The organism is Novosphingobium umbonatum (genome assembly GCF_004005905.1).
In the GTDB taxonomy this organism is placed as follows: Bacteria; Pseudomonadota; Alphaproteobacteria; order Sphingomonadales; family Sphingomonadaceae; genus Novosphingobium; species Novosphingobium umbonatum.
On record NZ_SACO01000003.1, the window covers coordinates 286,985 to 398,873 of the forward strand.

The 111,889-nt window shown below is 62.0% G+C and carries 109 protein-coding genes, 1 tRNA gene and 2 riboswitches (2 of these 112 cut by a window edge); of the genes, 55 read left to right on the forward strand and 55 right to left on the reverse strand.

The window, feature by feature from the left end:
* The 3 genes from EOE18_RS05800 to EOE18_RS05810 all read right to left on the reverse strand — a co-directional run.
* On the reverse strand, nucleotides 1-811 hold the 5' portion of the coding sequence (locus EOE18_RS05800; RefSeq protein ID WP_127707139.1) for a chemotaxis protein CheW. 656 nt of this gene lie to the left of the window's left edge; 811 of the gene's 1,467 nt are visible here — the first part of the coding sequence; its start codon is at nucleotides 809-811; its stop codon lies beyond the left edge, outside the window.
* A gap of 12 nt (nucleotides 812-823) precedes the next feature.
* Nucleotides 824-3,604, reverse strand: coding sequence for a methyl-accepting chemotaxis protein (locus EOE18_RS05805; protein WP_220445973.1), 2,781 nt, complete (start codon nucleotides 3,602-3,604; stop codon nucleotides 824-826).
* 230 nt (nucleotides 3,605-3,834) lie between these two features.
* A complete protein-coding gene (locus EOE18_RS05810; protein ID WP_127707141.1) occupies nucleotides 3,835-5,751 on the reverse strand; it encodes a CocE/NonD family hydrolase in 1,917 nt (638 codons plus the stop codon).
* 146 nt (nucleotides 5,752-5,897) lie between these two features.
* Between EOE18_RS05810 and EOE18_RS05815 the strand changes: the two genes are divergently transcribed.
* Nucleotides 5,898-6,851: an asparaginase gene (locus EOE18_RS05815; RefSeq protein WP_127707143.1), complete on the forward strand. Its 954-nt coding sequence runs from the start codon at nucleotides 5,898-5,900 to the stop codon at nucleotides 6,849-6,851.
* 2 nt (nucleotides 6,852-6,853) lie between these two features.
* Complete coding sequence (locus EOE18_RS05820; RefSeq protein ID WP_127707145.1) at nucleotides 6,854-7,393, forward strand: GNAT family N-acetyltransferase; 540 nt, start codon at nucleotides 6,854-6,856, stop codon at nucleotides 7,391-7,393.
* Nucleotides 7,394-7,396: 3 nt separating this feature from the next.
* On the opposite strand, the gene EOE18_RS05825 is transcribed toward EOE18_RS05820, so the two are convergent.
* The gene (locus tag EOE18_RS05825) at nucleotides 7,397-8,947 is read right to left on the reverse strand and encodes a methyl-accepting chemotaxis protein (protein WP_127707147.1); all 1,551 of its coding nucleotides are present in this window, start codon (nucleotides 8,945-8,947) and stop codon (nucleotides 7,397-7,399) included.
* A gap of 198 nt (nucleotides 8,948-9,145) precedes the next feature.
* Here EOE18_RS05825 and EOE18_RS05830 point away from each other — a divergent pair, with 198 nt between their 5' ends.
* The gene (locus tag EOE18_RS05830) at nucleotides 9,146-10,207 is read left to right on the forward strand and encodes a hypothetical protein (RefSeq protein ID WP_127707149.1); all 1,062 of its coding nucleotides are present in this window, start codon (nucleotides 9,146-9,148) and stop codon (nucleotides 10,205-10,207) included.
* Here the strand turns inward: EOE18_RS05830 and EOE18_RS05835 are convergent.
* On the reverse strand, nucleotides 10,204-11,541 hold the full coding sequence (locus EOE18_RS05835) for a M28 family peptidase (protein ID WP_127707151.1): 1,338 nt from the start codon (nucleotides 11,539-11,541) through the stop codon (nucleotides 10,204-10,206). The genes EOE18_RS05830 and EOE18_RS05835 overlap by 4 nt on opposite strands.
* Nucleotides 11,542-11,750: 209 nt before the next feature.
* Here EOE18_RS05835 and ettA point away from each other — a divergent pair, with 209 nt between their 5' ends.
* The 3 genes from ettA (at nucleotide 11,751) to EOE18_RS05850 (ending at nucleotide 15,329) form a co-directional block, all read left to right on the forward strand.
* A complete protein-coding gene (ettA, locus tag EOE18_RS05840) occupies nucleotides 11,751-13,430 on the forward strand; it encodes an energy-dependent translational throttle protein EttA (protein WP_127707153.1) in 1,680 nt (559 codons plus the stop codon).
* Nucleotides 13,431-13,603: 173 nt separating this feature from the next.
* A complete protein-coding gene (locus EOE18_RS05845; RefSeq protein ID WP_127707155.1) occupies nucleotides 13,604-14,524 on the forward strand; it encodes an RcnB family protein in 921 nt (306 codons plus the stop codon).
* 106 nt (nucleotides 14,525-14,630) lie between these two features.
* Nucleotides 14,631-15,329, forward strand: a complete 699-nt coding sequence (locus EOE18_RS05850; RefSeq protein ID WP_246027281.1) for a prolyl hydroxylase family protein — start codon at nucleotides 14,631-14,633, stop codon at nucleotides 15,327-15,329.
* On the opposite strand, the gene EOE18_RS05855 is transcribed toward EOE18_RS05850, so the two are convergent.
* Both EOE18_RS05855 and EOE18_RS05860 read right to left on the reverse strand, forming a co-directional pair.
* Complete coding sequence (locus EOE18_RS05855) at nucleotides 15,326-15,853, reverse strand: DUF1003 domain-containing protein (RefSeq protein ID WP_127707157.1); 528 nt, start codon at nucleotides 15,851-15,853, stop codon at nucleotides 15,326-15,328. The two genes, EOE18_RS05850 and EOE18_RS05855, sit on opposite strands and share 4 nt — an antisense overlap.
* Nucleotides 15,854-15,869: 16 nt before the next feature.
* The gene (locus tag EOE18_RS05860) at nucleotides 15,870-17,474 is read right to left on the reverse strand and encodes a lysine--tRNA ligase (protein ID WP_127707159.1); all 1,605 of its coding nucleotides are present in this window, start codon (nucleotides 17,472-17,474) and stop codon (nucleotides 15,870-15,872) included.
* 154 nt (nucleotides 17,475-17,628) lie between these two features.
* Here EOE18_RS05860 and EOE18_RS18430 point away from each other — a divergent pair, with 154 nt between their 5' ends.
* The 3 genes from EOE18_RS18430 (at nucleotide 17,629) to EOE18_RS05870 (ending at nucleotide 21,194) form a co-directional block, all read left to right on the forward strand.
* On the forward strand, nucleotides 17,629-17,802 hold the full coding sequence (locus EOE18_RS18430) for a hypothetical protein (RefSeq protein WP_164852670.1): 174 nt from the start codon (nucleotides 17,629-17,631) through the stop codon (nucleotides 17,800-17,802).
* Between the two features lie 86 nt (nucleotides 17,803-17,888).
* On the forward strand, nucleotides 17,889-20,627 hold the full coding sequence (locus EOE18_RS05865) for an ATP-dependent DNA helicase (RefSeq protein WP_127707444.1): 2,739 nt from the start codon (nucleotides 17,889-17,891) through the stop codon (nucleotides 20,625-20,627).
* A 6-nt stretch (nucleotides 20,628-20,633) separates the two neighbouring features.
* Nucleotides 20,634-21,194 carry a SixA phosphatase family protein gene (locus EOE18_RS05870; RefSeq protein WP_127707161.1) on the forward strand — a complete coding sequence of 187 codons (561 nt, stop codon included), beginning with the start codon at nucleotides 20,634-20,636 and terminating at the stop codon, nucleotides 21,192-21,194.
* 3 nt (nucleotides 21,195-21,197) lie between these two features.
* Here EOE18_RS05870 and EOE18_RS05875 read toward each other — a convergent pair whose 3' ends face one another.
* From EOE18_RS05875 to rpmF, 5 genes are all read right to left on the reverse strand, one after another.
* Nucleotides 21,198-21,653 carry a MerR family transcriptional regulator gene (locus EOE18_RS05875; RefSeq protein WP_127707163.1) on the reverse strand — a complete coding sequence of 152 codons (456 nt, stop codon included), beginning with the start codon at nucleotides 21,651-21,653 and terminating at the stop codon, nucleotides 21,198-21,200.
* Nucleotides 21,654-21,690: 37 nt separating this feature from the next.
* Nucleotides 21,691-21,978 carry an integration host factor subunit alpha gene (locus tag EOE18_RS05880; RefSeq protein WP_127707165.1) on the reverse strand — a complete coding sequence of 96 codons (288 nt, stop codon included), beginning with the start codon at nucleotides 21,976-21,978 and terminating at the stop codon, nucleotides 21,691-21,693.
* Nucleotides 21,979-22,116: 138 nt separating this feature from the next.
* Entirely contained in the window at nucleotides 22,117-23,100 is a 984-nt protein-coding gene (locus tag EOE18_RS05885) for a beta-ketoacyl-ACP synthase III (RefSeq protein ID WP_127707167.1), read from the reverse strand.
* Nucleotides 23,097-24,164 carry a phosphate acyltransferase PlsX gene (gene plsX, locus EOE18_RS05890; RefSeq protein ID WP_127707169.1) on the reverse strand — a complete coding sequence of 356 codons (1,068 nt, stop codon included), beginning with the start codon at nucleotides 24,162-24,164 and terminating at the stop codon, nucleotides 23,097-23,099. The genes EOE18_RS05885 and plsX overlap by 4 nt, the downstream gene beginning before the upstream one ends.
* A 30-nt stretch (nucleotides 24,165-24,194) precedes the next feature.
* Nucleotides 24,195-24,374, reverse strand: a complete 180-nt coding sequence (rpmF, locus tag EOE18_RS05895) for a 50S ribosomal protein L32 (protein WP_127707171.1) — start codon at nucleotides 24,372-24,374, stop codon at nucleotides 24,195-24,197.
* A 165-nt stretch (nucleotides 24,375-24,539) separates the two neighbouring features.
* Here rpmF and EOE18_RS05900 point away from each other — a divergent pair, with 165 nt between their 5' ends.
* Nucleotides 24,540-24,953, forward strand: a complete 414-nt coding sequence (locus EOE18_RS05900) for an MAPEG family protein (protein WP_246027282.1) — start codon at nucleotides 24,540-24,542, stop codon at nucleotides 24,951-24,953.
* Between the two features lie 46 nt (nucleotides 24,954-24,999).
* On the opposite strand, the gene EOE18_RS05905 is transcribed toward EOE18_RS05900, so the two are convergent.
* Nucleotides 25,000-25,689 carry an MBL fold metallo-hydrolase gene (locus tag EOE18_RS05905; protein WP_425464286.1) on the reverse strand — a complete coding sequence of 230 codons (690 nt, stop codon included), beginning with the start codon at nucleotides 25,687-25,689 and terminating at the stop codon, nucleotides 25,000-25,002.
* Nucleotides 25,690-25,783: 94 nt separating this feature from the next.
* On the opposite strand from EOE18_RS05905, the gene EOE18_RS05910 reads away from it, so the two are divergent.
* Complete coding sequence (locus EOE18_RS05910) at nucleotides 25,784-26,299, forward strand: thioredoxin family protein (RefSeq protein WP_127707175.1); 516 nt, start codon at nucleotides 25,784-25,786, stop codon at nucleotides 26,297-26,299.
* A gap of 21 nt (nucleotides 26,300-26,320) precedes the next feature.
* Here EOE18_RS05910 and EOE18_RS05915 read toward each other — a convergent pair whose 3' ends face one another.
* Nucleotides 26,321-26,890: a S24 family peptidase gene (locus EOE18_RS05915; protein ID WP_246027283.1), complete on the reverse strand. Its 570-nt coding sequence runs from the start codon at nucleotides 26,888-26,890 to the stop codon at nucleotides 26,321-26,323.
* Nucleotides 26,891-26,993: 103 nt separating this feature from the next.
* Nucleotides 26,994-27,284: a hypothetical protein gene (locus tag EOE18_RS18975; protein WP_164852671.1), complete on the reverse strand. Its 291-nt coding sequence runs from the start codon at nucleotides 27,282-27,284 to the stop codon at nucleotides 26,994-26,996.
* Between EOE18_RS18975 and EOE18_RS05925 the strand changes: the two genes are divergently transcribed.
* Nucleotides 27,283-27,702 carry a hypothetical protein gene (locus tag EOE18_RS05925; RefSeq protein WP_246027284.1) on the forward strand — a complete coding sequence of 140 codons (420 nt, stop codon included), beginning with the start codon at nucleotides 27,283-27,285 and terminating at the stop codon, nucleotides 27,700-27,702. The genes EOE18_RS18975 and EOE18_RS05925 overlap by 2 nt on opposite strands.
* 60 nt (nucleotides 27,703-27,762) lie before the next feature.
* Here EOE18_RS05925 and cysS read toward each other — a convergent pair whose 3' ends face one another.
* From cysS to fsa, 4 genes are all read right to left on the reverse strand, one after another.
* Nucleotides 27,763-29,232, reverse strand: coding sequence for a cysteine--tRNA ligase (gene cysS, locus EOE18_RS05930; protein ID WP_127707450.1), 1,470 nt, complete (start codon nucleotides 29,230-29,232; stop codon nucleotides 27,763-27,765).
* A gap of 43 nt (nucleotides 29,233-29,275) precedes the next feature.
* A complete protein-coding gene (locus tag EOE18_RS05935; RefSeq protein WP_127707181.1) occupies nucleotides 29,276-30,367 on the reverse strand; it encodes a hypothetical protein in 1,092 nt (363 codons plus the stop codon).
* 63 nt (nucleotides 30,368-30,430) lie between these two features.
* Nucleotides 30,431-32,245: a cobaltochelatase subunit CobT gene (cobT, locus tag EOE18_RS05940; RefSeq protein ID WP_127707183.1), complete on the reverse strand. Its 1,815-nt coding sequence runs from the start codon at nucleotides 32,243-32,245 to the stop codon at nucleotides 30,431-30,433.
* 23 nt (nucleotides 32,246-32,268) lie between these two features.
* Nucleotides 32,269-32,919, reverse strand: coding sequence for a fructose-6-phosphate aldolase (gene fsa, locus EOE18_RS05945; RefSeq protein WP_127707185.1), 651 nt, complete (start codon nucleotides 32,917-32,919; stop codon nucleotides 32,269-32,271).
* A 176-nt stretch (nucleotides 32,920-33,095) separates the two neighbouring features.
* On the opposite strand from fsa, the gene EOE18_RS05950 reads away from it, so the two are divergent.
* Complete coding sequence (locus tag EOE18_RS05950; RefSeq protein WP_127707187.1) at nucleotides 33,096-35,267, forward strand: primosomal protein N'; 2,172 nt, start codon at nucleotides 33,096-33,098, stop codon at nucleotides 35,265-35,267.
* On the opposite strand, the gene ada is transcribed toward EOE18_RS05950, so the two are convergent.
* Nucleotides 35,252-36,277, reverse strand: coding sequence for a bifunctional DNA-binding transcriptional regulator/O6-methylguanine-DNA methyltransferase Ada (gene ada / locus EOE18_RS05955; RefSeq protein ID WP_127707189.1), 1,026 nt, complete (start codon nucleotides 36,275-36,277; stop codon nucleotides 35,252-35,254). The genes EOE18_RS05950 and ada overlap by 16 nt on opposite strands.
* Before the next feature lie 277 nt (nucleotides 36,278-36,554).
* Here ada and EOE18_RS05960 point away from each other — a divergent pair, with 277 nt between their 5' ends.
* The 5 genes from EOE18_RS05960 to EOE18_RS05980 all read left to right on the forward strand — a co-directional run bounded on the left by EOE18_RS05960 (nucleotide 36,555) and on the right by EOE18_RS05980 (nucleotide 41,342).
* Nucleotides 36,555-37,109, forward strand: a complete 555-nt coding sequence (locus tag EOE18_RS05960) for a F0F1 ATP synthase subunit delta (protein ID WP_127707191.1) — start codon at nucleotides 36,555-36,557, stop codon at nucleotides 37,107-37,109.
* Between the two features lie 64 nt (nucleotides 37,110-37,173).
* Complete coding sequence (gene atpA, locus EOE18_RS05965; RefSeq protein WP_127707193.1) at nucleotides 37,174-38,703, forward strand: F0F1 ATP synthase subunit alpha; 1,530 nt, start codon at nucleotides 37,174-37,176, stop codon at nucleotides 38,701-38,703.
* Nucleotides 38,704-38,734: 31 nt separating this feature from the next.
* The gene (locus tag EOE18_RS05970; protein ID WP_127707195.1) at nucleotides 38,735-39,616 is read left to right on the forward strand and encodes a F0F1 ATP synthase subunit gamma; all 882 of its coding nucleotides are present in this window, start codon (nucleotides 38,735-38,737) and stop codon (nucleotides 39,614-39,616) included.
* Nucleotides 39,617-39,645: 29 nt separating this feature from the next.
* Entirely contained in the window at nucleotides 39,646-41,079 is a 1,434-nt protein-coding gene (gene atpD / locus EOE18_RS05975) for a F0F1 ATP synthase subunit beta (protein WP_127707197.1), read from the forward strand.
* A 5-nt stretch (nucleotides 41,080-41,084) separates the two neighbouring features.
* Entirely contained in the window at nucleotides 41,085-41,342 is a 258-nt protein-coding gene (locus EOE18_RS05980; protein WP_127707199.1) for an ATP synthase F1 subunit epsilon, read from the forward strand.
* 712 nt (nucleotides 41,343-42,054) lie between these two features.
* Here EOE18_RS05980 and EOE18_RS05985 read toward each other — a convergent pair.
* Entirely contained in the window at nucleotides 42,055-42,384 is a 330-nt protein-coding gene (locus EOE18_RS05985) for an HNH endonuclease (RefSeq protein WP_127707201.1), read from the reverse strand.
* A gap of 99 nt (nucleotides 42,385-42,483) precedes the next feature.
* Between EOE18_RS05985 and EOE18_RS05990 the strand changes: the two genes are divergently transcribed.
* Both EOE18_RS05990 and EOE18_RS05995 read left to right on the forward strand, forming a co-directional pair.
* On the forward strand, nucleotides 42,484-43,998 hold the full coding sequence (locus EOE18_RS05990; protein WP_127707203.1) for a TadA family conjugal transfer-associated ATPase: 1,515 nt from the start codon (nucleotides 42,484-42,486) through the stop codon (nucleotides 43,996-43,998).
* 53 nt (nucleotides 43,999-44,051) lie between these two features.
* Nucleotides 44,052-44,966 (forward strand): DMT family transporter, encoded by a 915-nt coding sequence (locus EOE18_RS05995; RefSeq protein WP_246027285.1) that lies wholly within the window; start codon nucleotides 44,052-44,054, stop codon nucleotides 44,964-44,966.
* On the opposite strand, the gene EOE18_RS06000 is transcribed toward EOE18_RS05995, so the two are convergent.
* From EOE18_RS06000 to EOE18_RS06050, 11 genes are all read right to left on the reverse strand, one after another.
* Nucleotides 44,934-45,425 carry a CcdC protein domain-containing protein gene (locus tag EOE18_RS06000; protein ID WP_127707205.1) on the reverse strand — a complete coding sequence of 164 codons (492 nt, stop codon included), beginning with the start codon at nucleotides 45,423-45,425 and terminating at the stop codon, nucleotides 44,934-44,936. The genes EOE18_RS05995 and EOE18_RS06000 overlap by 33 nt on opposite strands.
* A 76-nt stretch (nucleotides 45,426-45,501) precedes the next feature.
* On the reverse strand, nucleotides 45,502-47,055 hold the full coding sequence (gcvPB, locus tag EOE18_RS06005; protein WP_127707207.1) for an aminomethyl-transferring glycine dehydrogenase subunit GcvPB: 1,554 nt from the start codon (nucleotides 47,053-47,055) through the stop codon (nucleotides 45,502-45,504).
* Complete coding sequence (gene gcvPA, locus EOE18_RS06010) at nucleotides 47,055-48,410, reverse strand: aminomethyl-transferring glycine dehydrogenase subunit GcvPA (RefSeq protein WP_127707209.1); 1,356 nt, start codon at nucleotides 48,408-48,410, stop codon at nucleotides 47,055-47,057. Before gcvPA ends, gcvPB begins: the two co-directional genes overlap by 1 nt.
* Before the next feature lie 6 nt (nucleotides 48,411-48,416).
* Nucleotides 48,417-48,788 (reverse strand): glycine cleavage system protein GcvH, encoded by a 372-nt coding sequence (gene gcvH, locus EOE18_RS06015; RefSeq protein ID WP_127707211.1) that lies wholly within the window; start codon nucleotides 48,786-48,788, stop codon nucleotides 48,417-48,419.
* Complete coding sequence (gene gcvT / locus EOE18_RS06020; RefSeq protein WP_127707213.1) at nucleotides 48,788-49,948, reverse strand: glycine cleavage system aminomethyltransferase GcvT; 1,161 nt, start codon at nucleotides 49,946-49,948, stop codon at nucleotides 48,788-48,790. Before gcvT ends, gcvH begins: the two co-directional genes overlap by 1 nt.
* A gap of 34 nt (nucleotides 49,949-49,982) precedes the next feature.
* A riboswitch (glycine riboswitch) is annotated at nucleotides 49,983-50,097 on the reverse strand.
* Nucleotides 50,098-50,199: riboswitch (glycine riboswitch) on the reverse strand.
* 115 nt (nucleotides 50,200-50,314) lie between these two features.
* Complete coding sequence (locus EOE18_RS06025; RefSeq protein WP_127707215.1) at nucleotides 50,315-51,475, reverse strand: deoxyguanosinetriphosphate triphosphohydrolase; 1,161 nt, start codon at nucleotides 51,473-51,475, stop codon at nucleotides 50,315-50,317.
* A 44-nt stretch (nucleotides 51,476-51,519) separates the two neighbouring features.
* On the reverse strand, nucleotides 51,520-51,816 hold the full coding sequence (locus EOE18_RS06030; RefSeq protein WP_127707216.1) for a hypothetical protein: 297 nt from the start codon (nucleotides 51,814-51,816) through the stop codon (nucleotides 51,520-51,522).
* A gap of 34 nt (nucleotides 51,817-51,850) precedes the next feature.
* Nucleotides 51,851-53,362, reverse strand: coding sequence for an NAD(P)(+) transhydrogenase (Re/Si-specific) subunit beta (locus EOE18_RS06035; RefSeq protein WP_127707454.1), 1,512 nt, complete (start codon nucleotides 53,360-53,362; stop codon nucleotides 51,851-51,853).
* 62 nt (nucleotides 53,363-53,424) lie between these two features.
* Nucleotides 53,425-53,721 carry a proton-translocating transhydrogenase family protein gene (locus tag EOE18_RS06040; RefSeq protein WP_127707217.1) on the reverse strand — a complete coding sequence of 99 codons (297 nt, stop codon included), beginning with the start codon at nucleotides 53,719-53,721 and terminating at the stop codon, nucleotides 53,425-53,427.
* Between the two features lie 12 nt (nucleotides 53,722-53,733).
* Nucleotides 53,734-54,855 (reverse strand): NAD(P) transhydrogenase subunit alpha, encoded by a 1,122-nt coding sequence (locus tag EOE18_RS06045; protein WP_127707456.1) that lies wholly within the window; start codon nucleotides 54,853-54,855, stop codon nucleotides 53,734-53,736.
* A gap of 21 nt (nucleotides 54,856-54,876) precedes the next feature.
* Complete coding sequence (locus tag EOE18_RS06050) at nucleotides 54,877-55,002, reverse strand: aa3-type cytochrome c oxidase subunit IV (protein WP_181953018.1); 126 nt, start codon at nucleotides 55,000-55,002, stop codon at nucleotides 54,877-54,879.
* A 201-nt stretch (nucleotides 55,003-55,203) separates the two neighbouring features.
* On the opposite strand from EOE18_RS06050, the gene EOE18_RS06055 reads away from it, so the two are divergent.
* Both EOE18_RS06055 and EOE18_RS06060 read left to right on the forward strand, forming a co-directional pair.
* A complete protein-coding gene (locus EOE18_RS06055; RefSeq protein WP_127707218.1) occupies nucleotides 55,204-56,631 on the forward strand; it encodes a sigma-54-dependent transcriptional regulator in 1,428 nt (475 codons plus the stop codon).
* Between the two features lie 79 nt (nucleotides 56,632-56,710).
* Nucleotides 56,711-58,438, forward strand: a complete 1,728-nt coding sequence (locus EOE18_RS06060; RefSeq protein WP_127707219.1) for a DUF885 domain-containing protein — start codon at nucleotides 56,711-56,713, stop codon at nucleotides 58,436-58,438.
* A gap of 92 nt (nucleotides 58,439-58,530) precedes the next feature.
* On the opposite strand, the gene folP is transcribed toward EOE18_RS06060, so the two are convergent.
* From folP to EOE18_RS06075, 3 genes are all read right to left on the reverse strand, one after another.
* Complete coding sequence (gene folP / locus EOE18_RS06065) at nucleotides 58,531-59,649, reverse strand: dihydropteroate synthase (RefSeq protein ID WP_127707220.1); 1,119 nt, start codon at nucleotides 59,647-59,649, stop codon at nucleotides 58,531-58,533.
* 10 nt (nucleotides 59,650-59,659) lie between these two features.
* Nucleotides 59,660-60,838, reverse strand: coding sequence for a site-specific DNA-methyltransferase (locus tag EOE18_RS06070; protein ID WP_127707221.1), 1,179 nt, complete (start codon nucleotides 60,836-60,838; stop codon nucleotides 59,660-59,662).
* Nucleotides 60,839-61,053: 215 nt separating this feature from the next.
* Complete coding sequence (locus EOE18_RS06075) at nucleotides 61,054-61,644, reverse strand: ribonuclease HII (RefSeq protein WP_127707223.1); 591 nt, start codon at nucleotides 61,642-61,644, stop codon at nucleotides 61,054-61,056.
* Between the two features lie 85 nt (nucleotides 61,645-61,729).
* Here EOE18_RS06075 and EOE18_RS06080 point away from each other — a divergent pair, with 85 nt between their 5' ends.
* From EOE18_RS06080 to EOE18_RS06105, 6 genes are all read left to right on the forward strand, one after another.
* The gene (locus EOE18_RS06080) at nucleotides 61,730-62,245 is read left to right on the forward strand and encodes a GNAT family N-acetyltransferase (RefSeq protein WP_127707225.1); all 516 of its coding nucleotides are present in this window, start codon (nucleotides 61,730-61,732) and stop codon (nucleotides 62,243-62,245) included.
* An 86-nt stretch (nucleotides 62,246-62,331) separates the two neighbouring features.
* A complete protein-coding gene (locus EOE18_RS06085; RefSeq protein WP_342772640.1) occupies nucleotides 62,332-62,892 on the forward strand; it encodes a DUF1285 domain-containing protein in 561 nt (186 codons plus the stop codon).
* 2 nt (nucleotides 62,893-62,894) lie between these two features.
* Nucleotides 62,895-63,503, forward strand: coding sequence for a CoA pyrophosphatase (locus tag EOE18_RS06090; RefSeq protein WP_127707229.1), 609 nt, complete (start codon nucleotides 62,895-62,897; stop codon nucleotides 63,501-63,503).
* A complete protein-coding gene (locus EOE18_RS06095) occupies nucleotides 63,478-64,644 on the forward strand; it encodes a CCA tRNA nucleotidyltransferase (RefSeq protein ID WP_127707231.1) in 1,167 nt (388 codons plus the stop codon). Before EOE18_RS06090 ends, EOE18_RS06095 begins: the two co-directional genes overlap by 26 nt.
* Nucleotides 64,641-65,381 carry a retropepsin-like aspartic protease family protein gene (locus EOE18_RS06100; protein ID WP_246027286.1) on the forward strand — a complete coding sequence of 247 codons (741 nt, stop codon included), beginning with the start codon at nucleotides 64,641-64,643 and terminating at the stop codon, nucleotides 65,379-65,381. The genes EOE18_RS06095 and EOE18_RS06100 overlap by 4 nt, the downstream gene beginning before the upstream one ends.
* A gap of 139 nt (nucleotides 65,382-65,520) precedes the next feature.
* On the forward strand, nucleotides 65,521-66,141 hold the full coding sequence (locus tag EOE18_RS06105; protein WP_164852672.1) for a retropepsin-like aspartic protease family protein: 621 nt from the start codon (nucleotides 65,521-65,523) through the stop codon (nucleotides 66,139-66,141).
* A 4-nt stretch (nucleotides 66,142-66,145) separates the two neighbouring features.
* Here the strand turns inward: EOE18_RS06105 and parC are convergent, their stop codons facing one another.
* From parC to EOE18_RS06125, 4 genes are read right to left on the reverse strand one after another with little or no spacing between them, the layout of a single operon-like run.
* Complete coding sequence (gene parC / locus EOE18_RS06110) at nucleotides 66,146-68,437, reverse strand: DNA topoisomerase IV subunit A (protein ID WP_127707235.1); 2,292 nt, start codon at nucleotides 68,435-68,437, stop codon at nucleotides 66,146-66,148.
* A 49-nt stretch (nucleotides 68,438-68,486) separates the two neighbouring features.
* Nucleotides 68,487-68,819: a 2Fe-2S iron-sulfur cluster-binding protein gene (locus EOE18_RS06115; RefSeq protein ID WP_127707237.1), complete on the reverse strand. Its 333-nt coding sequence runs from the start codon at nucleotides 68,817-68,819 to the stop codon at nucleotides 68,487-68,489.
* Nucleotides 68,820-68,830: 11 nt separating this feature from the next.
* Nucleotides 68,831-69,904: a cysteine desulfurase family protein gene (locus EOE18_RS06120; RefSeq protein ID WP_127707239.1), complete on the reverse strand. Its 1,074-nt coding sequence runs from the start codon at nucleotides 69,902-69,904 to the stop codon at nucleotides 68,831-68,833.
* Nucleotides 69,901-70,935, reverse strand: a complete 1,035-nt coding sequence (locus tag EOE18_RS06125) for a cysteine desulfurase family protein (protein ID WP_127707241.1) — start codon at nucleotides 70,933-70,935, stop codon at nucleotides 69,901-69,903. Before EOE18_RS06125 ends, EOE18_RS06120 begins: the two co-directional genes overlap by 4 nt.
* A 163-nt stretch (nucleotides 70,936-71,098) precedes the next feature.
* Between EOE18_RS06125 and EOE18_RS06130 the strand changes: the two genes are divergently transcribed.
* The gene (locus EOE18_RS06130) at nucleotides 71,099-71,755 is read left to right on the forward strand and encodes an alpha/beta hydrolase (protein WP_127707243.1); all 657 of its coding nucleotides are present in this window, start codon (nucleotides 71,099-71,101) and stop codon (nucleotides 71,753-71,755) included.
* A 61-nt stretch (nucleotides 71,756-71,816) separates the two neighbouring features.
* Here the strand turns inward: EOE18_RS06130 and EOE18_RS06135 are convergent, their stop codons facing one another.
* Complete coding sequence (locus EOE18_RS06135) at nucleotides 71,817-72,167, reverse strand: hypothetical protein (protein WP_127707245.1); 351 nt, start codon at nucleotides 72,165-72,167, stop codon at nucleotides 71,817-71,819.
* Nucleotides 72,168-72,332: 165 nt separating this feature from the next.
* Nucleotides 72,333-73,943, reverse strand: coding sequence for a phosphoenolpyruvate carboxykinase (locus EOE18_RS06140; protein WP_127707462.1), 1,611 nt, complete (start codon nucleotides 73,941-73,943; stop codon nucleotides 72,333-72,335).
* Nucleotides 73,944-74,292: 349 nt separating this feature from the next.
* On the opposite strand from EOE18_RS06140, the gene EOE18_RS06145 reads away from it, so the two are divergent.
* The 7 genes from EOE18_RS06145 to EOE18_RS06175 all read left to right on the forward strand — a co-directional run bounded on the left by EOE18_RS06145 (nucleotide 74,293) and on the right by EOE18_RS06175 (nucleotide 79,883).
* The gene (locus EOE18_RS06145; RefSeq protein ID WP_127707247.1) at nucleotides 74,293-75,075 is read left to right on the forward strand and encodes a response regulator transcription factor; all 783 of its coding nucleotides are present in this window, start codon (nucleotides 74,293-74,295) and stop codon (nucleotides 75,073-75,075) included.
* A 5-nt stretch (nucleotides 75,076-75,080) separates the two neighbouring features.
* Nucleotides 75,081-76,694 (forward strand): sensor histidine kinase, encoded by a 1,614-nt coding sequence (locus tag EOE18_RS06150; protein WP_127707249.1) that lies wholly within the window; start codon nucleotides 75,081-75,083, stop codon nucleotides 76,692-76,694.
* Nucleotides 76,691-77,134, forward strand: a complete 444-nt coding sequence (locus EOE18_RS06155; protein WP_127707251.1) for an HPr kinase/phosphorylase — start codon at nucleotides 76,691-76,693, stop codon at nucleotides 77,132-77,134. The genes EOE18_RS06150 and EOE18_RS06155 overlap by 4 nt, the downstream gene beginning before the upstream one ends.
* A gap of 60 nt (nucleotides 77,135-77,194) precedes the next feature.
* Nucleotides 77,195-78,154: an RNase adapter RapZ gene (gene rapZ / locus EOE18_RS06160; RefSeq protein WP_127707253.1), complete on the forward strand. Its 960-nt coding sequence runs from the start codon at nucleotides 77,195-77,197 to the stop codon at nucleotides 78,152-78,154.
* 109 nt (nucleotides 78,155-78,263) lie between these two features.
* Nucleotides 78,264-78,668 (forward strand): PTS sugar transporter subunit IIA, encoded by a 405-nt coding sequence (locus tag EOE18_RS06165; protein WP_127707255.1) that lies wholly within the window; start codon nucleotides 78,264-78,266, stop codon nucleotides 78,666-78,668.
* Between the two features lie 46 nt (nucleotides 78,669-78,714).
* Nucleotides 78,715-78,993: an HPr family phosphocarrier protein gene (locus EOE18_RS06170; RefSeq protein ID WP_127707257.1), complete on the forward strand. Its 279-nt coding sequence runs from the start codon at nucleotides 78,715-78,717 to the stop codon at nucleotides 78,991-78,993.
* An 86-nt stretch (nucleotides 78,994-79,079) separates the two neighbouring features.
* Nucleotides 79,080-79,883 (forward strand): TrmH family RNA methyltransferase, encoded by an 804-nt coding sequence (locus EOE18_RS06175; protein WP_127707259.1) that lies wholly within the window; start codon nucleotides 79,080-79,082, stop codon nucleotides 79,881-79,883.
* Nucleotides 79,884-79,920: 37 nt separating this feature from the next.
* On the opposite strand, the gene EOE18_RS06180 is transcribed toward EOE18_RS06175, so the two are convergent.
* From EOE18_RS06180 to recR, 3 genes are all read right to left on the reverse strand, one after another.
* Complete coding sequence (locus EOE18_RS06180; RefSeq protein ID WP_127707464.1) at nucleotides 79,921-81,528, reverse strand: DNA recombination protein RmuC; 1,608 nt, start codon at nucleotides 81,526-81,528, stop codon at nucleotides 79,921-79,923.
* 69 nt (nucleotides 81,529-81,597) lie between these two features.
* Nucleotides 81,598-82,167 carry a peptide deformylase gene (locus tag EOE18_RS06185; protein WP_127707261.1) on the reverse strand — a complete coding sequence of 190 codons (570 nt, stop codon included), beginning with the start codon at nucleotides 82,165-82,167 and terminating at the stop codon, nucleotides 81,598-81,600.
* Nucleotides 82,168-82,213: 46 nt separating this feature from the next.
* Complete coding sequence (recR, locus tag EOE18_RS06190) at nucleotides 82,214-82,810, reverse strand: recombination mediator RecR (RefSeq protein WP_127707263.1); 597 nt, start codon at nucleotides 82,808-82,810, stop codon at nucleotides 82,214-82,216.
* A 63-nt stretch (nucleotides 82,811-82,873) separates the two neighbouring features.
* Between recR and fmt the strand changes: the two genes are divergently transcribed.
* The 3 genes from fmt to EOE18_RS06205 all read left to right on the forward strand — a co-directional run bounded on the left by fmt (nucleotide 82,874) and on the right by EOE18_RS06205 (nucleotide 84,866).
* The gene (fmt, locus tag EOE18_RS06195; protein WP_127707265.1) at nucleotides 82,874-83,782 is read left to right on the forward strand and encodes a methionyl-tRNA formyltransferase; all 909 of its coding nucleotides are present in this window, start codon (nucleotides 82,874-82,876) and stop codon (nucleotides 83,780-83,782) included.
* Nucleotides 83,779-84,531 (forward strand): tRNA pseudouridine(38-40) synthase TruA, encoded by a 753-nt coding sequence (truA, locus tag EOE18_RS06200; protein ID WP_127707267.1) that lies wholly within the window; start codon nucleotides 83,779-83,781, stop codon nucleotides 84,529-84,531. The genes fmt and truA overlap by 4 nt, the downstream gene beginning before the upstream one ends.
* Nucleotides 84,532-84,596: 65 nt before the next feature.
* Nucleotides 84,597-84,866 (forward strand): hypothetical protein, encoded by a 270-nt coding sequence (locus EOE18_RS06205; protein ID WP_127707270.1) that lies wholly within the window; start codon nucleotides 84,597-84,599, stop codon nucleotides 84,864-84,866.
* Nucleotides 84,867-84,870: 4 nt separating this feature from the next.
* On the opposite strand, the gene cobS is transcribed toward EOE18_RS06205, so the two are convergent.
* A complete protein-coding gene (cobS, locus tag EOE18_RS06210; protein ID WP_127707272.1) occupies nucleotides 84,871-85,863 on the reverse strand; it encodes a cobaltochelatase subunit CobS in 993 nt (330 codons plus the stop codon).
* Between the two features lie 76 nt (nucleotides 85,864-85,939).
* On the opposite strand from cobS, the gene EOE18_RS06215 reads away from it, so the two are divergent.
* Together EOE18_RS06215 and EOE18_RS06220 are read left to right on the forward strand one after the other, a co-directional pair.
* Complete coding sequence (locus tag EOE18_RS06215) at nucleotides 85,940-86,575, forward strand: glutathione S-transferase family protein (RefSeq protein WP_127707274.1); 636 nt, start codon at nucleotides 85,940-85,942, stop codon at nucleotides 86,573-86,575.
* An 11-nt stretch (nucleotides 86,576-86,586) separates the two neighbouring features.
* Nucleotides 86,587-87,372: a VOC family protein gene (locus tag EOE18_RS06220; protein ID WP_164852673.1), complete on the forward strand. Its 786-nt coding sequence runs from the start codon at nucleotides 86,587-86,589 to the stop codon at nucleotides 87,370-87,372.
* A gap of 4 nt (nucleotides 87,373-87,376) precedes the next feature.
* On the opposite strand, the gene EOE18_RS06225 is transcribed toward EOE18_RS06220, so the two are convergent.
* On the reverse strand, nucleotides 87,377-87,979 hold the full coding sequence (locus EOE18_RS06225) for a J domain-containing protein (RefSeq protein WP_127707278.1): 603 nt from the start codon (nucleotides 87,977-87,979) through the stop codon (nucleotides 87,377-87,379).
* A 69-nt stretch (nucleotides 87,980-88,048) separates the two neighbouring features.
* Here EOE18_RS06225 and EOE18_RS06230 point away from each other — a divergent pair, with 69 nt between their 5' ends.
* From EOE18_RS06230 to EOE18_RS06260, 7 genes are read left to right on the forward strand one after another with little or no spacing between them, the layout of a single operon-like run.
* A complete protein-coding gene (locus tag EOE18_RS06230; protein ID WP_127707280.1) occupies nucleotides 88,049-88,321 on the forward strand; it encodes a BolA family protein in 273 nt (90 codons plus the stop codon).
* Nucleotides 88,318-89,199, forward strand: a complete 882-nt coding sequence (locus EOE18_RS06235) for an alpha/beta fold hydrolase (RefSeq protein WP_127707282.1) — start codon at nucleotides 88,318-88,320, stop codon at nucleotides 89,197-89,199. Before EOE18_RS06230 ends, EOE18_RS06235 begins: the two co-directional genes overlap by 4 nt.
* Before the next feature lie 60 nt (nucleotides 89,200-89,259).
* The gene (gene hisG, locus EOE18_RS06240; RefSeq protein WP_127707284.1) at nucleotides 89,260-89,934 is read left to right on the forward strand and encodes an ATP phosphoribosyltransferase; all 675 of its coding nucleotides are present in this window, start codon (nucleotides 89,260-89,262) and stop codon (nucleotides 89,932-89,934) included.
* Entirely contained in the window at nucleotides 89,931-91,232 is a 1,302-nt protein-coding gene (gene hisD, locus EOE18_RS06245) for a histidinol dehydrogenase (RefSeq protein WP_127707286.1), read from the forward strand. Before hisG ends, hisD begins: the two co-directional genes overlap by 4 nt.
* A 4-nt stretch (nucleotides 91,233-91,236) precedes the next feature.
* A complete protein-coding gene (gene nusB, locus EOE18_RS06250; RefSeq protein ID WP_127707288.1) occupies nucleotides 91,237-91,704 on the forward strand; it encodes a transcription antitermination factor NusB in 468 nt (155 codons plus the stop codon).
* Nucleotides 91,705-91,715: 11 nt separating this feature from the next.
* Complete coding sequence (gene thiL / locus EOE18_RS06255) at nucleotides 91,716-92,579, forward strand: thiamine-phosphate kinase (protein ID WP_127707290.1); 864 nt, start codon at nucleotides 91,716-91,718, stop codon at nucleotides 92,577-92,579.
* A gap of 43 nt (nucleotides 92,580-92,622) precedes the next feature.
* On the forward strand, nucleotides 92,623-93,729 hold the full coding sequence (locus tag EOE18_RS06260; protein ID WP_127707292.1) for a GNAT family N-acetyltransferase: 1,107 nt from the start codon (nucleotides 92,623-92,625) through the stop codon (nucleotides 93,727-93,729).
* 230 nt (nucleotides 93,730-93,959) lie between these two features.
* Here EOE18_RS06260 and uvrC read toward each other — a convergent pair whose 3' ends face one another.
* Both uvrC and EOE18_RS18440 read right to left on the reverse strand, forming a co-directional pair.
* Nucleotides 93,960-95,891: an excinuclease ABC subunit UvrC gene (gene uvrC, locus EOE18_RS06265; RefSeq protein WP_127707294.1), complete on the reverse strand. Its 1,932-nt coding sequence runs from the start codon at nucleotides 95,889-95,891 to the stop codon at nucleotides 93,960-93,962.
* Between the two features lie 64 nt (nucleotides 95,892-95,955).
* A complete protein-coding gene (locus EOE18_RS18440) occupies nucleotides 95,956-98,505 on the reverse strand; it encodes a TonB-dependent receptor (protein WP_164852674.1) in 2,550 nt (849 codons plus the stop codon).
* Nucleotides 98,506-98,748: 243 nt separating this feature from the next.
* Between EOE18_RS18440 and infA the strand changes: the two genes are divergently transcribed.
* The 5 genes from infA (at nucleotide 98,749) to EOE18_RS06295 (ending at nucleotide 100,912) form a co-directional block, all read left to right on the forward strand.
* The gene (infA, locus tag EOE18_RS06275; RefSeq protein WP_127707296.1) at nucleotides 98,749-98,994 is read left to right on the forward strand and encodes a translation initiation factor IF-1; all 246 of its coding nucleotides are present in this window, start codon (nucleotides 98,749-98,751) and stop codon (nucleotides 98,992-98,994) included.
* Between the two features lie 8 nt (nucleotides 98,995-99,002).
* Complete coding sequence (locus tag EOE18_RS06280) at nucleotides 99,003-99,587, forward strand: Maf family protein (protein ID WP_246027287.1); 585 nt, start codon at nucleotides 99,003-99,005, stop codon at nucleotides 99,585-99,587.
* Between the two features lie 5 nt (nucleotides 99,588-99,592).
* Nucleotides 99,593-100,561: a ribonuclease E/G gene (locus EOE18_RS06285; protein ID WP_342772641.1), complete on the forward strand. Its 969-nt coding sequence runs from the start codon at nucleotides 99,593-99,595 to the stop codon at nucleotides 100,559-100,561.
* Nucleotides 100,558-100,737: a DNA gyrase inhibitor YacG gene (gene yacG / locus EOE18_RS06290; RefSeq protein WP_127707300.1), complete on the forward strand. Its 180-nt coding sequence runs from the start codon at nucleotides 100,558-100,560 to the stop codon at nucleotides 100,735-100,737. The genes EOE18_RS06285 and yacG overlap by 4 nt, the downstream gene beginning before the upstream one ends.
* A gap of 99 nt (nucleotides 100,738-100,836) precedes the next feature.
* A tRNA-Phe gene (locus EOE18_RS06295) sits at nucleotides 100,837-100,912 on the forward strand.
* Between the two features lie 174 nt (nucleotides 100,913-101,086).
* On the opposite strand, the gene EOE18_RS06300 is transcribed toward EOE18_RS06295, so the two are convergent.
* The 4 genes from EOE18_RS06300 to EOE18_RS06315 form a co-directional block, all read right to left on the reverse strand.
* A complete protein-coding gene (locus EOE18_RS06300) occupies nucleotides 101,087-103,339 on the reverse strand; it encodes a putative bifunctional diguanylate cyclase/phosphodiesterase (protein WP_127707302.1) in 2,253 nt (750 codons plus the stop codon).
* Between the two features lie 195 nt (nucleotides 103,340-103,534).
* Nucleotides 103,535-104,611 carry a GGDEF domain-containing protein gene (locus EOE18_RS06305; RefSeq protein WP_246027288.1) on the reverse strand — a complete coding sequence of 359 codons (1,077 nt, stop codon included), beginning with the start codon at nucleotides 104,609-104,611 and terminating at the stop codon, nucleotides 103,535-103,537.
* A 389-nt stretch (nucleotides 104,612-105,000) separates the two neighbouring features.
* Nucleotides 105,001-105,588 (reverse strand): TetR family transcriptional regulator, encoded by a 588-nt coding sequence (locus tag EOE18_RS06310; RefSeq protein WP_127707304.1) that lies wholly within the window; start codon nucleotides 105,586-105,588, stop codon nucleotides 105,001-105,003.
* Between the two features lie 45 nt (nucleotides 105,589-105,633).
* The gene (locus EOE18_RS06315) at nucleotides 105,634-106,383 is read right to left on the reverse strand and encodes a response regulator (protein ID WP_127707306.1); all 750 of its coding nucleotides are present in this window, start codon (nucleotides 106,381-106,383) and stop codon (nucleotides 105,634-105,636) included.
* Between the two features lie 553 nt (nucleotides 106,384-106,936).
* Here EOE18_RS06315 and EOE18_RS06320 point away from each other — a divergent pair.
* Entirely contained in the window at nucleotides 106,937-109,189 is a 2,253-nt protein-coding gene (locus EOE18_RS06320) for an ATP-binding protein (protein ID WP_127707307.1), read from the forward strand.
* A complete protein-coding gene (locus EOE18_RS06325; protein ID WP_127707309.1) occupies nucleotides 109,186-110,121 on the forward strand; it encodes an autotransporter outer membrane beta-barrel domain-containing protein in 936 nt (311 codons plus the stop codon). The genes EOE18_RS06320 and EOE18_RS06325 overlap by 4 nt, the downstream gene beginning before the upstream one ends.
* Nucleotides 110,122-110,127: 6 nt before the next feature.
* On the opposite strand, the gene EOE18_RS06330 is transcribed toward EOE18_RS06325, so the two are convergent.
* The 3 genes in view from EOE18_RS06330 to EOE18_RS06340 are tightly spaced (each overlapping or abutting the next) and all read right to left on the reverse strand, a layout consistent with a single transcriptional unit that may run on beyond the window.
* The gene (locus tag EOE18_RS06330) at nucleotides 110,128-110,916 is read right to left on the reverse strand and encodes a sulfotransferase family protein (RefSeq protein WP_127707311.1); all 789 of its coding nucleotides are present in this window, start codon (nucleotides 110,914-110,916) and stop codon (nucleotides 110,128-110,130) included.
* The gene (gene virB11 / locus EOE18_RS06335; protein ID WP_127707313.1) at nucleotides 110,904-111,854 is read right to left on the reverse strand and encodes a P-type DNA transfer ATPase VirB11; all 951 of its coding nucleotides are present in this window, start codon (nucleotides 111,852-111,854) and stop codon (nucleotides 110,904-110,906) included. The genes EOE18_RS06330 and virB11 overlap by 13 nt, the downstream gene beginning before the upstream one ends.
* Nucleotides 111,851-111,889, reverse strand: the final stretch of a protein-coding gene (locus EOE18_RS06340) for a TrbI/VirB10 family protein (RefSeq protein ID WP_127707315.1). Its footprint extends 1,059 nt past the window's final position; the window shows 39 of its 1,098 coding nt (coding positions 1,060-1,098); the start codon falls outside the window, past its right edge; it ends in the stop codon at nucleotides 111,851-111,853. Before EOE18_RS06340 ends, virB11 begins: the two co-directional genes overlap by 4 nt.

Consider the following 111,889-nt stretch of genomic DNA (forward strand, 5'->3'; position numbering starts at 1 on the left):
TCCGCAGCGCGATCAAGCCACCATCCTCCAACCGCAAGACCACGCTGGCCATTTCACGTGCCGGCGCCATCTGGTCAAAGCCCAAGAGGTTGAGCGTATCCACCACCGGCAAGCGCCGCCCGTTATGGTTGATCAACCCGATCCACAGACTGTCATCCACCGGACTGGGCGTGGCCACCACCTGCGGGACGGAGGCATCGATCACCTTGGCCGCCAGCCCGAAACGGTATGGCCCGATGCTGAAGATCAACGTGGGTTCCCCGCCCGCGCTATGGGCCGCCGCCGACACCAAACGATCCTCGGCCAGAGCCAGACCGGGCAGGCCAACAAAGGCCTGCGCATCCAGCACCACCCCGCTATGCCCATTAAGCGTAAAGCCCGCGCGGATCACTTGTCCCACGGCGGCCATGCCATCGCCACTGACATGGCTCATCGGCGTCATGCGTTGATGGCCAAGGTCCACCACGCCGCAAATTTCATCAATACCGACGCCGAACACACCGTCACTGGTGCGCAAAACCATGATAATGTCAGGGTGCTGCCCGACTTCGCCATCGGCCTGCATACCCATCAGCATGGTCAGATCCAGCACCGGCACAATCGCCCCGCGCAAATCCATGGCCCCTTGCAGGGCGGGCATAGTGCGCGGCGTGGCCCGCAACCGGTCTGGATGGGGTACCACTTCGCGGATCTGGGCGATGGGGAAGGCAATCTCCATCGCCCCCACACGCACCAGCCCGTGCAGATCGTCCTGCGCCGCATTACCCGCCATGGCGGCGGCCAGATCGGGCATCAACACCGGCGCGTTCATCGGCCCTACCCTTTAATGCGCGTGTTTCGTGCCGCCGGTTACATCGGACAGCCGGTGGATTAAGGTCACCACCTCGGCCGAGACAGCATCCTGCGCCTTGGCACTCTCGGTAATATCCTCGATCGCCCGCGCGGTTTTGTTGACCGAATCCACAATGCCGACAAAGGCGTTGCTGGCATCATGCGACCTTTCAGTGCCCTGCCCGATGCGGCTGATCGATTGTTCGATCAATCGGCTGATATCGCGCGCGGCGGTGGAGGAACGCTCCGCCAGTTTGCGCACCTCGCCCGCCACCACGCTAAAGCCCACACCATGTTCGCCCGCACGCGCGGCCTCGATTTCGGCGTTGAAGGCCAGCAAGTTGGTCTGCCCCGCGATCTCGCTGATGATGCCCACCATTTCGGCAATGCCCGCCGCCGAGGTCTGGATCAGTTCAATCGCCTCGATCGCCTTGCCCAAAGCCTCGCGCCCTGTCTCGGCGCTCAGGCGCGTGTCTTGCGACAGGCCGCCAGCCGATTGGGTCGCATCGTTGATCGATGTGATCGAACTCGACAGGCGTTCCACCAGACTATCCAGATCATGCGCCCTTGCGCTGATCTCGCGCTCCATCTTCACCTGATCGGTGATGTCGAAAGCATATTTGATGATGCGGACCGGCTCGCCCTGAAGGTTGAAGATGGGATTATAGGTCGCCTGAATCCACACATCGCGGTCATATTTGCCCACGCGGTGGAACCGGCCCGAATGCTGCTCGCCACGGTTCAGCTTGAGCCAGAAATCGGCATATTCGCTGGTGCGGATATAATCGGGCGAACAGAACATCGAATGATGCTGCCCCACCAGTTCGCGCAAGGAATAGCCCATGGCGCGCAGGAAATTCTCGTTGGCCGACAGCACATTGCCATCCATGTCAAATTCAATGACCGCCAAGGCGCGGCCAATCGCATTGACCTTGGCCTCATATTCAGACGCCTTCAGCTTTTCCTGCGTGATATCAACCGCGATCATGCTGATCTTGACCGGTGTACCATCCGCACCAAGCAGGGGGTTGTAGGTGGCCTGCACCCAAAACTCCTCACCGCCTTTTTTCATGCGCTTGAATTCGCTGGAAATATGTTCACCCCGCACCAAACGCTCCCACAGGATATTATGGGCGTCGGAGTTGATATATTCCTTGTCGCAGAAAAATTTGTGACTGCGACCCTGCATTTCATCCCAGCGATAGCCAGTGAGATTCAGGAAATTCTCGTTGGCAAAAATAATGTTGCCCTGCACATCAAACTCGACCACCGCCTGGCTACGGTTAATCGCCGAAATCTTGCTTTGCTGCTCCAGATTGCGTTCATGGCTTTCGGAGATGTCATGCGCGAATTTGACAATCTTGATCGGCTTACCTTCCAGATCCAGCACCGGATTATAGGTGGCACGGATCCAGACATCGCGACCGCCCTTGCCCTTGCGGCGGAAAATACCGGAATAATATTCCCCGCGCGATAGCTTGTGCCAGAATTCGGTATATTCCGCCGATGCCGCATAGCCCGCATCGCAGAACATCGAGTGTGACTTGCCCACGACTTCCGACCGATCATATCCCACAGCGGACAGGAAATTATCGTTGGCGCAAAGCACCGTGCCATTGAGATCAAATTCCACCACGGCCTGGCTGCGATCAATCGCCGACAGTTTGCTATCGGCCTCCATCGCATGGCGGCGCTGTTCGGTAACATCCATCGCCACTTTGAGAATTTTATAAGGCTGGCCGTCGGCATCCAGAATGGGATTATAGCTGGCCTGAATCCACACTTCACGCTTGTCTTGCGTCAGGCGCTTATACTCGCCCTGATCAAACTCGCCGCTGCCCAGCTTTTTCCAGAACTGGCGATAGGCGGGGCTGGACACATAATCCTTGTCGCAGAAAATGCGATGATGGGCGCCGCGGACATGATCGAGCGTATAACCCATGAGAGACAGGAAATTTTCATTGGCGTGTAAAATGCGCCCTTCCAGATCGAACTCGATCAGGGCAAAGGCGCGATCGATGGCGGAAAGGCGGCTCTGGCTGTCGGCGGCAGCTTCCTTTTCACCGGTAACGTCAAAGGCATAGGACAAGACCGAAACAAGGTTATCTCCGTCCATCGTGGGAACGAAAACCTCGCGCAGCCAATTAAACTTGCCCGATGCATTCCGGTGCTTGCGAACCAGCATGTGATGCTCGCCACGGCGGAAACGCTGCCAATAGGCATCGGGATCGGCGGGCCTTTCTCGGGCAGGCCACAAGTCGGTGAATTGCTGCCCCACCAGAGCATCGCGTTCGTGTCCGACCAGATCAAAGAAGCGGTCATTGCCCGCCAACACGCGCCCGTCCGCCGAATATTGGCAAATGGCCAGCGCATTGTTGATCGCCTCGAACCGGTGAAGCAGCAGGGGAATGTCGCCCTCACCCGTGCAGGTGGTCACGCCCATGAAATAGACCGGCCCGCTGCGTCCTTCTCCCGCAACCGCCACGCCGCTGATGCCCAGATAGGTGCCATTGGGCTGGTTCAAACCGCCCGATACAGGCACCACTTCGCCCACCAGCGCTTTCAGCCATTCCGCCTCGGCATGCATGAAAATGCGGTCAAAGCTGGGGCTGTGCCCTTCGGCATCCTTGCCCGCCGCCAGCAATTGCGTGGCCGCGCCATTAGCCTCCATCAAAGCGCCGCTCTTGCGGTCGAACGTCATAACCAATGTAGCATCAGCCAGCAGCGCGCTAGCCTGTCCAACCAGATCGAATTGCGGAGGCAGAGCCGTCATTTCTCACTCCCGTGGAAATCCGGCGCAATCCCCTTTGCCGGACTCATCTATTGGGAGTGAGTGTTAACCGCCAAGCTCTTAGCGTGCTGTTTTGGCTGCTTAGGTAAACACGCAGATAGGCGCGCTTGACCTGCGCAAACCATGGCACCACAGCCAATGCAATGCTTTGCCGGTTTATGCCGCCGCAACGTGATGGCTACAGCGGCATTAACCATAGGGTTTAACCGGCTTTATTCCACGATAGGGATCAACACCGCACTGGGTTTGCCCCCGCCGCGCTGGATGCTTTGGGTGGCCACTTTGTAATCGGCAGGCTTGGCGTTGAAAATATTGGGGACGAAGCTTTGCGGGTTGCGGTCATAAAGCGGGAACAGGCTGGACTGTACCTGCACCATGATCCGATGGCCGGGCAGCACCACATGGTCGATATTGGGCAGATCAAAGCGGAACTCCTCCACCTTGCCCGGCTTCAAGGCCTCGGGCTTGGCAAAGGAATGGACGTAGCGGCCACGGAAAATCTCGATGCCCAAGGGCAGCTGGAAACCGGGGTTGGCGGGCTTGGAACCCTGACTGCCATTTTCGGGCGTATCATTGGGCGCCACGTCAATCAGCTTCACCACCCAGTCGCTATCCGTCCCGCTGGTGGCGGCAAACAGATCGACGCTGGGCGCGCCCATGATATGCACCGGCTTGTCCAAAGGCGCAGTTTGATAGGTCAAAACATCGGGACGCCCTTCGGCAAAGCGCTGGTCGGTCACCAGCCATGTCGTCCATTGCGCGCGATTGCCCATATTGGTCGGGCGCGGGGCATAGGGCACCGGATGGGCCGGATCGGACACATAATCATCATGCCCCGCCTGCTTGGGCGCGCTGAAGCTGGCGGTGAAGTTTTCGCCCAGATAGAGCGGGGTCAGCTTGCCCATCGGCCATTTGGGCGACACATCCCAGCGCTGCGCCCCCGTGTCATAGGTCAGCACCGGCGGCGTATGCGGATCGGCCGCGCCCTTCAGGTGATGATCGAAAAAGGGCTTGAGCCATTTGACGCGGAACTCGCGCGCGGTGTCGCCCGCAAAGGTCAAAGGCCCCAGATCATAGCCATAATGGTTGACCCCCGAATGCCGCCATGGCCCGATCACCAGCGACACCATCGTATTGTCTTTGTCCTTGGGCTCCAACGCGCGATAGGCCGCTGGCGCGCCATAGGAATCCTCCTGATCCCATTGGCCAACCACCAGCATGGTCGGCACAGTCAGCGGGCGTTCGGCCAGCCATTTGTCCACCGCCTGCCCTGACCAGAAATCAGTATAGGCGGGGTTCTCCATCAGCTTGCGCACGAAGGGCACCTGATCCACGCCCCATTTGCGCGCGAAATCACCCGCTGATCCCGCTTCCAGATAGGCGGTGTAATCATCGCCCGCCCCGCGCGGAATATCCGCGCCTGCGTCCGCCTTGCCGGTACTCTGGCCCAGCGCATAGTCAAAGCTGTTCTGGCGGAAGGCGCCATAGTGGAACCAGTCATCCCCCATCCAGCCATCGACCATCGGGCTCTGCGGCACTGCAGCTTTCAAAGCCGGATGCGGGTTGATGATCGCGGCCAGCGAGGTGAAGCCCAGATAGGAACTGCCGATGATCCCCACCTTGCCATTGCTCTCGGGCAGGTTTTTCACCAGCCAGTCGATCGTGTCATAGGCATCGGTCGATTCATCAATGCCGGTGTTGTTGAGCGGGCCGACGATGGGGCGGTTCATCACCAACTGCCCCTCGCTGCGATGCAGCCCGCGAATGTCCTGATAGACGCGGATATATCCGTCCTCGACAAATTCCACATCCATCGCGGGCACGATCTCGCGCAGGCGCTGGCTCTTGGTGCGGGTCACATCGCCATGGGCATTATAGGGTGTGCGCGACAGCAGGATCGGCGCATTCTTCGTGCCCTTTTTCATCACGATGGCGGTGTAGAGCTTCGTCCCGTCGCGCATGGGCACCATGATCTCGCGGCGGATGAAGTCGGCCTCGGGGCGGACCTCGTCATATTTGTCCACCACATCGGGGGTCATCGGGGTGACGGGCGCAGTTTGCGCGCAAAGCGGCTGGGCGAGCAGAGCCGCGGTAAGGGCCGTGGCGGCAAGCAGGGGGAAACGGGGCATGAAAATTACGCTCCCTTGGAATCAATGGATGGCTTGTTGTAATCGCGCCGCGCGCCTTTGCCAGTGTCTTTGTCAAAATCAGGCCTGCCCGATTTACGCCTTTCTGCCCTCTTGCCACTGCGTGATCATGGGGCGATAGCGCCACCATGAGCATCCTATTGATCGACGCCGGTGGCACCATCTCCTCCACGCCCGATGCGGACGGCAAACTGGCCGGTGGCAGCGCAGGCCTTGCAGGCGCAGGGATAGAGCGCCGCATTCAGGCCTATACCGGCCTGTCCGAAGACATGACGCTGGCCGATATGGCGGCGGTGCGCGATGCTGTTCTGGCCGCGTTGGGCGATGATAGCGTGACCGGCATTGTGGTGGCCCATGGCACCGATGTGATGGAGGAAACCGCCTTCCTGATCGATCTGAGCCTGCCTTTGACCAAACCCGTGATCGTCACCGGCGCCATGCTGCCAATGAGCGCTGAGGGCAGCGATGCGCCGCAAAACCTTGCGCAAGCCTTGCTGTCCGCCGCAACGCCCGAACTGGCGGGCCATGGCGCGCTGGTGTGTTTTGCGGGCCATCTGATCCCTGCAGCCAGTGTTTACAAACATTCCACCCATGCGCTGGACGGCTTTGGCTGGCGCTTTGGCGCAGCGGGCGGTTTTGACGGGGCAAGCGTGATCGCCCCGCCGCCCCTGCCCCGCCATGCCCCTTTGCCAGCGGTTACCCCCGCCTCGGGCGTAGCGATCATCACCCTGTCGGGCGGCGAGGATGGCTGGCTGATCGAAGCCGCGCTGGACGCCGGGGCCAAGGGGCTGGTGCTGGCCGCACTGGGTCGCGGCAATGGCAATCCTTCGGTCGCCGCCGCTGTCGCCCGCGCCGTGGCCGCTGGCCTGCCGGTCGCCGTGGCCAGCCGCTGCCCTGTGGGCGATACGGCGGGCGATTATGCCACAGGCCAGCGCCTTGCCGATGCGGGCGCAGTCTTTGCTGGCGCGCTTGGCCCCAGCCAGACCCGCATCCTGATGGCCTGCCTGCTGGGCGCGGGCGTCTCGACCGAAACGATCAACTCCCAGATCGCCCTGCGCGGCGCGCTTCTGGTTCAGGAATGACTATGACCACCACCCTTACCCACCGCTTCGCCACGATGGATGATCTGCCCGCCCTGCGCGAACTGATGGCCCGCGCCATCGATCAATTGCAGCATGATTTCCTGACCCCCGAACAGGTGCAGGCCAGCCGCCACGTGATGGGGCTGGATACGCAGCTCATCAAGGATGGCACCTATGTGATGGTGCTGCGCGATGGACAGATCGCCGGTTGCGGCGGCTGGTCCTATCGCGCCACGCTCTATGGCGGCGATGCCAGCGTGGTCGCGCGCGAGCCCGAAGTGCTGGACCCCGCCAAGGATGCCGCCCGCATCCGCGCCATGTATACCAACCCCGATTTCGTGCGTCAGGGCATCGGCCGCCGCGTGATGCAAATCTGCGAGGATTGCGCCCGCGAGGCCGGTTTCAAGCGCACCGAGATGATGGCCACCATGGCGGGCGTGCCGCTCTATCGCGCCATGGGCTATGAACCGATCGAGGACGTGTTGTCCGCCCCGATCGACGGGGTGCAGGTGCCTTTGCTGCGCATGGGCAAGGTGCTGTAACGCCTAGAAATCGGTCCAGTCGTCCCCGCCAGCCGCAGCGGACAGCGCCAGATTGCCCGAGACCGGTGCTGGCGCCTTGGCCTCCACCGGCACCGCCGATACGGGGCGCGGCGCACTCATCGGACGGCTGGGGGCAATGCTGATCGGCGCGTGATTGGTGCGCGACACCGGCGGCAGGGCCAAGCCTTCCTCGCCGCTGTTGCGGAAGCTGCGCACCAGCGCCGACAATTGCTCGGCCTCGCTGGCCAGATCGCGGGTGGAACTGCTGGTCTGCTGCACCATGGCGGCGTTCTGCTGGGTCACGCGGTCCAGCTCGTTCACCGCATTGTTGACCTGTTGAATGTTCTGCGCCTGCAATTCGGCGCTGGCGGTGATCTCGGTCACCACCTCGTTGATCTCGCCCACCTGCCCCATGATTTTGCCCAGCAGATCGCCCGTCTCGCGCACAAGCGCCACGCCGCCTGCCACCTTGTCGGAACTTTCCGCGATCAATTCCTTGATATTCTTGGCCGCATCCGCGCTGCGTCCGGCCAGCGCGCGCACTTCGCTGGCCACCACGGCAAAGCCCTTGCCCGCCTCGCCCGCACGGGCCGCTTCCACACCCGCGTTCAGGGCGAGCAAATTGGTCTGGAAGGCAATGCCATCAATCAGGCCCACAATCTTGCCAATCTCGTTGGCGCCTTCCTCGATCCCGCTCATCGCCTCGATGGCCTGCGTCACCACGCGCCCGCCTTCTGTGGCCTGCCGATGGGTTTCGCTGACCGATTGATGCACTTCGGCGGCGCGGGTGGCGGTTTCCTTGACCCCCACGGTCACTTGACTCATGGCGGCGGCCGTTTCCTCCAGCGTGGCGGCCTGCTGCGTGTTGCGCTCGGCCAGATCGTCCGAGGCATTGCCGATTTCCTGAATCGCGGCCATCACGCGGCCAGCACCCACACGCACCGTGCCGATGGCACGGGCCAAAGACACCACCGCCTTGTTGAAATTCACCCGCAAGGCTTCATATTCCTGCGGGAAAGCGCGGTCGATGCGGTAATCCAGATCCTGCCCCGCCAGTCGGTCCAGCCCTTCGGTCAGCGCGGTCACCACATCCTGCTGCGCCTTGTCCGATGCCTGTTTGGCCAAGGCCGTATCGCGGAACACGGCGGCGGCGGCATACATTTGCTCCACCTCGTCGCCATGGGGATCACCCACACGGTCCAGTCGGTAATCACCATCGGCCATGGCGCGCAAGGTAGAGGACAGGTCCACCAGCGGCTGCACCACCGCTTTCCACACAAACATCCCCGCCCATAGCAAGGTCGCCGCGCCCACCACAATGGTCAGCGCCGTGGTGCCCAAGGCCACCCCGATCAACCAGTCCGAGGATTCCACCGCCCCACTGGCCTGCGCCGCCGCGCCGCCGCTTTTCAGCGCCTCGCGCAATTGCTGGTTCGTATTGTAAAGGCTGTATTGCAGGAAAGAAGCCGCCGAGACCTGCACCACGCTGACCGCTGCCAACGCGCCAAGGCATAGAACAAGCTTTTGCTGGATACTGCCGGTTTGCACCGCCATTGCGCCACTTTCCCTTTTATCTATTGCTTGCCGCCCTTTGCCCACACAACCTGAAGGCCGGGCACAAAGAGGGTTTCCGCGCAAGGCATAGCGCGGCAGGTTCAAAAGCAGACTTAGCGCCAAATCCGCATCAGCACGTAGTTAACCTGCGCTTTAATGCCCCTTGCATCACGGCGCGCTTTGGCCAAAAGAGCGCGCGTGCTGAACCGTCTCCCCCGTCCGCTTGCGATGCTTTTCGCGCTTTTGCTGGTTGCCCTGTCGGCTTGGTGCCTGACCGCCACACCGCCGCCGATCAAGACCGCCAAGAAGGGCGGCTATACCGACGGGCGGCTGTATCACGATATTTCCAGCGAAGTGGCCAAGGGGCGGCCCTATCATCTGGCAGCGGCAGAATTGCACCGCGCGCATCACTATCCGTTGAAGCCCTTCATCACCATGCGCCCGCCGACCGAAATGGTGATCACCGCGCATATCGGTTGGAAGGGTTTCCAGAAAATCTGCATCGTCCTGTTGGTCGCCTCGATTTTCACATGGGCGATTGCCTATGAAAACCGCCTGAATTGGCTGGAGCGGATTGCCATGGGCGCGGGCGTGGCAGCGGCGGGGTCTTCGGTATCCTCCGACTGGTTGATGGCTTTGCAGGAATATCCAGCGGGCCTGTGCATCACGGTGGCCATGGCGGGCGTGATCGCTTGGCCGCGCCAGTGGTGGTATACGGTGCCAGTGCTGGGCTTTGGCCTGTTCATCCGCGAGCTTGCGTTGCCGATGGTTCTGCTCTGCACCACCTATGCGATCTGGAACAAGCGCTGGGCCGAGAGCGCGGCATGGGGCGTGTTGTTGGCGGCATGGGTGGGCTTTATGGCTTGGCACGCTTCAGAAGTGACAGCGGTGGTGCGGCCCGATGATCTGGTCAGCGTGGGCTGGAAGGCGATGCAGGGCTTTTCGGGTTTCCTGAAAGCCATCATCTTCACCAGCCCCTTGCAGCGCTTGCCCTTGGGCTGGGCCTTGTTGGGTGCGATGCTGCCGATGGTGGGATGGCTGGCTTTGTCGGGACGTGACGGGCTTTTCGCCATCACGGCAGTGGGCGGCTATGCGTTGATGATCGCGCTCTTTTCCCGAGCCGACACGTTTTATTGGGGGGCGATCATGTTGCCCTGGTATTTTGCCGGTTATGCGCTGATCCCCCGCGCGCTGACCCAGCTTTATGGCGCGATGCGGGGGGAGCAGCTGGCCGCCATTCCCCCCGCGCCTATGACTTAAGGCAGCTTGGTTATCGCCTTGGTTTCATTGCCAAGGATTTTGAGAACCAAGGCCCAGGCATCGACATTCTGTTGCAACTGCACCGGATCAATCCGCTCCAGCGTATCACTGGGCGTATGGTGCCAGTCGAAATAGCGGGTAGCATCCTGCTTCAGATCGATCACCGCCGTCTTCTGCGACACGGCCGTATAGCCGACATCTTCCCCGCCTTCGGGATGGCCTAGGCTCTGCGTAATGCCCATCTGTGCCAGCGCCGCCGCCAATTTATCGGCCAGAACCTTGTCCGCAGGGGCAAAGGCCATTTCCGTGGCATAGACCCGATCCGCACCGGAATCCGATTCCATCACCAAGGCATGGGGCTCCTTGGCATGGACCTTGGCATAATCCTGCCCGCCAAAGCCGCCGATCTCCTCGCTGCCCGCCCAGAGCACGCGGATGCTGCGGGCCAATTGACCATCCTTGCTGGCCTGCAAAGCGGCGGCGGTGACAATGGCGCAACCCGAGGCATCATCAATCGCGCCCGTGCCCAGATCCCAACTGTCCAGATGGCAACCCACCAGAATGGGAGCAAGGCTGGGGTCTTTACCGGGCAGATCCGCGATCACATTGCCCGAAGTTACCGTGCCGGTGAAACGCGGCGTCAGCGTCACCGCCACGCGCATCACCTGCCCCTTGGCCGCCAGACGCGCCACCAGATCGGCATCCGTGCCCGACACCGCCCCTGCGGGCAGCGGCGCGCCATCCTTGGGCGCATTGGTCACGCCTGTATGCGGATCGCGCGTATGGTCGGTGCCCGCAGATCGGATCAGCAGCGCGGCGGCTCCCTTTTGCGCGGCGATGATCGGCCCGATGCGGCGGGGCTGGCCAAAGGGACCATAGCCCGCGCCATCCTGCGCCGGTTTGAACGCATGGTCGACAAAGGCGATCTTGCCCTTCAGGCTGCCATCGGGCGCGGACTTTAGCGCGTCCAGCGTCGGGAAATAGACCAGTTCCCCGCTGACCCCGCCCGCAGGCGTGGCGCCCGAATGGCCCAGCGCCGTGACGGCCAGCTTTTGCGGGACCGGCGCGGTGATCATCGCCTTTTCCTCGCCGCGTTCCCAACCGGGGATGGGGAAGGTTTCGACATGAACCTTGGCAAAGCCCAGAGCCTTCAAACGCGCCACCGCCCAGTCGCGGGCGGCAGCCTCGCGGTCGGTTCCGGCAAGGCGCTGGCCCACTTCGGTGGTCAGATCCGCCACGATGGAATAGGCATCGGCGGGCACCGGCGCGGCGTGAAGGGAGGCAGAAGCGGCGAGGCTGGCCGAAAGGGCCAGAATTTTTCGAAATTTGTTCATGGGCGCGATGCTATCGGCGGATCGCCCGCCTATCAACCCTTGCCTACACCCATGTAAGCAGCCTTGTGCGGAACGCACCGCTGCCAGACGCGTAAAACGCGTGCGCCACCGGCCAACATGCGAAGCATCACTTGGCAAATCCATGCCCAGCCTGTAGAGCCTCGCTCCAATTTACCAGATCATTTTTCTCATAGTTCGGAGACCGATCCGTGGCCGCCCAATACGCCTTCGTGATGAAGGACATGACCAAAACCTTCCCCGGCGCGCAAAAGCCGGTGTTGAGCAACATCAACCTGCAATTCTATCAGGGCGCCAAGATCGGTATCGTCGGCCCCAACGGTGCGGGTAAGTCGACGCTGATCAAGATCATGGCTGGCATCGACAAGGATTTCACCGGCGAGGCATGGCCAGGTGAGCACATCACGGTGGGCTATCTGGAGCAGGAGCCCCAGCTGGACCCGACCAAGAGCGTGCTGGAAAACGTGAAGGATGGCGCACGCGCCACTGCCGATCTGGTCGATCGCTTCAACGAAATCAGCAACATCATGGCCGATCCGCCAGAGGATTGCGATTTTGACGCGCTGATGGAGGAAATGGGCGATCTGCAGGGCAAGATCGACGCCGTGGACGGTTGGACGCTGGACAACCAGCTGGAAATCGCCATGGAAGCCCTGCGCTGCCCGCCCAGCGACTGGGCGGTGGAAAGCCTGTCGGGCGGTGAAAAGCGCCGCATCGCGCTGACACGTCTGCTGATCCAGAAGCCCGACATTCTGCTGCTCGACGAACCGACCAACCACCTTGACGCCGAGAGCGTGCGCTGGCTGGAACATCACCTCAAGGAATATCACGGTGCGGTGCTGATGATCACCCACGACCGCTACTTCCTTGACAATGTGGTGGGCTGGATCCTCGAACTCGACCGCGGGAAATATTTCCCCTACGAAGGCAACTATTCCACCTATCTGGAAAAGAAGGCCCAGCGTCTGGCGCAGGAAGACCGCGAGGCCACCGGCCGCCAGAAGGCGATCAACGACGAATTGGAATGGATCCGTGCAGGCACGAAGGGCCGCCAGACCAAGTCCAAGGCGCGTATCAAGAAGTTTGAAGAGCTGGTTTCGGCTCAGGAAAACCGCAGCCCCGGCAAGGCGCAGATCGTCATTCAGGTGCCCGAACGTCTGGGCGGCAAGGTGATCGAGGCCAAGGGTCTGACCAAGGCGTTTGGCGACAAGTTGCTGTTTGAAGACCTGTCCTTCATCCTGCCGCCGGGCGGCATTGTGGGCGTGATCGGTCCGAACGGCGCGGGTAAGTCGACCCTGTTCAAGCTGATCACCGGCGAAGAACAGCCCGATGAAGGCACGATCGAAATCGGCTCCACCGTGCGTCTGGGCTATGTGGACCAGAGCCGCGACCATCTGGACCCCAGCAAGAACGTGTGGGAAGAAATTTCCGACGGGCTGGATTACATGAAGGTCAATGGCCACGACACCTCGACGCGCGCCTATGTCGGCGCCTTCAACTTCAAGGGTCAGGACCAGCAGAAGAACGTCGGCAAGCTGTCGGGCGGTGAACGCAACCGCGTGAACATCGCCAAGATGCTGAAGCGCGGCGGCAACGTGCTGCTGCTCGACGAACCGACCAACGACCTTGACGTGGAAACGCTGGCCGCTCTGGAAGAAGCCATCGAAAACTTCGCCGGCTGCGCCGTGGTCATCAGCCACGACCGCTTCTTCCTTGACCGTCTGGCCACCCACATCCTTGCCTTTGAAGGCAACAGCCATGTGGAATGGTTCGAAGGCAATTTCGAAGCCTATGAAGAAGACAAGCGCCGCCGTCTGGGCGATGCTGCCGACCGCCCGACCGCGCTGGCTTACAAGAAGCTGACGCGCTAAATTTTGGCGGAACGCTGATTGCGGAACCCCGCTGCCTTCATCGCAAGGCGGCGGGGTTTTTCTTTGCACGGTTCAGCATGGCGACAGGCATCCTGTCGTAGACATCAAAGCCTGCTGAGGCGAGGGGTGGTCTGTGCGACAGGAACCGCCCACTCCGGCACGGGAGGCTGGATATGGTCAAGAATTTCAAAAGCATACGCGCCGTGATCGGCTTGGCCTCGCTGGCCGTGCTGGCACAGGGATTGGTTGTGCCCGCCATGGCCGCGCCGGAAGATCGCGGCGGGGAATATCGCGGACCGCGTGGCGGTGGTGAAAGGCCCAGTGGTGGACAGGGTGGCACTTTTGAGAACCGTGGCGGTGGTCAAATGCCATCCCCCTCGCGCTACTTTGGCAGCTCTTCAGCGGCATCGCGCCCCTCGCCCCCATCGGCTGCCCCTGCCCCGCGCGGCAATGACGGTTTCCGTCCAGCGCCCAGCATGGCCGCGCCCAGCGCCCCCGCGCCGGTTCAAGGCTGGCAAATGGGCAACCGTGGCAATGACGCCCCCCGCCAGAACGCCCAGCCAAACGCAGCCCCCCGTCATGAGGGCTGGCGCAACGACGCCCCCCGCAATGACGGTTCGCGCAACGATGGCTGGCGCGGAGAAGAGCGCCGCGCCGATGATCGCGGCCGCAATGAAAGCTGGCGCGGCACGCCCGGTTGGGGCGGTACGCCCAACTGGAACGGCAATCGCGGGTGGAACGATCGACGGGAGCCGGTGCGCGTGGCTCCACGCCAAAATTACAACCGTTGGACACATGATTGGCGCCGCGACAATCGCTATAACTGGCAAGCCTATCGCAGCAGCAACCGCATGGCCTTCCATGTCGGGCGTTATTACCCGCCCTACAACGGCTATGCCTATCGCCGCCTCAGCGTAGGTTTCCTGCTGCAGCCTTTGTTCTACAGCCAGAGCTACCGGATCTATGATCCTTGGACCTATCACCTGCCTGCGGCCTATGAGCCCTATCACTGGGTGCGCTATTATGATGACGCGCTGCTGGTGGATGGCTACACCGGCGAGGTGGTGGATATTCTCTACGATTTCTTCTGGTAATCACCTTTCCCCACCCCTGTTGCTGTCCTGCCGCAGGGGTGGATTTCTTGGGCATGCCTCTGGCCAAAACGGCGGGGGCAAGGCTAGATAGCAGGCTCCATCCTGAGTGAGCCGTTCGATGTCCTCTTCGCGTTCTTCCAAGGCCGACCCTGCGCCTGACCGCGCCGCTCTGGCCGAGATCGGGGCCCAAGTATGCGAGAGGCTGGATGCAGACCCCAGCGTCTATCGCGTACCGGTCGAACAGATCGACATTTTCGTGGTACAGGAATTCCTCACCCCCGCCGAATGCCTGCGCTTTATCGATCTGGTGGATATGACCGCCGTGCCGTCCAGCGTGTTCGATAAAGACAAGGTCTCGCGCTTTCGCACCAGCTATTCGGGCGATGTTGACCGTAACGATCCCTTTGTCGGCATGATTGAGCGGCGGATCGATGATCTGCTGGGAATCGATTCCAGCTTTGGCGAAACGGTGCAGGGGCAGCGTTATCAGCCGGGGCAGGAATATCAGGGCCATTGCGACTGGTTCCCCCCGCAATCCGACCTGTTCCGCACCGAAGCGAAAATGGGCGGGCAACGCAGCTGGACCGCGATGATCTATCTCAACGATGTGGAGGCGGGCGGCATCACCGAATTCCCGCATGTCGGGGTCAGCGTTACCCCGCGTCAGGGCATGTTGCTGGCATGGAACAATGCCCATGCCAATGGCACGCCCAACACCTACACCATGCATGCCGCCAAGCCGGTGGAGCGGGGCGTGAAATATGTGATCACCAAATGGTATCGCAGCCGGCGTTGGGGGTATTAGTCCGGCGTTGTGCCACCTTGCCTCATCGCCGCGACATCCTGCGTCAATCGATCAATCTTCTGATGCAGTTTCAGAATTTCGATCGTGGTGCGCAGGTTCACCTCGTAATCGTGGCGGTTGTATATGCGGTCTTTGATCGATTGCCGGTTCTGGCTCATCATGATCACTGGCGCCTGAATCGCGGCCAGCATGGACAGCATTAAGTTGAGGAAAATGAAGGGATAGGAATCCCAAGCCTTGATGCCCAGCAAGGCCGCAACATGGTCATTGTTGAGCAAGGCCCACAGCACCAGCACCAGCATAAAGCTGATGATAAAGCCCCAGCTGCCCCCTACCGCCGCCACTCGGTCGGCCAGCCGGTCGCCATAGCTGGCATGGATGGCCAGCCTTTCGTCATCCTGCAATTCCACATGGCGCGAAACCACATGGCGCAGGACGTGCTGCTCATCCTCGTCCAGATCGGAAAAGGGGCGGCCCAGCAAATGCTGAGCCACCGCCTCGGGCGTGGAGTAAGGATGCTTCACGCCCGAATTCCTTTCCTTAGGCCAAGGCTTCCGCAATCAGCTTGCGGGTGTTGGCCACGCCATAGAGCGCGATAAACGAACCCATGCGCGGCCCTGCCGAGCTGCCCAGCAGCGTTTCATACAGAGCCTTGAACCAATCACGCAGGCTTTCAAACGCGTAATCGGGGTTCTTGCCGATTTCATAGACGGCATTTTGCAAAGCCTCTGCGGGCGTGCCTTCGGCCGTTTCCGCCAATACCGCATCCAGCGCGGCCAGAGCCGCCACTTCGCCGCCCTCAGGCTTGCGACGTTGCAGCGTGGGGGCGATGAAATCGGCATTATAGGCCAAGGCCCGCGTCACCAGCGCATCCAGCGCCGGATGCGCCTCCGGATTGGCATCGGGCACATAATTGCCCAGATAGGACCAAACCTGTTCGCGCGTGGCGCCAGCGCCCATCACACCCACCAGATTGAGCAACAGGCCAAAGCTGACCGGCAGGCTGTCACCCGCGCCCGTGCCATCCCCCGTCACGCGCAGCAAATGCCACACCGGATTGCCCAATTGCTGTTCAATCGGCTGGGTGGCCAGCTTTTCGCGGAACTGCCAATATTCGTCCACCGCGCGACCGATGATGCCGGGGTGCAGGCTCTTGGCGCTCTTGGGGTCGCGGAAAAGATAGAAGGCAAGGCTCTCGTCCGAGCCATAGGTCAGCCATTGTTCGATGGTCAGGCCATTGCCCTTGGACTTGCTGATCTTCTCGCCCTTTTCGTCGAGGAACAGCTCGTAGATCAGCCCTTCCGGCTTGGCCCCACCCAAAACGCGGGCGATCTTGCCGCTCTGCGTCACCGAGTCGGTCAGATCCTTGCCGCACATTTCGTAATCGACGCCCAGCGCCACCCAGCGCATGGCCCAGTCGACCTTCCATTGCAGCTTGGACCAGCCACCGAACACGCTCTGTTCGATCACTTCGCCTTCATCTTCAAAGCGGATCATGCCGGTTTCGGCATCCACCACTTCGATGGGAACCTGCAGCACGATGCCGCTCTTGGGGCTGACGGGCAGGATGGGCGAATAGGTCTTGCGACGCTCCTCGCGCAGGGTGGGCAGCATGATGCCCATGATCTTGTCATAGGCGCGCAAAACCCCGCGCAGCGCATCGTCAAACGCGCCGCTGTTGTAACGGTCGCTGGCGGAAACAAATTCGTAATCAAAGCCAAACTGGTCAAGGAAGGCGCAGAGCATCGCATTGTTATGATGCGCAAAGCTTTCATGCGTGCCGAAAGGATCGGGAATGCGGCTCAAGGGCTTGCCCAGATTGGCGGCCAGAACTTCCTTGTTCTCCACATTGTCGGGAACCTTGCGAAGGCCATCCATATCGTCGGAGAAAGCGACCAGGCGCGTGGGGTGCCCACCAGTCAGCACCTCATAGGCGCGGCGGACCAAGGTCGTGCGCAAAACTTCCTGAAACGTGCCGATATGCGGCAGGCCGCTTGGGCCATAGCCGGTTTCAAACAGCACCGGCACCAGTTCGCCATCTACCCCGCGTTTCCCGTTGGGATAACGCTTCAGGATCTTGCGGGCCTCTTCAAAAGGCCATGCTTTGGACACTTGGGCGGCGGCGAGGAGTGCTTCTTCAGTCATGCCCTGCCTTTTGCCCATGGCGCGCAAAAGGGCAAGGCTGGAATTGGCCAAAAACCCGCTCCCTAGCGCCATTCCCTAGCAAAGCATTAACCGTGAAGCAGCGGCGATGGGGCATCATCCCCCTACGCCAGCACCATCGGGAAAGGATCAGATCATGTCGCTGCATCATCACGCCGACTTTGCCCATGGTAAACCACTGAACGCGGGCGATCTGCCCTATAAGGCCCCACCGATGGACCCGCGCGACCGGCTGCGCCGTTTCGGCCCGATCCGCCCCATGGCGGAAAAGCGCAGCTGGCTGGAACGTATTCTGTTTTCCGAGGGCTGATCGGGGGAAAGACCCAAGGCACAGCTTGCCAAGCCCCTCGCCTGTCGCCATCAGCTTTTGCCGTGACCGACGAGCCAGCCCCCGCCCTGCCCGTATTGAGCCTGCCTGCGCTGCATGCCAACCATGGCGGTTGCTGGTTGAAAGACCGCAGCGCCGAAACGCGCGCGATCGGCAAGGGCGAGGCAATTGTCACCGCCGCCGACACGCCACTGCTGATGCTCAACGCGCCTTTGGTGGCCAGTCGTCTGGGCTATCCGGATCTGTCGGGGCTGGATCTGCTGGAGCTTTTCGCCTTCATCTACCCTGCGCGTTTCGTGGTGCCCACGCCCAAGGGGCTGGCCCATGCGCTGTCCCTGCCCGAACCGGCCAATGATGGCGAAGTGCCGCTGCTGCTGCAACGCGCCGCCGCCGCGCTGCTGGCGCAATGCGAGGCGGCGGATTGGGCCGAGCGGGAAGGTGCATGGACGATCCTGCAATCCATGGCCAAATTGCGCTGGCCTTGGGCCAGCCTGCTGGGGCCGGTGGTGGCTAAACCGCAAAGGGCCGAACGCTGGCTGTTTGCCCGCCTGCCCGAATGGGAGGAAGCCGCCGAGCGCCCACAGCCCGCGCAGATCACGCTGAACGAGGCCGATGTGCTGGGCCAGCTGGACCATATCACCGGCCATCACAGCGAGGCCCGCGCCGGCCAAAAGGCCTATGCCGCCGCCGCCGCGCATATTTTCGCGCCCCGCATGGCCGACAAGGCCCCGCATATGCTGCTGGCCGAGGCGGGCACCGGCACCGGCAAGACCTTGGGCTATCTGGCCCCCGCCTCGCTATGGGCGCGGGCCAGCGGCGGCACGGTCTGGGTCAGCACCTATACCAAGGCCTTGCAGCGCCAATTGCGCCGCGAAAGCCGCCGCGTGTGGACCTCCCCCACCAGCGGTACGCAGCCTGTCGTCGTGCGCAAGGGGCGCGAGAATTACCTCTGCCTGCTCAACCTAGAGGACGCTCTGCAAGGCGGCTTTGGCGGGCGGGCGGCCATTCTGGCGCAATTGGTGGCGCGCTGGGCCGGTTTTTCACAAGACGGCGATATGATCGGCGGCGATCTGCCGGGTTGGCTGGGCACTTTGTTCCGCCAGCGCGGCATTACCAGCCTGACCGACCGGCGCGGCGAATGCGTCTATGCCGGTTGCCCGCATTACCGCAAATGTTTCATCGAACGCGCCGCCCGCGCCAGCGCCGAGGCCGAACTGGTGATCGCCAACCACGCCTTGGTGATGGTCAATGCCGCGCGCGGCAAAGATGTGGCCCTGCGCCCCACGCGCATCGTGTTTGACGAAGGCCATCACGTGTTCGAGGCGGCCGACAGCACCTTTTCCGCCGACCTGACCGGCGCGGAAGCAATCGAATTGCGCCGTTGGGTGATCGGGCCGGAAAAGGGATCGAAGGGCCGCCGCCGTGGCCTTTCCGCCCGCCTTGCCGATGTGGCCAGCTATGACGAGGCAGGCGCCCGCGCCATTACCGAGGCGAAGGATGCCGCCGAAGCTTTGCCCGCCGATGGCTGGCTGCAACGTGTGGTGGAGGGCGAACCTTCGGGCGAGATCGAGCATCTGCTGGCCGCCGTGCGCGCCACCACCTTTGCCCGCGATGAAAGCGGCGGGCAGGATGCAGGCTATGGTCTGGAAACCGAGGCAGCCGATCTGGATGGCGAGATGATCGAGGCCGCCTTGGAGGCGCAAGCGGCCTTGGCTCGTTTGCGCAAACCTCTGATCCAGTTGGGCCTGCGGCTGGAGGCCTTGCTAACCGATGGGCCAGATTGGCTGGACGGCCAAGGGCGGGCGCGGATCGAGGGCGCGCGGCAATCTTTAAGCTGGCGCGTCGATCTGGTGGCGGCGTGGGAAGCGCTTTTGGCGCGCCTGTCCGGCCCTGCCGATCCGGCCTATGTCGATTGGCTGGCGGTGGAGCGCAGCGACGGGCGCGATTATGACATCGGCCTGCATCGCCGCTGGCTGGACCCGATGCAGCCCTTTGCCGCCACCGTTCTGAGTGGCGCGCATGGCGTGATGATGACCAGCGCCACCCTGCGCGACAAAGGTAGTCAAGGCGAACACGATTGGGACAGCGCCATCGCCCGTTCAGGCGCGGCGCATCTGGATCGTCTCCCCCGTGTCGAGGCCTTTGAAAGCCCGTTCGATTACGCCAATCAGGCCGAGGTGCTGATCGTGACCGATGTGCCCAAGGGCGATATTCCCGCGCTGGCCAATGCCTATGGCCGCTTGATCGAGGCGAGCGGCGGCGGAGCGCTAGGCCTGTTCACCGCCATCCGCCGTTTGCGCGCGGTGCATGGCCGCATTGCCGATCGCATGGCGCGGCTGGGTCTGGCGCTTTATGCCCAGCATGTGGACCCGATCGACACCGGAACCTTGGTCGATATTTTCCGTGATGATCCCAAGGCATCCCTGCTGGGCACCGATGCCCTGCGCGACGGGGTGGATGTGCCCGGCGATTCGCTGCGTCTGGTGGTGATGGAGCAAGTGCCTTGGCCCAAGCCCTCCATCCTGCATCGTGCCCGCCGCATGGCCCATCCCCAAGGCGGGCAGGCCCATGACGATCGCATCATCCGTGCGCGACTGGCGCAGGCCTTTGGCCGGTTGATCCGTGGGCGCGGGGATCGCGGGCATTTTGTGGTGCTATCCGCCGCTTTCCCTTCACGCCTGCTCACCGCCTTTCCCGCTGGCACGCCGATTGTGCGCTGCACGCTGGACGAGGCTTTACAAAAGCTGCGCAGCGGTGTTTCAGACGAAGCGAAAGCCGCCGCCGTTTCGCCGGACTTGCTGGGTTAGGATGCCATGAAAACTCTCGGCCTGTTGCGCCATGCCAAATCCGATTGGGGCGATGCCCGCGCCCGCGATTTCGACCGACCTTTAAACGGGCGCGGCGAAAGAGGCGCGCCTTTGATCGGCAAACATATCGAAAGCTGGTGCCGCGAGCATGATATCCGCTGGGGCCGCATTCTGGCCTCGCCTGCCGTGCGTGCGGCGCAGACCATCGAACTGGCCGCCCAAGGCGCGGGCTATGACCATGCCATGCCGGTCAATTGGGACCGCCGCATCTATCTGGCCAGCTCCGCCAGCCTGCTGGATGTGTTGCGCGATGAGGCCGACCATGTGCAATCCGTGCTGATGGTCGGGCATAATCCGGGGCTGGAAGATCTGATTTTCGATCTGGTGCCCGATGACGGCTCCAGCCCCCTGCGCGATGTGGTGGAGGAGAAATTCCCCACAGCAACTTTCGCGGTTTTGGAAATTCCGGTCGATAGCTGGCACGATGTCGAGGAAGCGACGGCCCGCCTTGTCCATCTAATGCGTCCGCGTGACCTGGACCCTGAACTGGGGCCGGAAAAGCTGTAAGCCCTAAATCGCCAAAGCGCTGTTAAGCTTGGCCTTTACCGCATAGAGCTGTTGCAAAACGGCCGCCTTGTCATAGGCTTCGACCACCTGCACCACCTCTACCTCCACCACTTGCGGTGGCGGAGCGGGCGGCGCGGGTTCGGTGACGGTCAGAACGATCGTCTCCTCCGCCTTGCCGCCCTTACTCTCCAGAAACTGCCGAGCGCCGCGCAAAGTATAGCCTTCGCGATGGACCAGACGATCAATCGTGGCGACCAGTTCAATGTCCTCGGGGCGATAGAGCCTGCGTCCGCCAGCCCGTTTCACAGGCTGGAGCATGGGGAACTGCTCTTCCCAATAACGCAGGACATGGGGGCGCACGTCAAGCGCCTTCGACACTTCCCCAATCGTGCGGAAAGCCTTTGCCCCCTTGCCATCCTCAAGCGCGATAACGCTTGTAGAACCCTGCCCCGTTTCCATTCAGTTCAACCTTGAAAAATCGGGCCTTGTTTCCGGATCAATCGCCGGAAACGCGGTCCTTCAACATCTGGCTGGCGCGGAAAGTCAGCACACGGCGCGGCGTGATCGGCACTTCCACGCCGGTCTTGGGATTGCGGCCCACCCGTTCCGACTTGTCGCGCAGAAGGAAGGTTCCGAAACCGGAAATCTTCACATTCTCGCCCTCGGCCAGCGCGTCGGAAATATTGTCGAGAATGGATTCGACCATGGTGAGCGAATCCGCCCGCGACAGTCCAAGCTTATGATTAATGGCTTCTGCCAGATCAGCACGCGTAAGTGTGTTCATGGAGCGCACACAAGCCCCCTCTTGCTAAGTTAGCGACCCTCCCGAGACACTTAATAGCAAGCAGGGATTAAAACACAATGAAATCATCACCAAATCCGGTGAAATTGATTGCATTGAACCGCCATTCATGTGCAATTTTTACACGCGAAGCAGGCTGGCACCCCATGTAAAGCCGCCGCCCATAGCCTCCAGCATCACCAATTGCCCCGACTTGATTCGTCCATCGCGAATCGCGGTATCAAGCGCCAATGGCACCGATGCAGCGGAGGTGTTGGCGTGGTCCTGCACGGTGATCACCACCTTGCTGGCAGGCATATTCAGCTTTTTCGCGGTCGCTTCCAGAATGCGGGCATTGGCCTGATGCGGAACCAGCCAGTCGAGATCTTCGGAAGAAAATCCAGCTTCCTCAAGGACTTCACGCAAAACATTGGACAGATTGACGACTGCATGTCGGAAAACTTCCCGACCCTTCATGCGCAGATGCCCAACCGTGCCGGTGGTCGACGCGCCACCATCCACAAACAGCAATTCATTATGCGCGCCATCGGCATGCAAACGCGTCGCCAGAATGCCCGGAGCATCAGCCGAATCACATTCACGCGATTCCAGCAGGATAGCTCCAGCCCCATCGCCAAAAAGAACGCATGTGGTGCGATCTTCCCAATCGAGGATCCGGCTGAAGGTTTCCGCGCCAATCACCAGAGCGGTTTTCGCCATTCCCGACTGCAACATCGAATCGGCAACGCCCATAGCATAGAGAAAGCCGGAGCAAACAGCGGCGACGTCAAAGGCGATTCCGCCATTGGCCCCGATTGCATTTTGCACAATCGTCGCGGTCGCGGGAAAGGTCTGGTTCGGCGTGGCGGTGGCCAGCACAATCAGATCCACCTTGCTACCATCTACACCGGCCGCTTCCAGAGCACGCTGCGCGGCCAGAGTGGCGAGAGAAGCAGTGGTTTCGCTGTCATCGGCAATATGACGGTTGCGGATGCCCGTGCGCTCCACGATCCATTCGTCGCTGGTATCGACCTTGGCCGCCAGTTCCGCATTGGAAACCTTGCGCGCAGGCAAGGCGCTGCCCGTACCGATCAGTACCGAACGCCGGAAGGTTTGACCGCTCATTGGCCCGCCTCGACCGCGATTTTGCGGGGCGCGCGCAAGGTGTCTTCACCCAGACGCGCAAGGTCGGCTGCGATACGCTCGGTCAGATGTTCCTCCAGCAGCCGCTGGGTCACACCCACGGCATTGGCCACGCCCAACGCATTGGCGCTGCCGTGACTTTTGACGACGATGCCATTGAGGCCAAGGAACACCGCGCCATTGTGATTGTTGGGATCAAGCTGATGCTTGAGCAGTTCGGTGGCGGGGCGCGAGATCAGGAAGCCGATCTTGGACCGCAGCGAACTGGCGAAAGAGCGGCGCAGCAGGTCACCCACGAAACGGGCCGTACCTTCCACCGCTTTAAGAGCGATATTGCCCGAGAAACCGTCGGTGACAACCACATCCATTTCGCCACGACAGATCTTGTCCGCCTCGGTGAAACCGTCAAATCGCATGGAAAGCACACCAGCCGCGTCTTTCAACACAGCGGCTGCATCGCGCAGGGATTCGGTGCCTTTGATTTCTTCGGTGCCGATGTTCAACAGTCGCACGCGGGGCGTGGGCTGGCTGTTGGCAATACGGGCATAGGCCGCACCCATGATGGCGAATTGCACCAGATTGCGGGCATCGCATTCGGTGTTCGCGCCCAGATCCAGCATGACCAGATCGCTGGGCTGAAGGGTGGGCAAAATGGCAGCCAAAGCGGGGCGATCGATGCCCGGCATGGTGCGCAAAGCCAATTTGGCAATCGCCATCAAGGCGCCGGTGTTACCCGCGCTGATGGCCGCGCCCGCCGAACCATCCTTGACGGCATGGATAGCCATGCCCATCGAGGTGGTTTTGGCGCGACGCAACGCGACACTCGGCTTGTCCTCTCCGGCGATAACATCGTCGGCGTGGAGAATTTCCGATATGGCACGCAGATCGGGATGAGCGTCAAGCGCCTTCCCGATCTTCTCCTGATCACCCACCAGGAGGAACCGCACCTGAGGATAGCGCGTTCGAGCAAGAGCCGCACCAGCGACCATTACCCGAACACCCTCGTCCCCGCCCATCGCGTCTATGGCGATACGCGGCAAACTCATGATGCAATTACCCCCTGCTTGGGATGAAAATTAGAGACCGACAGCAATGATCTCGCGACCATTGTAGTGGCCGCAAGAGGGGCAAAGGTTGTGGGGACGCTTCAGTTCACCACAGTTCGAGCATTCATGAAACGCTTCAACCTTGAGCGCATCATGGCTGCGGCGCATACCCCGGCGGCTGGGGGAAGTTTTTCTTTTGGGGACAGCCATTGCGGCACCTGTTCCTGAAAAATTGACGTGTAAGACGACAAAAGCCGCCGGAAGTGCGTTGCCGCACAGGCGGATGTGAAGGCGCGCCTATACCGAATTTCTCGTGCGTTGCAAGCCTTGCGCGACTAAGAAGCGCAGGAAAGTCACATTGCTTGCGAGGATATTATGGTTTTGTCGGGATTTGCACCAGTGGTTTTGCCCACCACGCTCTGTCTGGCCGCCGCTGGCGCAGTGATCAACTGCTGGCTGATGATCCGCATCGGTCAGGTGCGGATGGCCCGCAAGATCGAATTGGGTGATGGCGGCGATGCTTTCCTACTGGCCCGCATGCGCGCGCAGGCCAATTTCATCGAAACCGCGCCTTTGACACTGATCCTGTTCGCGCTGGTGGAATTGACCGGCAAGGGCAGCTGGTGGCTGGGGCCCGTCGGCGCCATCTTTATGCTGGGCCGCGTGGCGCATGCCATCGGTATGGATGGAAAATTCAAGGCCGGACGCGCCATTGGCACGGTCACCGCGCTGCTGGCCCAACTGGGACTGGCCACCTTTGCCGTACTGGCCAGCGTCAATCTAATTTAAAGCCCTATAACGAGGGCTGGCGCCAAACCAGCCCTCCTTCACCACATTACCCGTAGATGCCACCCACAAAGGGATTGGAGAGCATCTCATGGCCAAACGTGCTGCAAGGCCCATGCCCCGGCACAAAGGTCACATCCTTGCCCAGCGGCCACAGCTTGCCCGTGATCGAATCGAGCAGTTGCTGGTGATTGCCCTGAGGGAAATCGGTGCGGCCGATGCTGCCCTGAAACAAAACATCGCCCACAATCGCCAAACGCGAGGGCTCGTGGAAGAACACGACATGGCCGGGTGTATGGCCGGGGCAATGCAGCACATCGAACGTCAGTTCACCCACCGTCACCTGATCGCCATCGACCAGCCAGCGATCGGGTTCAAAACTTTCCCCTGCAAGGCCCATGCGCATATTGGGATTATCGAGTCCCTCGATCCAGAAGCGGTCGCCTTCATGCGGCCCCTCAATGCTCAGGCCCAGATCCTTGGCCAGCACGCCTGCCAGCCCGCAATGGTCCATATGCCCATGCGTCACCAACAGCTTTTCCAGGGTCACCCCGCGCGCGGCCACTTCCGCCTTCAGCCGGTCCAGATCGCCGCCAGGGTCGATCAAGGCCCCGCGCATCGTCTTGGTGCACCACACCAGCGAGCAATTCTGCTGGAAGGCGGTGACCGGAATGAGGTGGATCCGCAAGGGAGGCTCATTCACCCCTGCTTCTGCTCGTGAAGTTTTACTATCAACCATGCGGCAAATCCTACTAGGCCAAAGCCCGCAAGGCCAGTGGCACTGCGCCGCCCATAGCATATATTTCATCCATCAATTCAGTTGGGATTAAACCATGCGCCTCCTCTCACTCGCCCTGCTGGCCGGTGCCAGCCTGATTTCTGCCTCGCCCGCGATGGCCGCACCCGCCCCGCATATGAAAGCCGCCAGCTTTGCTGCCCTGCCCCAGCCCCTGCCCGCCACGCCCTATAACGAAACGGCCAATGCGCAGCAGGAAGTGGCCGCCGCCATCGCCCGCGCCAAGAAGAACCACAAGTTGGTGCTGCTGGATCTGGGTGGTAACTGGTGCCCCGATTGCCGCATTCTGGCCGCCACCATGGCGCAGCCCGAACTGGCAGCATTCATGCGCAAACATTATGAAGTGGTGATGGTGGACGTGGGCCGCTACACCAAGAATCTGGATATCTCGGCCGCTTACGGCATTGATCGCCCCAAGGGCGTGCCCGCGCTGTTTGTCGTTGACCCCAAGACCAACAAGCTGATCAACGAAGGCCGCGTTACCGCGCTGTCGGATGCGCGCTCGATGACGCCGCAGGCCTTGGCCGACTGGGTGGCCCAATGGACTAAATAAGAGTTTCGGGCGGGCGTCCGATTACAGGCGCCCGCCTTTCCACACCACACGACCGATCACGATCACCTCGCTGGGCGCCATATCAATCGGCGCATAATGCGTATTATCGCTGCACAAGCGGACCCGGCCCGGACGGCCCATATCCACCCGCTTGACCAACAGCGAATCCTCGACCCACACCACATGCACCCCGTCGCGCAGAGCTCGGACCGAACGGTCGATCAAGATCTCGTCACCGTCGCGCAAGGTGGGCTCCATCGAATCCCCCGCCACGGTCATGGTCGCCAGATCAGCCCCATGCAGCCCCATCTCGCGCAGCCAGCTTTGCGAGAAGCGCAAGGCGCCGAAAGGCTGCTCCGAGGTCACGAACGAGCCCACCCCTGCCGCGGCGCTGAGCGCCAGTCGGGGCACGTCGACATATTCACTGCGCACCGGCTGTTTGCGGACAATGACCTCGGCATAGGATTTTTCCTCTAACTCCCGCCCGCCTCCGCTGAGAAGCGATTCGTCGACGCCAAAGAATCGGGCAAGGACTTTTCGGTCATTTTCCTCCAGTTTGCGCGGACTCCCCTTGCGCACAAACTGCTGCAAATAAGCAGGATTCCTTCCCAGCAACCCCGAGAGGGCAGCAAGGCTCACCCCCGCTCCGCGACAAGTGCTTGTAATGTTTTGCGGGCATCCGGTTTCTCCATGATCAGTGGAATACCATAGGATTTTTCCTAAACAAGAAAGGACGAATATGAGAACAAATACCTAGTAGACGAACCGAAACGGTTCTTCTGCCAAAAGACAAGGGAGCACCACCATGCTGCTGAGAAAAATAGAGGACTTCCTGAGAGCCACCGGCATGCCATGGACCAAGTTTGGACGAATGGTCGCACACGATCCAAGACTGGTAGGCGATATGCGCAATGGCCGAAACCCCGGCCCTGACCTCGTATCCCGCATCGAATTTTTCATGCCCCATCACCAGGAGGCCAACCATGCGCTTTGATTTCCGCTCCAGCAACGACATCAACGCAGAACGCGTCGCCCTGTTCAGCCCTGCCGAACGTCTGGGCACCGCCAAGGGCGCGGGCGCAAAACGCACCCGCCACCCGTCGGTCCAGCTTCTGGATGCCACCATGCGCCTTGCCGGCCCCCATGCCGAATTGCTGTCCCACGCCGAACGCCCCTGGGCCAGCACGACCTTCTCCGGCGCGCGCCACACCGTCACGCTGATGTTCAGCGGCGAGGAAGGGGTTGCGGCGGCGCGGGAATTCATCGCCACCCTGCCCGAGCATGAATTTACCATCCGCGGCCAATTGGTTGCCGACGCTGGCGTCAATGAAGTGACCCATGTCATGCAACCCACCGAAAGGATGGTGCTGGAAGCCGACCTGCTGGTGCTGGCAGAGGTATAGAGGCTCGCCGGCGCCCTATCGCGCAAGAGGGCGAGCCCCATCTGCCTGACCCGGGCCCGTTCAGCCCAGTTTCCAATCCCAGCCTAACGGATCACCGTCCATAACCTCCACGCCTTGCGCGGCCAATTCATCGCGCAGGGCGTCGGAGCGGGCAAAATCCTTCTCCACCCGCGCCTGCTTGCGTTCGGCTAGAATGGCCTCGATCTCAGCCTCGGTGATGGTGGCGGAAACGGGGCGGAGGCGCAGATCGGCCCGCTCCACACCCAGCAGGTTCAAGCCCAGCACCCCGTCCATGGCCGTCAACGCCGCCAGCTTTTCGGGCGCGGGCACCTTTTTGACCGAGGCCACCTCCTCCAGCAAAGTCAGCGCCATCGGCGTGTTGAGATCATCGGCCATCGCCGCCTCGAAAGCGGCGACCAGCGGCGCAACCTTGGGACCAAATCCGCCCAGCGCGGCATAGCCGGTGCCTTCGACCTGCGCCTTCACCTGCGCCACCGCCATCACCAGACGCTTCAGCCTTACCAGCGCCGCGCCCAGCCCTTCCCAACTGAACTCCAATTCGCTGCGATAATGCGCCTGAAGGCACATCAGGCGATAGGCCAAAGGATGATAGCCCTTGTCGATCAGCAATTGCAGACGCAGGAATTCACCGGAAGATTTACTCATCTTTCCAGAGCGTTCGACAAGGAAGTTATTGTGCATCCAGAAGCGGGCACCCGAATGCAAAGGGTCCTCCAACCCGCCACAGCCGCAGATCGCCTGATTCTGCGCGATCTCGTTAGGGTGGTGGATCTCGCGGTGGTCAATCCCGCCGGTGTGGATGTCGAAAGGAAAGCCCAGCACTTCCCCGCTCATCACGCTGCATTCCAGATGCCAGCCCGGCGCACCGCGCCCCCATGGGCTGTCCCATTCCATCTGCCGCTTCTCACCTGCGGGTGTCTTGCGCCAGATGGCAAAGTCGGCCTGATTGCGCTTACCATCCACGGCCTCGATCCGGCCCTCACCTTCCTCGGTATTGGCGCGGGCCAGTCGGCCATAATCGCCGACCGTGCTGACATCGAAATAGAGGCCGCTTTCCAGCTCGTAACAATGCCTGTCGGCGATCTTTTTCGCAAACTCGATCATCTGCGGCACGTAATCGGTGGCGATGGTCCATTGCGCAGGCTGGCGGATGTTGAGCGCGCGGATATCGGCCCAATAGGCCTGCTTGTAATGTTCCGCGATATCCCAGATGCTCTTGGCCTCTTTCGCGGCCATGCGCTCCATCTTGTCCTCGCCCGCATCGGCATCGTCGGTCAAATGGCCCACATCGGTGATGTTGATCACATGGGTCAGCTTGTACCCCTGATAGCTCAGCGTGCGCCCCAGAATATCGGCAAAGACATAGGCGCGCATATTGCCGATATGCGGGTAATTATAGACCGTCGGCCCGCAGGAATAGACGCGCGCCTCTCCTGCATGCACAGGCGTGAAAATCTCGGTCTGGCGGGTCAGGCTGTTGAACAGCTGCAAAGGCGCGTTGTTGGTCATATGATGCCGGTTGGCAAGGCCCAGACCAAAGGTCAAGACCAGTTCAGCGCGCAGCGGCACCTCGGGCCATCTTGCGCAACCCCTGTTCCAGCAAACGCCGCGAACTGTCGTCCATCTTGTCGATCACGCTGCCGTCCTGCGCGGGGCGGGCAACCTGTCCATGCTGGGGCGGGCCAGACCTCTGGGCCAAGGCCTGCCGGATATCCGCCTGACGCAGTGCATAGCCCTGGGGCGAGACCGCCCCCATATCGTCATCATCCACCAGCTTGAGCCCGCTCAAGGCCGCATGGAACCCGCTGGCCGCTTCGGGCCGGATGACGGGGCGCGCGATCAATACGCTGGCCCGCAAACGGCAGGAGACATATTGCGTTTCGCCCGCCTCGACATTCAAACGCAGGCTATCGGAGGTCTCGCTCGTCACGCGAAAGGCATGGACACCGGCCGATGCCACATAGGCAAACCAGCGCCCCGAGCCCAGCGAGGACAATTTGCGCTCCTCCTCCCTGATGGTGCAGCCGATCATCTTCCAACTGAGGGAATCAGGGCGATAGAACACCACTTGCCCCATCCCCTTGGGCGGGGGCGGAACATCGAGTGCGGCCTTCTCCGGCCAATCCGCCGATGAGGCAGATGCGGCTTCAGCTGCTCCAAGCTCCCCCGCCACATCCGCCAGCGCATAGCTACCCTTGGCCACCACAATATTGCCGCCACGCGTCGCCATGCCCAACATCGACATGGGCAAAGCTGTCGCCAAAGACAGTGAGCCATGACGCCGCATCTCGTTCACGCGATCACGCCCGACCATATTTTGCTGTAGGGACCGCAAGGCAATCTTGCGCCCGTGATGGTCAAGATAGCGCAAGGCCAGCACCAGCACCCCGGGCGCGCCGCCTCCACCGGCGGGCTTGGCCTCCACCACCTCGCCCAGCCCCATCAGGCCAGCAGGCAAAGTTTCGCCATTATCCAGACTTGCGGCTTTGGCCAGACGGATGGGGAACATGTCGCCGACATGGCTGCCCTCGCTGGACAGGGTGGCAAGAAATTCCACCTCCACCTGCGGCTGCGGCTGCGCCTTGGCGGCATGCGCCGCCCCCAGAGTCACAGCCAGCAACAAAGCCCGCATGCCTCGCATCATCCCGACTCCTTATGTATTTTTACTAAGGCCACATAAGGTGCCAGTATGGTACAAGCGAGGATATCAGCCGTCCTCGAACAATCCCGCCAATTGTTCGATCATCGTCCCGCCTAATTGTTCAACATCCATAATGGTTACTGCGCGACGGTAATAGCGCGTTACATCATGGCCGATCCCGATCGCCACCAATTGGACCGGCGACTTGTTCTCGATCCAGTCGATCATCTTGCGCAGATGGCCTTCCAGATAGCCCGCCGTGTTGACCGACAGGGTGGAATCATCGACCGGCGCGCCGTCCGAAATCACCATCAGGATGCGGCGATCTTCGGGGCGGGCCAGCAGGCGATCATGCGCCCATTTCAGCGCCTCGCCGTCGATATTTTCCTTGAGCAGGCCCTCGCGCATCATCAGGCCCAAATTCTTGCGCGCACGGCGCCAAGGTTCATCAGCCTTTTTATAAACAATGTGGCGCAAGTCATTGAGACGCCCCGGTTGCGCAGGCTTGCCCGCCGCCAACCAAGCCTCACGGCTGCGCCCACCCTTCCATGCGCTGGTGGTAAAGCCAAGGATCTCGGTCTTCACCCCGCAACGCTCCAGCGTGCGGGCCAGAACATCGGCGGAAATGGCCGCCATGGAAATCGGCCGCCCCCGCATCGAGCCGGAATTGTCGATCAACAGGGTGACAATCGTGTCCTTGAACTCGATATCCCGCTCGACCTTGTAGCTCAGCGAAGAACCGGGCGAAGTGACCACCCGCGCCAGACGGGCGGCGTCCAGAATGCCTTCTTCCTGATCGAAGTCCCAACTGCGGTTCTGCTGCGCCATCAAGCGGCGCTGGAGCCGGTTGGCAAGGCGGGTGACGATGCCCTGCAAACCCTTCAACTGCGCGTCCAGATAGGCGCGCAGGCGGGTCAGCTCATTGTCATCGCACAGGTCCTGCGCGGCGATTACCTCGTCATGCTTCTCGGTGAAGACCTTGTAATCAAATTCGGAAGGCAGATCGGTCCAAGGGCGGTTGGGACGCGTGGGCAACATGCCCTCCTCGCTATCCTCGCCCTCGTCATCCAGTTGGGATTCATCGTCGATCTGGGTCTGCTGCTCGCTTTCCCCCTCGCCGTCGCCCTGCTGTTGGTCCGCCGCCATTTCCATCGGCTGCGGCTCCTGACCGGGCTGGTCCTCGTCCTGCTGCTCTTCCTTGTCCTGCTCGGCTTCCTCGTTATCCTCGTCCTCCCCCGGTTCATCGGTGGTCTCGGGCTGGGTCAGGTCCAGATGGCGCAGCATATCCAGCGCAAGGCTCTGGAAAGCGCGCTGGTCGCCAAGGCTTTGCGCCAAGGCGTCGAAATCGCCCTTGGCGCGTTCCTCGATCCACGCGCGGCGCAGTTCCACACCAGCCTTCGCGGCAGGCGGGATCGGCTGACCGGTCAATTTCTCGCGCAGGATCAGCGACAGCGCGGTATGCAAAGGCACCTGTTCGGCACGTTCGGCGCGGGTGATGGCATCCTGCGCCACCTTGATCTGTAGCGCCGCATCCAGATTGTCGCGCATGCCCGCAAAGCCTTGCGTGCCCAGCGCTTCAAACCGCACCGTCTCCACCGCATCATAGCAAGCCCGCGCAATCACATCGGCAGGCGCGCTCTTGCGATGCAGCGCTTCATTGTGATGCTTCAACCGCAAGGCATAGCTATCGGCATAGCCGCGCGCTTCCATCGCGGCGGCGCGGGGCACGCCCCTGCCCGGCATCGGAATGCGGAATACAGGGCCGGACTGGCTGGGATTGTCCGCTATCCAGTTCACCTCGACATCGGCACGCTCGGCAATCGCGCGCGAGGCGCCGGTCAATGCCAGCTTGAACTTGTCGAGCGGAGTTTCCTCAGCCAAATCCTTAACCCTTCAGTCTACTATTAGAGGCTCTGGCCGGTCTTCGCCCAGTCAGCGGCGAATTGTTCCAGACCCTTGTCGGTCAACACATGCTTGAACAGGCCCTTGATCACGGCAGGAGGCGCCGTCATCACATCGGCGCCGATGCGGGCGCATTCCAGCACATGCACGCCGTGACGGATGCTGGCAGCCAGAATTTCCGTTTCAAAACCATAGTTATCATAGATCAGGCGAATGTCGCTGATCAGATCCAGCCCGTCAAAGCCATTGTCGTCATGACGGCCGATGAAGGGCGAGATGAAGGAAGCGCCAGCCTTGGCGGCCAGCAGCGCCTGATTGGCCGAGAAGCACAGGGTGACATTGACCTTGGTGCCATCATTGGTCAGCGCCTTGCAGGTTTTCAGGCCGTCAATGGTCAGCGGCACCTTGATGCAGACATTGTCGGCAATCTTGCGCAGGATTTCGGCTTCGCGCATCATGCCTTCATGGTCCATGGCGATCACTTCGGCCGAAACCGGACCATCCACGATGCCGCAGATTTCCTTGGTCACTTCCAGAAAATCACGGCCCGACTTGGCGATGATCGACGGATTGGTGGTCACGCCGTCCAGCAGGCCAGTGGCGGCCAGTTCCTTAATGTCGGCGATATCGGCGGTGTCGACGAAAAACTTCATGGGATTTGCCCCCTGCTTTGTGACGCACGCCGACAGGTGGCGCGCGATTCTATGGCTTGCACAGATCGCCTATAGGCAGGAGCGGGCGCTAACCCAAGCCCTCGCTGTTGACTTGTCATCCATCGGGTCCTTTCGCGGTCTTGCCCAAAGGATTCAACCACCCCATAGGGGAAGCTATGAAACGCGCCCGCCTGCTTGTGATGAATTCCGCTCTGCCGGTGCTGGATTATCGCGTGCCTGCCGACATGGCGGTCGAACATGGCAGCGTGGTGATCGCGCCGCTGGGCCCGCGGCAGGTGATGGGCATTGTGTGGGAAGCCGACCGCCTGCCCGGTGAGGAAGTGGGTGACAATCGCCTGCGCAATCTGTTGCAAGTGCTGCCCGTGCCACCTCTGCCCGCGCCTTTGCGGCGGTTGATCGAATGGACGGCGGATTATTATTGCGCCTCTCTGGCCAGCGTGGCGCGCATGGCCCTGTCCTCCACCGCCGCGCTGCAAGGCGGGCGGACCATGACCGAATACCGGTTGGTGGCGGGAGCCGAAACGCCCAAGCGCCTGACACCTCAGCGCGCCGCCGCTTTGGAACATCTGCAAGGCGCGCAAGGCACTTTGCGCGAGCTAGCCGAGATGGCCAGCGTGACCGAGGCTGTGCTGCGCGGTATGGTGGGGGCAGGCTTGATGGAGGCGGTGCAGGTTGACCTTGACCGCCCCTATCCGCCTGCCGACCCGGCCTTTGCCCAGCCTACCCTGTCCGATGGCCAGCAAGCCGCCGCCGATGAAATGGTGGAGGCGGTGAAAGCGGAAAGCTTTGCCCCCTTCCTGCTGGATGGCGTGACCGGCAGCGGCAAGACAGAGACCTATTTCGAGGCCGTGGCCGAAGCGATAAGGCGCGGGCGGCAGACCTTGGTGATGCTGCCCGAAATAGCGCTGACGCAGAATTTCCTCCGCCGCTTTGAAGCGCGCTTTGGCGTAACGCCGGTGCTGTGGCATTCCAGCCTTAAATCTGCCGAGCGCCGCCGCGCATGGCGCGCCATTGCCAGCGGCGAGGCGCAAGTGGTGGTGGGCGCCCGCTCGGCCTTGTTCCTGCCCTATCCGCGCCTTGGCCTGATTGTGGTGGATGAAGCGCATGAAACATCCTTCAAGCAAGATGATGGCGTGCGTTATAATGCGCGCGATGTGGCGGTCATCCGCGCCCGTTTCGAAAAAATCCCCGTGGTACTGGCCAGCGCTACCCCCGCGCTGGAAAGCCTGACTCTGGCCGAGGCTGGGGTATACAAGCGCATCATCCTGCCCGACCGTTTCGGCGGAGCGCAGATGCCCGACATCCATATCCTGAACCTGATCGACCATCCGCCAGAGCGCAACCACTGGATCGCGCCGCCCTTGGTGGAGGCCCTGAAGCAGAGGCTGGAGCGGGGCGAGCAATCCTTGCTGTTTCTCAACCGGCGCGGCTATGCCCCTTTGACGCTGTGCCGGTCCTGCGGCCATCGGTTCCAATGCGACATTTGCAGCGCGTGGCTGGTGGAGCATCGCCTGTCCAAGCGCCTGTCCTGCCACCATTGCGGGCAGGAACAACCCATGCCCACCGCCTGCCCCGAATGCGGCGAGAGCGATTGCCTGATCGCCTGCGGCCCCGGCGTAGAACGCATCGCGGACGAGGTGGCGCAGATATTGCCCGAGGCGCGGGTGGCGCTGGTGACCTCCGACACGCTCAACACACCCGATAAAGTGGCCGAATTTGTGAGCGCTGCGGAAAACAAGATGGTGGATGTGATTGTCGGCACCCAATTGGTGACCAAGGGCTATCACTTCCCCGATCTGACGCTGGTGGGGGTGATCGACGCCGATCTGGGGCTGGAAGGTGGCGATTTGCGGGCGGGAGAGCGCTCCTATCAGCAAATCGCGCAGGTTGCGGGCCGTGCAGGGCGCGGGGCCAAGGCGGGCGAGGTCTATATTCAGACCCGCCATCCCACTGCTTCGGTGATTGCCGCCTTGGCCGCCAATGATCGGGACGCTTTCTATGCCGCCGAAGCCGAAGGCCGCCGCAGCGCGGGCGCGCCGCCTTTCGGGCGCTGGGCCGCGATCATCATTTCCAGCGAGGAAGAGGCCGAAGCCAAGGAAGCCGCCCGCGCCATTGGCGGCACGCGGCCCCATCTGCCCGATGTGATGGTGCTGGGGCCAGCGCCCGCGCCTCTATCCCTGCTGCGCGGGCGCTACCGCTATCGCCTGCTGATCAATGCCAAGCGCAGCGCCGAATTACAGAAAGTGCTGCGCGAATGGCTGGGGGCGCTGACCTTCCCGCAGGGCGTGCGGGTGAGCATCGATATAGACCCTTACTCCTTTGTATAGACCCCTTCCCGCCGCAGCAATTCGGCCTTGATCTCCTCCCCCCACGCATAGCCACCCAGAGTGCCATCGCCACGGATCACGCGGTGGCAGGGAACCAGCACCGCCACCGGATTGGCGCCATTGGCGCTGCCCGCCGCGCGGCTCGCCTTGGGGTGGCCAGCGGCGGCGGCCAATTGGGCATAGGTTCTCGTCTCGCCCTTGGGGATCTGGCGCAGGGCGGCCCAGACTTTTTCCTGAAAAGCGGTGCCCTGCACATCCAGCGGGATCTTGTGCGATTCGTCGGGCATTTCGACTTGAGCCACGACCATAGAAAGCAATTGGGCAAATTCCGCATTGCCCTCCAAAAATTCCGCCTGCGGGAATTGGGCGCGCAAATCACCCTCATCCATGCCAAAGCCCATCCGGCACACCCCCTTGTCGGTAGCTGCGACCAGCAAAGGGCCAAGGCTGGTTTCCACCACCGCCCAGCGGATTTCGGCTCCTGCCCCACCTTTGATCCACACGCTTGGCGCCATGCCCATCCGCTCCTTGGCCTGATCATAGAAAGATGACGCCGCGCCATAGCCTGCATCATAAAGCGCCTGCGTCACCGAATCCGCCTTGCCCAGCGCATCGGCCCGTTTCGCGCGTTGATAGGCGGCGGGGGACAGCCCCACCATGCGCAGGAACAGGCGCTGGAGATGGGCGGGGCTATAAAGCGTCAACCGCCCCAATTCTTCCAACGAAACCCGCCCTTCTGCCGCATCCAGCACGGCCAGAGCCTTCGCCACCGCCTCGGCATCGCGCCCTGCCGCCTCGGGCTGGCAACGTAGGCAGGGACGGAAACCGGCCTCCCTCGCCTCGGCGGGAGTGTTATAGAAGGACACATTCTCCCGTCTTGGCCGCCGCGCAGGGCAAGAGGGGCGGCAAAACACGCCCGTGCTGGCCACGCCGAATACAAAGGCGCCGTCATGCGCCCTGCTCCGTGCCACCACGGCCTGCCATGCAAGATTTTCTTCATCCTCGTTCATGACGCCAGCCTAACCCAGTCCCGGCCTCCATGCATCCGCCGCTTTGCGGCCAAAACCGCCACTTTGCTTCATGCCGCCTATGCATAGGAATGTGGAAATGCCACCCCGCAATGGCGCCTTCAGCAAAGCTACGGGGGTGATACTTTGGAATCAGCGCGCATCGCCTGCTTGCATCCTGTCATAATCGTCGCTATGCGCGCCGCGAATGGGGCACAAACTTGCGATAGCGCAGGGCTGTTTCCCCCTGAATCGTTCCGGCAAGAGGGGACCGACAAGCGTGGACAATTCCGCCGGCATTACTGCCAGCCTACAAGGGCGCTATGCGTCTGCCCTGTTTGAACTGGCCCAAGACAATGGCTGCATTGGCTGGGTCGAGGCTGATCTGGATAATCTGGGTCAGGCCATCGCCGAGTCCGACGATCTGGCAGCCTTGATTCGCAATCCGCAGATCAGCCGCGAAGACGCTGCCAAGGCTATTGAAGCTGTGGCCGCTGTGCTGGGTCTGGGTGATCTGACCAAGAAGTTTCTCGGCGTTCTGGCGGCGGGTCGCCGTCTCTCGGCACTGCCCGATATTATCAGCGCCTATTCCGCCATCGCGCAGGCCGCGCGCGGCGAAACCACTGCCTTTGTCACCAGCGCCCATGCGTTGAACGACGAACAGCTGGCTGCGCTGTCCGCCAAGCTGGCCGCGCGTGAAGGCAAGGCCATCAAGCTCAAGACAAGTGTTGACCCCGATCTTCTGGGCGGCCTCGTCGTGCGTATCGGGAGCAAGCAGATCGATAGCTCGATCCGCACCCGTCTCCATTCTCTCGCCCAGAAAATGAAGGGCTAAGGCTCCTCGTTAGAGGGCGACGAAGGGCTTAACCGCCCTTTTCAGGTTCGATGAAAGGCTGAACATGACAATTCGCGCCGCAGAAATCTCGAAGGTCATCAAGGACCAGATTGCCAATTTCGGCACCGAAGCGCAGGTTTCGGAAGTTGGTTCCGTGCTCTCCGTTGGTGACGGTATCGCCCGCATCCACGGTTTGGACCAGGTCCAGGCCGGTGAAATGGTGCAGTTTGCCAATGGCGTTCAGGGCATGGCTCTGAACCTCGAAGCTGACAATGTCGGCGTCGTGATCTTCGGTTCGGACAGCGAGATCAAGGAAGGCGACACCGTCAAGCGCACCGGCACCATCGTGGACGTTCCGGTGGGCAAGGGCCTGCTGGGCCGCGTGGTTGACGCTCTGGGCAACCCGATCGACGGCAAGGGTCCGATCATCTCCGACACGCGCAGCCGCGTGGAAGTCAAGGCTCCGGGCATCATCCCCCGCAAGTCGGTGCACGAACCCGTGCAGACCGGCCTGAAGGCCATTGACGCTCTGGTTCCCATCGGCCGTGGCCAGCGCGAGCTGATCATCGGTGACCGTCAGACCGGCAAGACCGCTGTCGCCATCGACACTTTCATCAACCAGAAGGCCGCCAACGCTGGCGACGACGAATCGAAGAAGCTGTATTGCATCTACGTCGCCGTCGGTCAGAAGCGTTCGACCGTGGCGCAGATCGTGCGCCAGCTGGAAGAAAACGGCGCCATGGAATATTCGGTGGTGGTTGCCGCTACCGCTTCGGAGCCCGCTCCGCTGCAGTATCTGGCCCCCTACACCGGCGCTGCCATCGGTGAATTCTTCCGCGACAACGCCATGCACGCCGTGATCGTGTATGACGACCTTTCCAAGCAGGCTGTGGCTTACCGCCAGATGTCGCTGCTGCTGCGTCGTCCTCCGGGCCGTGAAGCTTATCCCGGCGACGTGTTCTATCTGCACTCGCGCCTGCTGGAACGCGCTGCCAAGCTGAACGATGAAAACGGCGCCGGTTCGTTGACCGCCCTGCCCATCATCGAAACGCAGGCTGGTGACGTGTCGGCCTACATTCCGACCAACGTGATCTCGATCACCGACGGCCAGATCTTCCTTGAAACCGGCCTGTTCTATCAGGGCGTGCGTCCGGCCATTAACGTTGGTCTGTCGGTGTCCCGCGTGGGTTCGTCGGCCCAGACCAAGGCGATGAAGAAGGTGTCGGGCTCGATCAAGCTCGAGCTGGCCCAGTATCGCGAAATGGCCGCCTTCGCCCAGTTCGGTTCGGACCTCGACGCTTCGACGCAGAAGCTGCTGAACCGTGGTTCGCGTCTGACGGAACTGCTCAAGCAGCCCCAGTTCTCGCCGCTCGGCTTTGAAGAGCAGACGGCGGTGATCTTTGCCGGCACCAACGGTTATCTGGACAGCATCCCTGTCAACCAGGTCACCGAATATGAAGCCGAACTGCTGAACTTCCTGCGTTCGCAGCATGCCGATGTTCTGACCCTGATCCGCGACACCAAGGATCTGGGCGATGAAGCCAAGGGCAAGCTCAAGGCCGCTCTGGACGCCTTCGCCAAGCAGTTCGCTTAAGTCCAAAGTTAGCTACGAAAGGTAGTTGGCAATGGCCAGCCTTAAGGAACTCAAAGGTCGGATCAACTCGGTCAAGTCGACCCAGAAGATCACCAAGGCCAAGCAGATGGTGGCTGCCGCAAAGCTGCGCAAGGCGCAGACTGCGGCAGAAGCCGCGCGCCCCTATGCCTCGCGCCTGTCGCAGGTGATGGGTTCGCTCGCCTCGCGCATCGTGATCAGCGAGAACAGCCCCAAGCTGCTCGCTGGCACCGGCAAGAATGCTGTGCATCTCTTGGTGGTGGCCAATTCGGATCGCGGTCTGTGCGGCGCGTTCAACGCCAATATCGTGAAGGCAGCGCGCCTGAAGGCCAAGGCTCTGGAAGCCGAAGGCAAGCAGGTTGTGTTCTACCTGATCGGCCGCAAGGGTCGCGCGGTTATCCGTCGCGAATATCCCAATGGTATCATCGGCGGCTTCGACACCTCGACGGTGCGCGAAGCCGGTTATGCCGAAGCCGATGCCATCGTGGCCGAACTGGTGGCGCTGTATGAAGCGGGCAAGTTCGACGTCGCCCATCTGTTCTTCAGCAAGTTCCGCAGCGCCCTGCTGCAGGAGCCTACCGAACAGCAGATCATCCCCGTTCCCGCCCCCAAGGCGGATGCCGCGGGCAAGTCGGGCGATGCCGTGGTGGAATACGAGCCGGAAGAGGAAGAAATCCTCGGCCAGCTGCTGCCGCGTTATCTGAAGACCCAGATCTTCGGCGCCTTGCTTGAAAATGCTGCCAGCGAACAGGGCGCGTCGATGACCGCCATGGATAACGCAACGCGCAATGCGGGCGAGCTGATCAACAAGCTGACCATCCAGTATAACCGCAGCCGTCAGGCCGCGATCACCACCGAACTCATCGAGATCATCGCGGGCGCAGAAGCGCTCTGACGACGACATAGCAGGCAAGGAAGAAACCCATGGCCACCACCGGCAAAATTGCCCAAGTTATCGGCGCCGTCGTCGACGTTGCCTTCGAGGGCGAACTGCCCCCCATCCTCACCGCGCTGGAAACCTACAACAATGGCAACCGCCTTGTTCTGGAAGTTGCCCAGCATCTGGGTGAGAACACCGTCCGCACCATCGCTATGGATGCCACCGACGGTCTGACCCGCGGTCAGGAAGTGACCTCGACCGGCGCGCAGATCTCGGTTCCCGTTGGTCCCAAGACGCTGGGCCGCATCATGAACGTGATCGGTGAACCGATCGACGAACGTGGTCCGGTTGGCGCCGAAAAGGTTGCCGCAATCCACGCCAAGGCTCCCGAATTCATCGACCAGTCGACCGAAGCTGCGATTCTGGTCACCGGCATCAAGGTGATCGACTTGCTCGCTCCCTATGCTCGCGGTGGTAAGATCGGCCTGTTCGGCGGCGCCGGCGTGGGCAAGACGGTTCTTATTCAGGAACTGATCAACAACATCGCCAAGGGCCACGGCGGCGTGTCGGTGTTCGCTGGCGTGGGTGAACGTACCCGCGAAGGTAACGACCTGTACCACGAATTCCTCGACGCTGGCGTTATCGCCAAGGATGCCAATGGCAACCCGACCCCCGATGGTTCGAAGGTGGCTCTTGTGTTCGGTCAGATGAACGAACCGCCGGGTGCTCGTGCTCGCGTGGCTCTGTCGGGTCTGACCATGGCCGAATATTTCCGCGACGAAGAAGGTCAGGACGTGCTGTTCTTCGTGGACAACATCTTCCGCTTCACGCAGGCCGGTTCGGAAGTGTCGGCTCTGCTGGGTCGTATTCCTTCGGCCGTGGGTTATCAGCCCACCCTGTCGACCGACATGGGCGCGCTGCAGGAACGCATCACCTCGACCACCAAGGGTTCGATCACCTCGGTTCAGGCCATTTACGTGCCCGCCGACGACCTTACCGACCCTGCTCCGGCTGCCTCGTTCGCCCACTTGGACGCAACGACCACGCTGAACCGTGCGATTTCGGAACTCGGCATTTATCCCGCCGTGGACCCGCTCGACTCGACCTCGCGCGTGCTGACGCCCGCCGTTGTCGGTCAGGAGCACTATGAAACCGCCCGCCGCGTTCAGGAAACGCTGCAGAAGTACAAGTCGCTGCAGGACATCATCGCCATTCTGGGCATGGACGAGCTTTCGGAAGAAGATAAGCTCACCGTGGCCCGCGCGCGTAAGATCCAGCGCTTCCTGTCGCAGCCCTTCCACGTGGCCGAAGTGTTCACCGGGATCCCCGGCAAGTTCGTGCAGGTCGAAGACACCGTCAAGTCGTTCAAGGCTGTGGTGGATGGTGAATATGACCACCTGCCCGAAGCTGCCTTCTACATGGTTGGCGGCATCGAAGAAGCCATTGAAAAGGCCAAGAAGCTGGCTGCGGAGGCGTAATTCTCATGGCGCTGCACTTTGAACTCGTCACGCCTGCGCGTCTGGTCCGTTCCGAGGATGTCTACCAAGTGGTCGTCCCCGGTTCGGAAGGCGAGTTCGGCGTGCTGGCCGGTCACGCACCTTTCATGTCCACCATCAAGGATGGCGTGGTAAAGGTGTTCAAGACCGAGAACAGCCCTGCCGAAGAAATCGCCATCGTTGGTGGTTTCGCCGAAGTGACGCCTGAAGGCCTCACCGTGCTGGCGGAAAGCGTGGCGGCTTAATCAGCCGCTTACGCCGGATTTATTGAAAAGGGGCTGGAGAGCATGGCGCTTTCCAGCCCCTTTTTGTATGTTTGAAGCACGCATTATGCCTCTGTCGGGCGTTTTATGCCTCCGGCGGGCAAAGGGCGGGGGCCCTTTGCAATCCCGTTAATTTGGCGGTGAGGGTGGAGGTGGGGCTCCCTCATGGGTGCCTTCCTCGCACTTTCCTTTTATGTTTCGGCATTGATATACTGCGTCAATCCATTCTCGAACCGCATTGATCCTTTCACAATCAACTGACCCTTGATGAACATATTGAATATAGGGCTGAGGAAGCAATGTCTGCGCTTCGCGCATAAGCTCCCCTGCCTCGATCTCATCAATCGGTCTGCCATTCCATACGAGATTGCCGTCAGTCTTCAATTCCATCCGATTCATGATTGGCAACAAGTCTCGGGCGGGCATTTTTGACAGACGTTCCGGCGTCACCCACCACTCTGGGGGCTCCTTGCACACCTGCGGCTTCGCCGCCTCTTTAGACTGCGGGAAGCATCCAGCACAAAAAGCCAAAGTAAAGATCAATCCGAACCGCATCGCCCAAAAATGCTACCCTCAAGCGCCGCAGGCAACAATTCCACTGCGCCACCCACACCTGCGACGCCTAACGCTCCGCACCATCCTTATCGGCCTTGTTAAGGGCCCCCGCCCTTAACCCGCCGGAGGCAAAAAACCCTCACCGCCCCTTCTTGGTCGTCGGTACAAAAAAGTCGGGATCTTTCCCCTCCACCCATGTCAGAAACTTGGCCATCGCCTCATGGGCGCGCAAAGCCTCCACATCCTCGCCAATGCGGGCCAGTTGGGCGTTGGTGAAATTGGCATGGATCGTCTGGTTGCAAATGGGATGCACCGAGACGACCGCCCTGCCCCCTTTGCTCTTGGGCACGGGGTGATAAGCGTCCACATTTTCACCCAAAGGCCGCTGGCAAAACCAGCAAGGCTTGGCTGGCGCGGGCGCTTCATTATCCTCTTCCTCCGTATAATCCCAGGGTCGCTTGCGAGCCATTAGTAAATCCTCAAAGTTTGGGGCTTATTTACCTTACTGTGTAACACAGATGTGGCGCGCCTTGTGGGCGCAACGCGGGCAAAAGGAAAGCAGGCAATCATGAGCGCATTCGGGCGTAGGACTGGCCCCAACGGCGGCGCTGGCATCGCGCGTGCCCAATTCGGCGTGGCCCGCCCCATGCGCAGCGAAGCCGTGCCCCTGGGCAGCCATGTGCAGGACAGTTTCCCTGTGCCGGTCGAACCTGGCTTCATGCCGGACGAGGCCGCTGTGGGCAATGGACGCGGGGATGCCTTGGCGCGGCTGGCCGACCGCATGAATGCCACGGTGGAAACCACAAAGCAGGCCGAAGGTTTTGAAGCCAGCGTTCACAAGATCAAGGAGCAGGTGCTGCCCCGCCTGCTGGAACGCGTCGATCCGGAAGCCGCCGCGACGCTGACCAAGGATGAGCTGGCCGAAGAATTCCGCCCGATCATCATGGAAGTGTTGGCGGATCTCAAAATCACGCTCAACCGGCGCGAACAATTCGCGCTGGAAAAGGTGCTGATCGACGAATTGCTCGGCTTTGGCCCGCTGGAAGAATTGCTGGGCGATGCGGACGTGACCGATATTATGGTCAACGGGCCGGACCAGACCTATATTGAAAAGAGCGGCAAGCTCCAGCTTTCCACCATACGCTTCCGCGATGAACAACATCTGTTCCAGATCGCCCAGCGCATCGTCAATCAGGTTGGCCGCCGCGTCGATCAGACCACGCCGCTGGCCGACGCCCGCCTGAAAGACGGCAGCCGCGTCAACGTCATTGTGCCGCCGCTGTCTTTGCGCGGCACGGCGATTTCCATTCGTAAATTCTCTGAAAAGCCGATCACGCTGGATATGCTGCGCGATTATGGCTCGATGAATGACAAGATGGCCACCGCGCTGAAAATTGCGGGCGCCTCGCGCATGAATATCGTGATTTCGGGGGGCACCGGCTCGGGCAAAACCACGATGCTCAACGCCATGTCGAAAATGATCGATCCGGGCGAACGCGTGCTGACCATTGAAGACGCCGCCGAACTTCGCCTGCAACAGCCCCATTGGCTGCCGCTGGAAACCCGCCCGCCAAACCTTGAAGGCCAAGGCGCGATCACCATTGGCGACCTGGTGAAAAACGCCCTGCGTATGCGTCCAGACCGCATCATTCTGGGCGAAATCCGTGGCGCGGAATGTTTCGACCTGCTGGCCGCGATGAACACCGGCCATGATGGCTCGATGTGTACGCTCCACGCCAACTCCCCACGCGAAGCCTTGGGCCGTATGGAAAATATGATCCTGATGGGCGACATCAAGATCCCCAAGGAAGCGATCAGCCGCCAGATTGCCGAAAGCGTCGACATGATCGTTCAAGTCAAGCGCCTGCGCGATGGCAGCCGCCGCACCACCGCCATCACCGAAGTGATCGGCATGGAAGGCGATGTGATCGTGACGCAGGACCTGTTCCGCTTTGAATATCTGGACGAAGACGCTGACGGCAAGATTATCGGCGAATGGGTGCCTTCGGGCCTGCGCCCCTACACTCTGGAAAAGGCGCGCCAGTTCGGCTTTGATCAGGCGTTTCTGGAAGCCTGCCTGTAAACTTGCGCCTTTTGCCCCCTTGCCCTGTGCTGTCAGGGGGTTAAAGCCAAGCCGTGCCTGAACATAACCGCCCCTTCCTCGCGCTGGGCCTGCGCCTGCTGGCCGCCTTTGCGCTGGCCACGCTCTATATGCTGGTCAAATACGTCAATGCCCAAGGCGTAGCCCTGCCGGAAATCATGTTCTGGCGGCAGGCGGTGTCCTTGCCGCTGCTGCTGGGCTGGGTTTTCGCCACGGGGCAAACCGCGCAATTGCGCAGCCAGCGGCGCAAGGCCCATGCGATGCGATCGGTGATGGGCACGATCGGCATGGTCACCTTGTTTGGCGCGCAAATCCTGCTGCCTTTGGCGGTGGCGACCGTGCTGGGCTTTACCACGCCCTTGTTCGCGGTGATCCTGACCGCGCTGGTGCTCAAAGACCGCGTAGGCCTGTGGCGCTGGGCGGCGGTGGTGCTGGGCTTTGCGGGCGTGCTGGTCATTGCCCAACCGGGCAGCGCGGGGGCCATGCACCTGCCGCCTTTGGGCGCGGCGGCGGGCTTGCTCACCGGCCTACTGGTGGCGATCATCAGCCTGCAAATCCGCGATCTGACCCGCACGGAAACGCCTTTGTCGGTGGTGTTCTATTTCGCGCTGTTCTCCACCATGATCCTCGCGCCTTTGCTGCCCTTTTTCGCTACGGCGCACTCGGCGCAGGTGTGGGGCATCATTTTGGTGCTGGGCGTGATCGGTACAGCGGCGCAAATGCTGCTGACGGCGGCGCTGCGTTATGGCGCAGCGGCCAGCGTGCTGGTGATGGATTATACCACTCTGGTGTGGACTACGCTCTATGGCTGGCTGGTGTTTGATCAATTGCCCCCCAGCCATACGTGGCTAGGCGCGCCCTTGATCGTGGCCGCGGGTCTGGTGATTGCGTGGCGCGAACATATCAAGCTGCGCCGCTTACAGGCCGTCGAGCAAACGCCGCCCGCGTAAGGCCAGTTCTACCCGAAAGGCGCAGACCGAACCGATGGCCATGCCCAGCAGTGCCTCGCTGGCCATATCCAGCCATGGGCTAGGCGGCATATCCATCATTTGAAACCGCGTATATTGCCGCGCCGCGACCAATCCCATCAGCAGGACCATCGAGGCTGCCGAGGGGCGCATCATCAGCGCCCCGCTGGCATCATCCAACCTGAGCGCGGTCAGCTTGCCACGATGCCAGCCCAAGGGCAGACCCAGCACAGCGCCCAGCGCCAGCCCGCCGATCTGCGCGGCGTCGGGGTGTTGGCGCGACAGCATAAAGCCGATGCCCGACACCACCAGTACCGGCACGACCCAGACCCAGCGCAGCTTTAACACCCTCTCGCGCCCGATCTCCCGCGCACGCAGCAGCATGACCAAAGCCACAATCGTGACCGCGATCCAGATGCCCAAATGATTGCTTGCCGCCATGAAAAAGCCCCCTTGTGTATTAGCATGCTAACACACAAGGGGGCTCCTCGCTACCCGATTGTTAAGGGCTGAAAGTTCAGTCCTTCCACACCAGCTTGGGCTTGCGCGCGGCCAGCGTTTCATCGACGCGGCGGCGCGGCGTGTAATGCGGCGCGCTTTTCAGCGTCACGTCACCCGCCTTGGCGCGTTCAGCCAGAGCGCGCATCGAAGCGATCAGGCGATCGGTACCCGCCTTGCTCTCGGTCTCGGTCGGTTCGACCAACATCGCGCCATGCACCACCAGCGGGAAATAGACCGTCATCGGGTGGAAACCCTCGTCGATCAGACCCTTGGCGACGTCCAGCGTGGTAAAGCCTTCGGCCAGACCATTGTCGCTGAACAAAGCCTCATGCATGCAAGGGCCAGCAGCGGCGAAAGGCGCGTCCAGCACGTCTTCAAGGCTGCGCAGGATGTAGTTGGCGTTGAGCACCGCATCCTCGGCCACCTGACGCAGGCCGTCATTGCCATGGCTGAGGATATAGGCCAGTGCGCGGGTGAACATGCCCATCTGGCCATGGAAGGCAGCCATACGGCCAAAGCTCTGCGCGTGGCCCTGGGCCGCGGCATCTTCTTCCTCGATCAGATGGGCCACGCCAGCGTCATCGCGCTGCACGAAAGGCAGAGGCGCAAAGGGGGCCAGCGCCGCCGACAGCACCACCGGACCCGAACCGGGGCCGCCACCGCCATGCGGGGTGGAGAAGGTCTTGTGCAGATTGATATGCATGGCGTCCACGCCCAGATCGCCCGGACGCACCTTGCCCACGATGGCGTTGAAATTGGCGCCATCGCAATAGACATAGCCACCAACCGCATGAACCGCGTCCGAAATGCGCTTCATGTCGCGCTCGAACAGGCCGCAAGTGTTGGGGTTGGTGATCATCACACCCGCCACATCGGGCCCAAGGCGCGACACCAGCGCATCGAAATCGACGCGGCCATCGGCATTGGCGGGGATGCTTTCCACGCGGAAACCGGCGAAGGCAGCCGTTGCGGGATTGGTGCCATGCGCGCTTTCGGGCACCAGCACCACGGGGCGGTCTTCGCCCTTGGCCTCAATCGCGGCGCGGATGCACAGCAGGCCACACAGTTCGCCATGCGCGCCCGCCTTGGGGCTGAGCGCCACAGCGGCCATGCCGGTCAGCGTGATCAGCCAGTCCGACAATTCGGCAATCGCTTCAAACGCGCCCGCCACGCTCTGCTTGGGCTGCAAAGGGTGGATGTCGGCAAAACCGGCCAGACGCGCCATTTTCTCATTGAGGCGCGGATTATGCTTCATGGTGCAGGAACCCAGCGGGAACGGCCCCAAGTCAATCGCATAATTCTGGCGCGACAGGCGGGTGTAATGGCGCACCACTTCCGGCTCGGACAGGCCGGGCAGAGCGGGCGCGGCCTTGCGCAGGAATTTGGACAAACCAGCGACAGGCGCGGCTTCCGGCTCAGGCAAATCAACGCCATAGGTGCCAGCCTGACCCAGTTCAAAGATCAGCGCTTCTTCCAGCTGCAAACCCTTGTCGCCGCTGGCGGTGGTGGGCAGGGCGCTGCCAGCGGGCCCCATTTCAGGCTTCCAGCCCGATGCATTAGGAGCGTTCATCACAGCACCTCCTTCAGCGCGGCCACCAGTGCCGCAATATCCTCATCGCTCGTGCATTCGCTGGCCGTGACCAGCAGGCCCGCATGCAATTGACTGGCCTGCGGATAGAGGCGACCCAGCGCCACGCCGCCCAGCACACCGCGATCGGCCAGAGCGCGCACAGCCTGACGCGCGTCCGATGGCAGCAGAACGGTGAATTCGTTGAAATAGGCGTTGTTGAGCAAAGTCACCCCCGGCAGAGCCGAAAGCGCAGCCGCCACCGCCTGCGCACGGCCATGGTTGACCGCCGCCAGTTGCGCGAGCCCTTCCCCGCCCAGCAAGCTCATGTGGATGCTGAAGGCCAGCGCGCAAAGGCCTGCATTGGTGCAGATATTGCTGGTGGCCTTTTCGCGGCGGATATGCTGCTCACGGGTGGACAGGGTCAGCACAAAGCTGCGGCGGCCATCGGCATCCACCGTTTCGCCACAAAGGCGACCGGGCATCTGGCGCACGAATTTCTCGCGGCAACCAAACAGGCCCAGATAAGGCCCGCCAAAATTGAGGCCCACGCCCAGAGACTGGCCTTCACCCACCACAATATCCGCGCCCAACACACCGGGCGCTTCCAGCAGGCCCAAAGCCACGGGCTCGGTCACCACCGCGATCAGCAGTGCGCCCTTGGCATGGGCGGCCTCGGCAATCGCGGCCAGATCGGGCACACGGCCCAGAATATCGGGATATTGCACCACAACCGCGCTGGTTTCGCCATCCACGCCAGCGATCAGCTCGGCGTCATCGGCCTCGGCGCTCAACACCGGCAGGCGGGCTTCCAGCACATCGCCGGTAAAGCGCGCCATGGTTTCCGCCGTCGCCACATAATGCGGGTGGAGACCGCCCGACAGCAGCACCTTGTTCCGCTTGGTCACGCGGCCCGCCATTGCAATCGCTTCCCAGCAGGCGGTCGAGCCGTCATACATCGAAGCATTGGCAATATCGGTGCCAAACAGGCGCGCCACCTGCGTCTGGAACTCGAACAGAACCTGCAACGTCCCCTGCGCGATTTCCGGCTGATAGGGCGTATAAGCGGTCAGAAACTCGCCGCGCTGGATCAGGTGATCGACGCTGGCGGGGATATGATGCCGATAGGCGCCTGCGCCCAGAAAGAAGGGCGCGGCACCGGCCGAAAGGTTGCGCGCGGCCAGCTTGGTCATGTGGCGTTCGACCGCCATTTCGCTAGCATGCGGGGCCAGACCGGCAATCGGGCCAGCCTGCAACGCATCGGCGGGCACATCGGCGAAAAGCTCGTCGATATGCGCGGCGCCAATGCGCTCCAGCATGGCGCTGCGGTCGGCTGCTGTGAGAGGCAGATAACGCATGAGGGCTTAAAGCTCCGCAATATAGGCAGCGTAAGCCGCCTCATCCATCAAATCGCCAAGTTCGGCGGCATCGGCCACGCTTTGGCGCCACAGCCAACCTTCGCCGTCGGGCGCGGTGTTGACCAGTTCGGGGGCTTCTTCCAGCGCCGGATTGCCTTCCAGCACTTCGCCGCCCACGGGGGCGTAAACGTCGCTGGCGGCCTTCACGCTGTCGACCACAGCGGCGGTGTCGCCCTTGGACAGCGCTTTGCCCGCTTCGGGCACTTCGACAAAGGTGATGTCGCCCAAAGCGTTCTGGGCATAATCGGTGATGCCTACGGTGGCGACGTCGCCTTCAACGGAAATCCACTCGTGGTCCTTGGTGAAATAGCGGGTCATTACGCGGCTCCTTTCCGGAAATAGCGATGGGGGACAAAAGGCATGGGGGTGACGATGGCGGGCAGCTTCTTGCCGCGCACATCGATGAAAAGTTCAGTGCCAGGGGTGGCCAGCGCGGCGGGCACATCGGCCATGGCAATGGGCTTGCCCAGGCTGGGGGCGAAACCGCCCGAGGTCAGCACGCCAACTTTTTCCTCGCCGTGATAAACCTCCGCGCCTTCGCGGGCGGCCTGACGGCCTTGCAGGGTCAGGCCGATGCGCTTGGTTGCGGTGCCTTCGGCCAGCGCGGCCTGAATGCGTTCCGCACCGGGGAAACCGCCTTCGACGCGGCGGCGCTTGTTGATGCCAAAGGTCAGGCCAGCGCTGATCGGGTCGATCTGTTCGTTGAGATCATGGCCATAGAGCGGCAGGCCCGCCTCCATCCGCAAGCTGTCACGCGCGCCAAGGCCGATCGGCTTCACGCTGGGATGGGCGCAAAGCGCATCGGCGAAGGCGGCGGCATGTTCGGCGGGCAGCGAGATTTCATAGCCATCCTCGCCGGTGTACCCCGAACGCGAGGCGTGGATTTCAACGCCGTTCCACAGATAGGGCCCAGACTGCATGAAGCCCAGCTCATCCACCGCCACAATCTGAGGCTGGGCAGGCGTCAGGCCCAGCGAGGCCAGCGCCAGCGCCGCTTCCGGCCCTTGCAGCGCCAGCAAAGCGGCCTCTTCCAGATGGCTCAGCGTGATTTCATCGGGCAGATATTCGCGCAAATGGCCGATATCATCCCACTTGGTCGCGCCGTTCACCACCATATAGAGGCCCGAATTCCAGCGCGTGACCATCAGGTCATCCAGCACGCCGCCTTCTTCGTTCAGCAGCAGCGAATAGCGCTGACGACCAACCTTAAGCGTCGACAGGTCGATGGGCAGCAGCGCTTCGACCGCCGCATCCAGACCTTCGCCCGCCAGATAGAGCTGGCCCATATGGCTGACGTCAAACAGACCGGCATGTTCGCGGGTCCACAGATGTTCGGCCATGATGCCTTCATATTGCACCGGCATCCAGTAACCGGCGAATTCCACCATGCGGCCGCCGCGTTCACGGTGCCAGCTGTCCAGCGGAAGAATGAGGGTTTCGGGCGTTTCGGCCTCTTCAATATTGTATGTGTCGCTCACAAATCAGACTTCCACGCAAGGTTGCACCGGTTACGGCGCCCCCTCTGTCACGGAAACCTGAGAGCTTGGCCCATGCCTGTCGGCACGAGGTTACCCCTTCGGCGGCCACTCGGCGTCTAGCACCAGTGGCTCTTTCCAGAGCATCGCTGTTGATCGACACGGTCCCTTGTGCCTGAGAGATTCCGGGGCGGTTGCTCCTTCGGCGTCCGGCAATTCTGGCGAATCACCGGAAACTCTCCCGCATCGATCAGCGATGCACCCGCCTTTCCCTGTTGCAGCGCAAAAGTCAAACCGGCGCGGCGGGCAACGGGGCATAATCTGTCATGAAATGATCCCAATGCGCAGAACTGCGCTAGGGAATTGGGCCTAAACGTTGGAAAGCCCCTCCGGCGCGCTGCCGTAAATCTGGGCATATTGCGCAATGGCGAAACGGTCGGTCATCCCTGCAATAAAATCGGCAATATGGCGACTGGCCTGCGGTTCGGATGCCGGCATGCGCGCCAGCCAATCGGCCCCCATCAGCGCCGGATCGGCGCGATAGGCAGCGAACAGGCCAGCGGTCACCTGCTTGGCCTTGGCGGCGGTGGCCAATTGTTCGGGGTGATAATACAGCCGGTCATACATGAAACGCTTCAGGCTGCGCTCGGCCTCCGCCATGGCGGGGGAGAAGGCGACGCTGGCCCGCCCTGCCCCGCGCACATCGGCGATGCTGGCCATACCTGCGGTGCGCTCTTGAGTTTCGGCAATCAGGTCATTGACCATGATGCCGATCTGGCTGCGCACCAATTCGCGCAGCTTGCGGTCATGCGGGGCGTGGGGATGCTTGGCCTCCACCGCGCGCCATTGCTCGGCCACAAAGGGCTGGGTCATCAGGTCATCAAGGCTGAGGAAACCGGCGCGCAGACCATCGTCAATGTCGTGGTTGTCATAGGCAATGTCATCGGCCAGCGCCGCCACTTGCGCCTCTAGGCAAGACCATTCGCCCAGATCCAGCGCGAAAGCGGCATCCAGTTCGGCCAGCGCCCAATTGGGATCGCGCACGGGGCCATTATGCTTGGCCAGACCTTCCAGCAATTCCCAGCTAAGATTCAAGCCATCATGCTCGCAATAGGGGCTTTCCAGGACCATCAACGTGCGCAGAGTATGGGCATTATGGTCCCACCCGCCCTGCCCTGCCAGCGCTTCGTCCAATGCGTCCTCACCACTATGGCCAAAGGGCGGGTGGCCGATGTCATGGGCAAGGCACAGGGCCTCCGTCAGATCCTCGTCCAGCCCAAGGCTGCGCGCAATCACGCGGCCGATCTGCGCCACTTCCAGACTATGGGTCAGCCGCACGCGGTAATGGTCCCCATCAGGCGCGATGAACACCTGCGTCTTGTGCCGCAAACGGCGGAAAGCGATGGAATGGATGATCCGGTCGCGGTCGCGCTGATAGGGGGTGCGCGGACCACGCGCCACGGCGCCTTCCAGCGCGAATTGGCGGCCGCGCGTTTGGGCGGGATTACAGGCTAACGGAGAAAGAGGCATAATCTGTCGGTTAGCCGAGCGGGCCTGCCATGACTAGCGGCAAATCACCGCAACCAGCACACGCCAGCGGCGGTCAGTGTCACCTGCATCACTTGCGGATCATCAATCTTTTGCAAGGCGGCGGCAATTTCCAGCGGAGAACGGTTCACACCCTTCAGCGCCTCCAACTTGCGCAATTGCGCCATGGTCAGTTGGTCGACCATCCGGCCCGCCATGCAACTGGCGACCGGAACAGGCATCCCCGCCCCTGTCAGTGCCCTCTCGATCCTTCCGCGCGCGATGGATTCGCCACAACCGGACAGGGTCAGCACCAGAACTAGAGCGGGGAGCATGGAACGCATGGAATGTCAGAACCTTATATCAAGGCCTTGCCCATCAATGCTGGAGGGATTTGACAATATCCTCCACCATCTTCTTGGCATCGGCCAACAGCATCATGGTCTGATCCATGTAGAACACATCATTATCCACGCCTGAATAGCCCACGCCACCCATCGAGCGCTTGATGAACATCACGGTCTTGGCCTTGTCCACGTCGAAGACGGGCATGCCATAGATCGGGCTGCTCTTGTCGCTCTTGGCGGCGGGGTTGACCACGTCATTGGCGCCGATGATGAAGGCCACGTCGCATTGGCCAAATTCGGCGTTGATGTCTTCCAGTTCGAACACATCGTCATAGGGCACATTGGCCTCGGCCAGCAGCACATTCATATGGCCCGGCATACGCCCTGCCACGGGGTGAATGGCATATTTGACGCTGACGCCTTCCTTTTTCAGCACATCGCCCATTTCACGCAGGGCATGCTGGGCCTGAGATACGGCCATGCCATAGCCGGGGATGATGATGACATTTTCCGCTTCTTTCAGCAGGAAAGCGGCATCTTCCGCGCTGCCCCGCTTCCACGGACGCTGCTCCTTGGGAGCACCACTGCCGCCTGCTTCCGGCGCGGCGCCAAAGCCACCCGCGATAACGGCAAGGAACCCACGGTTCATCGCCTTGCACATGATGTAGCTGAGGATCGCGCCCGAGGAACCCACCAGCGCACCGGTGATGATCATGGCGGTGTTATGCAGGGTAAAGCCCATGGCGGCGGCGGCCCAACCCGAATAGGAATTGAGCATCGAGACCACCACCGGCATATCCGCCCCGCCGATCGGGATGATCAACAGGAAGCCGATGGCAAAGGACAGCACCGTGATCAGGCCGATCACCCACAGGCTCTGGTCCTGCGTGAAATAGGCCACCAGCCCCAGAATGGCCAGCAAAGTACCCAGATTGATCACATGACGGCCCGGCAACAGGATCGGCGCGCCGCCCATCTTGCCCGCCAGTTTCAGGAAAGCGATGACCGAACCGCTGAAAGTGATCGCACCGATGGCGATGCCCAGCCCCAGTTCGATACAGCTTTGCAGCATGATCGCCGGAGCAGGCGCTTCAGCCTTCAGTTGCGCCATGCGCAGGCTTTCCTCAAACACTTTGGTCATGGCCGCAGGGTCGGAGGAATTGCTTCCCAATGCGATAATGTTGCTGGCATGCGGCACAGCCTGCGCCACCACATCGGCAATACCGAAAGCCTCGGGGTTGAGATAGGCCGCCCAGCCCACCAGCACCGCGGCAAGGCCAACCAGCGAGTGGAAAGCGGCAACCAGTTGCGGCATATCGGTCATGGCGATGCGACGGGCGATGATGAAGCCGATGCCGCCGCCAATCGCCAAAGCGCCGATGATCTCGGGCAGGCTGGCCACTTCATGTGTGACCAGCGTGGTGCCCACAGCAATCGTCATGCCCAACATGCCATAGCGATTGCCCGCCCGACTGGTCGCTGGCGAGGACAACCCGCGCAGGGCCAGAATGAACAGCACGCCCGACACCAGATAGGCCAGCATGGCCCATGAAGGCACAGCGGCATGGGCGGCTCCCGCCGCCGCGCTCAGAAGAGAGAGAACCATCACTTCTTCTCCTTCTTCTTATACATGGCCAGCATACGCGCCGTTACCGCAAAGCCGCCGAAAATATTGATCGAGGCCAGCACCACCGCGCCCAGCCCCAGCCATTTGGAAATGCCCGCTGCCTCGCCCAGACCGCTGGCCGCAGACGCGATCAGCGCGCCCACCACGATCACCGAGGAAATAGCATTGGTCACCGCCATCAAAGGCGTATGCAGGGCCGGCGTCACCGACCAGACCACGTAATAGCCCACGAAACAGGCCATTACAAAGATCGATAGAATCGAGATAAAGTCCATTTACCGCCCCCTTCAGCCCAACAGCCTTGGATGCACAACCGCGCCATCCTTGGTCAGACGGATCGCATTGCCGATTTCCTCGTCCAACACAGGACGCCCCTGTTCCTTGTCCCAGAAAGCGGAGAGGAAATTGTAGAGATTGCGCGCAAACAGCGCCGAAGCATCCGCCGCCAGATGCGCGGGCGTGTTGGAATAGCCCATGATCTTCACGCCATGGCGTTCCACGATCTGATCCTGCACGCTGCCTTCGACATTGCCGCCCTGCGCCACGGCAAGGTCGAAAATGACGCTGCCCGGCTTCATGGTGGCAATCTGCGCATCGGTGATCAGACGCGGCGCGGCGCGGCCGGGGATCAGCGCGGTGGTGATCACAATATCCTGCTTGGCAATATGGGCCGAAACCAGTTCGGCCTGCGCTGCCTGATATTCAGGGCTCATTTCGGTGGCATAGCCGCCCGCGCCCTCGCCCTCGATACCGGCGACCTTTTCCACGAAGATCGGCTTGGCGCCCAGCGAGAGGATCTGCTCCTTGGTCGCGCTGCGCACGTCTGTGGCCGAAACCTGAGCGCCCAAACGGCGCGCGGTGGCAATCGCCTGAAGCCCTGCCACGCCCACGCCCATAACGAACGCCTTGGCGGCCGAGATCGTGCCCGCCGCTGTCATCATCATCGGGAAAGCGCGACCATAGGTCGCCGCCGCGTCAATCACCGCCTTGTATCCGGCAAGGTTGGACTGGCTGGACAGGATGTCCATGCTTTGCGCACGGGTGATGCGCGGCATGAATTCCATCGCCAAAGCCTCTATGACACCGGTGGCATAGGCATCAATGCGCGCGCGCTGGCCAAAGGGATCCAGCCCTGCGGCCAACATCGCCCCCTGCTTCACACCTGCCAGCAAATCCGGTTCCGGCCCCTGCACCGCCAACACAATATCCGCGCCTGCCACGGTGGTGGCGGCATCGCCCAATATTGCGCCCATGGCAGCATAATCAGCATCGCTGATCGAAGCGGTAAGTCCTGCTCCGCTTTCCACCGCCACAACAGCGCCCAGAGCTGTAAATTTCTTCACCGTTTCGGGTGTAACGGCCACGCGAGTTTCCCCGCTGCTCCTTTCTTTTAGAACAGCGATCTTTATCTTATCGATCATCCGGCCCCCTTAACGCGTCAATAGATAGACCACGAGCATGGTGATTAACGCAATGATTGGCGTAGCAACTTTGATAAGGCGAATAAAGCCTTGATAAGTTTCTTTTGCGGCTGCGATATTTTGGGTATTAGCCATAGCAATTCTCCCGCCAAGTCTTGTTGTTATGGGGTGACTGTAGCCAGAGCCACCCCGCCTTACAAGACCAAAGGCACGCGCCACAGGCTATCCCTTTGGCCATCCTTTTGGCCAGTTTATGTGCGCCACCCGCATCAGCCTTAAGAGCCTCTTTACCCGTTCCCTCTACACAACTGGCCCATGGGAACAGGCCGGGACACTATGTCGGACAGCGAACAGCGGCTCTTGATGTTGATTGATGACGAACCGGCGCAAAGCCGGCTCATCACCGCGCTTGCCGCGCGTGAGGGCTGGCGCACGCTGGTGGTCAGCGATGCAGAAACCGCGATTGCCACGCTGGGCACGCGGCAGGGCATGCAGTTGGGCGCGGTCATCCTTGATCAGTGGGTGCCGGGCGATGATGCCTGTGCGCTGATTGCCGAATTGCGCGGCCGTCGCCCAGCCTTGCCGATCCTGATGCTCACCACCTCCTCCTCGCCCTTGCTGGCGGTGGAAGCGATGCGGGCGGGCGCTACCGATTATCTGATCAAACCTGTCGCGCCCGATCGGCTGATGACCGCGCTGCGCAGCGCCACCACGCGCGAAGCCCCGCGCGATGAATTGCAACCGCTGACAGAGAAAATGCCCTCCTCGCCCGATTTCGAAGCGATGATTGGCGCGGCTCCCGCCTTCCGCACAGCCTTGGCGATTGCGGCCAAATCGGCGCGGGGTAGCGGGCATATTCTGGTGGAAGGTGAAACCGGCACCGGCAAGGAAATGCTGGTGCGCGCCATTCACGCTGCTTCTCAGCGTTCCAAGATGCCTCTGCGCATCATCAACGTAGGGGCGACACCCGCCAATTCGATTGAGTCGGCGCTGTTCGGCCATGAAAAAGGCGCCTTCCCCGGTGCTTTTGACCGGCAGATGGGTTCGCTGCAACATTGCGACGGCGCAACGCTGGTGATTGACGAGATCGATCGCCTGCCCTTGGTGGTGCAGCAAAGGCTGGCCGAATTTCTGGTGCAGGGCTCCTGCCGCCCGATTGGCGCACGCCATGCGTTTCGCGTCGATGTGCGTCTGATCGCCGCCTCGAACTATCCGCTCAAGGAACTGGTCGAACACGGCGATTTCCTGCCCGAACTCTATCACGCGCTTTGCGGCACGACCGTTATGCTCCCGCCCCTGCGCGCCCGTTCCGGCGATATTCCGGCGCTAGCCCGCCATTTCCTGGGCCGCATTGGCGAACAGCCCGGCCTGCGCCCCTTGGGCATCACCGATGGCGCACTGGCGCTGCTGGGCGCCTATGACTGGCCGGGCAATGTGCGGCAATTACAGGCGGTGCTGTTCCGCGCTGCAGTCTTCTGCGATGGCGATGCACTGACGGCGGATGACTTCCCGCAATTGTCCAGCATGATCAGCGCCGAACCGCCCAGCGCTGGCCATAATGGCATGGCGCATGAAAGCGCGGGCGTGATGTTGTTCACCGCCGATGGCAATTTGCGCCCGTTGGAGGACATTGAAGCCGATGTCATCCGTCTGGCCATTGGCCATTATCGCGGTCGCATGACCGAAGTCGCCCGCCGTCTGGGGATTGGCCGCAGCACGCTTTACCGCAAGCTGGGCGAATTGGGGATTGGCGACGCGGCTTGATGGCCGCTCCATCAACGCACTGGATATTTCGAAATCAGGTAATAATGTAAGGCGTCATCACCCTGTTCAGGATGTCGCCATGCAAAAATCTGTCCCATCCCTCTTCGCGCTATTGGCCGCGCCAGCCTTGGCCGCTTGTGCCATCGCCAGCCCCGCCGCCGCCAAGCCTGCGCCAAAAACCGCAACTGCCGCCCCTTGGAATGCGTTTGTCCGGCAGACGATCGACCAATGGTTTGCCATCGATCCGTCCACCGCAGTCTATGTCGGCAACCACAAGTTTGACGGCCAATTGCCGGACTGGAGCGCATCGGGCCTGAAGCGCAAGGAAGCCTTCCTCAATGGCCTGATCGCCCGCGCTGGCCAATTCAAGGGCTTGAGCGATGACCAAAGCTTCGAACGCGACTATCTGGTGCAAGTGGCCAAGGGGCAGTTGTTCTGGTTGACCGATGCTGACCAGCCCCACCGCAACCCCGCCTTCTATGTCGGCGGCGGGCTGGACCCCAACGTTTATATCTCGCGCGAATATGCGTCGCCCAAGGTGCGGATGCAGGCGCTGATCCGCTTTTTCGAAGCCGTGCCCAAAGCCGCCGCACAAATCCGTGGCAATCTCAACCAGCCTATGCCCGAAACTTTCCTTTATTACGGGGGGGCGGGCTTTAACGGCTTTGCCGATGCCTATGCCAAGGATGCGCCGCAAGCCTTTGCCAATGTGAAGGATGCCGCGCTGCAAGCCCGCCTGAAAGCCGCCTCGATCAAGGCCAGCGCAGCAATGAAGCAGGTGGGCGATTGGCTGAAGACGCAAAAGCCTGCCGGCGATTATGCGCTGGGCGCGGATCGCTTTGCACGCATGGTTTCGGCCACCGAAGCGGTGGATGCCCCCGTTTCCGCCATTGCCGCCGCTGGCAAGGCCGATCTGGAGCGTAACCGCGCTGCCCTGGTCGAGGCCTGCAACAGCTTTGCCCCCGGCCTGTCGGTTCCGGCCTGTGTGGACAAAATGAATGCCGAAAAGCCCGAAGGCGGCCCCGTGGCCGAAGCGACCAAACAGATCCCCGATCTGGAAGCCTTTGTCCGCGCCAACAATATCGTGACCATCCCCGGCACGGAAAAGGCGCTGGTCCGCCCCAGCCCGCCCTATAATGCGCAAAACAGCGCCTATATCGATCCGGCAGGGCCGCTGGATAAGGGGCTGCCCTCCATCTATTACATCAGCCCGCCTGATCCTTCATGGTCCAAGGAAAAGCAGGACGCCTATATCCCCGGCAAGGCCGACCTGCTGTTCACCAGCGTGCATGAGGTGATGCCCGGCCATTTCGTGCAATTCCTGCATTCCAACCGCGCCAAATCGCCGGTAGGTCAATTGTTCGTCGGCTATGCCTTTGCCGAGGGTTGGGCCCATTATGCCGAGGAAATGATGTGGGACGCTGGTCTTGGTAACGGCGATCCCAAGGTGCATATCGGCCAGCTATCCAATGCCCTGCTGCGCGATTGCCGTTTGCTGTCGGCGATTGGCCTGCATACGGGCGGGATGACCGTCGCCCAGTCCAAGGCCATGTTCCAGGAGCAATGTTTTCAGGATGAAGGCAATGCCGACCAGCAGGCCGCGCGCGGCACTTATGATCCGGCCTATCTCAACTATACGCTGGGCAAGCTGATGATCCGCCGTCTGCGCGATGACTGGACCGCAAGCCGTGGCGGGCGGGCAGCATGGCGCGCCTTCCACGACGAATTCCTGTCCTATGGCGGCCCGCCGATCCCGTTGATCCGCCAGAAGATGTTGCGGGAAGCAGCACCGCATGCCCAATTTTAAAAGCGGGCAATATTAAAGGGTAAAGCGGTGAGAGGCGCCGGTCAGCCACGCCTCTCACCGCGACCCGCCTCCGTTGATAACAGCGGGGCGGATCAATCCACGATCTGGCTGAAATCCGTCAGCGCTCCATCGCGCATCCCGCGCCATACGCGCAAAGCCTGCGCGGTTTCGGCCACATCATGCACGCGGATCACCTGCACGCCCGCCGCCGCCATCTGCAGCGCCAAGGCCAGCGAACCGCCCAAGCGTTGATCGGCAGGCGCTTCATGCGAAAGCGCGCCAATCATCCTCTTGCGGCTAGCCCCCACCAACAGCGGGCAACCCAGCGCATGAAACAAAGGCAGCGCATTCATCAGCGCCAGATTTTCCGCCAAACTCTTGCCAAAGCCGATGCCGGGATCGAGCAGGATCATATCCCGCGCAATGCCCGCAGCTTCCGCCGCATCGCGCCGCTCGCGTAGCCAGTCGAACACATCGAGCACCACATCGCTGTAATGCGCGTCGGCATGCAGGTCTTCCCCGCGCCCCGGCGCATGCATCAGCCCAACGGGAATGCCCGCCTTAGCCGCATAGTCCAGACTGCGCGGATCATGGCGCAGGGCGGATACATCATTCCACAATTGCGGCCCCGCCCCCGCGCCTGCGGCGAGCGCGGCCTCCATCACGCCAACCCGCCGCGTATCCACGCTGATCGCTGCGCCAGTGACCGAGAGCTTTTCCACCACCGGCACCACGCGGGCAATCTCGTCGCCCTCCCACACTGGGGCGGCATTGGGACGGGTGGATTCCCCGCCAATGTCGATGATGGCCGCGCCCGCTTCCTGCATCGCGCCCGCATGGGCAAGCGCCGCTTCCAGATCGGAGCCATAGCGCCCGCCATCGGAGAAGCTGTCAGGCGTGATGTTCAAAATGCCCATCACCTGCGGCTGATCCATCCGGATCTGGCGCTCACCCAATTGCAAAGCCTTACGAGAAGCGCGCAGGCCATCCCATTGCGCCTGCGCTTCCTCGCGATCATCGCCGGACAGAGCAGCCAGAGCCGAAGGCACATCCCCCGCGCCCAACACCTGCCGCGCCACCACGCGCGCGCCATCACGGCGGATCAACGCGAAATGGCTGGCATAAGTCAGGCCGCCCGCGATGCGGACAGCGCCGCCCTCCATCGCCTGCGGACTATCCACCAAGGCGATGGGACGAAGATACAGCGTCATAAAGCGGGGATCAGTCTTCCGTAGCCAGCAGGTAAAGCTGGCGCACGGCGTCCAGAGGCTTCACCTCGCCCTCGTGCTGCAGATGCCAGAAGGTCCAGCCATTGCAGCTGGGCGCGCCCTGCAATTTGGCGCCCACGCCATGGATCGAACCATTGAGGTCATCCACCTGCAACGAACCATCGGCGCGCACCACGGCGCGGTAGCGACCCTTCTTATCCTGCACCATCGTGCCCGGCGCGATCCAGCCCGTTTCCACCAAAGTGCCAAAGGCCACCTTGGGCGCGGCGCGCTTGCTCTGCATGGTTTTCAGCGCACTTTCATCCAGCGGCAGCGCCATTTCGATGCGCTCCATCGCCGCTTCGCGATAATCGGCCTGCTGTTCGCAACCGATCCAGTTGCGCCCCAAACGCTTGGCCACAGCGCCGGTGGTGCCGGTGCCAAAGAAGGGATCAAGCACCACATCGCCCGTATTGGTGGTGGCCAGCATCACGCGATAGAGCAGTGCTTCGGGCTTCTGCGTGGGATGCACCTTCGTGCCACCCTTCTTCAAACGCTCCGCGCCATTGCAAATCGGCAGCACCCAGTCCGAACGCATCTGCAATTCATCATTGAGCGTCTTCATCGCGTTATAGTTGAAGGTATATTTCGCCTTCTCGCCCATGCTGGCCCAGATCAGCGTTTCATGCGCATTGGTGAAACGCGTGCCCTTGAAATTGGGCATGGGATTGGCCTTGCGCCACACGATATCGTTGAGGATCCAGAAGCCCAGGTCCTGCAGGATGGCACCCACACGGAAGATATTGTGATAGGAGCCGATCACCCACAGACTGCCATTGGGCTTGAGCACGCGGCGCGCTTCGGTCAGCCATGCGCGGGTAAAGGCGTCATAGGCGGCAAAGCTGTCAAACTTGTCCCAATCATTGGTGACCGCATCGACATGGCTGCCATCGGGGCGCGCCAGATCGCCACCCAACTGCAGGTTATAGGGCGGATCGGCAAACACCATATCCACGCTGGCGGTGGGCAAACGGCGCATCGCCTCGATGCAATCGCCCTCCAGAATATGGCCCAGCGGCAGATCCACCCGCTGCGGAACCAGAGCCTCCGGCAATTCCCGTGCAATGCGACGCGTCAGCTTGGCGCTTGCGGGGGTGGAACGGATACGTTCCTTGAGAAGGACCTGGCCCATGGGGATTCCTGTGCATAATTGGGTGATAACGAGGCACAGTTTGAGTCATTGCGGGACTCTCGTCAAGCCGCGACTCGTGGATTCACCGCGAGTCGCGGCCAAAATGGGGAGTCAACTGAACGAGAACGGAAAGAGTCCGACACAAGGGATAGAGTCCCCCGAGTCGCTGGAGACTCAACATATGGTAGGTGGGTCTGTGTAAACTTCTGTGGATATTATTTTTGCACGGCACCTAAAACCTTCGCTACTGGCGCAAAGCTGACGCGGTGATGGAGCGTGGCGCCATGAGCTTGCAAGGCGGCCAGATGTTCCGCCGTGCCATAGCCCGCGTTACGCTCCCACCCATATTGCGGATGCTGCGCGGCCAGCGCCTGCATGATGCGGTCGCGGTGCTCTTTGGCGATAATGCTGGCAGCGGAAATGGCGGCCTCGCTGGCATCCCCCCCCACAATCGCGCGGGCGGGCCAGCGCCACGCCTCCACGCGGCCTTCGGGCGTTTTATTGCCATCGATCAGCACCATGGGCGGATCGCCAACCTTTAGCACCAAAGCCTCCACCGCCCGCGTCATGGCCAACATGGTGGCAGCGAAAATATTGATGCGGTCGATCTCCGCCGCCTCCACCACACCCACAGCCCAATGCGCCTGTGCCTTGATCTGCGCCTCCAGCACGGCGCGGCGTTTCGCGCTCAGTTTCTTGCTGTCATTGAGCCCCGCAATCGCGGCGTCACCCAGCCACACGGCCCCCGCAACCACCGGCCCCGCCAAGGGGCCACGCCCCGCCTCATCCACGCCAAAGCACATCATGCCGTCTCCATGGCACAATTTGGCACGATGAACAGGCCGGTTTTGATTGCAACCAACGCCCCCCTGCCCTATCCGCCAGCCCATTATGGCCGTTGAACCCTCTCTCATCCCGCTCGACAATGTGGACCCCGCGCTGGTCGAGACCCTGCTCGACCGCGCTTTCGAGCCTGAACGCCGCCAGCGCACCGCCTATAAGGTGCGCGGCGATGCCGACTGGCTGCCCGCTTTGTCCTTTGCCGCGGTGGACGAGGAAGAGCATCTGGTGGGCACGATCCAGTGCTGGCCGGTGGCCTTGACCGATGCCGAGGGACGCCCGCATCCGATGATCATGGTCGGCCCCGTGGCCGTTCTGCCCGAGGCGCAGGGGCGCGGTTTTGGCAAGGCCTTGGTCAGCGCGACCATTTCTGCGCTGAACCCCAAGGCACAGCTGCCCTTGGTGATGATTGGCGATCCGGAATATTATGATCGCTGGGGCTTTTCGGCTCTAGCCACCGGTGAGTGGGAATTGCCCGGCCCGTTTGACCGCCACCGCCTGCTGGTGCGGCACGAGAATGCCGCCGTGCTGCCCAAGCAGGGCACTTTGGGGCCATGGACTCGCTAATAGATTAGTTGCGCTGATCCATCGGGGAAAAGCTTTGCCGGACGCTAGCCTCTGGCAAAGCCATAGCGCATAATCCGCCTATGCCGATGGATGTGCCCCCTCCCCTTGCCGCCTGCTCGCTGGCCGAGCTGACCGCTTTGGCGCAGGGCGCAGGGCTGCCGCCGGTGGAGCGCTGGCATCCGACAGAAGTGCTGGACAGCCGCATGGTGATCCGCGCCGATGGAGCATGGTGGCATGAAGGCGCGCCGATTACCCGCCCCGCCATGGTGAAGGCTTTCTCCACGCTGTTGATGCGCGATGAGGCTGGCCAACATTGGCTGGTCACGCCGCAGGATCGGCAGACGATCGAGGTGGAGGATGCCGCCTTCATCGCCGTGGATGTGGTGGAACGCGATGGCGCTCTGGCCTTTCGGTTGAACACAGAGGACACGGTGATTGCCGACGCCGCCCACCCATTGGTGGCGCGCGGCACGCAGGATCACCCTGCGCTCTACCTGTCCGTCCGCCATGGCTGCGAGGCGCGTTTGAACCGCTCCACCTGGGGACAGATTGTCGACATGGCTGTGGATAAATGCGGCATGGATGGTGAACTCTGGGTGGAAAGCATGGGGATACGTTTCCCGATCACCCCACAAAACCCCGCCTGATCATGGGGCTTTGGCACGACCGCCTTGCCGCGCGCTATACGGCGGGCCTGCGACGCCCGCCCACCCCCGCACTGTTCCCCGACCCGCGCAGCAGCGGCGCCCTGAAACCCGCCGCCGTCCTGCTGGCGGTGACCGAGCGGGAACAGGCGGGGCTGCTCTTGCTGCATCGCCCATCGCATATGCGCGCCCATGCAGGACAAGTGGCGCTGCCCGGCGGCAGGCTCGATGCGGGCGAGACCGTAGTGCAAGCCGCCTTGCGCGAGGCGGAGGAGGAGTTGGGGCTCGATCCGACCAAGGTGCGCGTGATCGGCCCTTTGGCACCCTATCACACAGGGTCCGGCTATGCCGTGACGCCGGTTCTGGCCACGATCCCGCCTGATCTGCCCATCACGCCCAATCCCGATGAAGTAGCGCAATGGTTTGAAGCCCCGCTCGATTATGTGCTGAACCCCGCCCATCAGATTGCAAAATCGGTGGAATGGCAGGGCGCAATGCGCCAATACGTCGAAATCTTGTGGCAGGGCCATCGCATATGGGGCGTAACCGGCGCGATCCTTGCCAATCTCTCTTGTTTTCTGGACTGGAATGACAAAGCTTTTACCCCCGAATGATTGGCAGAACCGCGCGGATCTGGCCGCGCTGGTGGAGGCGCTGGGCGCGGGCAATTTGCGCTGGGTGGGCGGCTGCGTGCGCGACACGCTGCTGGGCCTGACGGTGAAGGATATTGATGCAGCCACGCCCTTGCTGCCCGACGAGGTGATGGCGCGGTGCAAAGAGGCAGGCCTGCGCACGGTGCCCACCGGCATCGAGCATGGCACTGTTACCGTGGTGCTGGAGGGCGGGAATGTGGAAGTCACCACCCTGCGCCACGATGTTTCCACCGATGGTCGCCGCGCCACGGTCAGCTTTGCCAAGGAATGGCGCGAGGATGCCGCGCGGCGCGATTTCACCATCAATGCGCTTTATGCCGATCCGGCGGATGGCGCGGTGCATGACTATTTCGGCGGGCTGGAGGATTTGGCGGCGCGCCATTTGCGCTTCATCGGCGATGCCCGTCAGCGCATTCGCGAGGACCATTTGCGCATCCTGCGCTATTTCCGCTTTCAGGCCCGTTTCGGCAGCACGCCCGCGGATGAGGAAGCCGAGAGCGCCTGCCGTGAACTGGCCGCCACGTTGAAAGGCCTGTCGCGTGAGCGGATTGGCATGGAGATGATGAACCTGTTGGGTCTTGCCAATCCCGCGCCCACCTTGGCGCGGATGGCAGAACTGGGCGTGCTGGACGTGATCCTGCCCGAGGCCGATGTGGCGGCTTTGGCGGCGTTGGTCGCGCAGGAGCAGGCACAAGCTGTTGCTCCCGACGCTTTGCGCCGACTGGCCGCGCTGCTGCCTGCCGAACCGGCGCTGGCTGAACAGGTGGCTTCGCGCTTCCGCCTGTCGGGCGCGCAAAAGAAACGATTGGCGACGGCCGCCGCGCGCAGTGGGGATGACAGGCATGCCCGCGCCATGGCCTATGATCTGGGGCAGGAAAGCGCGCTGGACCGCTTGCTCTTGTCGGGCCGCGCTGTCGCCCCGCTGGAAGGCTGGATCGTTCCCAGCTTCCCCTTGAAAGGCGGGCAGATTGTCGCGCGTGGCGTCGGCGCTGGCCCCGATGTGGCGCGCCTGTTGCGGCAAGTGGAACAGCTGTGGATCGCCGAAGGCTTCCCCGATGAGACGCGGGTGCAGGCTTTGCTGGATGAAGCACTGCAGGCATGAGCGCCGGGGCGGCCTCCTCGCATTCTGGTGACGCTTTGGGCCAATTGCTCGGCGCGGCATCGGGCCTGGTGGAACAGGTAGGTGGCATGGTGGCCAACCAACCCCTGTTGCAAGGCGCGCTGGTGGCCATGGCCTTGGTCGCGCTGGGCAGCCTGATGCGGCCCGCCATGCCCTTGCTGGGCGGAGTGATCCGCTTTTTCGGCAATCTGGGGCTGATGGCGATGCTGGTGCTGGGCGTGTTGCAAGTGTCCGGTGCCGGAGGGGCAGGCACGCCGATCGATCAAATCCGCAGCCTGATCCCCGGCCTTGCCCCGCAACAGGAGATTTCCGGCAAGACCACGCGCATCCCGCAAGGTCCAGACGGCCATTTCTGGGTGTTGGCACAGGTCAATGGCGTGAAGCAGCGCTTTCTGGTCGACACAGGCGCGACGATCACCACCATGTCGCCCGAAGCGGCGGACAAATGCCATTTACGCGCCGATCCCGCATTGCAACCGGTGGAATTGCGCACCGCCAACGGCGCTGCAACAGGCCGTCGCGGGCGGATCAGGGAACTGCGTATCGGCAATGTGGTGGCGCGCCAAGTGGATGCGATTATCGCGCCGGGAATCGGGGATACCAACATTCTGGGCATGAACGTGCTCAACCGTCTGGCCAGTTGGCGGGTGGAGGGAAGAGTGATGGTTCTTGTACCGCACCACCCGTCTGGACCAAATATTGAACAATCACTTCAATAACTTAATGACATAATGAGCCTTGTCTCTCAATGAAACATCCGGCATGATAACCCCGCATTGCCCTTCGGTGCCGAAGCGGCAATAAAGCGGGGCCAGTAAACCCATGAATAGGCTCGACTTGCAACTTATGCCGATCTTGATGCACCTGCCCAATCATGTGGTGCTGTCCAGCGCATTCACCTTTATGGCGCTTGTGCTGGTGGGTGGAATTGTGCGGCGCGAAGCCAGTCCGACAGGCGGAATGCTGCTGCGCGGCATCGGCAATTTCGGCCTCACCATCGCTTTGGCCATTACGCTGCTGCAATTGACCGGCATGGTGCTCAACACACCCGCCCTGGCCAGTCTGGCCGTCACCAGCGCCATGCACAGGACCAGCGCCCTGCAGGGCAACGAGACCCGCATTCCTTTGGCCGATGACGGGCACTTTTGGGTGGATGCGGCGATCAATGGCGTCAACCAACGCTTTCTGATCGATACGGGCGCGACCTATACCACGATCTCCAGCGCGCTGGCCCGCGAAGCCATGATCGAGGCGCAGGCCGATAGTGATGTCAGCCTGCATACCGCCAATGGCGAAACCGAGGCCAGTTTCGGTGTGATCCGCGATCTAAAGGTGGGATTGCTCTCCACCCGCAGTATGCGCGCCATTATCGCGCCTGATATGGGCACGACCAATGTGCTGGGCATGAATTTCCTGAACAGCCTTTCGGGCTGGCGCGTGGAAAACAATGTGTTGATCCTCAGCCCCAAGCGGAGCTGAGGAATTAAGGCTGAAACTTATTGTCGCGGGGGAAGCCCTGCGGCGGAAAGCTGCCTGCTGCCCCGCGCGCGACCTTCCACTGGCGCAGATCTTTCTCGCTGCGGGTACGGCCCGTTTCGCCGCCCATGGTCCAGCTGAGGCCATCTTCCAGACGCAGCGTGATAATGTCGGACAGACCGCCATCCCGATAGCGTTGCAAGGTAACCCCCTGCCCCTTGGACAGCACCGGCAATTCCGTCAGGCTGAAAATCACCAGACGGCGGTTTTCGCCCATCACCGCCACATGATCATGGCTTTCGGGGATTTCGCGCACCACCATCAGGCGAACGCCTTCCTTGGTGGTCATCACCGCGCGCCCCTTGCGGGTTTCGGCCAGCAATTCCTCGGATTCCACCGCAAAGCCGCGTCCGGTGTTGGCCGCCAGCAGCACTTGCGCCTTGGGACGATAAATCAGCAGGCTGACGATATGGGCGTTGCTGTCAATATCCACCATGCTGCGCACAGGCTCTCCAAAGCCGCGCGCGCCGGGCAATTTATCACAGCCCAGCGTGTAGAATCGGCCATTGTCGCAAGCGATCAACAGCTTGTCGGTCGTTTGCGCATGCAGGGCAAAGGCGGGACCATCACCCTCCTTGAACTTCCAGTCCTGATCCAGCGCCACATGGCCCTTGGCCCCGCGGATCCAGCCACGGGCCGACAGGATCACCGTCACCGGCTCCTTCTCGATCATCGCATCCATGTTGAATTCGCGCGTGGGGGCGGCTTCCTCCAACGTGGTACGGCGGCGGCCCAGCGCGGTGGTCTCGGCATAATCCTTGCGCAAGGCCCGCAGGTCGCGCTTGAGCCTGGTGCGCTGCAAGGCCGGACTTTCCAGCAGCTTTTGCAGCTCCTCCTGCTCTTTGAGCAATTCGTCCCGCTCGCCGCGCAGTTCCATTTCCTCCAGCTTGCGCAAAGAGCGCAAGCGCATGTTGAGGATCGCCTCTGCCTGACGCTCGGTCAGGTTGAATTCGGCCATCATCACCGGCTTGGGTTCATCCTCTGTACGGATGATCTCGATAATGCGGTCAAGGTTGAGATAGGCGATGATATAGCCCTCAACCAGTTCCAACCTTGATGCAATCTTGTCCAGACGGTGCTGGCTGCGGCGTTGCAGGATGTCGATCTGGCTGACGACCCATTGCAGCAGCAAGGGCTTCAAGCCCAGCACACCGGGCGTGCGCGTCGCATCCAGCACGTTGAGATTGAGGCTGAACCGGCTTTCCAACTCGGTCAGCTTGAACACGCTTTCCTTGAGCAGATCAGGATCGATATTGCGGCTCTTGGGAACTAGAACGATGCGGATTTGCTCGTCCGATTCATCGCGCACATCGTCAAGGATCGGCAGCTTCTTGTCAGCGATCAGCGCCGCCAATTGCTCGATCAACTTGCCCTTTTGCACCATGTAGGGGATTTCGGAGATGACCAGCTGCCACTGGCCGCTGCCCAGACGTTCGATGCCGGTCGTTTCCCATTCGCCGTTTTCATCGCGCCCCGTCGAGAAACGCGCCCGCACGCGGATCGCCCCCTTGCCCGTGGCATAGGCGTGCGAAATCGCCGCCGGCGTGTCCACCACAATGCCGCCCGTGGGGAAATCCGGCCCATGGAACACTTGCATCAATTGCTCGTGCTCGGCCTGCGGATTGTCGATCAGCATCAGCGTGGCATCGACAATCTCGGCCACATTATGGCTGGGGATGCTGGTGGCCATGCCCACGGCAATGCCGGTGGCGCCATTGGCCAGCAGATTGGGGAACAGGCCGGGGAAAATCTCCGGCTCTTCTTCCTCGCCATTATAGGTGGGGATGAAATTGACCGTGCCTTCGTCCAGCCCCGCCATCAATTGCATCGCGGTCTTGGTCAGGCGCGCTTCGGTATAGCGATAGGCCGCCGCGCCATCCCCGTCGATATTGCCGAAATTGCCCTGCCCCTCGACCAAGGGGTAACGCAGCGCGAAATCCTGCGCCAGACGCACCATGGCATCATAGACCGAGGCATCGCCATGCGGGTGATATTTACCGATGACATCGCCCACCACGCGGGCCGATTTCTTGAACGCCTGCGCCGGATCCAGCTTCAATTGCCGCATCGCCCATAGCAGGCGGCGGTGAACCGGCTTTAACCCGTCGCGCAGATCGGGCAGCGATCGCGCGGTAATCGTGGAAAGGGCATAGACCAGATAACGCTGCGATAGCGCCGCATCAAAGGGGGCGTCGACGATAGCGTCAAACGGATCGGGTTCACTCAGGTCGCTGGCCATGGGCATGCTCTAGCAGGCCATGGCCCCGTACCCAAGCGTTAATCAGGGCCTAGCCCCGCTGCATATCGCGGCTTTCCCCCGGAATTTTCACCAAAAGCCCGTCCATATCCTCGGTCAGGCTGATCTGGCAGGCCAGACGCGAGGTGGCCGCAACGCCTGCGGCCAGATCCAGCATGTCTTCCTCATCCGCGCTGGCGGCGGGCAGGCGCTTGAACCAGTCGGGCGCGATAATCACATGACAGGTGGAACAGGCCATCTGCCCCTCGCATGTGCCTTCCAGCGGCATGCCTGCGCCCTGCGCCACTTCCAGCAGGCGGACGCCCGCCTTGGCCTGCGCCGCGACCCGTTCGCCACGGGGGGTAATGAACTCGACCTTCACCACTTTGCTCGATCCTATCCGATGTCTTGCGCTGCTGCGGCAGCGTCGATTCGTTTCAGGGCCTCGGCAAACTCTCCTTCCTCCGTATAGCGCCCGAAACCGAGGCGGATAGAGGATTTCGCTTGGGAATCGGTCAGTCCTATCGCTTGTAATACATGGCTGGGCCTGCCCGAACCGCTGGCGCAGGCGCTGCCGGCGGAAAAACAGATGTCGCGCAGGTCGCTCATCAGGCGGGCAACATCCAGCCCATCGCGCCTCAGGTTGAGATTGCCCCGCCAGCGTTGGTCAGGGTCGCCATTCAGCGTCCAGTCGGGCAGCAGTTCGCGGGCGGTTTTCCACAGCCTGTCCACATGTTGTCCATCACTTTCCCGCATGCTTACCCATAGCGCCGCCGCAGCGCCAAAACCGGCGCAAAGCGCAGGGCTAAGCGTGCCCGAGCGCAAGCCGCCCTCCTGCCCGCCGCCGTGGTTCAAGGGCTGGATTTCCACCCCATCACGGACCCACAAAGCACCAATGCCTTTGGGCCCATGCAGCTTATGCGCAGATAGGGCGATCATATCCGCCCCCTCTGGCGCGGCCAACCTGCCCGCCCCCTGCACCGCATCACACAGCAGCAAGGCACCCGCCGCATGGGCGCGTTCAGCCAGAGCGGCGATGGGCTGGATCGTGCCGATCTCATTGTTCACTTGGCCCACAGCCACCAGATCGGTGCCATCGGCAAGGTCGGCATCCCCCGCCACCAGCCCCATGGGCGACACCGGCAAAATGTCCACCCGCGCCCCGCTGGCCTTGGCCGTTTCCAGCACGGCGGCATGTTCTATCGCCGAAACCGCGATCCGGAGCGGCTTACGGCCCAGAATGGCCAAATTGAGCGCCTCGGTCGCCCCGCTGGTGAAAATCACCCGCCCGCCTGCGGGCAGCAGCGCCGCCACCTGATCGCGCGCCACAGCCACCGCCGCCGCCGCCGCCCGCCCCATGCGATGCGGACTATGCGGGTTGCCAAATGCCTCCTCGCCCAGCCAGCGCAGCATGGCCTCGCGCGCTTCAGGCGCCAGAGGCGTGGTGGCCTGATAATCCAGATAGATCACAGGGTCACCTTGCGCAAAACCTCAAGTAGCGCCTCCAGATCGCCCCTTTGCGTTTCGCGCCCGATCGACACGCGGAACACTTCGCGCGCTTCCCCCTCGCTATAGCCCATGGCCAGCAAGGTCGGGCTGGGCTTGATACTGCCGCTGGAACAGGCCGCGCCGCTGGAAATGGCGATACCGGCCATATCGGCGCGGATCAGCAACTGCGTGGCATTGCGTCCGGGCAGGCGATAGGCACCAATGGTGGGTATCCGCTCGGCGCCTTCGGCGATGATCTGCGCGCCCAATCCGCGCATCTCGCCTTCAAACCATGCGCGTAATGCGGCGGCTTCGTCCAGCCAGCCCCTATCCGCTTCCAAAGCCTCGGCAAGGCCAAGGATCAACGGCAGGTTCTCCGTGCCGCCGCGATAGCCTCGCTCCTGCCCTCCGCTGGGCGAGAGCAAGCCCAGCGAGCGCACCAGCAAAGCCCCCACGCCCACCGGCGCGCCAAATTTGTGCCCCGCAATCGCCACCATATCCGCAGGCGGCAGCACGATTTTGCCCGCCCCTTGCGCACAATCGGCCAGCCAAACCGCCCCGCGCGCATGGATCGCCTCGCCCAAGGCAGCGCAATTCTGGATCACGCCCGTTTCATTATTGACCTGCTGCACCGCGATCAGATCGGCGGCAGGCAAAGCATCGCATTCCACCAAGCCCAAAGCGTCGACCGGAACCGGCACGCTACCCTCCGCCAGACGCGACACGGCGGCATGTTCCACCCCGCTCGCCACCCGACGCAGCGCCTGACTGCGCCCCCAGCCCAAAGCCAGAGCCTCGCTCGCCCCGCTGGTGAAGATCACCTCGCCATCCCAGTCCAGCGCCTTGGCCACACGAGCGCGGGCATCCTCCAGCGCGGCACGCGCCTTGCGCCCCGCCGCATGCTGGCTGGAAGGATTGGCCCATCGGCCAAAGGCCTCCATCACCACCTGCACAACTTGCGGCAAAACGGGGGTGGTTGCGGCATGATCAAGATAAATGGAGGGGCGTTTCATCAATGGGCAACTTCAATCTTTGCGGAAATGCTCGAAAACATTGCTTTCGGGCCATGTGTTTCTATATAGCACCTCCCTCCCATTCACAGTCCCTTGCGGCGTCTATGCGCGACAATTTTCGCAGCCACCGCCTTGGACCTCTTGCCGATCAGGGATTTAAACGATGCCCGCAGTGATCTTCCCCGGCCCTGAAGGACGCCTTGAAGGCCGTTTCCAGCCCGGAACCCGCCCCCGCGCGCCGGTCGCCATGATTCTCCATCCCCACCCGCAGGCCGGTGGCACGATGAATGACCGCATCACGCAGGCGCTGTACAAGACCTTTGTCGCGCGCGGCTTTGCCACTTTGCGCTTCAACTTCCGTGGCGTTGGCCGCAGCCAGGGCAGCTTTGACAATGGCATTGGCGAATTGTCCGATGCCGCCTCGGCGCTGGACTGGGTGCAGTCGATCCATCCGGAAAGCAGCACGACATGGATTGCCGGTTACAGCTTCGGCGCGTTGATCGGCATGCAATTGTTGATGCGCCGTCCGGAAATCCGTGGCTTCATCAGCGTGGCCCCGCCGGCCAACATGTATGATTTCAGCTTCCTTGCCCCCTGCCCCGCCAGCGGCATTATCGTGCAGGGCGCAGCCGACACGGTGGTCACGCCCAATGCGGTGCAAAAGCTGGTGGACAAGCTGCGCACGCAAAAGCACATCACCATCCACCATGATGAAATCCCGCGTGCCAACCATTTCTTTGAAAATGAATTGGACGACATGATGGGTGCGGTGGACAATTACCTCGACATGCGCCTGTCGCCCGATTGCCCGATCCGCTAATCGGGTCACGATGTTGAAAAAGGCGCTTGAGGGTTCTGCCCCAAGCGCCTTTTTTATGGGCTTATTTGCCGAACAGCCCCTTGGCAAAACCCAGCACGTCATTCACCGCGCTGCCATCGCCATCCTTGTCCAGAAAGCTGTTGAGGCCGGACAGGATTTGCGGATTGGACTGCACCAAAGCCGCCACCTGCGCCAAACCTTCATGGCCACCCAGCGCGCCAACAATCTGGTTAAGCACCGCCGGATCAATGCCAGTTTGCGCAGCGGCGGTTTCCACCGTGTCGCCATCCTGCCCCTGCGCCTGCCCCAAAGCGGCCAGAGCGGTTTGCGCCATGGCAGGGTCTACGCCTGCCTGCGCGGCCAGTCCGGCCAGATCGAACTGACCACCCAGCAAAGAATCGAGCATGCTCATTGTATGTCTCCAGCCATTTTGATCGAAAACATCCTGTCACGCCTTTAACGCCTTGGCCACTTCTCCCGACGGCATAGCGCATAAAAAGGCGCCGGAGACCCGAAAGCCCCCGACGCCCCTCTCCTCACAAACTTCCCTTTTATCGCCTTATAACTGGCGATACCGTCAGGCCAGTTCGGCAACCTTGGGCGCTGCGGCAATCACGCCTGCGTCCACATGCTGTTCGAACTGGGCAAAATTGGCGACAAATTGCTGCACCAGAGCCGCCGCGGTCTTGTCATACTCATGCGCATCGGCCCAAGCGCCGCGCGGGTCGAGCAGCTTGCTGTCCACACCGGCCACAGCCACCGGCACTTCAAAGCCGAAGTTGGGGTCAATGTTGAACTCGGCATCATTCAGGCTGCCATCCAGCGCTGCGTTGAGCAGGGCACGGGTGGCCTTGATCGGCATACGCTTGATGCCTTCCTGCGTGGCCTTGCCGCCCGACCAACCGGTGTTGACCAGCCAGCATTTCACGCCGCCCTTGGCGATGCGTTCCTTCAGCAGATTGCCATAGACCGAGGGGTGACGAGGCATGAAGGCGGCGCCGAAACAGGTGCTGAAGGTCGCCTGCGGTTCGGTCACGCCGATTTCGGTGCCGGCAACCTTTGCGGTGTAACCCGACAGGAAGTGGTACATCGCCTGTTCGGGCGTCAGACGGGCGATCGGAGGCAGCACGCCATAAGCATCCGCCGTCAGGAAGATGACGTTCTTGGGCACTGGGCCCAGATTGTCCTTCGAGGTATTGGGGATGAAATCGATGGGATAGGCGCCGCGGGTGTTCTCGGTTTTGCTGGAGTCGGTGAAATCCAGTTCGCGGGTCGCCGGATCGATCGCCACGTTCTCCAGAATGGTGCCGAACATCTTGGTCGTCGCATAGATCTCCGGCTCACCCTCGGCCGAGAGGTTGATCATCTTGGCATAGCAGCCGCCCTCGAAGTTGAACACGGCCGAGTCCGACCAGCCATGTTCATCATCGCCGATCAGCGTGCGCGAGGAATCCGCCGACAGGGTGGTTTTGCCCGTGCCCGACAGGCCGAAGAAAATCGCCGTGTCGCCATCCGGGCCAATGTTGGCCGAACAATGCATCGGCATCACGCCCTGCGCCGGCAGCAGGAAGTTGAGCAGACCGAACACGCCCTTCTTCATCTCGCCCGAATATTCGGTATTGCCGATCAGAATCAGCTTTTCACTGAAGTTGACCGCGATCACCGTGTCGCTGCGGCTGCCGTGACGTTCCGGGTTCGCCTTGAAGCTGGGCAGGTTGATGATGGTGTATTCGGGAACAAAGTCGGCCAGCTCGACATCGGTCGGGCGCACCAGCAGGGTACGGACGAACAGGCTGTGCCATGCCAGCTGGGTGATGACGCGGACGTTCACGCGATATTCGGGCTGGCTGCCGCCAAACAGGTCGGCCACATACAGTTCCTTCTGGTCCTTAATGGCTTCCAGAAAGTCAGCCTTGAGATTAGCCCAATGCGCGGGGCTCAACGGCTGATTGATCGGCCCCCAGTTCACGGCGGTTTCGGTCACGTCATCGCGCACGATGAACTTGTCCTTCACGCTGCGCCCGGTAAACTTGCCGGTATCGACCAGCAGTGCGCCGTCCTTGGTCAGAATGCCCTCGCCTTTGGCAAGCGCATGTTCCACCAGAGGCGCGGTGCCAAGGTTGGGGAAGATCTGGGCGCTGGTGGCAAAACCCTGTTGTTCAAGGCTGGTGCTGAGCGGGAAGGTCAAAGTCTTTTCTCCGAAGGATGGCAAGGCCAACTGGTTGATGGCCCTTTCGGGGGTTGATCTCGCAACCGCAGCAAAATCGAAGGATATTGCGCACTTGCACAAATCCATACGAATTCCGCATACGAATGCGCGATTCAACTTTCGGATAATATAGCCAGCCCGTTTCGTCAAACCGCCTTTGCAAAAATCCCTGATTTTAGCCGTTTGTCAGACAAATGCGACAAGTCCCGAATGGAGACTCTCCAGCGCTCTCCCGCCACATTTCATTGCCAAGCCTGCCACTCATCGCTAGGCCTTGGGACCTGTATAATTGCATCTTTCAAGCTGGTGCCCCGCATGGATCGACCCCATGGATGAACCCCGAACCGGCGCTGCCCAAAGCGCTCCGCATCAGGATGCCGAGGCGACGCCAACCTACACCATCGCTTTGGTCGATGATGACCGCAACATCCTGACCAGCGTTTCCATCGGTTTGCAGGCCGAGGGTTTTACCACCCGCGTCTATGCCGATGGTGCGACGGCCCTGCGCGCCCTGCTGGACAATCCGCCTGATCTGGCGGTGTTCGACATTAAAATGCCGCGCATGGACGGGCTGGAACTGCTGCAACGGCTGCGTGAGAAATCGGCGCTGCCGGTTATCTTCCTCACCAGCAAGGACGAGGAGCCGGACGAGGCGTTGGGTCTGGCCATGGGCGCGGATGATTATATCACCAAGCCTTTCAGCCAGCGCCTGCTGGTCGCCCGCATCCGCGCTATCCTGCGCCGCGTCGAGGTTGCCCGCGCCGACAAGGCCGCCGCCGCGCCCGATGCGCCCGCCGCGCCACAGCCGGAACTGGTGCGCCGTGGCCGCCTGAGCATGGACCCTGCCCGCCACGAGGTGCGCTGGGCCGACAAGCCGGTTTCGCTCACCGTCACCGAATTCCTCATTCTGGAAGCTTTGGCCACCCGGCCGGGCGTAATCCGCAGCCGCAACCAGTTGATGGACTGCGCCTATAGCGACGACACCTATGTCGATGATCGCACCATCGATTCGCATATCAAGCGCCTGCGCCGCAAATTCCGCGCGGTGGACCCGACATTTTCCGCCATCGAAACGCTTTATGGCGCGGGCTATTCCTTTGCCGAAGGGTAATCCCCATGCGCCGCGATGATGATACGCGCCGCCGCCTTGCCGCCCTGCGACGGGGCGCGCCATGGCGGGGCGTATCGCTCACCACGCGCATTCTGGCGGTCAATATTGTGGTGCTGGCGCTGATCGCCTTCAGCCTGCTCTATATCGACTCCTACCGCCGCGAAGTGCTGGGCGAGCGTTTCAAACGCGCCAGCAGCGAGGCCGAGATTGCCGCCGAGGCGCTGGCGCAGGCCAATGCGGGGGCAAGGCTGGCGGTGCTGACCTCCATCGGCCAAAGGCAGCACCTGCGCCTGCGGATTTTTGACGGCGACGGCGCTTTGGTGGCCGATAGTTTTACCCTCGCCCCGCCCTCCTTCACGCTGGAGGATCCGGCGCGCCAGCCTTGGTATCTGCAAGCCGCCCGCCTGCTCGATCGCGGCATGGACTGGCTGCTGCTCGCCCCCGAAGTGCCCGCCTATGCCGAACCGCAAGGCATATCGCGTCTGGAAAACTGGCCGGAGGCGGTGCAAGCCAAGGCCAGCGGCAGCACAGTGGTGCAGGAAAGCTATGCGCCCGACCGCACGCCTTTGATCAGCACAGCCACCCCGCTGGGCGCGCGCGGATCGGTGCTGCTGGTGCAGCAAAATGCCCGTGACGTGACGCAAAGCGTGCGCGATGCGCGGCAAACCTTGGCCATCATTGTCGGCGTTGCGCTGCTGCTGACGGTCTATCTCTCGCTTTTTCTGGCGCGCACGATTGTGCAGCCTTTGCGCCTGCTGGTACGGGCGGCGGTGCGGGTGCGACTGGGGCGGGACCGCGCGGTGGTGGTGCCGCGCCTGCCCGATCGCGGGGATGAAATCGGCCTTTTGGCCCGCGCCCTATCCGACATGAGCAAGGCCCTGCGCGAGCGGATGGATTCGGTCGAAGGCTTTGCCGCCGATGTGGCGCATGAGATCAAGAACCCGCTGGCCTCTTTACGCAGCGCATTGGAAACGCTGGACAAGGTGGAAGATCCCGCTCTGCGCCGTCAATTGATGGATATTGCCGGCCATGATGTACAGCGCATCGACCGCCTGATCACAGAGATTGCAGAGGCAAGCCGGATCGATGCTGAACTGGCGCGCACGACTTTTGAGCCGGTCGATCTAACGCAACTGGCCCGCGCCTTGGTGGACAATCGGCAAAGGCGCGGCGCCAACCGCGATTGCCGCTTGGAGCTGGCCTGTGAAGCCCCCGCCATGGTGGCCGGCGTGGCGGCAAGGCTGGAGCGTGTGTTTGACAATCTGCTCGACAATGCGGTGTCTTTTTCCCCGCCGCAGGGCGTGGTCAGCATCAGCATCCTGGCCTCGCCCGAGGCTGCGCTTGGCGTTGCGCCCGAAACCATCACGGTCGAGATTGCCGACAACGGCCCCGGCATTCCCGTCGCCGCGCGGGAAAGAGTGTTCCAGCGCTTCCATTCGCTGCGCCCCTCGGCCGAGGATTTTGGCGCACATAGCGGGCTGGGTCTGGCCATTGCACGCACGATTGTGGAGGCCCATGATGGCAGCCTGACCGCGCAAGACCCGCTGCCCCCGATGAAGGGGGCAAGGCTGGTGATGGAATTGCCCGCCTTTACCCCGCCGGAGGAAGACGAGGGATGAGCGCCCCCTTTGCCCATCAGGCCGGATGCGTGGTGATCGAGGGGCGCGGCGTGCTGATCGAGGGCGCACCGGGTGCGGGCAAATCCTCGCTGGCGCTGGCGCTGATCGATCGCGGGGCGGGCTTTGTCGGCGATGATAGCGTGATGCTGGAGGTGGTCGATGGGCGTTTATTGGCCCGCCCCCATCCCAACACACGCGGATTGATGGAGATTCGCGGGCTGGGGCTGGTGCCTATGCCGGTGGTCGATGCCGCGCCTGTGGCTTTCGTCCTATCCCTTTCGCGCGATGCTCCACGTTATATTGAACAGGCCCCGATTCGCAGGCTGGGCGCCGTCGATCTGCCGCATATTACCCTGTGGCCCGACAGTCCCGTGCTGCATTTGCGAGCGGAATGGGCGCTGCGTCACTATGGCCTGCCCAGCGCCCCGCTTGAGAAATAAGGGAATTTACATGGAAAGACCCCCTTCCCTTTTCGACAAGAGCAAAGCAAAAGAACAGCAATGACCCTGCATGCTCCCCCGCCCCCCGCCGATGAAGCGGCCAATAGCCAGCGCCAGCGCATTCTGCTGGTGACGGGCGTGCTGGGCGCGGGCAAAACCACCGCGTTGCGCGCGCTGGAGGATCTGGGATGGGAGACGATCGACAATTTCCCCATCCGCCTGCTGGAACGCCTGCTCGACAGGGGCGAGGAAGCGCCCAAATCGGGCCGCGAGTTAAGCGAGAATGTCGCCATCGGCTTTGATTCGCGCACCCGCGGTTTTGACCCGAAAGCCGTGGTCGAACTGGTCAAGCGACTGAGCCAGCGCGAGGATTTGGAACTGACCACGCTTTTCCTCGATTGCGACGGGCCGGAACTGGAACGGCGCTATAATGAAACGCGCCGCCGCCACCATCTGGCCGCGGACATGCCGGTGTCCGCCGGTATCGCCGCCGAGCGCGAGGTGATGGAATCCCTGCGCCGCTGGGCCGATCTGGTGGTCAACACCACCCGCTTTTCCGCCAACGCCCTGCAACAGGCGATGCGCGAACAATTCGCCCCCGAGGCAGGGCCCGCCTTGACGCTGACCATCACCAGCTTCGGTTTTGCCAAAGGCATGCCGCCGGTGGCCGATTTCGTGTTCGACATGCGCTTTCTGGACAATCCGCATTGGGACAAAGTCTTGCGACCGATGACCGGCAAGGAAGCGCCGATTGGCGAATTTATCCGCCGCGATCCGGCTTTTGACGAGGCCTTTTCGCGCATTCGGGACCTGCTTCTCCAACTGATCCCGCGCTTTGCCAGCCAAGGCAAGGCCTATGTCCATATCGCCTTTGGCTGCACCGGCGGGCGCCACCGTTCGGTTTTCATGGCCGAACAGATGGGCGCGGCCTTGCGCGCTTCGGGATTTTCGCCCACTATTCTCCACCGCAATCTGGGTTCGCGCGCGGCCGACCTGGTGGAGCGGGGCGCGGCGCAATGAAAATTGCCGCCACGTTCCGTCAAAGCACATCGCCCGTGAAAGGTTTCAGTTTCAGCATGGCTCTGTCGCTCCCATCCCTGCCCCGCCCCCTGTTTGGAGGCATGGCCGCATGATCGGGCTCATTCTGGTCACGCATGGCAAATTGGCCGAAGAATTCGTCCGCGCGATGGAACATGTGGTGGGCCGGCAGGAAGCCGTGGCCACGGTCTGCATCGGACCCAATGACGATGTGGAACGCCGCCGCAAGGAGATTGCCGAGGCGATCCGTACCGTCGACAGCGGCGATGGCGTGGTGGTCTTGACCGACCTGTTCGGCGGCACGCCTTCCAATCTGGCGATTTCCTTGATGGAAACGGGCCGTGTGGAAGTGATCGCGGGCATTAACCTGCCCATGCTGATCCGTCTGGCCGGTGCGCGCCGTGGCGGCAATGTGCAAAGCGCGGTGCAGGCTGCGCGCGATGCGGGGCGTAATTACATCACGATCGCGTCGGAATTTCTGGGTCAGGATTGCTGATCCATCTCGTTTAAAACCAAAAAACAAAACAGGGTGTGAGGGATACATGGCAGAAGCGCGGGAAACCGTCGAAATCATCAACGCCAAAGGTTTGCATGCGCGGGCCAGCGCAAAATTCGTCAATATGGTGGCCATGCTGCCGGGCGGGCTCGACGTTAAAGTGCTGAAGGACGGCAATGAAGCTGCTGGCGGTTCGATTCTGGGCCTGATGATGCTGGGCGCGGCGCGCGGCGACAGTGTGGACATTGTGGTGGCGGGCGATGGCGCGGATATGGCGCTGGCCAAGCTGTCCGGTCTGGTCAAAGACGGTTTCGGCGAAGACTGATCCGGTAGGCTTACGGCTAGGGTTCGACAGATGGCGTCCGGCCAGCTATAGGCTCGCGCTTTCCTTGCCAGAAGGCCCGATTTCCCATGCGCCGCAGCATCACCGGCTTTTCCAACCCCACCGTCAAATTCCTCAAATCCCTGCGTGAAAAGAAGCATCGCAAGCGCGAGGGCAAGTTTCTGGCCGAGGGCCTACGCCTGCTGACCGATGCGCGGGAATCTGGGCGCATTCCCGAAATGCTGGTGATGGCGCAGGGGCGTGATCCCCACCCCCTTCTGGACGCGCTGGAGCGTGACGTTCTGGCCGCCGGTGGCGAAGTGGTGGAAACCAGCGAGGACATCCTGTCCAAAATCACCGGCAAGGATAATCCTCAGGCGGTTTGCGGACTGTTCAGCGAATTTGACACATCGCTGTCGGGCGTGGACCGTCATGCCGCGCCGCTGTGGCTGGTGGCTCAGGCGATGCGCGATCCGGGCAATCTGGGCACGATGTTGCGCACGGCCGATGCCGTGGGCGCGGGCGGTTTGATCCTGCTGGATGATTGCGTGGACCCTTTCAGCGTGGAAGCCGTGCGCGCCAGCATGGGCGCCATCTTCACCCAGAAACTGGCCATGGCGCGTTGGGAAGAATTCCTGCCATGGCTGCGCGCGGATGCTGGGCAGTTGGTGGCGGCCTCCCTGCGTGAAGCGGTGCCCTATCGCGGCGCGCCTTATGCTGGACCGTGCTTTGTGATGGTGGGCAATGAGTCGCAGGGCCTGCCCGAGGACTATGAACTGGCCTGCGACCTGCGCGTCACCATGCCGATGAAGGGGCGCGCCGACAGTCTCAACGCCGCTGTGGCCGGCGCCGTGCTGGCCTATGAAGTGCTGGCCACACTGGACGCGGGCTAAAACGAAAAGGGCGGGATTTAACACCCGCCCCTTCCCTTCATTCCCCATCCGGCCAAGGCAGCGCGGGCGTTTCCAGCGGCACATCATGGCGCGGGCGATTGTCCACCAAGGGCACATCCTCCAGCTCACGCTTGCCGATCTCCACCCCCTTGTCACGCAGACGGCGACCGGCGGACATCACATTGCGTTCAAAGCTGCCGACGAACTTGTTGTAATTGTCCACCGTGCTGGACAAGCCGCTCCCCATGCGTTTCAGGTGATCGACCGCCACGCCCAGACGGTCATAAAGCTCGCCACCCAGCTTGCCGATCTCGCGCGCTTCCTGCGCCAACTTGTCCTGCCGCCAGACCTGCGCCACGGTGCGGGCAATCGCCACCAGATTGGTAGGTGTGGCCAGCAAGACCTTGTTGCGGAACGCATAATCCCAAAGCTCGGGATCCTTCTCCAAAGCCGCCGCCACAAAATGTTCGCCCGGCACAAACATCACCACATAATCGGGCGCATCTTCAAACTGGCTTTGATAGCTCTTGGTGCCCAAGGTCTGCACATGGTTGCGCATAGAGGCCACATGCGCCGCCAGCGCCAGATCGCGCGCCGTGTCATCCTGCGCCTCGAATGCTTCCTGATAGGCGTTGAGTGAGACCTTGGCATCGATCACCAGTTTCTTCTGGCCGGGGATATTCACGATTGCATCGGGGCGCAGGCGGCCTTCATCGGTATCGATCGAATGTTCGGTCACAAAATCGGTGTGCTCGGCCAGCCCGCATTGCTCCAGCACATTGCGCAATTGCTGCTCGCCCCAGCGGCCGCGGGCCTTGGGCGCATTGCGCAAGCTGTTTCCCAGACGCGCCGCTTCCTCGCGCACCTTTTCCTGCCCCTCGCGCATGGAATTAATGAGGCCGGTCAATTGCCCGAAACTGTCAGCGCGGGTGCGTTCCAGCGCGGCAACTTGCTGCTCATAGGCCTGCAAACGCTCGCCCACCGGCGCCAGCACGGTCTTGATCCGCTCCGCGCTGGTCTTTTCACTTTCGGCAAAACGGGCCTCGGCACGCGACAGGAATTGTTCCTGCGCCTGCGCCAGAACCTTGGCACCGGCATTTTCAAATTCGCGCTTCAGCTTGTCCTGCGCTTCCAGCAAGAGCTTTTGCTGCTCGGCAAAATGTTCGGCCTGCGCCTTCATATGCGCCAGTTCGGCATGAAGCTGCTCGCGCTCGCGCTGCATCTCGGCCACTTGCTGGGCAAGCTTGTCGGCATGCAGGGCGCGCTCTTCTGCGGTGGCCAATTCACTGATCGCGCGGCGGAATTTCTCGTCCACCTCGCGCAGACGGCCCACATGGGCGCGCAAATCATCTTCGCTCTGCATCACGCGGGCCAGTTCGGCGCGCAATTGTTCGCGCTCCTGCTGTGCCTCGCCCAAGGATCGCGCCAGAATATCGCTGCGGGAAGCGCGCTCCTCCGCGCCGGCCAGTTCGGTGATGGCCGCGCGGAAGCGCTCGTCCAATTCGCGCAGGCGGCTTTCCACCTCGCGCAAATCCGCCTCGCGCTGGTCGACCCGCTGGCGCCATTCGCCCACAGGCTGCCCGCCAAGGCGATAGCCCACAAAACCAAACACCAGCGCGACCACGATCAGCGCCAGAACGAACATCAGGATTGACGGGTCCACTTTCCACTCCACCAGAACAGAAAGTGAACATAGCGCCTAACCCCCGTCAAATCAACCCAGCTTGCGGGCCTTTTCCAGCTTCTTCAACGCCATATTGCGCTTCAATCGCGACAGGTGATCGATGAACAGAATGCCTTCCAAATGGTCCATCTCGTGCTGGATGCAGGTGGCCATCAGGCCTTCCAGCTGCTGTTCATGCACATTGCCATCCACATCCTGCCAACGCAGGCGACAGGTGGCGGGGCGTTCCACATCGGCGAAAATATCGGGAACCGACAGGCACCCTTCCTGATAAACGGAAAGATCTTCCGACGGATCAAGGATTTCGGGGTTGATGAAAACATGCGGCTCGCGCTTGGTAGGCTGATGCGTATGCTCATGCCCGCCATGGGCGGTGCAGACTTCCGGCTCGGCATCGGGGTCTTCAGGCTGAAGATCCACCACCACCACGCGCAGCGGCACGTTGATCTGGATCGCGGCCAGGCCAATGCCGGGCGCGTCATACATCGTGTCAAACATGTCCTGCACCAGCGCCTTGAGTTCATCATCGAACGCAGTGACAGGGGCAGAAATCTGCTTCAGGCGCGCATCGGGCGCTTCCAATATCGGTCGAATAGCCATGGATGGCAGATAGGCCGCAGCGCCCCGCCGCGCAAGGCCCCTCTGATCAGGAAACCGGCCTTCTGGCCCGCAGCGCCTGCGCCAAGGTTCCCTCGTCCAGATAGTCCAGCTCGCCCCCCACCGGCAGGCCATGGGCCAGCTGCGTCACCCGCACCGCCATGCCTTCCAGCCTTTCGGCAATATAATGTGCGGTGGTCTGCCCCTCCAGCGTGGCATTCATGGCCAGCACCACCTCGTCAATCCCGCCGCGAGCCACGCGCTCGATCAAGGGCGCGATAGAGAGGTCCTCCGGCCGCACCCCGTCCAGCGCCGACAAGCGCCCGCCCAGAACATGATATTTGCCGGTAAACAGCCGCGCGCGATCCAGCGCCCACAGGTCCGCCACATCCTCCACCACGCAGATCGAGCGCGCCTCGCGCCGCGTATCCGCGCAAATCTGGCAGGGATTGCACGTATCCACATTGCCGCAAGTGTCGCATTCCACCAGACGGTCTTTCAACACTTCCAGCGCGTCCAGCAATTGCACCAGCGCCGTGTCGCGCCGCTTGATAAGCCACAGAACCGCCCGCCGCGCGCTACGCGGCCCCAGTCCCGGCAGACGCGCCAATCCTTGCGCCAGTGTTTCGATCTCTTGCGATGCCATGCGCGCCCAGATAGGGCATCGGGCCAACAAGGCAAAGAGGCCAGCAGGGCAAGGGCAAGACTTATGCGCATCATCTATATGGGCACGCCGGAATTCGCGGTGCCGGCACTGGAGGCTTTGGTGGCGGCGGGGCACGAGGTGGTGGCCGTTTACAGCCAGCCCCCGCGCCCCGGTGGCCGCCGCGGGCGGGAATTGACGCCATCCCCCGTGCACAAACGCGCGCTGGAACTGGGGATAGAAGTGCGCCATCCCGTCTCGCTGAAAGGTCCGGAGGAACAGGAAGCCTTTGCCGCTTTGCAGGCCGATGTTGCCGTGGTGGCCGCCTATGGCCTGATCCTGCCCAAGGCGGTGCTGGCCGCGCCCAAGCATGGCTGCCTCAACCTGCATGGATCGCTGCTGCCGCGCTGGCGCGGGGCGGCGCCGATCCAGCGGGCGATTCTGGCGGGGGACGCCGAAACCGGCATTGGCATCATGCAGATGGAGGCGGGGCTGGACACTGGCCCTGTGCGCCTGGAAGGGCGCACGCCGATTGCGGGCAAAACCACCGGCGAATTGACGCAGGAACTGGCCGCTATGGGGGCGGAGCTGATCGTGCAGGTGCTGGCCGATCTGGAAGCCTATCCGCCCCATGCGCAGCCTGACGACGACATCACCTATGCCCACAAAATCGACAAGGCCGAAGCCCGCCTCGTTTTCTCCGCCAGCGCGCAGCAGGTCTTGCGCCAGATCCGCGCTTTCATGCCCGCGCCGGGGGCCTTCTTTGAACTGGAGGGCGAGCGTTACAAGGTGCTGGCCGCTGAACTGGCGGAAGGCTCGGGCGAGGCTGGCACCACGCTGGACGACATATTGACCATCGCCTGCGGCTCGGGCGCGATTCGCGTGCTGACCGTTCAACGCGCAGGCAAACCCGCCATGCCCAGCGCCGACCTGCTGCGCGGCCGCCCCATCCCTGCCGGAACCTTGCTCGCATGACACGCTTTGCCCTCACTCTGGAATTTGACGGCACGCCTTTCATGGGCCTGCAACGCCAAGCGCATGGTCCTTCGGTGCAGCAAGCCGTCGAAGAAGCCATCACCCGCGTGACCGGCGAGAAAGTGGTGATGTTTGCCGCTGGCCGCACGGATGCTGGCGTCCATGCCTTGGCCATGCGCGCCCATGTGGAGGTGGCAAAAGACATTGCCCCCTTCCGTCTGATGGAAGCGATCAATTATCACCTGCGCCCCGCACCCATTGCCGTGCTCGATTGCCAGATTGTGCCCGATGACTGGCACGCCCGCTTTTCCTGCATTGGCCGCAGCTATATTTACCAGATCGCCAACCGCCGCGCGCCTTTAACGCTGGAGGCCAACCGCGCATGGCTGGTAACGCAGCCCTTGGACGCGGAAGCCATGCATGAAGCCGCGCAAAGCCTGATCGGCCTGCATGATTTCACCACCTTCCGCTCGGTCCATTGTCAGGCCCAATCGCCGGTCAAAACGCTCGACACCTTAAACGTGCGGCGCGATGGGGACATGGTGGTCATCACCACCTCGGCGCGCTCCTATCTCCACCATCAAGTACGCTCGATGGTCGGCTGCCTCGCTCTGGTGGGCCTAGGCCGCTGGCGGGTGGAGCAAATGGGCGAAGCGCTGGAAGCGCGGGAGCGGAAGGCGCTGGGGCTGAATGCACCTTCCTGTGGGCTGTATTTTGATCGGGCGTTTTATCCGGAGGAGTTGGGGTAAAACAATTTGCCGAACGTTCTGCCGAGGTATATTTTGACAATACGCCAACAGGTAGGACTTGGCCCATGAAAGATACAGAACAGCCGAAATATTGGTTTCCCGCCAAACGCTATGGCTGGGGTTGGGGAGTACCACTCTGCTGGCAAGGCTGGACGGTGCTGACAGTCTATACTTTGATCGTCATGGCAACGCCGCTTTTGCCCGCCATCCTATCTTGGTCCGGTGGCAAAGGGGCAGCGGTCAGCACGATCACCGTACTGATCGCAACAGCGGCCCTCATCGCCATATGCTATCGCAAGGGAGAGCCGCCCCGCTGGCGCTGGGGCGGCGATTGATCCCTCAAGCCTTCGCCACCACACTTTCCGGCAATTCCGTGCCAAACACGCGCTGGTAATATTCAGCCACCAACACGCGCTCCGTCTCGTCACACTTGTTCAAGAAGGACAGGCGGAAGGCAAAGCCGACATCCTTGAAGATCTCGGTGTTCTGCGCCCAGGTGATGACCGCGCGGGGGCTCATCACGGTGGAAATGTCGCCATTGATGAAACCGGCGCGGGTCAGGTCGGCCACGCGCACCATATCGGCAATGGTCTTTTCCGGCAGGTTCGGCACCTTCTTGTGCACAATGCCCGTCTCGGTGGCATGGGGCAGATAGTTCAGCGCCACCACCATGTTCCAGCGGTCCATCTGGCCCTGATTGATCGCCTGCGTGCCATGATAAAGCCCGCTGGTGTCGCCCAGACCAACGGTGTTGGCCGTGGCGAACATACGGAACCACTTGGAAGGGCGGATCACGCGGTTCTGGTCCAGCAGGGTCAGCTTGCCCTCGGTTTCCAGCACGCGCTGGATCACGAACATCACGTCGGGGCGGCCCGCGTCATATTCGTCAAACACCAGAGCGGTAGGAGTTTGCAGCGCCCAAGGCAGAATGCCCTCGCGGAATTCGGTGATCTGCTGGCCATCCTTCAACACGATGGCATCGCGGCCGATCAGGTCGATACGGCTGATATGCGCGTCCAGATTGATACGCACGCAGGGCCAGTTAAGGCGCGCGGCCACTTGCTCGATATGGGTGGATTTACCCGTGCCGTGATAGCCCTGCACCATCACGCGGCGGTTAAAGGCAAAACCGGCCAAAATCGCCAAAGTCGTGTCCGGATCAAACACATAGGTGTCATCACGATCGGGCACGCGTTCATCCGCCACCGAAAAGGCGGGCACATGCATGTCAATGTCGATGCCAAACACCTCGCGCACATCAACGCTGGTGTCGGGAGCGCTCAGAATGGTGGTGGAGCGGCTGTCGGGCTGGATATCAAGAATCTGGGTCATCGCGAAAACGACTATACGTTGCCCCTTCGCGCTGCAATATCTTTGACCAGAATAGGGCATAAAGGGAGATCGATTCATGGAACTGATGGGTGCGCTGTTTTCGCCTTTCGTGCGCAAGGCCGCTTTGGTGCTGGCAGAAAAGGGGCTGGCCTTTGAAAACCCGCCTTTCAGCTTTGCCGAACCTTCGGAGGATTTTCTGGCCGCCAGCCCTTTCCGCAAGATCCCCGCGTTGAAGGATGGCGATTTCCTGATCAGCGATTCCACCGCCATTGCCGCCTATCTTGACGCACTGCACCCAGAACCGGCGCTCTATCCGGCCGAACCCCGCGCCCGCGCCCGCGCGGTATGGTTCGAGGAAGTGGCCGATACGATCATGGTGCCCAAGGCTGGCCCTGCCATTTACAACCGCTTTGTCGTGCCGCGCATGTTTGGCAAACCGGGCGATGAAGGTGCCGCCGTGGCCGCGATGAAGGCCTTTGCCTCGGCGATGGATTATCTGGAGGCCAGCGTGCCCGATGATGGCTGGCTGGCAGGAGACTTCTCCATCGGCGACATTGCCGTGGGCAGCGTGCTGCGGACACTGGACTACATCGGCGAATCGCTAGCTGTCTCCCGTTATCCGCGCGTGGCCAGTTGGTATGGCCGCCTGACCGCCCGCCCCGCATGGCAGGCCGTGGCCGAATTGGAAGCCGCCGCTTTTGCTGCTGCCTGAGGGATATAGCCATGACCAAATTGCAAGGCGCGTGGATCTGGTATGAATTGATGACCAGTGATGCGGCGGGCGCGAAAGCCTTTTACGAGGCGGTGGCCGGTTGGCAGATCCCGTTAAGCGGGCAAGCACCGCTCTATTACAGCCATATCACCCGTGCCGATGGACGCGAGGTGGGCGGATTGCTGCCTTTGACGCAGGAGATGATCGCCCAAGGCGCGCATCCGGCATGGGTGGGCTATATTGGCGTCGACGACATCAACGCCACGCTCGACGCCGCCTTGGCCGCAGGCGGGCGATTGCTGATGCCGCGGATGGATATTGACGAAGGCAGCTTTGCCATGGTCACCGATCCGGGCGGCGCGCCTTTCTATCTGATGCAGCCACGCGCCATGGGCAGCGGCCAGACCAGCGTGTCCTTCAGCGTGGAAGATTGCGGCAGCATGGGCTGGAACGAATTGCCCGCAGCCGACATGGCCCGCGATCTGGCTTTCTATCAAGCCCTGTTCGGATGGGAGGTCACAGGCGCGCTGGATATGGGCGCCTATGGCCAGTACCAATTCCTTGCCCATGATGGCGTGACAATGGGCGCCATCATGCAACGCATTCCCGAAGCGCAGGGTTTTGGCTGGAACCATTACATTCGCGTGGCCGATATTGATGCCGCCGCCAGCGCGATCAATGCGCATGGCGGGCGGGTGCTACGCGGGCCGGACCCTGTGCCCGGAGAGGACTGGATCATCCATGGCCGCGACCCGCAAGGCGCAAGTTTCGCGCTGGTGGGCAAAAGAGTGGCGTGAGCCCTCAGGCAAAACCGGGCAATTTGCGCAACAATTGATAGGCCTCCACCACCGCTTGCAGCTTGGATTCGTAACGGCGGTCGCCGCCATTACGGTCGGGGTGATAGCGGTGGAGCAGGTCTGAATAACGCGTGCGCAAGTCGCGCCGATTGGCGTCCAGTTCCAGATCAAGCGCTTCCAAGGCCCGCTGCTCCTCCGGCGAGACCAAACGCCCGTCGGGCCAGCGGCGCGGCTCCATGCGGTTGGCAAAGCCCTTTTTGGCATGACGGGCGCGGGCAGCAATCGCTTCCAACGGGTCATCAAAATCGGCCCAGCGCGGGGCCGAATCCACCCCTGCCGTGGGGCGAAAGGCACGCGTTTCGCGTTCCCAGCCATGAATGGGCGATTGCGCGGCCCAGATTTCCTCGGCGCTCATGCCGGCAAAATAATCATATTTGGCGTTGAAGGCGCGGATATGTTCAAGGCAGAACCAGCGGAAATCCCCCGGCCCGTCAAAGCCCGAAGGCTTGATGCCGGGCGCGCGAAACTCGCCCGCCTCTGTGCATTCGCGCCAATCGCATCCGCGCTGCGCACCCTTTACCCGTCCGTGGAATCGATCCTGACTCATCTATTCCCCATGCCGCCAATTGGGCTAAAGGAAAAGGCCAAGCCCTGCCCTCATCCCCAAAGGACGCTTATGACCGGCCCCGTTGCTCAGGAAATCACCGCGCTATTGACCGAGGCCTTCGCGCCCAGCGCGCTGGAGGTGATCAACGACTCGCACCATCACGCAGGGCATATGGGCGACGATCAAAGCGGCGAATCGCATTTCACCGTGGTGATCGAAAGCGCGGCCTTTTCGGGCGTAAACCGCGTGATGCGCCAACGCATGGTGAACAAGGCGCTGGGCGATATTCCGGGCCAGCGGGTGCATGCCTTGGCCATCCGCGCCCGCGCACCGGGGGAATGAGCCTGCGCCACATCAGCCTGTCCGATGGTGAGAGGCTGGCCGTGTGGGAAAGCGGGCCGGAGGACGCGCCTGCCTGCCTGTTCCTGCATGGCTTTCCGGAGAATCACCGCGCATGGCGGCACCAGATCGCGCATCTGGAAAGCGCCTATCGCTGCATCGCGCCCGATCTGCGCGGCTATGGCGCATCGTCCAAACCGGCAGATGTGGCGGCCTATGCTACGCCGCGTCTGGCGGGTGATGTGCTGGAACTGGCCAATGCGCTGGGGCTGGAACGCTTTACGCTGCTGGGCCATGATTGGGGCGGATTGCTGGCTTGGGAAGTGGCCACAGCCGCACCGGACAGGCTGGAAGCGCTGGTGGTGGCCAATGCGCCCCACCCTGCCCTGTTCCAGCATGTGCTGAACACAGATCCGGCCCAACTGGCGGCCAGCGCCTATATCGACCTGCTGCGCGACCCCGCGATTGATCCCGTACTGGCCGAACATGGCCTTGGCCCGGTGCTGCAACGGGCCTTTGGCGATGGCGCCCTGCGCGCGATGGAGCGGGAAGAACTGGGAGCACTGCTGAAACAATGGCGCGATCCGGCCGCCGCCTTGGCCATGGTCAACTGGTATCGCGCCAGTGGCATCACCCTGCCCGACGCAGCCGCCCCCGCAGCGCCGCCGCCCGCACCGCAACCCATCGCCACCCCCACGCTGGTGCTGTGGGGAGAGGCGGACACCGCCCTTCTGCCCGCCAATCTGGACGGCTTGGCGCAATGGGTGCCCCATCACACCATCACTCGCCTGCCCGATATCGGCCATTTCAGCCCTTGGCAGGCCCCCGAAGCGGTCAATCAGGCGATCAGCGCCTTTATGGGCAAAAACCGATTATCCTGATCGAAAGGACGCTGCGCTGGGCGGTTGCCCTTTTGCCCCCCGCGCTTTAAGGCGCATCCCATGTCTGCACAGCTCAAACCGCTCACTTTCGCGATCCCCAAGGGACGCATCCTTGACGAAGCGCTGCCCCTGATGGCGCGCGCCGGTGTCGTGCCCGACAAGGAATTCTTCGACAAATCCTCCCGCGCGCTGTCTTTCGCGGTGGAAGGCTCGGATATGCGGCTGATCCGCGTCCGCGCTTTCGACGTAGCCACCTTTGTGGCCCATGGCGCGGCGCAGGCGGGAATTGTCGGTTCGGACGTGGTGGATGAATTTGCCTATGCCGATCTTTATGCGCCGGTCGATCTGGACATCGGCCATTGCCGCCTGTCTGTGGCCGAGCCGGTGGATGCGGCCAGCACCGCCACGGCCAGCCATGTGCGCGTGGCCAGCAAATATCCCAATCTGACGCGCAAGCATTACGAACGCCAAGGCATTCAGGCCGAGGTGGTCAAATTGAATGGCGCGATGGAACTGGCCCCGATGCTGGGCCTTGCGGGGCGGATTGTCGATCTGGTCTCCACGGGGCGCACATTGAAGGAAAACGGCCTGCGCGAAACCGATGTTATCATGCAGATTTCCGCCCGCCTGATCGTCAACCGCGCCGCGCTGAAAACCGATCCGCGCGTGGGTGAATTGGTGGAACAGTTCCGCGCCATGGCGGGGCAAGCCAGCGTGGAAGAGGTGGGCGCATGATCCGCCTTTCCGCCACAGACGCCGGTTTCGAGGCAGCCTTCGCCCGTATCGTGGCCGACCGGCGCGAAAGCGATAGCGATGTGTCGGGCGCGGTCAGCGCTATTCTGGCCGATGTGCGCGCGCGCGGCGATGCCGCTCTGGCCGATTACACCGCCCGCTTCGATGGGCACACGCTGGACAGCGAAGCCGACTGGCGCATTTCGGCGCAGGCCTGCAAGGCCGCTTTTGACGCGCTGGACCCGACTTTGCGCGCCGCGCTGGAAACAGCGGCCACCCGCATCGCCGCCTATCACGCCGCGCAAAAGCCGGAAGACCGCGACTATACCGATGCGCAAGGCGTGCGTCTGGGCGCGGTGTGGAAGCCGGTGGATGCGGCGGGCCTTTATGTGCCCGGTGGCCGTGCAGCCTATCCCTCCAGCCTGTTGATGAACGCCATCCCCGCCAAGGTGGCGGGCGTGCAGCGTCTGGTGGTGGTCACCCCCACCCCCAAAGGCGCGCTCAACGATCTGGTGCTGGCCGCGGCCCATCTGGCCGGTGTGGATGAAATCTGGCGCGTGGGCGGGGCCCATGCCGTGGGCGCGCTGGCCTATGGCACCGACCGTATAGCACCGGTGGATGTCATCACCGGCCCCGGCAATGCCTATGTGGCCGAAGCCAAGCGCCAGCTTTATGGCGTGGTGGGCATCGACATGGTGGCTGGCCCTTCGGAAATTCTGGTGCTGGCCGATGGCAAGAACAACCCCGACTGGATCGCCGCCGACCTGCTGAGTCAGGCCGAGCATGATCCGGTGGCGCAGTCGATCCTGATCACCGATGATGCCGCTTTTGCCGATGCGGTAGAAGCGGCCGTGGAGCGCGCCTTGCAAAGCCTGCCCACGCAGGCCACCGCGCGCCAGTCCTGGGATGATTTCGGCGTGATTGTGGTGGTCGATGATCTGGAGCGCGATGCTGCCGCTCTGGCCAATCGTCTCGCGGCGGAACACGTCGAAATTGCCACCGACGATCCGCAAAGCCTGTTTGCCCAGATCCGCCATGCCGGTTCCGCCTTCCTTGGCCGCCATACGCCTGAAGCGATTGGCGATTATGTGGCGGGGCCGAACCACGTGCTGCCCACCGGGCGCCGCGCGCGCTTTGCCAGCGGCCTGTCGGTGCTTGATTTCATGAAGCGCACCAGCTTCCTCCAGCTTGACGAAACCGCCCTTGCCGCCATAGGGCCTGCCGCTGTTGCTCTGGCCGATGCCGAAGGGCTGCCCGCGCATGGACTTTCGGTGTCCGTCCGTCTGGGCCATAAAGGATAATCGCATGAACGCCCGTTCCCAATTGCCCAAAAAGGGCATCGCCCGTTCCGCCGCCCGCCTTGCCGCGGTGCAGGCCCTGTATCAGCACCAGATGGAAGGCACGCCCGAGCCGCAATTGCTCGACGAATTCCACCGCCACCGTCTGGGCGCTGAAATCGAGGATATGCAGATGGTGGATGCCGACCGCATCCATTTTGACGACGTGGTAAAGGGCGTGCTGGCCCGCATCACCGAAATCGACGCGCTGTTGTCCGAAAAGCTGGCCGAGGGCTGGCGTCTGGAGCGTCTGGACAAGACGATGGTGCAGGTGCTGCGCGCCGGTGCCTATGAAGTGATCGCGCGCGAGGATATTCCGGCCGCCGCCATCATCACCGAATATGTCGATGTGGCCCATGCCTTCTTTGAAGAGCGCGAGGCCAAATTCGTCAATGGCGTGCTGGACGCGCTGGCCAAGTCCGCGCGCAAGGCCTGAAGGCCCGCGCACTGACCGGCGAATTCGCCTTTATCGAGGCGCTGCGCGCCCTCGCCCGCGATCCGGCGGCGCGGGGGCTGCGCGATGATGCGGCGGTTTTGCCCTTTGGCGGCGAATTGCTGGTGTTGACCCATGACACGATGGTGGCGGGTCATCATTTCCTGCCCACCCAAGACCCTGCCGATGTGGCATGGCGTCTGGTGGCCACCAACATTTCCGACCTAGCCGCCAAGGGCGCGCAGCCGGTGGGTGTGTTGCTATCCTATCAATTGACCGGCGACGAAGCGCGCTTTCTGGAAGGGCTGCATCAGGCCTTGGCACATTATAACGTGCCCCTGCTGGGCGGGGACACGGTGGCTTCCAGTGGCGCGCAAGTGCTGGGCCTGACCGCTCTGGGCCGTGCCTCCCATCGCCCTGTGCCCGCGCGAGATGGCGCGCATGTGGGCGATGGCATTTACCTGAGCGGGCCGGTGGGCGGGGCGATGATGGGGTTTGAGGCTCTACAGGCCGGTAGTCAGGATGAGGCGCTCACCCTGCCCTATCGCCGCCCGCAGGCGCATCTGGCGCAGGGTATCGCCTTGGCGCCCCATGTCAGCGCGATGATGGATGTGTCGGACGGGTTGCTGCTGGATGCGGCAAGGCTGGGCAAGGCTTCTGGCGTAACGATGGCGCTGGACAGCACCGCCGTGCCTCTGGCCGCGCCGGAAAGCCGCCGCGCCGATGCCTTGCGCTGGGGCGATGATTACCAATTGCTGTTCACCGCCAGCGGCCCCCTGCCTGTGCCTGCTTTCCGCATTGGCACGGTAATGGCGGGAGATGACCCTGTGCTGCTGGATGGCGCTGTGCCAGAGGGCAATCTGGGCTACATGCACTGATCCATTTACGCTTCCTTCGCCCTTGGCGCGTTAGGAGGAAGTGATGCGACAATCCCCCTCCCCCACATGGCGCGCGGTGCCTTGGCAGGCCATGCAGACGCCTGATGCCGTGGCGGCATGGGAAGCGCTGGCCTTGCGTGCGGTGGAGCCTAATCCCTTTTTTGAAAGCTGGTTCTTGCTGCCCGCGCTTGAGGGGCTGGATCGGCAGGGCAAGGTGGAACTGTTGCTGCTGGAAAATGGCGGGCAATGGCTGGGCCTGATGCCGGTGGTTCGGCAGGCGCGCTATTATGGGCGACCTATCCCCCATCTGTCGGGCTGGATGCATCCCAATGGCTTGATCGGGGCGCCTTTGGTGGCGGCGGGGATGGAGATCGCCTTTTGGCGGGCGCTGCTGGCATGGGCCGATGCGCAGGGGGGAATGAGCCTGTTTCTGCATCTGGCCGACCTGCCGCTGGAGGGTGCGCTAGCCGAAGGATTCCGGCAGGCCTTGGCAGAGGATGGTCGCCGCGCCACGCTGGTGGCGCAGAGAAATCAGGTTATGCTGCGCAGCAATTTGGCGCCAGAAGCCTATTATGAAGCCACCGTTTCAGGAAAGAAGCGCAAGGAATACAGGCGACAAGCCAACAGACTTTCGGACTTGGGCGAAGTGCAATTCTGCCGCCAGAGCGATGCCGAAAATGTGGACGCATGGGCGCAGGACTTCCTCGACCTGGAAGCCGCAGGATGGAAAGGCAAGGCAGGTTCCGCCCTTGCCAGCGCCGCCCATACCGAACAGCTCTGGCGCAAAGCCTTGCATGGTGCAGCGCAGCGTGGCAGGCTGGAACGACTGAGCCTCACCCTAAACAACCGCCCCATCGCCATGCTGGCCAGTTTCATCACCCCGCCCGCCGGTTTCATGTTCAAGACCTGCTTTGACGAAAGCCTCGCCGCTTTCTCCCCCGGCGTACTGCTCCAGCGCGAAAATCTCGCCATGTTAACCCACCCCCATGTCCAATGGGTGGACAGTTGCGCCGATGAAAGCCACCCGATGATCCCGCACCTATGGCGCGAGCGGCGGCGGATCGGGGCAGTTTCCATCGCCATTGGCGGCGGATTGCGGCGGGCTGTGTTTGCGCCTTTGGCGATGCGGGAGCGAGTGGGAGACGTCTGAATTTGCCTGCGTTGGGTTTTTAGAAGGTGCCTCCGGCGGGCAAAGGGCGGGGGCCCTTTGCAATCCCTTGAATGGGTTAAGATAGAATGGCGGCTATGCGCATAGCCGAAGCGCCGCAGGCTTTATAAACCGCTTCGCGGAAAGGCGCTGCATGGCAAGCTTGGCACCGATATTGATGGGTTTGCAAAGGGCCCCCGCCCTTTGCCCGCCGGAGGCACCTTCCAAAAACCTCAAGGATGGTAATAATCAAACACCGTCCGCGCCACTGCCTCGGACACACCGGGCGCGCGCATCAAATCCTCCAGAGCCGCCGCCCGCACCCTGCTGGCCGTGCCGAAATGCAAGAGCAAAGCCCGCTTGCGCGCAGGGCCAATGCCGGGAATTTCATCCAGCGGACTGGCCGTGATCGCGCGGCTGCGCTTGTCACGGTGGGCACCGATGACAAAGCGGTGAACCTCGTCGCGCATACGCTGGAGGTGGAACAGCACCGGCGAATTGACCGGCAGCATCTTCTCGCGCCCGTCGGGGAAATGGAAGACTTCGCGCCCGTCACGTCCATGATGCGGGCCCTTGGCGATGGCGACGAGGTTGACGTCCTCCACCCCGATCTCCTCCAGCGCCGCCTTTACCGCGCTCATCTGCCCCTTGCCGCCGTCGATCAGCACAAGGTCGGGCCATAGGCCCTTGTCGCGATCGGGATCTTCCTCCGCCGCGCGGGAGAAGCGGCGCATCATCACCTCGCGCATCATACCGAAATCGTCGTTGGTCTGGGCCTCGCGGATGTTCCATTTGCGATATTGGCCTTTGATGAACCCCTCCGGCCCCGCAACGATCATCGCGCCAAGCGCATGTGCGCCCTGAATATGGCTATTGTCGTAAACCTCGATCCGCTGTGGATCGTCCAGTTCAAGAAACTCGGCCATCTCGCGCCAGACCTTGGCCTTGCTGCCGCTCTCGGCCATGCGCCGGTCCAGAGCCTCCACCGCATTGCGCGTGGCCTGTTCCACCAATCGCTTGCGCTCGCCGCGCTGCGGGGCCGATATCTCCACCTTGCCTCCCGCCGCATCCTTTAATGCCTCGGCCAAAAGCTCGCTTTCAGGCAAGGCACGATCCAGCAGGATAACCCGCGGCGGCGGCACTTCCTCATAGAATTGCGCAAGGAAACTCTGCAAAACTTCGGCCTCATCCAGCCCTTCGGTGCGCGAGGGGAAGAAGGCGCGGTGCCCCCAATTCTGCCCGCCACGGATGAAGAAGGCCTGTATCCCCATCTGCCCCGCCTTTTGCGCGATGGCAAAGATGTCGGCATTGGGCACACCCTCGGCATTGATCGCCTGACTGCCCTGAATGAAAGTCGCCGCCCGCAAACGATCGCGCAACATGGCGGCGCGCTCAAAATCCAAAGCCTCGGCGGCCTCGCTCATCTGCGCCTCGATCTCGCGCTGCACCGCATTGGATTTGCCGCCCAGAAAATCCTTCGCCTGCCGCACCAGATCGCCATAATCCTTGGCGCTGATCCGCTCGACGCAAGGCGCGCTGCAACGCTTGATTTGATAGAGCAAACAGGGCCGGTCGCGGCGGCTGAAGAAACTGTCGGTGCAGGATCGCAGCAGAAACAGCTTTTGCAGCGCGTTGATTGTGGTGTTGACGCTGCCCGCGCTGGCAAAGGGGCCGTAATAATTGCCCTCTGCCCGCCTTGCCCCGCGATGCTTCATGATGCGGGGAAAATCATGGTCCGACCGCAGCAGGATGAAGGGAAAGCTTTTATCGTCGCGCAAAAGCACATTGTAAGGCGGGCGAAACCTTTTGATCAATTGCGCTTCCAGCAACAAAGCCTCGGCCTCGCTGTTGGTGGTCACAATCGTCATGCTGCGTGTTTGCGCCACCATGCGTTGCAGGCGCAAAGGCAGCCGGTCCACCTGCGTATAATTGGCCACGCGGTTTTTCAGCGCCCGCGCCTTGCCCACATAGAGCACATCGCCGCGCGCATCCTGCATCCGGTACACGCCGGGCCGCAGGGGCAAGGTCGCCTGCACCTCGCGGATCGCCGCCACGCCGGTTTCAAGATCGGGGCGCTCGCCATCGCCACGGATCAGGCTGGTGGCGCGGTCTTCGTGAAAGCGGGTTTCTTCGCGGTCAGGCGGGTTCAGGGCATCCTCGGACATGGCCCTGCCTTAGGCCATCACGCATAAAAAGGGGAGAGGCCTCGCAAGACCTCTCCCCAACCTGTCAGAACATCTTGCGGAATTCGATGTTCAGAATGCGGCCCTGCGGGTCCATATAGGCGGGCAGATAATTGGTCGGCGTATTGCCATTCTGGTCGGTCACGCGCTGGCGCTGGTTGAAAAGGTTCTTGGCGCCAATCGACACGCGTGTATCCTTGAAGAAGGGCGCCTTTTCCACCAGCGACTTTTGCTGCCCAAGATCGGCGAACAGGCGTGCGGTCACCTTGAACAAGGCGCCGAAACGCAGATCGGTGGTGCCGCTGTCGACATGGGTCGGCGCGGTCCACGTGCCGTTGAAACGCGCACCAAAGCCCTTGTAGAAGAAGCCGCCCTCGCCTTCGAGCGAGTGGCGTGCCGTGCCGCTGGCCGACAAAGTGTCACCGCCCAGCAGATTCAGCACCGGCCCGTTTTCCGCCACCAACACGCGGTTCACGAAATTGACCGTGTGATAGAGCGAGATGTTCCAGCGGCCTTCAAACCGCCCTTGCTTGCCACCGGGAGGGCCTCCGGGTCCACCGGGACCGCCACCGCCACCCGGAGGGCCACCAGCACCACCGCCCGGAGGAGGCCCACCGGCCCCGCCACCCGGAGGAGGCCCACCCATCGGTCCACCAAAGGCGCCGCGCGTGCTCTTGATTTCCTTGCCCAGCGTGCCGCCGATGTTCAGACCCCAACGGATATGTTCATCGCGCGTTTCGGCCAGAGTGATCGCGCGGCGATCAATCGCCGTGATCACGCCTGCGCTGTTGCGGGTCACACGGCCGGCAAAGGCCGATTCCAGATCGCTGGTCAGCGTGGTCGGGAAGGCGGAGGTCACATTGTTCGACCGGTTGTTGAAATATTCCACCACCAATCGCGTGGAATCCTGCAAGCCCGGCAGCGTCCAGTTCAGGCCCAGCTTGATGTCATTGCGGCGCTCACGCTGCAGGGCACTGTTACCGCCGGTGGTCACCGTGGCCAGCACAGTCTGCTGCTTCACAAAGTCGTAAACCGAGGCATTATAGGTCACCACCAAGGGCGATCCGAGGTTCGACAGCGAAGGCGCCGCCTCGCTGTAGAGGTAGCTGCCCTGCAGCCCCAGCTTGGTGGTGATGTTCCAGTTGAGCCCGCCATTCCAGTTGGTCAGCCAGCCAAAGTCGGACAGGCGATTGCCGCCAATCGACAGGTTGGCCGAAATATCGCCCAGAAATGCGCCAAATTGCTCGCGGGTGCTGGTGATCGGAATGCCCAGATTGACCTGCGCCGAAGCGTCACCGCGCCGCAGCGAACTGGACACAGCCCCCACCGCATCGCTGGAACCGGCCAGCGCGCTATAGGCAAAGCCGAGCTTACCCGTTACCGCCATCTTGCCCGCTGGCAATTGCACCGGACGGCCCACAATCGTCACCATGCTGGAGACGGTATCGGTGTTGCTGCGCGTGGTCGTGTAACCACCGCTGGGCGAGGTGCCCGAAGCCAACGCCGCCGCCAGCGCCGCGCTGTCCGTCACGCGATTGGCCACCACGGTGGAGGCCTCGACATGGCTGACATCCATCGTGGCCGACAGGTTCCAATTGAGCAGGTTGCGGTTCAGCCCCGCCCCCGCCGAATAGGTATCGGTGCGGGTGTTGGTGGTCAGGGGCCCCGCGAAGGTCCGCACTACGCCGCTGCTGGGCGTATAGGTGTTGAGGCCAGACCAACTCTCGCTATCGGCGCGGCTGAACAGGCCGTTGATGGTCATATTGCCATCAAGACCACCCTTACCGATCGGCGCGGTCAGCGTGCCGTTGAGCGAATAATTCTGCTTGGACGCCACCAAAGTGCGGTAATCGGCGGGCTTGGGGTCACTAGCAACGGTCGGTTGCGTGCCCTGACTGACCCCGCGTTCGCCTTCGGTCAGGCGCGAGGTGGTGTCCGCCTTGGCGGTCAGGTTCAAACGCTTGCCATGGTCGATGCGCAGCAAGGTGGCCGTGCCCTGCGCCGTGCCAGTGCCGCCCGAATCCGAACCGCTATATTCCGCCTCCAGCGAACGGGCCTGAAAATTATCCTTCAGGATGAAATTCACCACGCGCTGATCGGGGCCATAGCCGAAACGCAGCGCCACTTCCTCGGGCAGCACTTCGACCTTGCGGATCGCTTCGGGGGGATAATTCATCATTTCGCGGAAATTGGTGATCCGCTGGCCATTGACCAGAATGACCGGCATCGTCGAACCGCGCCCGCGCCCGCTGCCGGTTTGCGGCGAAATCGCGTCCAGCAGGTCGCTGACCGAGGAGACGCCATAGGCGGCAATGTCTTCCTCGCTAAATTCGGCAATCGGCTTTTGCGGAGCGTCGACCTGACCTTTGATGCGGTCGGCGATCACCACGATTTCCTGCTTCTTGCCCTTGGTGGTCGGATCGGTGGCATCGGCCCCGCCGCCTGCAGCATGGGCCAGGGCCGTCTCGTCCGTGGCCGTGGCATCCACCGGCGGTGCGGCGGCCAGTTCGGGCGCGGGCGCTTGCGCCAAGGCAGGCGCGCCCGCGGCGGCCAAGGCCCAGACCAAGGAGACAGGAATGAGTGACAGCTTCGACAAAATAGGAACTCCCTGAAACAGGGCATGCCTATGGGCGCCCCGTCATCGCAGGGCGGGAATGCAGGAGGCGAGGCCTCCTCGCAAGCGCAGCATTGTATAATATTGTCGCATGGTTGCGACAGGGTGTGTATCAAATGTAACCAACCTATAAACGGCAGGCCAGCTTGGGCTTTCCTTTTGGCACAGTTGCCGCTATGGCGCGCCGCATTCCCTACAAGTTGATACAGAGAACCGAAATCCCGGATGGCAAAAGAAGAACTTCTCGAAATGCGCGGCCAGGTGGTCGAACTGCTGCCCAACGCCATGTTCCGTGTGCGTCTGGAAAATGACCACGAAATCCTTGGCCACACCGCTGGCAAGATGCGCAAGAACCGCATCCGCGTGCTGGTGGGCGATGAAGTGCTGGTGGAACTGACCCCTTACGATCTGACGAAGGGCCGGATCACCTATCGCTTTATGCCCGGTCGTGGCGGCCCCGGCCCCTATTGAGCGACATCATGACGCATCCCACACTGTCGCTGGTGCTGGCCTCGTCCTCGCCGCGACGGCGGGAATTGCTGGGGCGTTTGGGGGTGGAACCCGCCCGCATTGCCAGCCCCGACATTGACGAAACCCCGTTAAAGGGGGAGCGCCCGCGCGCCTACGCCCTGCGTCTGGCGCAGGAAAAGGCGCGGGCGGTGGCGCTGGAGGCTGGCGAGATTGTGCTGGCCGGTGACACGACCGTCGCTGTTGGTCGCCGCATCCTGTCCAAGGCCGAAACGCCCCAAGAACAGCGCCAGATGCTGCAACTGCTGTCGGGCCGCCGTCATCAATGCATCTCCTCGGTTTGCGTGATCGATGCCGATGGCCGCGCCCGCAGCCGCCTGTCCGAAACCATCGTCACCTTCAAACGGATGAGCGAGGATGAGATCGAAGCCTATATCGCCAGCGGAGAAGGCTTGGGCAAGGCGGGCGGCTATGCCATTCAAGGCCGCGCCGAAGCGCTGATCCGATCGATTGCGGGCAGCCATTCGGGCGTGATGGGCCTGCCCCTTTACGAAACCCGCACCTTGCTGCGCGCTGCCGGTCTGGCGCTGGGTTAAACATCATGCGCTGGCTGGTGGAGCAGGGCATTGGCGAAGACCGCGCCCTGTTGGTGTCCGGCGGTGAGGTTTTGGCGGCCAAGCTCGATTGGCCGGCCTCGGCCACTGGCCGCGCTGCGCCGGGGCTGATCGACGAAGCCACGCTTATTATACGCCACGCAGGCTCCAAGCGCGGCATAGTGCGCCTAAGCCATGGCGAGGAGGCCTTGGTCGACCGCCTGCCGCGCGAGGCCTCGCAAGGCGCGCCCTTGCGCGTGATGGTCACCCGCGCGGCTTTGGCCGAAACGGGGCGATTCAAACTGGCCCATACCCGCCCTACCGATAAAGATCCCCGCCCCGCCCCCAGGCTGGCGCAAGTGCTGGACGCCGAAATTGTCCGCCGCTTTCCCGCCGGCCAGTGGGAAGATGTGTGGGAAGAGGCTTGGAGCGGAACGGTCAGCTTTTCCGGTGGCTCGCTGGTGCTGTGCCCCACGCCTGCCATGACGGTGATCGACGTGGATGGCGCCCTGCCCCCACCGGCACTGGCGCTGGCCGCCGCGCAGGCGGTGGCGCGAACGGTGCGCAGAATGGATCTGGGCGGCTCTGTGGGCATAGATTTCCCCACACTGGAGGCCAAGGCTGACCGGCAGGCGGTGGACGCTGCCCTGCAAGCTGGGCTGGACGATTGGCCGCATGAGCGCACCGCGATGAATGGTTTCGGCTTTGCCCAGATCGTGTCGAGGCTGGAGCGCCCCTCACTGCTCGCCCGCCTGCATCATCAAAGGCTGGCCGCTGCCGCCCGCATGGTGCTGCGCCGCGCGGAAAGGGTGGATGAGGCAGGCAGCCTGCTGATCCGGCTGAACCCCATGGTGGACGCCGCCATCCCCGATAACTGGCGCGAGGAATTGGCGCGCCGCACCGGCCGCCGCCTGATCTGGCAGCATGACGAGACACTTGCGCCCGAGGCCGGATTCGCGCAGGCCATTGCCGCATGACGAACAGCAATTTTCGCAAATGCCCCATCTGCGGCAAGCCCCGCAGCGAATCGCATAGCCCCTTTTGCAGCAGCCGTTGCCGCGACCGCGACCTGATGCAGTGGTTGTCCGAAGGCTATGCCCTGCCCGCAGAGCCCGTAAATCCGGCGGTTGATGAAGAAAATTTCCATGACTGAATTTTTTCTCTTGCCAAAGTCGCCACCCTCCCCCATAGGCGCCGGACCGCAGCGACGGTGAGCTTCTAAAGCTTCACTAAATAGCTGAAATGGTTAGATGCCCGGGTAGCTCAGTTGGTAGAGCACGTGATTGAAAATCACGGTGTCGGCGGTTCGATCCCGTCCCCGGGCACCACAGCTTAAGGCTGTTGTCCCTCCCCCAAACAATATACTGCAAAGCCAGTCTACTGGCTGTTTGTCCATTGCAACAAGGCCGCGCGACCTTTGCGTCCGTCGGTGCTGTTGGGGGTATTTTTGGGGGTATCTGTTAATTCCCCAAACCCAATCCCCCCCAATACCCCCAAAGCCGTCACACCAACCCGCGCGGGTCTTCCGTCGGCGCCACCTTGGGTCCCAGCGCCTGCCCGCTGCCCGCCAATTGCTCCAGCGTGTCCCCCTGCAATGGACGCGAGTAGAGGAAGCCCTGAAAATGCTCGCAGCCGCATGCCACAAGGCAATCGCGCTGGGACACGGTTTCCACGCCCTCGGCAATCACGCCCAGATTGAGCGCCTTGGCCAGCTTGATGATCGCCTCTACCAAAGTCACCGAATCGGCCGAACCGCCATCCAGATTGCGCACAAAGGCGCGGTCGATCTTGATCTTGTCGACCGAGAAACGCTGGAGCGAGGACAGGCTGGAATAGCCCGTGCCAAAGTCATCGAGCGCGATGGTAAAGCCTTCCTGTTTGAGCATAATGATATTGTCGCGCGTGGCGGCATCATCACCCAGCAAGACGGTTTCGGTGATCTCGAATTCGTAATTGCGCGCATCAATAGCATTTTCCGCCACCAATCGCGTCACCGCCGCCATAAAGCTGGGCGAACGCAATTGTAGCGCGGACACATTGATCGCCACCGGCAGACCAACCCATTCGCGCGTTTCGGCAAAGACGCGGCGCACGGTAAACTCGCCCAGTTGCGAGATCAGCCCGCTTTCCTCGGCCAGCACCACAAAGACATTGGGGGGAATCGGCCCCTTGGTCGGGTGGTTCCAACGGACCAGCGCCTCGACCCCCATGATCCTGCCCGTTGCGTCCACCTGCGGTTGATAGACCATATGCAGCTGGTCCTGCGCCAGAGCCTCGCGCAGATCGACTTCCATCTGGCGGCGCATCCGCAATGCGGCATCCATTTCCGGCTCGAAGAAGGTGGCGCAGTTACGCCCCTTTTCCTTGGAACTATACAGCGCCAGATCAGCCTGACGGACGATTTCAGACGCAGGGGCGGTCGGATCCGAAATCAGCGTAATACCGACAGAGCAGCCAATCTGTACCGAATTGCCATCAATATCGAACGGGCGTGACAGCGCGCTGATCACCCTTTCCGCCAACAGCGAGGCCCCGTTGGCGCCCGTATGCGGTTGCAGGATGACAAATTCATCGCCGCCGATGCGTGCCACCGTATCGGTATCCCGTACCAGCTCCGCCACGCGCCGCGCGGCCGCGCGGATCAAGGCATCGCCTGCCGGATGGCCCAGCGTATCATTCACTTCCTTGAACCGGTCCAGATCCAGACAATGCACGGCCACTTCCAGCGATTGCCGGTTGGACAAGGAACGCATCTGGTTCAATCGTTCGAACATCAAGGCCCGGTTGGGCAATTGGGTCAAAGTGTCATGGAAGGCCAGATGGCGCGCCTTGGCCTCGGACAGGATCAGGCCGCGCGCATAGCGGGTAACTTCGCGCAGCAAGATGCCGCCCAGCAGCAACAGGATCAGCAGCATGGAAGCCAGGGGCCATTGCAGATTGACCAGCAAATCGCTGCCCGGTTTGCGCGGATGCCAACTCAGCGCCGCAATCGCCCGCCCGCGCGCGTCATAGAGCGGCAAGGTCGCGCGTTCATCACTCTCGCGCAGGTCGATGCCAATGGCCAGATCGGTCACCAACTGCCTCGCGCCGAACCGTTCCAGCAGGCGTTTATCGAAAGGCATGGCCGTCACCACCACCGGCGCATGGCGGGCGGGCAATTGGGCACGGCCAAAATCGGGCTGCACCAGAGTCAGCGCGACCATATAGACGCGACCATTATGGATCGTGATGTTGGTCCGCTGCACCGGTGGCAACAGGGATGCATGCAAAGGCATATCGGGTACAGGCTGAGGACGAGCACCTTCGGCCTGCCGCAATTCGGGCAATATGTCGGCGACAGCCTCCGCAATCGGGGCGGGCATAGCGGGTGTGGGGATCGCCACGCCATTATGGGCGGAAAATTGCAACTTGTCCTGCGCATCCAGCACGAACAGGTCGCTCACCGCGTTCCGGTCGTGGTAATAATGCGCCAGATCATGCTCGGCCCATTGCGGATCGAAGCGGATCGCCAGATGGCGCACGGCATCGTCCGACACCACGCGCTGCTGCACCAGTTCGGTATGCTCGGTAAAGCGGTTGAGATAGCCGCGTTGCGCCGTCTGCTGCTGCTGTTGGCGCGACACAGAATCAAACTGGTGCACCATCACCGTGATGACCAAGGCCAAAACGGCAAACACTGCCACTGCCAACACCAGAACCGGCCGGAACAGGCCCGAACCCATCAAGCGGTTCTGGCGCGCCTTCGCGCTTTTCATCTACACATACCCCACAAGCTGACCCCACAGGCTGGGGAGGCGCGCAGGCGCCCTAACTGTTGCCGCATGACCCTGATTTCTTTAAGCTTCAACGGCTTGCCAAAGCTTGCGCGAGAGCCCCACGTAATAACCGCGAGGAAAACTTGCCAAATGCATGAAGCCGGCTCTGGCTTGCACCAAAACCGGCCTTTCTTGTCACGCGATGCAGATCTGGTTTCGCCCGCCGCGCTTGGCTTTATACAGCGCGGCATCGGCCGCTTCCAAGGCAGCCCTTGGGTCGGAGTAGCCAAACACATCGGCCACGCCGCCAGAGAAAGTTATCCCGCCAATCGGCTCGTCGGTCTTGCGGTTGACGAAATTGCGGTTCGACAATTGCTCGCGCGCATCGTCCAGCTTTTCCATCGCCTCGCGCGGGGACATGCCGCGGAACAGCATCACGAATTCCTCGCCTCCGTGACGGGCAACATGGCAACGCTCGTTTGAAATACGCTGCAACACCGAACCGATGGCCTGAATGACGCGGTCGCCGGTTTCATGGCCATGGGTGTCATTGATCCGCTTGAAATGGTCAATGTCGCAAAAGGCCACGCTCAGCGCCTCGATATTGGCCTGCGCCTCGCGGTAATTGGTTTCCAGCACGCCTTCAAACGCGCGACGGTTGGGCAGACCGGTCAGATGGTCGATCTGGGCATCGCGCTGGGCGCGTTCCAGACTCTTGCGCAGGGTCGAGGCTTCTTCCTCGCTCTTGCGCATGCTTTCTTCCATCGCCTTGGTGCGCTCGATCATCGTGCGGGTCAAATCGGCCAGGCTGGCGATCATCACGCCGGTCGCGTCGGCCTGCACCAGATTGGACGCATGCTCTTCCAAGGCCGACTGATATTGGCCCGTGGCGGCACGGGCGCTGCTGGTCGCCTTGCTGAACCCTTCCAGCCCGCTGTTGAGCCGCGCCAACATCGCCTCGGCCTTGTTGGCCGGACGGTCGCCATCATCATTGCTGGCGCGAATTTCTTCCAGCCATTCCTGCGTAATCTCGCGGTTCTCTTCGCGCATGACCCCAAATTTGCGCGCGAGACGAGGCGAGGAACCGGAAAAAGCGGCATGGGCGGTCAGCAGATTGTCTGCCGTCACTTCCAACCGGTTTTCCAGAAAGAACTCGCGGATGCGGTCGAGCAATTGCTCGCGTCTGGCATCTTCCAGCGAGATGGTTGTCGCGGCCGCGTCGGTCGACGCGGTTTCTGCAGTTGCTGCCGCCCCCATTCTGAACAAGCGCAAGATTATTATCCTTAGGTTCACGCGAAATGCGTTCGCTGCTGTTGCGCTCGTCTTAACCTTGACCGCTTAACCCCCATTTATTCGCTTTTTGCGTATTCGACACAGGCAAAGGGTAAAGCTTCACTTCACATCACGCCAAAACCCAGCAATTCTGCGGAGAATGCATCGCTAACAATCTGATTTCCATAGCTGGTGCCTGCGGTTGCCAGACGCACTGTATCAGGGAAAATTGCTAGGTGTTATCATGTGTTAGTGGAAGGCTCTTTCCCCCACTTACCAGCTCCGGATCAGCGGCCAATCACGCAAAACCGCCCTTGCCGCTAACCAATTGGCAGGGGAGCGGGTAAAATCGCCGCTAACGAAAAAAACCTACGCCTTTTTACCGCGCTTCATGGGCGCAGGGCGTGAATGGCAAATTGACGGAATTGCTCCAGACGAGAATCATCCCTCACCCGTCCCCCGCGCGGCGGTACATCCAGCGCGGCAGCGGTCACAAAACGGATCCGCCATTGCAGCACATCGCTTGATACCTCTGGCAAAGCCTCGCCAAGCCTTGCCGCCACCTGCGCCACGCCATCGGCAAACAGGGCCCAGATTTCTTGCCGCAGTGGCGCAGTGGCGCGGGAGAAGATTTCATCCAGCACGACAATGGCGCGGTAATCCTCGCCCATCGCGGCCGTGGCCCATAAAGGCTGGATCAGGGCCTCGACCGTCTGGGCGAAACCGGCGCCCTGCTCCAGCAAATCCTGCCGCGATTGCGCAATCCTTGACGCATTACGCAGGGCCAATTCACGCAGCAACCCGTCCGATCCACCAAAATGATACCGGATCAGCGCCGAATTGACCCCCGCCAATCCCGCAATCCGCCGCACGCTCAACGCATGAACGCCCTCGCCCACCACCAATTGCTCGGCGGCCAGCAACAGGCGCTGGGCGGTGGAGGTGGCTTCGATTGCGCTGCTCGGGCTCTGGTCCATGGGCCTACCCTAGCAAAGGCAGGCCATGATGCCAGAATTTTAGGATCAGTCCCGCGTTACCGAAGGCACGAACAAATAGCCCTCGTTGCGCACGGTGCGGATAATATCCTCGCTGCCACGCCCACCCGCCAGCTTGCGGCGCAGGCGCGAGAGTTGCACGTCAATCGCGCGGTCATAATGCTCGGTCTCTTCGCCGCGCGACCATTCCAGCAATTGATCGCGCGTCAACACGCGGCGCGGATGTTCGGCAAAGGCACGCAACAGGCGGAACTCGCCATCGGAAAGCGTGATCAACCGGCTTTCCGGATCGAACAGCAGCCGCAGCCCCAGATCCATCCGCCAACCGGCAAAATGCAGGTTCTCGCCCGAATTAGGCTCGCTGGGGTGATCGTCATTGGCCGCCTTGGCCAGCTCGCCGCCCGCCACCTTTTCATGGCGGCGCAGAACGGTGCGGATACGCGCCAGCAATTCGCGCGGGTTGCAGGGCTTGGCCAGATAATCATCCGCGCCCATTTCCAGCCCGACAATCCGGTCCACATCCGTGCCCACCGCCGACAACATGATCACCGGCGGAGCATCGGGCCCCAGATGGCGCAGCGCGGTCAAACCATCCTCACGCGGCATCATCACGTCCAGCACGATCAGATCATAGGCATCGCGCGCCAACATCTCGCGCATCTCGATCGGATCGGCCGCCGTGGCCGTGGCAAAACCATGCTTGCCCAGAAATTCCGAGATCAGCGTGCGGATGCCTTCATCGTCGTCAACGATAAGGATGCGGGTTTCAAGGTCCATGGGGAGGCGTTTTACGTTCATGGCACCAAATTACAAATGCTGTTTGGCCGCCGCGTTTCACCCGAATGCCAAAAATTTCCAAAGCGGAGCGATTTTGGCCAATGTTGCAATCTGCGTGCAACATGCGGGAAATTCACTGGCAAACCATGGAGCGGAAAACCAAACTCATGCAGCGGCAACCCTTTGAGACCTCTCACGGGACCATGCCTTGCGCCACATTGCTGGCGGGCGAAAGCTCCGCACAGAAGCGTAGCGCGGGTTTACAGCCGCTCGACTTGTTCACGTGGGGAGGTTCGCATGCTGCCCTGCGTGTTAAAGGGGCCGTCCGGCGTCATGGTTCACATGTCGCACCCGACCATGGTGTCGGACGGTTCCGGTCGGCCGGTCGTCGGCGTTTTGCAGAGCCATGGCTCGCCTCCCCCCCCCTGTGGCCATGGCTGCACATCTGCAAGACAAGGACGACCGGCTCCCTCCGGCACCCGTATGCTGCCCAAAGCGAAAACTCGCCAAAAACTTCCTTTCGTGGCATGGCACTGGAATATGGGAGTAGTCCATGAACATGCTTAAACCCCGCCAAGTTTCCGGCCTTCCGCTGGGCGTCCAATTGATGGCGTTGCTGGTCTGTGCGCTGGTGGGCGCACAGGCGGTAACACTGGGGCTGACCGTGCTATTCCCGCCCGAACCATCGCGGCAATGGAACCTTGATGACGTGGCGCAGGCCTTGGGCGGCGGCGCGCTGCCCGACCGGCTTGAACGGGTGAGCATGGCAGGCCCGCCCGACATTTCGGCCTCGGGCTGGCTGGTGTCGCAAACGTCTCAGGAAGCTTTGGCCACGCGGTTGCAACGCGCGCCGCATGAGGTGGTGCTGGCCTTTTACACGCAATTGCCGGTGGGCGGCGTGGCCGTCCCCGCCGCGCGCAGCCCCTTGGCCAGCGGCGACCCCTTGCGCTGGCGCAAGATTTTGGACCGCAACCTGACCGTGATCCCCAGCGCACAGGCGGGCACTGGCCCCGGTGGTCCGGGCGGCAGCGGCACCTTGCCCGGCGGCCCGATGCAGGGCGGACGCTTCCCCGGTGGCGGTTTCCCCGGCGGCGGCTTTCCGGGTGGAGGTTTCCCCGGCGGCGCGCCCAAGGGCGGCATCCCCGGTGGCGGTTTCCCCGGCGGCCATGCCGGTGGCCCTGTTGGCAGCCCCGTCGCTGGAATGCCTTCTGGCGTCACCGGTGGCTCCATGCCCGCTGGCATTGGCCCACGCGCTGGCGGACCTTCGGCGGCCATGGCCGCTGGGCGCATGTCCGGTACGCCCAACAGTTCCGCATCCAATGCCGCTGGCAACAATCTGACCAGCAACAGCAATGCTGCAACCACCAGCGTCGGCAGCAGCCAAAAGGCGACAATCGTCGGCACATCTTTGCAAGCGATCACCAGCGGCGGCGCCTCCTCGGGCGCGAATGGCAATGCAGGCCTGTCCGGCCAAGGGGGAGCAAACGGCCCCATGGGCATCAGCGGCATGGGCCAAGCCATGGGCATGATGGCGCAAAACGGCATGGCCCAGCAAGGCATCGGACCGATTGGCCCGATGGGACCTGTTGGCATGGTCGCCACCCCGATCCCCACGCCGACGGCCTCGCTGCCCGCCGCCGATCCCAGCCCCCTGCCACGCGCCAGTTTTGACGCCGATGCCGCGCTTAGCCTGCCCAGCCCGCGCCTGCCTTCGGGCGGTCTGGTCAACACCGACATGGGGCAAGCCGCCATGGCCAAGCCTGCCTCCGTGACGCCCACCGCCAAACCGCAGCCCATCCCCTTCCGCCACGAAACCAGTGGCCTGCTCACCTTGGCCACGCCGCCCTTTATCGAGGGTGATTTCATCGCGGCTGTGCGGCAGAAGGATGGAAGCTGGACTGCGGTCGCCCCGCGCCCAGAACCCTTCCCCAACCGTTGGCAAATGCAGGTGATGGCATGGTTCATCGCCTCCATGGCGATTGTCAGCCCGCTGGCATGGCTGTTTGCCCGCCGTATCGTGCGCCCGTTGGAAGGCTTTGCCCAAGCCGCCGAAGCCTTGGGCCGCGACCCTTCGGCCACGATCATGCCTTTGTCGGGCCCTGCCGAAATTGGCCGCGCGGCTTATGCCTTTAACCTGATGCGTTTTCGCCTGCGCGCCTTTGTCGATGATCGCACCGCCATGGTGGGCGCGATCAGCCACGACCTGCGCACCCCGCTCACCCGCCTGCGTTTCCGCGTGGAGGATGTGCCCGATGAACAGCGCGAGGGTATCCTGAAAGAAGTGACCGAGATGGAGGCGATGATCGCCCATGTGCTGGCCTTCATCCGCGATGCCTCCACGCCGGGCAAGCGCGAGACGGTCGATCTGGCCGAATTGCTGGAAGGTTCGGTCAAGGATGCGCAATTGGTAGGCGGACGGATCGAACTGGAAACCAGCGCGCATCTGTCCGTGGAGGTCGATCCGGTCGGCATCCGCCGCCTGCTGGGCAATTTACTGGAAAATGCGGTTAAATATGGCGAAAAGGCCCGCGTTCGCCTATCCCTGCGCGATGGCGAGGCTGTGGCGGAAATTATCGACTCCGGCCCCGGCATTCCGGAAAATGAATGGGATCACGTGTTCGAACCTTTCTATCGCACCGAAGCCGCCCGCAAATCGGGCAAGCCGGGTAGCGGGCTTGGCCTTGCGGTCTGCCGCTCGATCGCGCGCGCGCATGGTGGCGATGTCGTGCTGGGCCGCCGCGAGGATGGCTTTGTCGCCAGCGTCAGCCTGCCCCTCGTGATGGGCGGGGTTCGGCGCGCGGCATGATCCGGTCCTGCTTGTTGTTGGCGGCGGCCTTGTCCGCCAACCCCGCCTTTGCGCAAACCACGCAGACGACCGCCAATGCCGATGTCGTATCCGTGCCCGCCGCCACCGAGCAACAGGCGCAAATTGTGCCGCAAGCCGAGACGACGACAGTTCAGCAAGGCCCGCAATGGCTGGCCGAAGTGACCAGCGGCTATGCCAAGCGCGATGCGGGGCCTTCGGGCCTTTTCGCCGCGACGGCGCTCAACCGGCGTTTTGGCCGCATGTATGGCCGCGCAGCGCTTACCGCCTATCGCTCCACCATTGAACAGATCGATACCGCGCTGCCCTCCACCTATCTGGTGGGTTCGGTGGGCACCGGCGGCAATTTCAACAATTGGGTATTCGATGTCTGGGCCAGTTGGGGTTGGCAACATTACGGCCAGATCCAGACCAGCCAAGGCCCGCGCCGCAGCAATAGCACCGGCAGCCCCTATGTCTCCTTCGGCTTTGATGCGGGCAAAATCCTGCCTCTGGGCAAAGGGTTCTATCTGACCCCCACGGTGGGCGGCACCTATGCCCACGATCGCTTGCTGCGCCCTTCGCCCAATGTCGAATTCTGGCCCGATTATGAATCGCGTGAGATTGCCTGGACCGGCATGGCCTCAATGCGACTGGACAAGGCCTTTGGCAGCAACCGACAGCATTATGTTGGCGTGGGCGCCAGCTGGCGCGTGACCAACAATGGCCTGTCAGTGCTGGTGGTGCCCCCGATGGATTCTGAGGACCAGAGCTTTTCCACCCGCCATTATGCCGATGGCTGGGGGGAAATTACCGGCAATGCAGGCTTCCGCCTGACCCCATCGCTGCGTCTGGAATTAACCGCGACCCGCAGCATGAAGGCGTTGGCGGGCAATGCGACTACCGCATCGGGCGGGTTTCGGCTGGCGTTTTAAACCCGATCATTCAGCGGCCACCGGCAAAGCGGGCATGTCCACCGTGCCATCCCATTCGCGCACATCAAGACCGGTCAGGCAGGCAAAGGCCGCAATGTCCTGCGCCAGTTCGGCCTGTACCAAGGCGCGGTCAGCCATGGTGGGCACGCTGGGATAGGCCACCGCAGGCCGCGCATTCTCGCGCAATTCGGACATATAGCTGAAAGCATCGATGCGCAGAAAATCGGCGATGCGGTTCAGTGTGGCCATGTGGTCATAGGCGAAGTCCTCCGATTTCAGGAATAGCAGGTTTTCACGCGGGAACAGGCTGAGCGCGCGGATCACCTGTCGGGCGTAATAGCCACGCTCGACATAGCTGTAGACGCGCATCGCCTGCCCCAGCGGGTCCTGCGGCGACATGCGGCGGCGGCCCTCGCGGATGGCTTTGGCAAAGGGCATAGTGTCGGCGCCGCGCGCATATTCCATGCACCAATGCGACCATGCCCGCGCAAAGGGATCGCGGAACAGGAAAATCAACTTGGCATCGGGATTATACGCGCGAATACGGCGCAGTGAAGGCTGCCAGAAACTGTAAATCGGCGTGGCGTCAAAGCGCATCCGACCTTCATCCTCGGCGCCATAAAACCGGTCGATCTGAATATCGGCGGGTCTGAACCAGTCCAGCGCCTCATTATAAAAAACATGCAGTTCCTTCTGGCTTGGCGGCGAAAGGGCCGGATGCTGGCGCAGATAGGCATGCATGGTGGTGGTGCCGCCCTTTTGGGCACCCGCGACAAAGACTTCTATGCGGCGCATAGTTTGTGCTCCCCTGCTTGTTTTATAAGAATTTCGCTGATCCGGCGCTGGCCACCGCTGCGCTCCACCAGCACCACGGCGTCGATGGCGCTGCGCAAATAGGCCAGAATATCCTCTCGCCGCATGGCAGAGCCCGCCTGCAACAGGATCAGCGCCAATTGCTCCAGCGCGCCTTGCGGGCTGTCGGCATGGATGGTGCTGATCGAACCGGGGTGGCCGCTGTTGATGGCCCGCAAATAGCTATAGGCCTCGGCCCCGCGTATCTCGCCCAGCAGCAGGCGGTCGGGACGCAGGCGTAGGCTGGCTTGCAGCAAATCCTCCACATCCACCCGCGCCTCGCCCTGCCCGCCGCGCGACGCGATCAGGCGCAACTGGTTGACATGGGGCGGGGTCAGTTCGGCGGCATCCTCGATCAATACCAGCCTTTCGAGCGGCGGGATCTGCGCCAACAGGCTGTTCATCAACGTGGTCTTGCCGCTGGACGTGCCGCCACAGATCAGAATGTTGCGACGCGCCTGCACCATTTGCCGCAGCATGGCCGTGCGGTCGGCGGGCCAGACCATCGGCGTTGGTCGGGAACCAACCTGCTCCCACTGGTCAAGCGACAGTGCCCCCACCCCATGTTTGCGTATGGCCAGCGCCACCCCGTCCATGGCGGCAGGCGGGGCCACGATCTGCACCCGCCCCCCCTCGCCCAAACTGGCCGACAGCAAGGGATGGCTGCGGCTGATGCCCTGATCGCTCTGGCTGGCGATTTGCCGCGCCAGATGCCACAGCCAGCGCCCATCCATTTCAGGCAGGCTCAGGCATTCCATCGTCTGCCCGCGCCGCTCCACCCAAATTTCGCCCGGGCGGTTGATGCAAATGTCGGTCACCGCCGGATCATCCAGCCAGGGCCTGAGCGGGGCCAACCAGAGGTCGAGATAGGACAGGCTCATGGCAGCACCGGCGCACCGGCAAAGTCCAGATCGCG

Excerpts from the sequence above, each read along its gene's own strand:
- EOE18_RS05805 (WP_220445973.1), bottom strand. The coding sequence starts at position 3,604 with ATGACGGCTCTGCCTCCGCAATTCGATCTGGTTGGACAGGCTAGCGCG.
- EOE18_RS05810 (WP_127707141.1), bottom strand. The coding sequence starts at position 5,751 with ATGCCCCGTTTCCCCCTGCTTGCCGCCACGGCCCTTACCGCGGCTCTG.
- EOE18_RS05815 (WP_127707143.1), top strand. The coding sequence starts at position 5,898 with ATGAGCATCCTATTGATCGACGCCGGTGGCACCATCTCCTCCACGCCC.
- EOE18_RS05820 (WP_127707145.1), top strand. The coding sequence starts at position 6,854 with ATGACCACCACCCTTACCCACCGCTTCGCCACGATGGATGATCTGCCC.
- EOE18_RS05825 (WP_127707147.1), bottom strand. The coding sequence starts at position 8,947 with ATGGCGGTGCAAACCGGCAGTATCCAGCAAAAGCTTGTTCTATGCCTT.
- EOE18_RS05835 (WP_127707151.1), bottom strand. The coding sequence starts at position 11,541 with ATGAACAAATTTCGAAAAATTCTGGCCCTTTCGGCCAGCCTCGCCGCT.
- EOE18_RS05845 (WP_127707155.1), top strand. The coding sequence starts at position 13,604 with ATGGTCAAGAATTTCAAAAGCATACGCGCCGTGATCGGCTTGGCCTCG.
- EOE18_RS05860 (WP_127707159.1), bottom strand. The coding sequence starts at position 17,474 with ATGACTGAAGAAGCACTCCTCGCCGCCGCCCAAGTGTCCAAAGCATGG.
- EOE18_RS18430 (WP_164852670.1), top strand. The coding sequence starts at position 17,629 with ATGTCGCTGCATCATCACGCCGACTTTGCCCATGGTAAACCACTGAAC.
- EOE18_RS05870 (WP_127707161.1), top strand. The coding sequence starts at position 20,634 with ATGAAAACTCTCGGCCTGTTGCGCCATGCCAAATCCGATTGGGGCGAT.
- EOE18_RS05875 (WP_127707163.1), bottom strand. The coding sequence starts at position 21,653 with ATGGAAACGGGGCAGGGTTCTACAAGCGTTATCGCGCTTGAGGATGGC.
- EOE18_RS05880 (WP_127707165.1), bottom strand. The coding sequence starts at position 21,978 with ATGAACACACTTACGCGTGCTGATCTGGCAGAAGCCATTAATCATAAG.
- EOE18_RS05885 (WP_127707167.1), bottom strand. The coding sequence starts at position 23,100 with ATGAGCGGTCAAACCTTCCGGCGTTCGGTACTGATCGGTACGGGCAGC.
- plsX (WP_127707169.1), bottom strand. The coding sequence starts at position 24,164 with ATGAGTTTGCCGCGTATCGCCATAGACGCGATGGGCGGGGACGAGGGT.
- rpmF (WP_127707171.1), bottom strand. The coding sequence starts at position 24,374 with ATGGCTGTCCCCAAAAGAAAAACTTCCCCCAGCCGCCGGGGTATGCGC.
- EOE18_RS05900 (WP_246027282.1), top strand. The coding sequence starts at position 24,540 with ATGGTTTTGTCGGGATTTGCACCAGTGGTTTTGCCCACCACGCTCTGT.
- EOE18_RS05905 (WP_425464286.1), bottom strand. The coding sequence starts at position 25,689 with ATGGTTGATAGTAAAACTTCACGAGCAGAAGCAGGGGTGAATGAGCCT.
- EOE18_RS05910 (WP_127707175.1), top strand. The coding sequence starts at position 25,784 with ATGCGCCTCCTCTCACTCGCCCTGCTGGCCGGTGCCAGCCTGATTTCT.
- EOE18_RS05925 (WP_246027284.1), top strand. The coding sequence starts at position 27,283 with ATGCGCTTTGATTTCCGCTCCAGCAACGACATCAACGCAGAACGCGTC.
- EOE18_RS18975 (WP_164852671.1), bottom strand. The coding sequence starts at position 27,284 with ATGGTTGGCCTCCTGGTGATGGGGCATGAAAAATTCGATGCGGGATAC.
- cysS (WP_127707450.1), bottom strand. The coding sequence starts at position 29,232 with ATGACCAACAACGCGCCTTTGCAGCTGTTCAACAGCCTGACCCGCCAG.
- EOE18_RS05935 (WP_127707181.1), bottom strand. The coding sequence starts at position 30,367 with ATGATGCGAGGCATGCGGGCTTTGTTGCTGGCTGTGACTCTGGGGGCG.
- fsa (WP_127707185.1), bottom strand. The coding sequence starts at position 32,919 with ATGAAGTTTTTCGTCGACACCGCCGATATCGCCGACATTAAGGAACTG.
- EOE18_RS05950 (WP_127707187.1), top strand. The coding sequence starts at position 33,096 with ATGAAACGCGCCCGCCTGCTTGTGATGAATTCCGCTCTGCCGGTGCTG.
- ada (WP_127707189.1), bottom strand. The coding sequence starts at position 36,277 with ATGAACGAGGATGAAGAAAATCTTGCATGGCAGGCCGTGGTGGCACGG.
- atpA (WP_127707193.1), top strand. The coding sequence starts at position 37,174 with ATGACAATTCGCGCCGCAGAAATCTCGAAGGTCATCAAGGACCAGATT.
- EOE18_RS05970 (WP_127707195.1), top strand. The coding sequence starts at position 38,735 with ATGGCCAGCCTTAAGGAACTCAAAGGTCGGATCAACTCGGTCAAGTCG.
- atpD (WP_127707197.1), top strand. The coding sequence starts at position 39,646 with ATGGCCACCACCGGCAAAATTGCCCAAGTTATCGGCGCCGTCGTCGAC.
- EOE18_RS05980 (WP_127707199.1), top strand. The coding sequence starts at position 41,085 with ATGGCGCTGCACTTTGAACTCGTCACGCCTGCGCGTCTGGTCCGTTCC.
- EOE18_RS05985 (WP_127707201.1), bottom strand. The coding sequence starts at position 42,384 with ATGGCTCGCAAGCGACCCTGGGATTATACGGAGGAAGAGGATAATGAA.
- EOE18_RS05990 (WP_127707203.1), top strand. The coding sequence starts at position 42,484 with ATGAGCGCATTCGGGCGTAGGACTGGCCCCAACGGCGGCGCTGGCATC.
- EOE18_RS06000 (WP_127707205.1), bottom strand. The coding sequence starts at position 45,425 with ATGGCGGCAAGCAATCATTTGGGCATCTGGATCGCGGTCACGATTGTG.
- gcvPB (WP_127707207.1), bottom strand. The coding sequence starts at position 47,055 with ATGAACGCTCCTAATGCATCGGGCTGGAAGCCTGAAATGGGGCCCGCT.
- gcvPA (WP_127707209.1), bottom strand. The coding sequence starts at position 48,410 with ATGCGTTATCTGCCTCTCACAGCAGCCGACCGCAGCGCCATGCTGGAG.
- gcvH (WP_127707211.1), bottom strand. The coding sequence starts at position 48,788 with ATGACCCGCTATTTCACCAAGGACCACGAGTGGATTTCCGTTGAAGGC.
- EOE18_RS06025 (WP_127707215.1), bottom strand. The coding sequence starts at position 51,475 with ATGCCTCTTTCTCCGTTAGCCTGTAATCCCGCCCAAACGCGCGGCCGC.
- EOE18_RS06030 (WP_127707216.1), bottom strand. The coding sequence starts at position 51,816 with ATGCGTTCCATGCTCCCCGCTCTAGTTCTGGTGCTGACCCTGTCCGGT.
- EOE18_RS06035 (WP_127707454.1), bottom strand. The coding sequence starts at position 53,362 with ATGCTGGCCTATCTGGTGTCGGGCGTGCTGTTCATTCTGGCCCTGCGC.
- EOE18_RS06040 (WP_127707217.1), bottom strand. The coding sequence starts at position 53,721 with ATGGACTTTATCTCGATTCTATCGATCTTTGTAATGGCCTGTTTCGTG.
- EOE18_RS06050 (WP_181953018.1), bottom strand. The coding sequence starts at position 55,002 with ATGGCTAATACCCAAAATATCGCAGCCGCAAAAGAAACTTATCAAGGC.
- EOE18_RS06055 (WP_127707218.1), top strand. The coding sequence starts at position 55,204 with ATGTCGGACAGCGAACAGCGGCTCTTGATGTTGATTGATGACGAACCG.
- EOE18_RS06060 (WP_127707219.1), top strand. The coding sequence starts at position 56,711 with ATGCAAAAATCTGTCCCATCCCTCTTCGCGCTATTGGCCGCGCCAGCC.
- folP (WP_127707220.1), bottom strand. The coding sequence starts at position 59,649 with ATGACGCTGTATCTTCGTCCCATCGCCTTGGTGGATAGTCCGCAGGCG.
- EOE18_RS06070 (WP_127707221.1), bottom strand. The coding sequence starts at position 60,838 with ATGGGCCAGGTCCTTCTCAAGGAACGTATCCGTTCCACCCCCGCAAGC.
- EOE18_RS06075 (WP_127707223.1), bottom strand. The coding sequence starts at position 61,644 with ATGATGTGCTTTGGCGTGGATGAGGCGGGGCGTGGCCCCTTGGCGGGG.
- EOE18_RS06080 (WP_127707225.1), top strand. The coding sequence starts at position 61,730 with ATGGCCGTTGAACCCTCTCTCATCCCGCTCGACAATGTGGACCCCGCG.
- EOE18_RS06085 (WP_342772640.1), top strand. The coding sequence starts at position 62,332 with ATGGATGTGCCCCCTCCCCTTGCCGCCTGCTCGCTGGCCGAGCTGACC.
- EOE18_RS06090 (WP_127707229.1), top strand. The coding sequence starts at position 62,895 with ATGGGGCTTTGGCACGACCGCCTTGCCGCGCGCTATACGGCGGGCCTG.
- EOE18_RS06095 (WP_127707231.1), top strand. The coding sequence starts at position 63,478 with ATGACAAAGCTTTTACCCCCGAATGATTGGCAGAACCGCGCGGATCTG.
- EOE18_RS06100 (WP_246027286.1), top strand. The coding sequence starts at position 64,641 with ATGAGCGCCGGGGCGGCCTCCTCGCATTCTGGTGACGCTTTGGGCCAA.
- EOE18_RS06105 (WP_164852672.1), top strand. The coding sequence starts at position 65,521 with ATGCACCTGCCCAATCATGTGGTGCTGTCCAGCGCATTCACCTTTATG.
- parC (WP_127707235.1), bottom strand. The coding sequence starts at position 68,437 with ATGGCCAGCGACCTGAGTGAACCCGATCCGTTTGACGCTATCGTCGAC.
- EOE18_RS06125 (WP_127707241.1), bottom strand. The coding sequence starts at position 70,935 with ATGAAACGCCCCTCCATTTATCTTGATCATGCCGCAACCACCCCCGTT.
- EOE18_RS06130 (WP_127707243.1), top strand. The coding sequence starts at position 71,099 with ATGCCCGCAGTGATCTTCCCCGGCCCTGAAGGACGCCTTGAAGGCCGT.
- EOE18_RS06135 (WP_127707245.1), bottom strand. The coding sequence starts at position 72,167 with ATGAGCATGCTCGATTCTTTGCTGGGTGGTCAGTTCGATCTGGCCGGA.
- EOE18_RS06145 (WP_127707247.1), top strand. The coding sequence starts at position 74,293 with ATGGATGAACCCCGAACCGGCGCTGCCCAAAGCGCTCCGCATCAGGAT.
- EOE18_RS06150 (WP_127707249.1), top strand. The coding sequence starts at position 75,081 with ATGCGCCGCGATGATGATACGCGCCGCCGCCTTGCCGCCCTGCGACGG.
- EOE18_RS06155 (WP_127707251.1), top strand. The coding sequence starts at position 76,691 with ATGAGCGCCCCCTTTGCCCATCAGGCCGGATGCGTGGTGATCGAGGGG.
- rapZ (WP_127707253.1), top strand. The coding sequence starts at position 77,195 with ATGACCCTGCATGCTCCCCCGCCCCCCGCCGATGAAGCGGCCAATAGC.
- EOE18_RS06165 (WP_127707255.1), top strand. The coding sequence starts at position 78,264 with ATGATCGGGCTCATTCTGGTCACGCATGGCAAATTGGCCGAAGAATTC.
- EOE18_RS06170 (WP_127707257.1), top strand. The coding sequence starts at position 78,715 with ATGGCAGAAGCGCGGGAAACCGTCGAAATCATCAACGCCAAAGGTTTG.
- EOE18_RS06175 (WP_127707259.1), top strand. The coding sequence starts at position 79,080 with ATGCGCCGCAGCATCACCGGCTTTTCCAACCCCACCGTCAAATTCCTC.
- EOE18_RS06180 (WP_127707464.1), bottom strand. The coding sequence starts at position 81,528 with ATGTTCGTTCTGGCGCTGATCGTGGTCGCGCTGGTGTTTGGTTTTGTG.
- EOE18_RS06185 (WP_127707261.1), bottom strand. The coding sequence starts at position 82,167 with ATGGCTATTCGACCGATATTGGAAGCGCCCGATGCGCGCCTGAAGCAG.
- recR (WP_127707263.1), bottom strand. The coding sequence starts at position 82,810 with ATGGCATCGCAAGAGATCGAAACACTGGCGCAAGGATTGGCGCGTCTG.
- fmt (WP_127707265.1), top strand. The coding sequence starts at position 82,874 with ATGCGCATCATCTATATGGGCACGCCGGAATTCGCGGTGCCGGCACTG.
- truA (WP_127707267.1), top strand. The coding sequence starts at position 83,779 with ATGACACGCTTTGCCCTCACTCTGGAATTTGACGGCACGCCTTTCATG.
- EOE18_RS06205 (WP_127707270.1), top strand. The coding sequence starts at position 84,597 with ATGAAAGATACAGAACAGCCGAAATATTGGTTTCCCGCCAAACGCTAT.
- cobS (WP_127707272.1), bottom strand. The coding sequence starts at position 85,863 with ATGACCCAGATTCTTGATATCCAGCCCGACAGCCGCTCCACCACCATT.
- EOE18_RS06215 (WP_127707274.1), top strand. The coding sequence starts at position 85,940 with ATGGAACTGATGGGTGCGCTGTTTTCGCCTTTCGTGCGCAAGGCCGCT.
- EOE18_RS06220 (WP_164852673.1), top strand. The coding sequence starts at position 86,587 with ATGACCAAATTGCAAGGCGCGTGGATCTGGTATGAATTGATGACCAGT.
- EOE18_RS06225 (WP_127707278.1), bottom strand. The coding sequence starts at position 87,979 with ATGAGTCAGGATCGATTCCACGGACGGGTAAAGGGTGCGCAGCGCGGA.
- EOE18_RS06230 (WP_127707280.1), top strand. The coding sequence starts at position 88,049 with ATGACCGGCCCCGTTGCTCAGGAAATCACCGCGCTATTGACCGAGGCC.
- EOE18_RS06235 (WP_127707282.1), top strand. The coding sequence starts at position 88,318 with ATGAGCCTGCGCCACATCAGCCTGTCCGATGGTGAGAGGCTGGCCGTG.
- hisG (WP_127707284.1), top strand. The coding sequence starts at position 89,260 with ATGTCTGCACAGCTCAAACCGCTCACTTTCGCGATCCCCAAGGGACGC.
- hisD (WP_127707286.1), top strand. The coding sequence starts at position 89,931 with ATGATCCGCCTTTCCGCCACAGACGCCGGTTTCGAGGCAGCCTTCGCC.
- nusB (WP_127707288.1), top strand. The coding sequence starts at position 91,237 with ATGAACGCCCGTTCCCAATTGCCCAAAAAGGGCATCGCCCGTTCCGCC.
- EOE18_RS06260 (WP_127707292.1), top strand. The coding sequence starts at position 92,623 with ATGCGACAATCCCCCTCCCCCACATGGCGCGCGGTGCCTTGGCAGGCC.
- uvrC (WP_127707294.1), bottom strand. The coding sequence starts at position 95,891 with ATGTCCGAGGATGCCCTGAACCCGCCTGACCGCGAAGAAACCCGCTTT.
- infA (WP_127707296.1), top strand. The coding sequence starts at position 98,749 with ATGGCAAAAGAAGAACTTCTCGAAATGCGCGGCCAGGTGGTCGAACTG.
- EOE18_RS06280 (WP_246027287.1), top strand. The coding sequence starts at position 99,003 with ATGACGCATCCCACACTGTCGCTGGTGCTGGCCTCGTCCTCGCCGCGA.
- EOE18_RS06285 (WP_342772641.1), top strand. The coding sequence starts at position 99,593 with ATGCGCTGGCTGGTGGAGCAGGGCATTGGCGAAGACCGCGCCCTGTTG.
- yacG (WP_127707300.1), top strand. The coding sequence starts at position 100,558 with ATGACGAACAGCAATTTTCGCAAATGCCCCATCTGCGGCAAGCCCCGC.
- EOE18_RS06300 (WP_127707302.1), bottom strand. The coding sequence starts at position 103,339 with ATGAAAAGCGCGAAGGCGCGCCAGAACCGCTTGATGGGTTCGGGCCTG.
- EOE18_RS06310 (WP_127707304.1), bottom strand. The coding sequence starts at position 105,588 with ATGGACCAGAGCCCGAGCAGCGCAATCGAAGCCACCTCCACCGCCCAG.
- EOE18_RS06315 (WP_127707306.1), bottom strand. The coding sequence starts at position 106,383 with ATGGACCTTGAAACCCGCATCCTTATCGTTGACGACGATGAAGGCATC.
- EOE18_RS06320 (WP_127707307.1), top strand. The coding sequence starts at position 106,937 with ATGAACATGCTTAAACCCCGCCAAGTTTCCGGCCTTCCGCTGGGCGTC.
- EOE18_RS06325 (WP_127707309.1), top strand. The coding sequence starts at position 109,186 with ATGATCCGGTCCTGCTTGTTGTTGGCGGCGGCCTTGTCCGCCAACCCC.
- EOE18_RS06330 (WP_127707311.1), bottom strand. The coding sequence starts at position 110,916 with ATGCGCCGCATAGAAGTCTTTGTCGCGGGTGCCCAAAAGGGCGGCACC.
- virB11 (WP_127707313.1), bottom strand. The coding sequence starts at position 111,854 with ATGAGCCTGTCCTATCTCGACCTCTGGTTGGCCCCGCTCAGGCCCTGG.